The organism is Candidatus Sulfurimonas marisnigri (assembly GCF_015265475.1).
Lineage (GTDB): Bacteria > Campylobacterota > Campylobacteria > Campylobacterales > Sulfurimonadaceae > Sulfurimonas > Sulfurimonas marisnigri.
On sequence record NZ_CP054493.1, the window covers coordinates 1,441,308 to 1,556,650 of the forward strand.

General features: G+C 32.0%; 121 protein-coding genes, 1 tRNA gene and 1 pseudogene (2 of these 123 cut by a window edge). 52 read left to right on the forward strand and 71 right to left on the reverse strand.

The window, feature by feature from the left end; all coding sequences use genetic code 11:
• Both selA and selB read left to right on the forward strand, forming a co-directional pair.
• Nucleotides 1–93 carry the end of an L-seryl-tRNA(Sec) selenium transferase gene (gene selA, locus HUE87_RS07260; RefSeq protein WP_194365538.1) on the forward strand. The gene continues 1,257 nt to the left of window position 1, outside the view, so 93 of the gene's 1,350 nt are visible here — the last part of the coding sequence; its start codon lies beyond the left edge, outside the window; its stop codon occupies nt 91–93.
• Nucleotides 86–1,927 carry a selenocysteine-specific translation elongation factor gene (selB, locus tag HUE87_RS07265; RefSeq protein WP_194365539.1) on the forward strand — a complete coding sequence of 614 codons (1,842 nt, stop codon included), beginning with the start codon at nt 86–88 and terminating at the stop codon, nt 1,925–1,927. The genes selA and selB overlap by 8 nt, the downstream gene beginning before the upstream one ends.
• Nucleotides 1,928–1,982: 55 nt before the next feature.
• Here the strand turns inward: selB and mnmH are convergent, their stop codons facing one another.
• The 4 genes from mnmH to HUE87_RS07285 form a co-directional block, all read right to left on the reverse strand.
• Nucleotides 1,983–3,074, reverse strand: a complete 1,092-nt coding sequence (gene mnmH / locus HUE87_RS07270) for a tRNA 2-selenouridine(34) synthase MnmH (RefSeq protein ID WP_194365540.1) — start codon at nt 3,072–3,074, stop codon at nt 1,983–1,985.
• Complete coding sequence (gene selD, locus HUE87_RS07275; protein WP_268246187.1) at nt 3,074–4,108, reverse strand: selenide, water dikinase SelD; 1,035 nt, start codon at nt 4,106–4,108, stop codon at nt 3,074–3,076. The genes mnmH and selD overlap by 1 nt, the downstream gene beginning before the upstream one ends.
• Before the next feature lie 109 nt (nt 4,109–4,217).
• Nucleotides 4,218–5,009: a magnesium transporter CorA family protein gene (locus HUE87_RS07280; RefSeq protein ID WP_194365542.1), complete on the reverse strand. Its 792-nt coding sequence runs from the start codon at nt 5,007–5,009 to the stop codon at nt 4,218–4,220.
• Between the two features lie 49 nt (nt 5,010–5,058).
• Nucleotides 5,059–6,882: a mechanosensitive ion channel family protein gene (locus HUE87_RS07285; RefSeq protein ID WP_194365543.1), complete on the reverse strand. Its 1,824-nt coding sequence runs from the start codon at nt 6,880–6,882 to the stop codon at nt 5,059–5,061.
• Between the two features lie 218 nt (nt 6,883–7,100).
• On the opposite strand from HUE87_RS07285, the gene HUE87_RS07290 reads away from it, so the two are divergent.
• Nucleotides 7,101–7,175: transfer RNA gene (locus HUE87_RS07290), tRNA-Gln, on the forward strand.
• Between the two features lie 126 nt (nt 7,176–7,301).
• On the opposite strand, the gene HUE87_RS07295 is transcribed toward HUE87_RS07290, so the two are convergent.
• From HUE87_RS07295 to HUE87_RS07330, 8 genes are all read right to left on the reverse strand, one after another.
• Nucleotides 7,302–7,793 (reverse strand): HIT family protein, encoded by a 492-nt coding sequence (locus HUE87_RS07295; RefSeq protein ID WP_194365544.1) that lies wholly within the window; start codon nt 7,791–7,793, stop codon nt 7,302–7,304.
• 125 nt (nt 7,794–7,918) lie between these two features.
• On the reverse strand, nt 7,919–9,202 hold the full coding sequence (locus HUE87_RS07300) for a TRAP transporter large permease (protein ID WP_194365545.1): 1,284 nt from the start codon (nt 9,200–9,202) through the stop codon (nt 7,919–7,921).
• Nucleotides 9,199–9,678 (reverse strand): TRAP transporter small permease subunit, encoded by a 480-nt coding sequence (locus HUE87_RS07305; RefSeq protein ID WP_194365546.1) that lies wholly within the window; start codon nt 9,676–9,678, stop codon nt 9,199–9,201. The genes HUE87_RS07300 and HUE87_RS07305 overlap by 4 nt, the downstream gene beginning before the upstream one ends.
• Before the next feature lie 14 nt (nt 9,679–9,692).
• Nucleotides 9,693–11,138 carry a Mur ligase family protein gene (locus HUE87_RS07310; protein ID WP_194365547.1) on the reverse strand — a complete coding sequence of 482 codons (1,446 nt, stop codon included), beginning with the start codon at nt 11,136–11,138 and terminating at the stop codon, nt 9,693–9,695.
• Nucleotides 11,138–11,875, reverse strand: coding sequence for an EstV family lipase (locus HUE87_RS07315; protein ID WP_194365548.1), 738 nt, complete (start codon nt 11,873–11,875; stop codon nt 11,138–11,140). Before HUE87_RS07315 ends, HUE87_RS07310 begins: the two co-directional genes overlap by 1 nt.
• Nucleotides 11,875–12,912, reverse strand: coding sequence for a D-alanine--D-alanine ligase (locus tag HUE87_RS07320; protein WP_194365549.1), 1,038 nt, complete (start codon nt 12,910–12,912; stop codon nt 11,875–11,877). The genes HUE87_RS07315 and HUE87_RS07320 overlap by 1 nt, the downstream gene beginning before the upstream one ends.
• Before the next feature lie 15 nt (nt 12,913–12,927).
• Nucleotides 12,928–13,494 carry a Holliday junction branch migration protein RuvA gene (ruvA, locus tag HUE87_RS07325; RefSeq protein ID WP_194365550.1) on the reverse strand — a complete coding sequence of 189 codons (567 nt, stop codon included), beginning with the start codon at nt 13,492–13,494 and terminating at the stop codon, nt 12,928–12,930.
• 30 nt (nt 13,495–13,524) lie between these two features.
• Entirely contained in the window at nt 13,525–15,441 is a 1,917-nt protein-coding gene (locus tag HUE87_RS07330; RefSeq protein ID WP_194365551.1) for a flagellar assembly protein A, read from the reverse strand.
• 103 nt (nt 15,442–15,544) lie between these two features.
• On the opposite strand from HUE87_RS07330, the gene murJ reads away from it, so the two are divergent.
• Nucleotides 15,545–16,951 carry a murein biosynthesis integral membrane protein MurJ gene (murJ, locus tag HUE87_RS07335; protein WP_194365552.1) on the forward strand — a complete coding sequence of 469 codons (1,407 nt, stop codon included), beginning with the start codon at nt 15,545–15,547 and terminating at the stop codon, nt 16,949–16,951.
• A gap of 6 nt (nt 16,952–16,957) precedes the next feature.
• On the opposite strand, the gene HUE87_RS07340 is transcribed toward murJ, so the two are convergent.
• Nucleotides 16,958–17,926, reverse strand: coding sequence for an integron integrase (locus HUE87_RS07340; protein ID WP_194365553.1), 969 nt, complete (start codon nt 17,924–17,926; stop codon nt 16,958–16,960).
• A gap of 289 nt (nt 17,927–18,215) precedes the next feature.
• Here HUE87_RS07340 and HUE87_RS07345 point away from each other — a divergent pair, with 289 nt between their 5' ends.
• From HUE87_RS07345 to HUE87_RS07380, 8 genes are all read left to right on the forward strand, one after another.
• Complete coding sequence (locus tag HUE87_RS07345) at nt 18,216–18,554, forward strand: DUF3465 domain-containing protein (RefSeq protein WP_194365554.1); 339 nt, start codon at nt 18,216–18,218, stop codon at nt 18,552–18,554.
• 88 nt (nt 18,555–18,642) lie between these two features.
• Nucleotides 18,643–18,813: a hypothetical protein gene (locus HUE87_RS07350; RefSeq protein ID WP_194365555.1), complete on the forward strand. Its 171-nt coding sequence runs from the start codon at nt 18,643–18,645 to the stop codon at nt 18,811–18,813.
• Nucleotides 18,810–21,968, forward strand: a complete 3,159-nt coding sequence (locus HUE87_RS07355) for a hypothetical protein (RefSeq protein WP_194365556.1) — start codon at nt 18,810–18,812, stop codon at nt 21,966–21,968. Before HUE87_RS07350 ends, HUE87_RS07355 begins: the two co-directional genes overlap by 4 nt.
• A gap of 63 nt (nt 21,969–22,031) precedes the next feature.
• Nucleotides 22,032–22,352, forward strand: a complete 321-nt coding sequence (locus HUE87_RS07360) for a hypothetical protein (protein ID WP_194365557.1) — start codon at nt 22,032–22,034, stop codon at nt 22,350–22,352.
• Between the two features lie 3 nt (nt 22,353–22,355).
• Entirely contained in the window at nt 22,356–22,841 is a 486-nt protein-coding gene (locus tag HUE87_RS07365) for a hypothetical protein (protein ID WP_194365558.1), read from the forward strand.
• A 487-nt stretch (nt 22,842–23,328) separates the two neighbouring features.
• Nucleotides 23,329–24,729: a cysteine--tRNA ligase gene (gene cysS / locus HUE87_RS07370; RefSeq protein ID WP_194365559.1), complete on the forward strand. Its 1,401-nt coding sequence runs from the start codon at nt 23,329–23,331 to the stop codon at nt 24,727–24,729.
• A 28-nt stretch (nt 24,730–24,757) separates the two neighbouring features.
• Nucleotides 24,758–25,243: a ribonuclease HI gene (locus tag HUE87_RS07375; protein WP_229855273.1), complete on the forward strand. Its 486-nt coding sequence runs from the start codon at nt 24,758–24,760 to the stop codon at nt 25,241–25,243.
• Nucleotides 25,244–25,304: 61 nt separating this feature from the next.
• On the forward strand, nt 25,305–25,490 hold the full coding sequence (locus HUE87_RS07380; RefSeq protein WP_194365560.1) for a class I SAM-dependent methyltransferase: 186 nt from the start codon (nt 25,305–25,307) through the stop codon (nt 25,488–25,490).
• A gap of 86 nt (nt 25,491–25,576) precedes the next feature.
• Here the strand turns inward: HUE87_RS07380 and HUE87_RS07385 are convergent, their stop codons facing one another.
• Entirely contained in the window at nt 25,577–25,930 is a 354-nt protein-coding gene (locus HUE87_RS07385; protein ID WP_194365561.1) for a hypothetical protein, read from the reverse strand.
• Between the two features lie 130 nt (nt 25,931–26,060).
• Between HUE87_RS07385 and HUE87_RS07390 the strand changes: the two genes are divergently transcribed.
• Together HUE87_RS07390 and HUE87_RS07395 are read left to right on the forward strand one after the other, a co-directional pair.
• Nucleotides 26,061–26,981 carry a class I SAM-dependent methyltransferase gene (locus tag HUE87_RS07390; protein WP_194365562.1) on the forward strand — a complete coding sequence of 307 codons (921 nt, stop codon included), beginning with the start codon at nt 26,061–26,063 and terminating at the stop codon, nt 26,979–26,981.
• Between the two features lie 55 nt (nt 26,982–27,036).
• Nucleotides 27,037–27,654 carry a cytochrome c3 family protein gene (locus tag HUE87_RS07395; protein ID WP_194365563.1) on the forward strand — a complete coding sequence of 206 codons (618 nt, stop codon included), beginning with the start codon at nt 27,037–27,039 and terminating at the stop codon, nt 27,652–27,654.
• A gap of 89 nt (nt 27,655–27,743) precedes the next feature.
• Here the strand turns inward: HUE87_RS07395 and HUE87_RS07400 are convergent, their stop codons facing one another.
• Nucleotides 27,744–28,475 (reverse strand): cytochrome c3 family protein, encoded by a 732-nt coding sequence (locus HUE87_RS07400; RefSeq protein ID WP_194365564.1) that lies wholly within the window; start codon nt 28,473–28,475, stop codon nt 27,744–27,746.
• A 93-nt stretch (nt 28,476–28,568) separates the two neighbouring features.
• Nucleotides 28,569–29,129, reverse strand: coding sequence for a DJ-1 family glyoxalase III (locus HUE87_RS07405; protein WP_194365565.1), 561 nt, complete (start codon nt 29,127–29,129; stop codon nt 28,569–28,571).
• An 83-nt stretch (nt 29,130–29,212) separates the two neighbouring features.
• Between HUE87_RS07405 and HUE87_RS07410 the strand changes: the two genes are divergently transcribed.
• The 9 genes from HUE87_RS07410 (at nt 29,213) to HUE87_RS07450 (ending at nt 37,296) form a co-directional block, all read left to right on the forward strand.
• The gene (locus HUE87_RS07410; RefSeq protein ID WP_229855081.1) at nt 29,213–30,079 is read left to right on the forward strand and encodes a UbiA prenyltransferase family protein; all 867 of its coding nucleotides are present in this window, start codon (nt 29,213–29,215) and stop codon (nt 30,077–30,079) included.
• Nucleotides 30,076–30,465: a GtrA family protein gene (locus HUE87_RS07415; protein WP_194365566.1), complete on the forward strand. Its 390-nt coding sequence runs from the start codon at nt 30,076–30,078 to the stop codon at nt 30,463–30,465. Before HUE87_RS07410 ends, HUE87_RS07415 begins: the two co-directional genes overlap by 4 nt.
• A 3-nt stretch (nt 30,466–30,468) precedes the next feature.
• Nucleotides 30,469–31,761 carry an FAD-binding oxidoreductase gene (locus tag HUE87_RS07420; RefSeq protein ID WP_229855082.1) on the forward strand — a complete coding sequence of 431 codons (1,293 nt, stop codon included), beginning with the start codon at nt 30,469–30,471 and terminating at the stop codon, nt 31,759–31,761.
• On the forward strand, nt 31,758–32,489 hold the full coding sequence (locus tag HUE87_RS07425) for an SDR family oxidoreductase (RefSeq protein WP_194365567.1): 732 nt from the start codon (nt 31,758–31,760) through the stop codon (nt 32,487–32,489). Before HUE87_RS07420 ends, HUE87_RS07425 begins: the two co-directional genes overlap by 4 nt.
• Nucleotides 32,486–33,976: an ArnT family glycosyltransferase gene (locus HUE87_RS07430; RefSeq protein ID WP_194365568.1), complete on the forward strand. Its 1,491-nt coding sequence runs from the start codon at nt 32,486–32,488 to the stop codon at nt 33,974–33,976. The genes HUE87_RS07425 and HUE87_RS07430 overlap by 4 nt, the downstream gene beginning before the upstream one ends.
• A complete protein-coding gene (locus tag HUE87_RS07435) occupies nt 33,977–34,555 on the forward strand; it encodes an HAD-IB family hydrolase (protein WP_194365569.1) in 579 nt (192 codons plus the stop codon).
• A 96-nt stretch (nt 34,556–34,651) separates the two neighbouring features.
• Nucleotides 34,652–35,710, forward strand: a complete 1,059-nt coding sequence (locus HUE87_RS07440; RefSeq protein ID WP_194365570.1) for a quinone-dependent dihydroorotate dehydrogenase — start codon at nt 34,652–34,654, stop codon at nt 35,708–35,710.
• Nucleotides 35,707–37,005: a M16 family metallopeptidase gene (locus tag HUE87_RS07445; protein WP_229855083.1), complete on the forward strand. Its 1,299-nt coding sequence runs from the start codon at nt 35,707–35,709 to the stop codon at nt 37,003–37,005. The genes HUE87_RS07440 and HUE87_RS07445 overlap by 4 nt, the downstream gene beginning before the upstream one ends.
• Nucleotides 37,006–37,296, forward strand: coding sequence for a J domain-containing protein (locus HUE87_RS07450; RefSeq protein WP_194365571.1), 291 nt, complete (start codon nt 37,006–37,008; stop codon nt 37,294–37,296).
• Nucleotides 37,297–37,501: 205 nt separating this feature from the next.
• On the opposite strand, the gene HUE87_RS12700 is transcribed toward HUE87_RS07450, so the two are convergent.
• On the reverse strand, nt 37,502–37,669 hold the full coding sequence (locus HUE87_RS12700) for a hypothetical protein (protein ID WP_229855084.1): 168 nt from the start codon (nt 37,667–37,669) through the stop codon (nt 37,502–37,504).
• A 47-nt stretch (nt 37,670–37,716) separates the two neighbouring features.
• Between HUE87_RS12700 and HUE87_RS12815 the strand changes: the two genes are divergently transcribed.
• On the forward strand, nt 37,717–37,842 hold the full coding sequence (locus HUE87_RS12815; protein ID WP_268246165.1) for a hypothetical protein: 126 nt from the start codon (nt 37,717–37,719) through the stop codon (nt 37,840–37,842).
• Nucleotides 37,843–37,906: 64 nt separating this feature from the next.
• Here HUE87_RS12815 and HUE87_RS07460 read toward each other — a convergent pair whose 3' ends face one another.
• A complete protein-coding gene (locus HUE87_RS07460; protein ID WP_194365573.1) occupies nt 37,907–38,644 on the reverse strand; it encodes a hypothetical protein in 738 nt (245 codons plus the stop codon).
• Between the two features lie 90 nt (nt 38,645–38,734).
• Here HUE87_RS07460 and dapA point away from each other — a divergent pair, with 90 nt between their 5' ends.
• From dapA to HUE87_RS07480, 4 genes are all read left to right on the forward strand, one after another.
• A complete protein-coding gene (gene dapA / locus HUE87_RS07465) occupies nt 38,735–39,628 on the forward strand; it encodes a 4-hydroxy-tetrahydrodipicolinate synthase (RefSeq protein ID WP_194365574.1) in 894 nt (297 codons plus the stop codon).
• A gap of 1 nt (nt 39,629) precedes the next feature.
• Nucleotides 39,630–40,412, forward strand: coding sequence for an enoyl-ACP reductase (locus tag HUE87_RS07470; RefSeq protein WP_430732972.1), 783 nt, complete (start codon nt 39,630–39,632; stop codon nt 40,410–40,412).
• A gap of 27 nt (nt 40,413–40,439) precedes the next feature.
• The gene (locus HUE87_RS07475; protein ID WP_194365576.1) at nt 40,440–40,874 is read left to right on the forward strand and encodes an ankyrin repeat domain-containing protein; all 435 of its coding nucleotides are present in this window, start codon (nt 40,440–40,442) and stop codon (nt 40,872–40,874) included.
• 175 nt (nt 40,875–41,049) lie between these two features.
• Nucleotides 41,050–41,928: a mercuric transporter MerT family protein gene (locus HUE87_RS07480; protein ID WP_194365577.1), complete on the forward strand. Its 879-nt coding sequence runs from the start codon at nt 41,050–41,052 to the stop codon at nt 41,926–41,928.
• Between the two features lie 19 nt (nt 41,929–41,947).
• Here HUE87_RS07480 and HUE87_RS07485 read toward each other — a convergent pair whose 3' ends face one another.
• Complete coding sequence (locus tag HUE87_RS07485; protein ID WP_194365578.1) at nt 41,948–43,342, reverse strand: class I SAM-dependent methyltransferase; 1,395 nt, start codon at nt 43,340–43,342, stop codon at nt 41,948–41,950.
• 163 nt (nt 43,343–43,505) lie between these two features.
• Between HUE87_RS07485 and HUE87_RS07490 the strand changes: the two genes are divergently transcribed.
• Together HUE87_RS07490 and HUE87_RS07495 are read left to right on the forward strand one after the other, a co-directional pair.
• A complete protein-coding gene (locus HUE87_RS07490; protein WP_194365579.1) occupies nt 43,506–44,927 on the forward strand; it encodes a DUF4116 domain-containing protein in 1,422 nt (473 codons plus the stop codon).
• Nucleotides 44,928–44,940: 13 nt separating this feature from the next.
• Nucleotides 44,941–45,264: an MTH1187 family thiamine-binding protein gene (locus HUE87_RS07495; protein WP_194365580.1), complete on the forward strand. Its 324-nt coding sequence runs from the start codon at nt 44,941–44,943 to the stop codon at nt 45,262–45,264.
• 22 nt (nt 45,265–45,286) lie between these two features.
• Here HUE87_RS07495 and HUE87_RS07500 read toward each other — a convergent pair whose 3' ends face one another.
• The 14 genes from HUE87_RS07500 to HUE87_RS07565 form a co-directional block, all read right to left on the reverse strand.
• Nucleotides 45,287–45,946 (reverse strand): ferritin family protein, encoded by a 660-nt coding sequence (locus HUE87_RS07500; protein ID WP_194365581.1) that lies wholly within the window; start codon nt 45,944–45,946, stop codon nt 45,287–45,289.
• Between the two features lie 59 nt (nt 45,947–46,005).
• Nucleotides 46,006–48,840 carry a ChaN family lipoprotein gene (locus HUE87_RS07505; protein WP_194365582.1) on the reverse strand — a complete coding sequence of 945 codons (2,835 nt, stop codon included), beginning with the start codon at nt 48,838–48,840 and terminating at the stop codon, nt 46,006–46,008.
• A gap of 64 nt (nt 48,841–48,904) precedes the next feature.
• The gene (locus tag HUE87_RS07510; RefSeq protein WP_194365583.1) at nt 48,905–49,603 is read right to left on the reverse strand and encodes a response regulator transcription factor; all 699 of its coding nucleotides are present in this window, start codon (nt 49,601–49,603) and stop codon (nt 48,905–48,907) included.
• Nucleotides 49,593–50,804 (reverse strand): PAS domain-containing sensor histidine kinase, encoded by a 1,212-nt coding sequence (locus tag HUE87_RS07515; RefSeq protein WP_194365584.1) that lies wholly within the window; start codon nt 50,802–50,804, stop codon nt 49,593–49,595. Before HUE87_RS07515 ends, HUE87_RS07510 begins: the two co-directional genes overlap by 11 nt.
• A complete protein-coding gene (locus HUE87_RS07520; RefSeq protein ID WP_194365585.1) occupies nt 50,804–52,756 on the reverse strand; it encodes a putative bifunctional diguanylate cyclase/phosphodiesterase in 1,953 nt (650 codons plus the stop codon). Before HUE87_RS07520 ends, HUE87_RS07515 begins: the two co-directional genes overlap by 1 nt.
• 68 nt (nt 52,757–52,824) lie before the next feature.
• Nucleotides 52,825–55,545 carry a DNA polymerase I gene (gene polA / locus HUE87_RS07525; protein ID WP_194365586.1) on the reverse strand — a complete coding sequence of 907 codons (2,721 nt, stop codon included), beginning with the start codon at nt 55,543–55,545 and terminating at the stop codon, nt 52,825–52,827.
• Nucleotides 55,546–55,555: 10 nt separating this feature from the next.
• On the reverse strand, nt 55,556–56,068 hold the full coding sequence (locus HUE87_RS07530; RefSeq protein ID WP_194365587.1) for a hypothetical protein: 513 nt from the start codon (nt 56,066–56,068) through the stop codon (nt 55,556–55,558).
• Nucleotides 56,065–56,886: an HDOD domain-containing protein gene (locus HUE87_RS07535; RefSeq protein ID WP_194365588.1), complete on the reverse strand. Its 822-nt coding sequence runs from the start codon at nt 56,884–56,886 to the stop codon at nt 56,065–56,067. The genes HUE87_RS07530 and HUE87_RS07535 overlap by 4 nt, the downstream gene beginning before the upstream one ends.
• A 45-nt stretch (nt 56,887–56,931) precedes the next feature.
• A complete protein-coding gene (locus HUE87_RS07540; protein ID WP_194365589.1) occupies nt 56,932–57,645 on the reverse strand; it encodes a sulfite exporter TauE/SafE family protein in 714 nt (237 codons plus the stop codon).
• Between the two features lie 8 nt (nt 57,646–57,653).
• Entirely contained in the window at nt 57,654–58,160 is a 507-nt protein-coding gene (locus tag HUE87_RS07545) for a hypothetical protein (RefSeq protein ID WP_194365590.1), read from the reverse strand.
• 67 nt (nt 58,161–58,227) lie between these two features.
• Nucleotides 58,228–58,701: an HD domain-containing protein gene (locus HUE87_RS07550; RefSeq protein WP_194365591.1), complete on the reverse strand. Its 474-nt coding sequence runs from the start codon at nt 58,699–58,701 to the stop codon at nt 58,228–58,230.
• Nucleotides 58,698–59,525, reverse strand: coding sequence for a tyrosine-type recombinase/integrase (locus tag HUE87_RS07555; protein ID WP_194365592.1), 828 nt, complete (start codon nt 59,523–59,525; stop codon nt 58,698–58,700). Before HUE87_RS07555 ends, HUE87_RS07550 begins: the two co-directional genes overlap by 4 nt.
• 25 nt (nt 59,526–59,550) lie before the next feature.
• On the reverse strand, nt 59,551–60,546 hold the full coding sequence (locus tag HUE87_RS07560) for a hypothetical protein (RefSeq protein WP_194365593.1): 996 nt from the start codon (nt 60,544–60,546) through the stop codon (nt 59,551–59,553).
• Between the two features lie 4 nt (nt 60,547–60,550).
• Entirely contained in the window at nt 60,551–61,138 is a 588-nt protein-coding gene (locus HUE87_RS07565) for a hypothetical protein (protein ID WP_194365594.1), read from the reverse strand.
• A gap of 123 nt (nt 61,139–61,261) precedes the next feature.
• Between HUE87_RS07565 and gatC the strand changes: the two genes are divergently transcribed.
• Genes gatC through HUE87_RS07580 form a run of 3 tightly spaced genes read left to right on the forward strand, consistent with a single transcriptional unit; the run spans nt 61,262 to nt 62,969 of the window.
• A complete protein-coding gene (gatC, locus tag HUE87_RS07570) occupies nt 61,262–61,552 on the forward strand; it encodes an Asp-tRNA(Asn)/Glu-tRNA(Gln) amidotransferase subunit GatC (protein WP_194365595.1) in 291 nt (96 codons plus the stop codon).
• 2 nt (nt 61,553–61,554) lie between these two features.
• On the forward strand, nt 61,555–61,896 hold the full coding sequence (locus HUE87_RS07575; protein WP_194365596.1) for an arsenate reductase family protein: 342 nt from the start codon (nt 61,555–61,557) through the stop codon (nt 61,894–61,896).
• A complete protein-coding gene (locus tag HUE87_RS07580; protein WP_194365597.1) occupies nt 61,893–62,969 on the forward strand; it encodes a type IV pilus twitching motility protein PilT in 1,077 nt (358 codons plus the stop codon). Before HUE87_RS07575 ends, HUE87_RS07580 begins: the two co-directional genes overlap by 4 nt.
• Before the next feature lie 191 nt (nt 62,970–63,160).
• On the opposite strand, the gene HUE87_RS07585 is transcribed toward HUE87_RS07580, so the two are convergent.
• From HUE87_RS07585 to HUE87_RS07630, 10 genes are all read right to left on the reverse strand, one after another.
• Nucleotides 63,161–63,451: a hypothetical protein gene (locus HUE87_RS07585; protein WP_229855085.1), complete on the reverse strand. Its 291-nt coding sequence runs from the start codon at nt 63,449–63,451 to the stop codon at nt 63,161–63,163.
• 489 nt (nt 63,452–63,940) lie between these two features.
• Nucleotides 63,941–64,930 (reverse strand): SAM-dependent methyltransferase, encoded by a 990-nt coding sequence (locus tag HUE87_RS07590; RefSeq protein ID WP_194365598.1) that lies wholly within the window; start codon nt 64,928–64,930, stop codon nt 63,941–63,943.
• Complete coding sequence (locus HUE87_RS07595; RefSeq protein WP_194365599.1) at nt 64,920–66,128, reverse strand: TolC family protein; 1,209 nt, start codon at nt 66,126–66,128, stop codon at nt 64,920–64,922. The genes HUE87_RS07590 and HUE87_RS07595 overlap by 11 nt, the downstream gene beginning before the upstream one ends.
• Nucleotides 66,085–67,266: an acetylornithine/succinylornithine family transaminase gene (locus HUE87_RS07600; RefSeq protein ID WP_194365600.1), complete on the reverse strand. Its 1,182-nt coding sequence runs from the start codon at nt 67,264–67,266 to the stop codon at nt 66,085–66,087. Before HUE87_RS07600 ends, HUE87_RS07595 begins: the two co-directional genes overlap by 44 nt.
• A 114-nt stretch (nt 67,267–67,380) precedes the next feature.
• The gene (locus HUE87_RS07605; RefSeq protein WP_194365601.1) at nt 67,381–68,697 is read right to left on the reverse strand and encodes an MATE family efflux transporter; all 1,317 of its coding nucleotides are present in this window, start codon (nt 68,695–68,697) and stop codon (nt 67,381–67,383) included.
• Nucleotides 68,698–68,731: 34 nt separating this feature from the next.
• Nucleotides 68,732–70,105 (reverse strand): TolC family protein, encoded by a 1,374-nt coding sequence (locus tag HUE87_RS07610; protein WP_194365602.1) that lies wholly within the window; start codon nt 70,103–70,105, stop codon nt 68,732–68,734.
• The gene (locus HUE87_RS07615) at nt 70,105–71,373 is read right to left on the reverse strand and encodes an HlyD family secretion protein (protein WP_194365603.1); all 1,269 of its coding nucleotides are present in this window, start codon (nt 71,371–71,373) and stop codon (nt 70,105–70,107) included. The genes HUE87_RS07610 and HUE87_RS07615 overlap by 1 nt, the downstream gene beginning before the upstream one ends.
• Nucleotides 71,363–72,331 (reverse strand): ATP-binding cassette domain-containing protein, encoded by a 969-nt coding sequence (locus HUE87_RS07620; RefSeq protein WP_194365604.1) that lies wholly within the window; start codon nt 72,329–72,331, stop codon nt 71,363–71,365. Before HUE87_RS07620 ends, HUE87_RS07615 begins: the two co-directional genes overlap by 11 nt.
• Nucleotides 72,332–72,358: 27 nt before the next feature.
• Nucleotides 72,359–74,095 (reverse strand): molybdopterin-dependent oxidoreductase, encoded by a 1,737-nt coding sequence (locus HUE87_RS07625; RefSeq protein WP_194365605.1) that lies wholly within the window; start codon nt 74,093–74,095, stop codon nt 72,359–72,361.
• Nucleotides 74,088–74,885 (reverse strand): biotin/lipoyl attachment domain-containing protein, encoded by a 798-nt coding sequence (locus tag HUE87_RS07630; protein ID WP_194365606.1) that lies wholly within the window; start codon nt 74,883–74,885, stop codon nt 74,088–74,090. The genes HUE87_RS07625 and HUE87_RS07630 overlap by 8 nt, the downstream gene beginning before the upstream one ends.
• A gap of 123 nt (nt 74,886–75,008) precedes the next feature.
• Here HUE87_RS07630 and HUE87_RS07635 point away from each other — a divergent pair, with 123 nt between their 5' ends.
• Nucleotides 75,009–75,965: a chemotaxis protein gene (locus HUE87_RS07635; protein ID WP_194365607.1), complete on the forward strand. Its 957-nt coding sequence runs from the start codon at nt 75,009–75,011 to the stop codon at nt 75,963–75,965.
• 72 nt (nt 75,966–76,037) lie between these two features.
• Here the strand turns inward: HUE87_RS07635 and HUE87_RS07640 are convergent, their stop codons facing one another.
• The 3 genes from HUE87_RS07640 to HUE87_RS07650 are packed head-to-tail and all read right to left on the reverse strand — an operon-like array spanning nt 76,038 to nt 79,409.
• The gene (locus tag HUE87_RS07640) at nt 76,038–77,363 is read right to left on the reverse strand and encodes a sodium ion-translocating decarboxylase subunit beta (protein WP_229855086.1); all 1,326 of its coding nucleotides are present in this window, start codon (nt 77,361–77,363) and stop codon (nt 76,038–76,040) included.
• A 4-nt stretch (nt 77,364–77,367) separates the two neighbouring features.
• A complete protein-coding gene (locus HUE87_RS07645; RefSeq protein ID WP_194365608.1) occupies nt 77,368–79,161 on the reverse strand; it encodes a biotin/lipoyl-containing protein in 1,794 nt (597 codons plus the stop codon).
• A gap of 8 nt (nt 79,162–79,169) precedes the next feature.
• Complete coding sequence (locus HUE87_RS07650) at nt 79,170–79,409, reverse strand: OadG family protein (protein WP_194365609.1); 240 nt, start codon at nt 79,407–79,409, stop codon at nt 79,170–79,172.
• A 146-nt stretch (nt 79,410–79,555) separates the two neighbouring features.
• Here HUE87_RS07650 and HUE87_RS07655 point away from each other — a divergent pair, with 146 nt between their 5' ends.
• From HUE87_RS07655 to HUE87_RS07665, 3 genes are read left to right on the forward strand one after another with little or no spacing between them, the layout of a single operon-like run.
• Complete coding sequence (locus tag HUE87_RS07655; protein ID WP_194365610.1) at nt 79,556–79,846, forward strand: DUF3817 domain-containing protein; 291 nt, start codon at nt 79,556–79,558, stop codon at nt 79,844–79,846.
• A 55-nt stretch (nt 79,847–79,901) separates the two neighbouring features.
• On the forward strand, nt 79,902–80,198 hold the full coding sequence (locus HUE87_RS07660) for a hypothetical protein (protein WP_194365611.1): 297 nt from the start codon (nt 79,902–79,904) through the stop codon (nt 80,196–80,198).
• A 10-nt stretch (nt 80,199–80,208) separates the two neighbouring features.
• Complete coding sequence (locus HUE87_RS07665; protein WP_194365612.1) at nt 80,209–80,373, forward strand: hypothetical protein; 165 nt, start codon at nt 80,209–80,211, stop codon at nt 80,371–80,373.
• A gap of 2 nt (nt 80,374–80,375) precedes the next feature.
• On the opposite strand, the gene HUE87_RS07670 is transcribed toward HUE87_RS07665, so the two are convergent.
• Together HUE87_RS07670 and htpG are read right to left on the reverse strand one after the other, a co-directional pair.
• On the reverse strand, nt 80,376–80,867 hold the full coding sequence (locus HUE87_RS07670) for a hypothetical protein (RefSeq protein ID WP_194365613.1): 492 nt from the start codon (nt 80,865–80,867) through the stop codon (nt 80,376–80,378).
• 112 nt (nt 80,868–80,979) lie between these two features.
• Nucleotides 80,980–82,872, reverse strand: a complete 1,893-nt coding sequence (htpG, locus tag HUE87_RS07675) for a molecular chaperone HtpG (RefSeq protein ID WP_194365614.1) — start codon at nt 82,870–82,872, stop codon at nt 80,980–80,982.
• Nucleotides 82,873–83,034: 162 nt separating this feature from the next.
• Here htpG and HUE87_RS07680 point away from each other — a divergent pair, with 162 nt between their 5' ends.
• Nucleotides 83,035–83,370, forward strand: a complete 336-nt coding sequence (locus HUE87_RS07680) for a hypothetical protein (protein WP_194365615.1) — start codon at nt 83,035–83,037, stop codon at nt 83,368–83,370.
• 191 nt (nt 83,371–83,561) lie between these two features.
• The gene (locus HUE87_RS07685) at nt 83,562–84,335 is read left to right on the forward strand and encodes an NYN domain-containing protein (RefSeq protein WP_194365616.1); all 774 of its coding nucleotides are present in this window, start codon (nt 83,562–83,564) and stop codon (nt 84,333–84,335) included.
• A 41-nt stretch (nt 84,336–84,376) separates the two neighbouring features.
• On the opposite strand, the gene HUE87_RS07690 is transcribed toward HUE87_RS07685, so the two are convergent.
• Nucleotides 84,377–84,673: a hypothetical protein gene (locus tag HUE87_RS07690; protein WP_194365617.1), complete on the reverse strand. Its 297-nt coding sequence runs from the start codon at nt 84,671–84,673 to the stop codon at nt 84,377–84,379.
• Between the two features lie 6 nt (nt 84,674–84,679).
• Entirely contained in the window at nt 84,680–85,141 is a 462-nt protein-coding gene (locus tag HUE87_RS07695) for a DnaJ domain-containing protein (protein WP_194365618.1), read from the reverse strand.
• 185 nt (nt 85,142–85,326) lie between these two features.
• Between HUE87_RS07695 and HUE87_RS07700 the strand changes: the two genes are divergently transcribed.
• The 7 genes from HUE87_RS07700 (at nt 85,327) to HUE87_RS07730 (ending at nt 90,722) form a co-directional block, all read left to right on the forward strand.
• Nucleotides 85,327–85,713, forward strand: coding sequence for a 4Fe-4S dicluster domain-containing protein (locus HUE87_RS07700; protein WP_194365619.1), 387 nt, complete (start codon nt 85,327–85,329; stop codon nt 85,711–85,713).
• A gap of 7 nt (nt 85,714–85,720) precedes the next feature.
• Entirely contained in the window at nt 85,721–86,098 is a 378-nt protein-coding gene (locus tag HUE87_RS07705; RefSeq protein WP_194365620.1) for a 4Fe-4S dicluster domain-containing protein, read from the forward strand.
• A 62-nt stretch (nt 86,099–86,160) separates the two neighbouring features.
• The gene (nifB, locus tag HUE87_RS07710) at nt 86,161–87,588 is read left to right on the forward strand and encodes a nitrogenase cofactor biosynthesis protein NifB (RefSeq protein WP_194365621.1); all 1,428 of its coding nucleotides are present in this window, start codon (nt 86,161–86,163) and stop codon (nt 87,586–87,588) included.
• Between the two features lie 2 nt (nt 87,589–87,590).
• A complete protein-coding gene (nifV, locus tag HUE87_RS07715) occupies nt 87,591–88,697 on the forward strand; it encodes a homocitrate synthase (protein ID WP_194365622.1) in 1,107 nt (368 codons plus the stop codon).
• On the forward strand, nt 88,688–89,500 hold the full coding sequence (locus HUE87_RS07720) for a hypothetical protein (protein ID WP_194365623.1): 813 nt from the start codon (nt 88,688–88,690) through the stop codon (nt 89,498–89,500). Before nifV ends, HUE87_RS07720 begins: the two co-directional genes overlap by 10 nt.
• Complete coding sequence (locus HUE87_RS07725) at nt 89,490–89,720, forward strand: hypothetical protein (RefSeq protein ID WP_194365624.1); 231 nt, start codon at nt 89,490–89,492, stop codon at nt 89,718–89,720. The genes HUE87_RS07720 and HUE87_RS07725 overlap by 11 nt, the downstream gene beginning before the upstream one ends.
• A 9-nt stretch (nt 89,721–89,729) precedes the next feature.
• Nucleotides 89,730–90,722 carry a leucine-rich repeat domain-containing protein gene (locus tag HUE87_RS07730; RefSeq protein ID WP_194365625.1) on the forward strand — a complete coding sequence of 331 codons (993 nt, stop codon included), beginning with the start codon at nt 89,730–89,732 and terminating at the stop codon, nt 90,720–90,722.
• Here the strand turns inward: HUE87_RS07730 and HUE87_RS07735 are convergent.
• The 8 genes from HUE87_RS07735 to HUE87_RS07770 form a co-directional block, all read right to left on the reverse strand.
• Nucleotides 90,719–91,069 carry a hypothetical protein gene (locus tag HUE87_RS07735; RefSeq protein WP_194365626.1) on the reverse strand — a complete coding sequence of 117 codons (351 nt, stop codon included), beginning with the start codon at nt 91,067–91,069 and terminating at the stop codon, nt 90,719–90,721. The two genes, HUE87_RS07730 and HUE87_RS07735, sit on opposite strands and share 4 nt — an antisense overlap.
• A complete protein-coding gene (gene clpX, locus HUE87_RS07740; protein ID WP_194365627.1) occupies nt 91,069–92,280 on the reverse strand; it encodes an ATP-dependent Clp protease ATP-binding subunit ClpX in 1,212 nt (403 codons plus the stop codon). Before clpX ends, HUE87_RS07735 begins: the two co-directional genes overlap by 1 nt.
• A complete protein-coding gene (locus HUE87_RS07745) occupies nt 92,280–93,101 on the reverse strand; it encodes an SIR2 family protein (protein WP_194365628.1) in 822 nt (273 codons plus the stop codon). The genes clpX and HUE87_RS07745 overlap by 1 nt, the downstream gene beginning before the upstream one ends.
• Entirely contained in the window at nt 93,094–93,633 is a 540-nt protein-coding gene (locus HUE87_RS07750; protein WP_194365629.1) for a thioredoxin domain-containing protein, read from the reverse strand. Before HUE87_RS07750 ends, HUE87_RS07745 begins: the two co-directional genes overlap by 8 nt.
• Nucleotides 93,623–95,146, reverse strand: a complete 1,524-nt coding sequence (locus HUE87_RS07755) for a sigma-54-dependent Fis family transcriptional regulator (RefSeq protein ID WP_194365630.1) — start codon at nt 95,144–95,146, stop codon at nt 93,623–93,625. The genes HUE87_RS07750 and HUE87_RS07755 overlap by 11 nt, the downstream gene beginning before the upstream one ends.
• Nucleotides 95,147–95,224: 78 nt before the next feature.
• Entirely contained in the window at nt 95,225–95,434 is a 210-nt protein-coding gene (nifT, locus tag HUE87_RS07760; RefSeq protein ID WP_194365631.1) for a putative nitrogen fixation protein NifT, read from the reverse strand.
• A gap of 15 nt (nt 95,435–95,449) precedes the next feature.
• A complete protein-coding gene (locus HUE87_RS07765; RefSeq protein WP_194365632.1) occupies nt 95,450–97,090 on the reverse strand; it encodes an FAD-dependent oxidoreductase in 1,641 nt (546 codons plus the stop codon).
• A gap of 2 nt (nt 97,091–97,092) precedes the next feature.
• Entirely contained in the window at nt 97,093–98,199 is a 1,107-nt protein-coding gene (locus tag HUE87_RS07770; protein WP_194365633.1) for an aldo/keto reductase, read from the reverse strand.
• A 269-nt stretch (nt 98,200–98,468) separates the two neighbouring features.
• Here HUE87_RS07770 and HUE87_RS07775 point away from each other — a divergent pair, with 269 nt between their 5' ends.
• From HUE87_RS07775 to HUE87_RS07785, 3 genes are all read left to right on the forward strand, one after another.
• Complete coding sequence (locus HUE87_RS07775; protein ID WP_194365634.1) at nt 98,469–98,792, forward strand: hypothetical protein; 324 nt, start codon at nt 98,469–98,471, stop codon at nt 98,790–98,792.
• A 12-nt stretch (nt 98,793–98,804) separates the two neighbouring features.
• Nucleotides 98,805–100,778 (forward strand): DUF2075 domain-containing protein, encoded by a 1,974-nt coding sequence (locus tag HUE87_RS07780; protein ID WP_194365635.1) that lies wholly within the window; start codon nt 98,805–98,807, stop codon nt 100,776–100,778.
• 84 nt (nt 100,779–100,862) lie between these two features.
• Nucleotides 100,863–101,315, forward strand: coding sequence for a GNAT family N-acetyltransferase (locus HUE87_RS07785; RefSeq protein WP_194365636.1), 453 nt, complete (start codon nt 100,863–100,865; stop codon nt 101,313–101,315).
• Nucleotides 101,316–101,363: 48 nt separating this feature from the next.
• Here the strand turns inward: HUE87_RS07785 and nifK are convergent, their stop codons facing one another.
• The 9 genes from nifK to HUE87_RS07830 all read right to left on the reverse strand — a co-directional run bounded on the left by nifK (nt 101,364) and on the right by HUE87_RS07830 (nt 108,093).
• Complete coding sequence (gene nifK / locus HUE87_RS07790) at nt 101,364–102,911, reverse strand: nitrogenase molybdenum-iron protein subunit beta (RefSeq protein ID WP_194365637.1); 1,548 nt, start codon at nt 102,909–102,911, stop codon at nt 101,364–101,366.
• A gap of 1 nt (nt 102,912) precedes the next feature.
• A complete protein-coding gene (gene nifD, locus HUE87_RS07795; RefSeq protein WP_194365638.1) occupies nt 102,913–104,376 on the reverse strand; it encodes a nitrogenase molybdenum-iron protein alpha chain in 1,464 nt (487 codons plus the stop codon).
• A 26-nt stretch (nt 104,377–104,402) separates the two neighbouring features.
• On the reverse strand, nt 104,403–104,756 hold the full coding sequence (locus tag HUE87_RS07800) for a hypothetical protein (RefSeq protein WP_194365639.1): 354 nt from the start codon (nt 104,754–104,756) through the stop codon (nt 104,403–104,405).
• A 46-nt stretch (nt 104,757–104,802) separates the two neighbouring features.
• A complete protein-coding gene (gene nifH / locus HUE87_RS07805) occupies nt 104,803–105,714 on the reverse strand; it encodes a nitrogenase iron protein (RefSeq protein ID WP_194365640.1) in 912 nt (303 codons plus the stop codon).
• Between the two features lie 239 nt (nt 105,715–105,953).
• Nucleotides 105,954–106,283 (reverse strand): nitrogen fixation protein NifQ, encoded by a 330-nt coding sequence (locus tag HUE87_RS07810; protein ID WP_194365641.1) that lies wholly within the window; start codon nt 106,281–106,283, stop codon nt 105,954–105,956.
• Nucleotides 106,280–106,645, reverse strand: a complete 366-nt coding sequence (locus HUE87_RS07815) for a NifB/NifX family molybdenum-iron cluster-binding protein (RefSeq protein WP_229855087.1) — start codon at nt 106,643–106,645, stop codon at nt 106,280–106,282. Before HUE87_RS07815 ends, HUE87_RS07810 begins: the two co-directional genes overlap by 4 nt.
• Nucleotides 106,642–107,379 carry a NifU family protein gene (locus HUE87_RS07820; RefSeq protein WP_194365642.1) on the reverse strand — a complete coding sequence of 246 codons (738 nt, stop codon included), beginning with the start codon at nt 107,377–107,379 and terminating at the stop codon, nt 106,642–106,644. Before HUE87_RS07820 ends, HUE87_RS07815 begins: the two co-directional genes overlap by 4 nt.
• A gap of 13 nt (nt 107,380–107,392) precedes the next feature.
• Entirely contained in the window at nt 107,393–107,695 is a 303-nt protein-coding gene (gene cowN / locus HUE87_RS07825) for a N(2)-fixation sustaining protein CowN (protein WP_194365643.1), read from the reverse strand.
• A 5-nt stretch (nt 107,696–107,700) separates the two neighbouring features.
• Entirely contained in the window at nt 107,701–108,093 is a 393-nt protein-coding gene (locus tag HUE87_RS07830; protein ID WP_194365644.1) for a NifB/NifX family molybdenum-iron cluster-binding protein, read from the reverse strand.
• Between the two features lie 102 nt (nt 108,094–108,195).
• Between HUE87_RS07830 and HUE87_RS07835 the strand changes: the two genes are divergently transcribed.
• On the forward strand, nt 108,196–109,536 hold the full coding sequence (locus HUE87_RS07835; protein ID WP_194365645.1) for a nitrogenase component 1: 1,341 nt from the start codon (nt 108,196–108,198) through the stop codon (nt 109,534–109,536).
• A 116-nt stretch (nt 109,537–109,652) separates the two neighbouring features.
• Here the strand turns inward: HUE87_RS07835 and HUE87_RS07840 are convergent.
• From HUE87_RS07840 to HUE87_RS12705, 4 genes and pseudogenes are all read right to left on the reverse strand, one after another.
• Nucleotides 109,653–109,757 (reverse strand): annotated as a pseudogene (locus HUE87_RS07840) (type II toxin-antitoxin system RelE family toxin); the annotation flags it as partial.
• Between the two features lie 15 nt (nt 109,758–109,772).
• Nucleotides 109,773–110,903 (reverse strand): Fic family protein, encoded by a 1,131-nt coding sequence (locus HUE87_RS07845; RefSeq protein WP_194365646.1) that lies wholly within the window; start codon nt 110,901–110,903, stop codon nt 109,773–109,775.
• Nucleotides 110,904–111,219: 316 nt separating this feature from the next.
• Entirely contained in the window at nt 111,220–113,910 is a 2,691-nt protein-coding gene (locus tag HUE87_RS07850; protein WP_194365647.1) for an ankyrin repeat domain-containing protein, read from the reverse strand.
• Nucleotides 113,911–114,240: 330 nt separating this feature from the next.
• Entirely contained in the window at nt 114,241–114,363 is a 123-nt protein-coding gene (locus tag HUE87_RS12705; protein WP_229855089.1) for a recombinase family protein, read from the reverse strand.
• 119 nt (nt 114,364–114,482) lie between these two features.
• Between HUE87_RS12705 and HUE87_RS07860 the strand changes: the two genes are divergently transcribed.
• Together HUE87_RS07860 and HUE87_RS07865 are read left to right on the forward strand one after the other, a co-directional pair.
• Complete coding sequence (locus tag HUE87_RS07860) at nt 114,483–114,875, forward strand: hypothetical protein (RefSeq protein ID WP_194365648.1); 393 nt, start codon at nt 114,483–114,485, stop codon at nt 114,873–114,875.
• On the forward strand, nt 114,872–115,343 hold the 5' portion of the coding sequence (locus tag HUE87_RS07865) for a nucleotidyl transferase AbiEii/AbiGii toxin family protein (RefSeq protein ID WP_194365649.1). Its footprint extends 227 nt past the window's final position; 472 of the gene's 699 nt are visible here — the first part of the coding sequence; the start codon lies at nt 114,872–114,874; the stop codon falls past the right edge of the window. The genes HUE87_RS07860 and HUE87_RS07865 overlap by 4 nt, the downstream gene beginning before the upstream one ends.

Consider the following 115,343-nt stretch of genomic DNA (forward strand, 5'->3'; position numbering starts at 1 on the left):
GAAGATGACAAATTTTTACTTGATTTTAGAACAATAAACATAGATGAAATACCGCGCATAGAACAAATAGTTAAAGATATAGCTGATGTCTAATTTTATTATAGGTACTTGCGGTCACATTGATCATGGTAAAACTGCTCTAGTCAAAGCACTCAATGGCTTTGAAGGCGACACTACAAAAGAGGAACAACAGCGTGGTATTACAATAGATTTAAGTTTTTCAAATCTAAAAAAAGCACAACAAAACATAGCTATCATAGATGTGCCTGGGCATGAGAAGTTAGTTAAAAATATGATAGCTGGTGCTTTCTCATTTGACTGTGTTATGATAGTTGTAAGTGCTGCTGAGGGTATAAAACCACAAACTGTTGAACATCTGGAGATATTAAATTCTCTTGGCGTTAAAAATGCTGTATTAGTAATCACTAAAAAAGATTTGCTAAATGAGAAAGAGCTTGACATAAATACATCTCTGATTCAGGAATTTATCTCAAAGTATGATTTTGACTTAAAGTTTGTCCATGCTGTTTCTATTTTTGATGACAGCTCAATCGAGATTTTAAAAGAGAAACTTTTTGAGTTGGATGCAGATACAAAGATAGAAGAAAATTTCTTTAGATACTACATAGACAGAGTTTTTAGTGCAAAGGGAGCTGGGACAATTGTAACTGGAACTGTCTTAGGCAAACCTATAAAACTTAATGAAAAAATATTCATTTGCGATTTAAAAAAAGAGATAAAAATTAAAAACATTCAAGTTCATGGTGATAATGCTATTGAAGCAAACATTTCAAATAGAACTGCTATTAATTTAAGCGGCATTGATTCAAAAACTATTAAAAGAGGTTTTCTAATCTCTAAAAAAGGGTATTTAAGAGGCTTTAACACTGTTGATATATCCTTTAAAACTTTAAAAGACAAATATCTTTATCATGATAGACAATATTCAATTTATATAGGTTCACGAAAGATTGATGCAAAAATACTACTTTTTAATTCTGAAGAATCATTAGATAAAGGTTTTGCAACAATAAAAAGCAATGAAGAGATTTTTAGCATCTACAATGAAAAATTAATTATTAGAGATGGAAATTTCACGGTTGCAGGGGGAATTATATTAAACCCTGTTTCTGACCCTATGAAAAAGAGTCAAAAGTTCAAGCTTTTGAGGGCTTTAGAGAAAAAAGAGATTTTTGAGGCTTATGGTATATTAATAAATGCACATAAAAAAGGTCTTGGACTAATCTCATCAGCGCAAAGATTTGCGCTTTCACATATAGAAGCACTTTGCTATGCCAAAAAACTGGAGAACTGTTTCGTTGATGAGAAAGAATTGATTATCTACCCAATATCTACAAAAGAGATTATAAGAGATAATATAAAAAATATATACACTAAAAATAAGTATGCCCTACTCTCAAATACATCTATAAAACTAAGATTAACATGGGCAAGTGAAGGTTTTATTTACCTTGTATTAAATGAGCTTATAGAAGAAGAATTTTTAGTTAAAGACGGGAATTTATTTAAAAGTGCAGATATCACAGAAGATTTTAAAAGTTCTCTTGAGCAAATCGTGTTAAAAAGGTTGGAAGAAGAAGGTACATCTCCGACAGCTCCTTATAATATCTATGATGATTTAGACTTAGATAGAAAAGTAGGAGATGAAATACTAAAGTTATTATGTGTAAAAAAACAGGTAGTAAGACTGCAACATAACCTTTTCATTCACTCTACAAGTTTAAGCAATATTGTCTTGGAGATGAAGAATATAATAAAAGAAGATGGCTATATTGATATATCAAACTTTAAAGAAAAATATCAACTTAGCAGAAAATATCTTGTAACCTATTTAGATTATCTAGATAATTTTTCTCAAATAAAAAAAGTAAACAATAGAAGAGTTTTCTTAAATAAAACACTTTAGAAGTAGGAACATTTTTATTTGCTCCAATCAAAATAGTAATATTTTACACTAATTACTAAAAGAGTGCCAAGTATGCAAGTACCTCTTCACTGGAACCTCTAAACTTCACATTTTCTGAGCGATTTAGTATCTGATAGTCATACATGGGGTCATAGTATTCAACTAAAAGATATTCAACCCACTCTTTATAAGCATCAAGTGCCCCGCTTCTAATCTGTTCATTATATGCATTTTCAAAAATAGTTGTTACATGTATATATCTCTCACCACCAATTCTTCTCTTTATTCTACTCATTGCACTGAGGATATCATCTCTCCACTCTGCTAGTGCATCAATAAATCCTCCATCTTTATACATTTTTTGCGCCTCTGTTACATATTCATTAAATGTAGTGTCTATTCTCTCATTAATTGGCGTCTCGAGAATAACAAGAGCAGCTGTTAAAAGATAGTTTGCCAAGCTCTTTGGCATATATGTACTTCCTATGTTTTTCCCTTCATCCTCAAATACCAGATACTTAAATCCAGTGTCTAGTTTTTTTATAATATCATAGGCTAGATTATTTTCAAAATTAATTTGACTTGGCTGAGGCGTTAGTTTTCTGCCAAATGATGACCCTCTATGATTTGCCAAGCACTCAAGGTCAATGGAATTTTCTATTTTTTTGAGCAGTATAGTTTTTCCAGAGCCGGTACGCCCTCCGAGGACAATTGGATTAAAGTGTTTAGGTGACTCTTCAAGTTGTGTCAATAAGTAGTTTCTAAATGCTTTATAACCACCTTTAAATCGTGTAATATTATATCCTGCTTCATAAATCCATTCTTGAGATATTTTAGAACGCTGCCCCCCTCTAAAGCAATAAAGAATAGCGTTTGGGTTTGCATCTATAAAATCCAACCATGACTTAATTCTAGTCTCTTTTTTTGTCCCTGAAACCAATTCATGACCAAGTTTTATTGCCTTAGTATTTCCCTTTTCTTTGTAGTGAATGCCGACAAGATGTCTCTCTTCATCATTCATAAGTAGAAGGTTTGTAGCATTATTAAATGCACCTTTTTCAAACTCTACTGGAGCACGAACATCAATCAATGGTGTATTGTTTAATACTATTGACTTAAAATCACTACATAGATACATATCTGACATTAAATAACCTCAATCAGGTGTTTACCTTTTTTAGTGGTTTCACCAATAGCTTCAAGCTCAAGACCAGACTTTTTTGTTATTTCTAAGAATCTCTCTTTTAGATTTTTTTTAACTATGACCAGTAGACCTCCGGAGGTTTGAGCATCACACAATATTTCTCGTTGAAGCTGTGTCATCTCGCTTATTTTACTTCCATAACTCATAAAGTTTTTTCTAGATCCGCCAGGTATGCAGCCAAGTTCTCTGTATTTTTCTACATTTGGTAACAATGGAACTTTATCAAACCATATAGTTGCCCCAATTTTGCTCCCTGTACATATTTCACCCAAATGCCCTAGTAGCCCAAAACCTGTGACATCTGTCATTGTAACAACACCCTCAAGAAGTGATAGTTCTGCACCAATTTTGTTGAGTGTAGTCATTGCTTCTATCGCAGGTTCCAAGTGGCCAGGTTCTATTTTCTTTTGCTTTTGTGCAGTCGTTAAAATACCTATGCCCAAAGCTTTTGTAAGAAAAATAAGACAATCTTCCTCCGCAGTTGTGTTGCGCATAAGATTTTTATTTTCTACTATCCCTGTCACAGCAAGTCCAAAAATTGGCTCAGGAGAGTCTATTGAATGACCACCAGCAAGGGGGATACCTGCATCTTCACATACAGAGCGTCCACCATCAATAACTTCTCTGGCTACATTTGCAGAGAGTTTGTCTACAGGCCATCCAAAGATAGATATTGCCATCAGAGGACGTCCACCCATTGCATAAATATCACTCAGTGCATTTGTGGCTGCAATACGACCAAACGTAAAAGCATCATCCACAATTGGCATGAAAAAATCTGTTGTAGAGAGAACTGACGTACCGTTTCCTAGGTCAAATGCTGCTGCATCATCTTTATCCTCATTTCCTACAAGAAGTTGAGGATATTGGATATTTGCTCGTTTACTTTGTAACATCTCATCTAAAAGCATTGGTGAAATCTTACATCCACACCCTGCTCCATGACTATACTCTGTAAGTCTTACTTGTTCCATTATTTGCCTTAATTATATATATTAAAAGTAATACTAAGAACATATTTTTAAATGGATTATACAACTTTAATAGTGAAGGTGCAGTGTAAATATGAAAATTATATTTACACTATTACCTACCTGCTCTGCCTTTGTAAAAATAGAGTACTCCTGATGTAATAGCAAGAAGAGAAAGCATAAGTAAAACGGCACTCAAAGTTCCACCCTTACCATCTGCAAAAGGAAGACCGCTTGTATTCATACCAAAAAAACCAACCAGAAGATTCAGGGGAAGAAATACAGCTGATATAAGAGTAAGTATATAAATCATCTTATTCATCTTTTCATTTATTCGAGCAGTGTAAAAATTATATATATAATCCAATTTTGATAACTGAAGCTCTGCAGAACGCATTGTTCTGTCCATATGCTCATGTAAATCAATATAGCTATTTATAGGAAAGTTTTCATCTTTATTGTTAAATTTAATTACCTCATTCATAGTTAGTGAGGCACGGAGTAAAACCCTCTCTATTCTAAGTATGTCACGCTTAAGGTCGAGCCAATTTTTCATAAAATCATCTGTTATTTTATCCTCATATAAAAGTTCTTCCATATCTACTACTTTATCTTGATAGCCAGTAAAAGATTTTAAAAAATCATCCAATGTTTTGTCTATAATTTTATATGGACCTTCAAATTTATCGCCAATATCTTCAAAAATCTTTTTACCTTTGTTGTATATATAACTTTTATCTTGTGTAGTTATAAACCCTATTGATTTTACTTCCAAATCTTCTTTTATAATTGGAAGTCTAACAATAAGCATATCATAACCATCATTTTCATCAAAAAAAGATGGATGCAATTCGTTTCGTAAATCTTCCAGGTGAAGGGTGTCAATTAATTCTTCTATTTTTTTCATGTCTCTCTCCAAATTTATTTATTTTTTATTTATTTACAAATATAAGATTTTACATATCAGATGGCATATGTTTTACATGTAGGTCTAACTGAGGAAATGGAATCTGTATACCGTGTTTGTTAAGCGTATTGTAGATTAAAATAAGAAAATCTGATTTTAATGAATTTGGACGGAACTTATTATCCCAATCAACCCAAACTAAAAGTTCAAAATCAACACTACTACTATTCATTGCCATCATCCATACTTCAGGCTTTTTGTTCATATCATTTTTAATATACTTTAAAGCACTTTGATCTAGTTCATCCAATATAACTTTTTTAACACTGTCCACATCTGTACCATATGCCACCCCAAAAGGAACATGCACTCTTCGTGAAATATCATCTAAAGTCCAGTTTATAACGTTGTTTTGAATAAATGATGAGTTTGGAATAACTATATCTATATTGTCAAATGTTTTTATAGTAGTGGAGCGTATACGCATATCCGTCACTCTTCCACGCAGTGCATCACTTATCTCAATTGTATCCCCTATGCGAATAGTACGTTCAAACATCAGTATTATTCCAGCAATCAGATTTGAGACAACAGTTTGAAGACCAAAACCGATACCTATTGATAAAGCCCCAGCAATTAAGGAGATAGATGTCATGTCTATACCCAGACTCCCTATCGCAATAATAAACGAAATAGTAATAATCAGATAATATCCTATATTTGAAGCTAACCTTATTGACATTTGACTCATATCTGGCCATTTACGTGAAATACGAGCTATCCATCTTTTATAAAACATCCCTATTAAAAAACCAAAAGTAATAAGCGCAATAGCTTTTATCAGACTTAGTAAACTTATAGGCTGCTCATTAAATACAAATATTGGAGATGTAAAGTAACCTTTTATCTGCGACAACATCTCCCTGCTCTCATAAAGTGTTGAACTAAAAAAAAGTTTTGTAGAACCTAGAACTTCTTTGGCAATCTCTCTAAGTACTTTAAGTTCTTCTATATAAACTGGAAGAAATTCTGTTGAAACCTCTTTTATATTAATTTCAATTCCGTCAATTAACTTAAAAAAAACTTTGCTTTTTTTATTCTTTAGCATGCAAAGAGATTGTTCAATCTGTAACATAATCTTTTTATTTAGCTGTTCTTGGTATTGTGTATCAATAGATTGAATTTTGTTTTTAATACGTTCAATTTTGGCACTGTCCTCAATCAGTGCTTTTTCCAAATCAATTTCTAAAGCAATTTTTTGTAAAGATATTTTTTCAATCTCTTTGTCGGTTAGCTTCATTTTCACATCAATATCTGCATCTAAATCACATTCTAGTAAGGAAAAAGTATTAAAAAGGGTTGATCTTATTTCTTCCACATGAGCATCAAGTAGCTTCAGTTTTACTTCAATATTTTTTTCCTGAAGTTTATAATATGCATATTGCAACTGGTACGAGAGAAGCTTCGGTTTTTCATCTTCAATAATGTTCTCTATTGCTTGTTTTGAATAGATTGATTTTGCATTAACTTCACGGAGCATATTACGGTTTAAATTTTGTTTAACATGCATTGAAGCAACAGCATTGATAGCATAATAATAACTCTTAAAACTTATTGGTTTTTTTGATAAAGGGTTTAAATCGTATAAATCAATTTGAATTTTTTGTGATGATGCACTTCGCACCCTTGATAAATGCAGTTTTTCCTCTCCAGATATCTCTATTGGTTTTAATTTACTCTTTTCATCAGCTTCAATCTGCTTTTGTATCTCTTTATAATATATCTCACTCTCTACGTTTTCATAGAGTTTTGTATCTATTGTTGCAGCACACAAAACATAAATACTAAGCAACATAAATAAAAATAATTTCATTTCTCACCCCTAAATAAATATGAATACTACTATAACATAAAACAAGATAAATAGTTTAATTAAATGTTTCTATCTTAATTAAAAACTGTTTTCACATCTAAATAAGAGATAGGATAATAAATAAGGATACTATTTTATAACTAAAAGACAATAAATTAAGGAAATTATAAGTACTCTCTCTTTATAATTTCACCCGTTATATCATATATAACAAATAATGGGGATTCGCCAAGTGGTAAGGCACTAGCTTTTGGTGCTAGCATTCACAGGTTCGAATCCTGTATCCCCATCCACTCTACCAAATCATATATTAAAAGACATACTATGGCTGAAACAGATGGACTTACACTAGTAATCAGAACTCTTGTATTTGTTGCAGTTGCGGCACTATTTTTCTTCATACTTAAATCTAAAAAAAACTAAATATATTTTGGTAATAATTTTTTAATTCTTCTATATATTTTTTCAAAATCACTTGAATAGACTCTGGTATCTGCTATTGAAGTTATAAAGTTAGTATCACGTGACCATCTAGGAACAAGATGCATATGAATATGTTCAGCAATCCCTGCCCCACCAGCAATACCTAGATTCATACCAATATTTACACCTTGTGCACCATACCCATCTTTTAAAAGTCTAACTCCTTTTTGAGCCAAAGCACTCATATGCAACCACACTTCGCTATCTAACTCTTCAAGTTTATCTGTATGTGCATGTGGGATAATCATAAAATGCCCTGGTGTATACGGATATTTATTCATAACAAGGAAACAGTGTTCATCTCTATATAGTACATGTAGCTCTTCGTCATCTTGTGAGTGTGAACTAATATGACAAAATATACAACCCTCTATTTTTTTATTACTAATATACTCTTCTCGCCAAGGCGCATATAGAATATCTTCCACGTTTAATCCTTTAAAAAATATATTAGATTCCAAATCAAGTTTGGAATGACGATATCTGCCTTGAAATAGGCAAGCTTTAGTGGCCTCAGCGAAGCAAAAGGGACTTTGTTTCTTTTGCGTTAAAATCAAATGAAGGCAAATACTAAATCTGGAAATAGTATAACTAATCCTAACCCCAAAAGTTGTAAAAGTATAAATGGTACTATCCCTTTATATATATCTATTGTTTTAATTGTATCTCCCGCAGCTCCCTTTAAGAAGAATAAAGAGAGTCCAAAAGGAGGTGTTAAAAATGAGGCTTGTAGGTTTAGAGCAATTAAAACTGCAAACCAAATAGGGTCTATACCAAAAGCCTCCATTACTGGAACTAAGATAGGTACAATTATAAAAGAAATTTCTATAAAATCTATAAAGAAGCCGAGTATAAATATACTAATCATTGCAACGGCTATAAAAACCCATACATCACCTATATCTTGGCTAAAAAACTCAAGTATAAGGTCTGAACCTCCAAGTTCATTGAATACAAGAGAAAATGCAGTAGCTCCTATGAGAATCATAAAAATCATACCTGTTAGTTTAACACTCTCTAATGAAGCATACTTTAACATCTCAAAGTTTAATGACCTGTTCAACCCACTAAGCACAAGCGCACCGATAACACCAAATGCTGCCGACTCTGTAGGTGAAGCAACTCCTGCGAATATACTTCCTAAAACAGAGACCATTAAAAGAAGTGGTGGAACGATAGAGACTATAGCCTCTTTGACACTAACACTTTTAATATTTTTAGGTATTGGTGCAATCTCTGGGGAAAAGTAAGAGCGAATTAAAATATAAGATATATATAAACCAACAAGTAGCAGCCCAGGAAGTACGGCTGCTACAAAAAGGTCACCAACACTAACACTCATAACATCACCCAAAATGATTAAGATGATAGATGGCGGTATAATCTGCCCTAGAGTTCCTGAAGCCGCAACAGTTCCAGAAGCCAAACCTTTGTCATAACCTGCTTTTATCATAAGAGGAAGAGCAATTACACTCATCATAACAACAGAAGCTGAGACTATACCAGTTGATGCAGCTAGCATTGCACCAACTAAAACAACACTAACAGCCAATCCTCCCCTTACATCACGAAAAAGAGAGCTCATAGAGACCAAAAGCTTCTCTGCCATTTTAGACTTTTCTAACACTAACCCCATTGTAATAAACATAGGTACTGCCATAAGAGTTGTGTTTGACATAATTCCATATATTCTAAAAGGTAAAACTGAAAAAACATCAAAACCAAGTTCAGGGATAAGAAATGCGAAAGCTATTGCTACAGTTCCAAAAACAAAGGCAACTGGAATTCCAACCATAAGAAGTGCTAAAACCACTACAAACATAAATAGTGCTATCATAATGATTTCCACATGTAGAAGTTAGTTTTTGCATCAACCATAGCTTGAAGAGCCAAAAATATAAATGATAACGGCATAAGTGATTTGACTAAAAAACGGTAATCTAAACCGCCTGGATTTGATGAACACTCATCTTGAATGAAACTTTGGGAAACAAAATCTAGACCGATATAGATAATCAAAATTGAGAAAGGCAAGATAAAAAAGAGTGAAGAGATAGTGTTTATAAGTGCTTTTGTTTTGTCACTAAAAGAGGCGTAAAATATATCTACTCTTACATGTGCATCTTCTCTTAAAGTATAAGCAATACCAAAAAGAATAACGAGATCAAAAAAGTGCCACTCTAGCTCTTGAAGGGCAATGGAGCCTCCTGAAAACAAGTATCTAACAGTTGCATCATAAACAACAAGCAAAACCAGTAAGCCCAAGATAAAAGCTGTTAAATATCCTAAATACTTTATACCTTTATCTATCATCTTACAAAGCCATCTTATATAAAATTTGGTGCATCATTTGCAAAAAGGATTATATCTCCAGCTTTTGTCTGATGGGCTAAAACATCTTGAATTTTGGACTTATCATGTAGCACTGTTTTATTTTTAACTGTTAAATTTTTATCAAATAGCTCTGCATTGAGTGCACCTGTCACAATAACAATATCAAAAACATCATTGATGGCTTCTATTAGTTTAAGATTCAGCTCATTACTACTCTCAACAAGTCCTGGAGTTACTATCACCTTCCTGCCATTATGCAGTGAGCAAAGTCTTATACCCTCAAGCATTCCATCTATGTTACCATTATAGCCATCATCTAAAATTATTTTGCCACCTGCAAGGATCTTTTGAAGTCTATGCTCTACCGGTTTTAGTTTTGAAACAGCTTTTTTTATCTCATCACTGCTCATACCAAATGATTTTGCGATTTTTACTGCAACCGCAATGTTCATAGACTGAAATGAGCCTAGTATGTCTGTATGAAGAGATAAGATTTCACCTTCGCACTCTAAGTCAAAATCAGTTCCCTCTAGAGTGGCTTGCATATTTTTAATCTCATCACCAAAAAAAGTGACTCTATCATGTGGTTCATCAGTAACTGAAGTGTGAATAAAAGCAGTTTCAAGTCTAGGGGATTTCATAATCTCCAATTTAGTTGCAATTATATTTTTAAGAGTTTTGAAGTACTCTATATGTGCCAGTCCAACTTTTCCTACTACAACCGTTTGAGGCTCTAAAAATGTTGTAATATTATATATATCGCCACTCTCTCTTGCTCCAGCTTCACAAACATAAATCTCTGTATCATCGGGCAAAGATTCATTTACATCTTTAATAATCCCGCCAAGTGTATTTACACTTCTTGGAGTTGCATATACTCTGTATTTCCTAGCCAAAATTTCACTAACAAAATTTTTTATGCTTGTTTTTCCGTAACTTCCTGTTATACAAACTATTTTTAAGTTTTTCATACTTTTGAGTTTTTTCTTCGCCTCTTTTTCAAATGCGGCAAAAAGAAACTTCTCTATAATGATACTCCCTACATAAGCAACAGCCAAGGGCATAAATACACCATACGTTTGACATGCAGACTTCAGAGTACAAAGAACATCCTGGAAAAGGACTAATGAGATTATAAGAATTAAAAACCGTTTTACTCTCCATGTCAAAACAAGTTTTTTATCTAAACTTTTATGCCAAACAAACATAGCTGGTAAAACTGCGAATAAAAAGAAAATTATAAAAAACTTTCCTGTTGTATAATAGGCAATAAAGGGTATAAAGAAGTAAATAATATGCCACTGTGGCTTATGATGTTTTAAAATTACACGAGAGAGTTTGTAATCATACCACTGCAGATTTGTAATTAGGTACCATCCTAAAACAGTTACCAAAAGTACATTTGTTACAAAAGCCGATAATATTTCTAAATTTTCCATTATTTATTCCCTAGAGTTTTTAAAAATGTATTTTTTATATGTTCAGAAATATCTTTCGCATGATCCATAAAAAAGAAATGTCCACCTTCGTAGACTACTAGGTGTGAGTCAGGTATAAGTTTATCTATCTTTTGAGCACTGCTTAGCGGTGTGGCTGTATCTTCTTTACCCCAACAAAGAAGTGCTTTACCCCCAAACTTAGAAAACTCATATGAAAAATCTTCATTTACTACATTTTTAAAAGTTTGGTACATTGGCTCACTTAAAGATTTTGCATCATCTGCCACAAATAGATTTCTAAGCTTAGCTAAACCAAATATTTTAAGCACTTTAAACAGAGCAATTTTAGCACTTACTTTAAATGATTTTTTCACATAGATACCGGCACTAGAGAGTAAAACAAGTACTTTTGGCTCAAGCAAGAGTGCAACCTTACCACCAAAAGAGTGTCCTGCAATTATATCTTTAGAAGCATTTAAGTGAATCATTAAAAGTTCAACTACTCTTGCATAATCTTTTGTTCTAAGAGTTAAGTTACATGTAGAATTACCAAAACCAGGTAAATCTATATAAATATGACGAAATCCATCCATATAAGGTGCAAATGAGTTTTTCATTAAACCCTTATTACTGCCCCAACCATGCAAAATTATTAAATCTATTTTTGCTTTAGGGTTTAATATTTCATAACTTACATCCAAAGTATGTTGATTAAACTGGATAGACTTAATAGCCATTATTTACCTTTTGCTTTTGAAATTGAGTGAATGTAGTCGTAATTTACCTTTGCCCTTTTTGTATGTGGCAGAGAGTTTGCTAAAAGCTCAATTGAGACTTTAAAATCTTCAAAAAGATAATTTGCCATAGAACCAGGAATTGGATTTATCTCATTTAAGTAAACTTCACCATCTACAACAAAAAAGTCACATCTAATAAGTGCGCCCTCAAAAAGATTTTTATAAACTTTTACAAAATTTTTCTTTAATTTTGATTCTAACTCATCACTTATATCTGCTTTTAAAGCTCTCTCACTTCTAGAAAAGTCCATATATTTTTTTTCAAAGTCTAAAAACTCCTCTTTATGAGGCTCTTCAACTATAGAAAAATGAATTTCTCCATTTGCCATAAATCCAGCTAGGTTATACTCTTTTACACCTTCTAAGAAAGGCTCAACTATTACACTACTGTCAAATTCAAATGCGCTATCTAAGCCGTAGTCAAGTTCACCCTCTTCTTTTACAATACTTACCCCAATAGAACTTCCAAGGCGGGCGGGCTTTATAATAACAGGATATGGGATTTTAATATTATCGTGTTCTATTGAGCTTAACTCTTCATGTTTTAGACTTTTTATTCCTCTTGCATTACACAACCATTTTGTATATCTTTTATCATACGAAAAGACACTTGCATCTATTCTTGGTCCGATATATTTAATTGCATAAAAATCAAACAGAGCAGCAATTGAACCATCTTCGCCGTCTGCTCCATGAATTAGATTTAAAAATACACCAGTATGCTCTTTAGAACTAAACATACTTTTTTCAGTGAAGCCACCTTTTGAGATAGACAGCTTGTGCATTTTTTTATATTCACCTTTACTAAAAGTGGTTGCTTTCATTTTTGCTAGTTCTATTAAATAAAATGTATGATCTTGATCACAAAAAATAAAACTTAAATCAAATCCAGAAAGTTTCCCCTTAAGTGTTATTGCACTTACTATACTAATTTCATGTTCGAAACTGGCTCCACCGAATAAAATAGTTAATTTCAATATATATTTCCTTAATTAAATTGTTTGAAGAAGCCTTAGAGCCTCTTTTACTAATGAAGCAGTGTCACTTCCGCTACATGTACTTAAAGCTTTAGATACTTTATCTTTTTTAAATCCTAATGACTCCAAAGCTTCACTAGCTTCACTAAAAGCCTTATTTTTTGGCTCATCACTTGATGAAAGCAAATCAACATCAAAGCCATTTAGCTCAACTAAAATACGGCCTGCACTCTTTGGACCTATTCCAGGGACCTTTTGAACTGCCTTTATATCTTTATTATTTATAATAGTTGCAAACGTATTTGCAGAGTAAGTAGAACAGATTGCAATAGCCACCTTTGGACCCACTCCGCTAATTTTAATTAACCTCTCAAAAAGTTTCTTCTCGCTCATATCTAAAAAACCAAACAGCAGTTGAGCATCCTCACGAATTATATGTGATGTAAATAGCTTCACTTTACTGCTGCTTATTGCTGAGAAACTCTGAAGTGATATAAAAACCTCATAAATGACTCCACTAACTTCTATATGTACGAATGTTGGTTCTTTGTACTCAACAGTTCCGTTTAATCCTACTATCATATTATTTCAACTTGCATATAAATTTAATTTTCACTCTATAATTGCCCTTATTTCATACTGTCCATCTGAGTTTTCCACTAAAGCAAACACTTCACTATCAGAGCCCTCTAGTGGGTTAAATCTAAGCTCTATAGGTGGATCAACAAGTTTAAAAACCAACTCATTATGTCCAACCCATCTATCACGGTTTATAATCCTTGCATCAAGAATATTATCCTGAAAAGTTGCAGTTTGTGTTGATAAAAGAGATAATTTACTGTCTTTAACATTTTTCTCTTCTTTTATTGATTCCAAATGTTCTTGCATTTTTTGAAACTGTTTGTATTTATTTATAAATGCTGCCGGCATTTTTATACCATTCTTTTTATAGTGTATTAACTTTTTTTTAACATCATTATACGCAACCGTATTATCCTTAATAAGTTTTTTATATTTATCTACCTCTTTAGTTATATCTCTAATACTTATTTGAAGTTCGGAAATTTCAACCTGATTTTCATTTAGTCCAGATCTCTTTTCTTTTTGCAAAAGAGGATCAATAGTAAAAATATTCTCACTACCTTGAAGTTTACTAATTTCTATAAGTCGCGAAGCTGTAGCTTCTACATGAGAGGTGCAGAGACCTATTTTTATATCTTTAGCCCTGATATCTCCTCCCATAGCCTGTTCTACTTCAATTTCTTTTCCTATTGCTGTCCCATGTTCGAGTCGTGTTATTTTAATTTTATCACCAATAGCCAAACCCTTGTGCACATTTATAGTTAAATCATCTGCTCTTATCTCTGAACTACCGTGCGTTTGCCCTTGCACAGTGGCTCTTCTGGCATGAACTTTAGCATTTGGCCCAACATTACCATTTATATCTATCTCACTAACTTCAACACTCATACCATTTCCAATAGCATCTTTTTGAGCATCATTCTCTTTTACACTCAAAGTAACATCAGAATCCAAGCCAGATGTAATTGAACCAGTTGTTTTAAAATCAATAGACTCTACATCCATCTCTGATTTTATTGTATACACTGTCCCATCTAAGGAGATATATCCATTCTCTTTAGCTATATATTGAATATTATCAGGTTTGTCTACCATTTTTATTGTTTCATCAACAGTAAATGTCGGTTCTTGAGTGATTTCTGGCTCTCTTGGCTCCATAAACTCACCACGGCAATTCCGACCGGCCTTTCCTTTTTTTGCTTTAATATACTCAATTAAAATGTCATCTTTTAGAACACTTTTAATAAAACCTCTGCTAGAGTGATCAACACGGTCGTTCTCTCCAGCTTCTTTCTTATGCTCAAAATGGAGTATTAAATCATCATCTATTGTCTGCATTGGCTCATATGCTTCAGAAATAAGAATATTTTCATTTTTTTCATAATTTAAACTTTCGTCTACTTTTGCCAAAGCAGATATTTTTGATACTACTTCATCAAGCATCTCATCAAAAATATTTATAAGTATTCCGGCACGAACTTTACTTTTATTTATATAGTTTAAAAAATCCTCTTCGAATTCAGGGCTTGAATTAACTTTTGAACCCTCTTTTATACTTAAAAACACTTTACATTTTGTAGCATTTGCACCCACTGCTGCGTGAAAATCTCTAAACATGTCGTTATCGCTATCTTTTGAAAATATCTCTATTTCATACACTTGTTTTATTTGAAATTCAGGATTTAATATTGAAGTAACATCGTCTAATTTATATATTTCATCTTTATAAATCTCTTCCCACTCAACTTCTTCTTTAGCCTGTTCAGCTTTACAAGTTCTTTTATATGTTTGAACTTCCAATATAGTAAAATCTAAACTAGAAGTATTTATATTATTTTTAGTTGCTAACTCAACCAACTCTTTAGCAACATTTTCTGTTCTTATAACTGTTGGACGAATTTTTTTTGATATTGTAGATTCTTCTTTGCTTGATCCAAATAATCCCATATTTTCATTATCCAAAATTAAATTTTTAAAAATTAAACTCTACATTTTAATCAAATATTTGTTAAACTTTCGTAAAAGTTATAATTAATCTCTAAAGAAGCCCATGTTTAAAGCAATTTTCACCAATAGTTTTGGAATATTAATCTCAAGAATTTTAGGATTTTTTAGAGATTTACTTACGGCATCAACTCTTGGTGCAAATGTTTACAGCGATATATTTTTTATAGCCTTTAAACTACCCAATCTTTTTCGACGAATTTTTGCAGAGGGTGCATTTACACAAGTCTTTATTCCAGCCTATGCCCGTTCTAAACACAAGTCTGTTTTCGTAGCAAATATATTTGTAATTTTCTTATCAATTATATTAGTTATTACTCTACTTGTAAATCTTCTTCCAAGTCTTGCAACACAAGCAATAGCCATTGGTTTTGATGATAAAACAGTAGAGATAGCATCTCCGTATGTTGCTATAAATTTTTGGTATCTACCGCTTATATTTTCAGTTACTTTTTTAAGTACTCTGCTTCAATATAAGCACCACTTTGCAACCACGGCTTTCTCTACAGCACTACTTAATATTTCACTCATTTTAGCTCTATATTTTTCACAAGATAAAAGTCAAGCAGAGATAGTTTACTACCTTAGTTTTGGTGTTGTTATTGGCGGAATTTTACAGCTGCTTGTACATATGATTGCAATACAAAGGTTGGGACTTTACAAACTTACATTTGGCGGCTTTAAATATTTAAAAACTAAGTCAATAAAAATCAAAAATGAGACTAGAAAATTTAAAAAACAGTTTTTTCCTGCGATTTGGGGAAATTCAACTCCTCAAGTCAGTGCATTTTTAGATACCTTTTTAGCCTCATTTTTAATGACTGGTTCAATTAGTTATCTCTACTATGCAAACCGCATCTTTCAACTCCCACTAGCTCTCTTTGCTATTGCAACTTCTATAGCTCTTTTTCCAAGAGTTGCTAGATATATTAAAAATAAAGATGAGACCAAAGCTTTAGAGTTTTTGCAAAAAGCTTTTTGGTTTTTAACATTTCTTCTAACCGCCAGTACTATTGGAGGGATTGTACTCTCTCACGAAATAACTTGGCTTCTTTTTGAGAGAGGTTCATTCAGCGCACTGGACACAGCAAGTACTACAACCGTACTTAAGATGTATATGATAGGTCTTGTACCTTATGGTCTTCAAAAACTATTCTTATTATGGTTATACGCAAAACAGCAACAGATGCGTGCTGCTAAAATAGCAACATTCTCCCTTGCTTCATATATACTATTTGCTCTGACACTTATATCTCCAATGGGAGCAAGTGGTTTAGCTCTTGCAGGAACTATTAGCGGGTTTGTAGGTTTTATACTTACTATAAAAGCATTTGGTATAAAAAACTTTTTTGACATACTTCGCAGTAAAAATGCCATCTATCTTGTGGTTGGTTCTGTGATTTTCACTTCATTACTTTTACTTTTTAAAGACTTTATTCAAATCTACATGTAGGAATATTTAAAAATCTAAAGGGCTAATTACCTTAGCTTTATTCATTTCAGAAACTACATGTGTGTATATCATGGTAGTTTCAACACTCTTGTGTCCTAAAAGTTCCTGTATACTTCTTAAGTCTATCCCTGCTTGCAAAAGATGCGTTGCGTAAGAGTGTCTAAATATATGAGAAGTTACTCTTTTATTTATGTTTGCCTTATTTGAAGCTTGTTTTATATTTCTACCTAAGGTAGCAGGATGAATATGATGCCTTCTAATAGTTTCACTTCTTGGATCTTTTGAAAGTTTGTTCATGGGAAATAGAAACTGCCATTTTGTTTCATACTTAGCACTTGGAGCTTTCTTTTCTAAAGCAAATGGCATGTACACACTTCCATATCCATCTGCTAAATCTTTTTTATGTATATCTGTAGCTAGTTCAACTTGCATAATCAGCTTTTGTTTTAATTTATTTGGTAATGGAACAGACCTATCTTTCAGGCTTTTAGAATCCCAAACATAAATTTTATCAAATCCAAAATCTATATCTTTTAGTCTTAAATTTAAAACTTCACTCATTCGTAGACCGCATCCATACATCAAGGAGACTAAAAGGTTATATATGCCATTTATATTTCCAATAACCTTATCAACCTCTTCACGGGTCAAAACTACTGGTATATGTTTTCTCTCTTGTGCTCTTAATGCTTGTATGTTCCACTCACTCATATCTACACCTAATACTTCTTTATATAAAAATAGTAATGCAGAAAAAGCTTGATTTTGAGTTGTAGGCGAAACTTTATTTTTAACTGCTAGACTTGTAAGGTATTGCTCAATCTCAAACTTACCCATCTCTATAGGATGCTTTTTGTTATGAAAAAATATATAACACTTTATCCAATATACATAGGTTCTTTCCGTTGAAATACTGTAATGTTTAAACCTAATTTTGTCACGAACAATATCAAGAAGTTTCTTTTTCAAACTCATTATCAATCCTTTCACTTAAGTAACATTATGTTCTTTTAATGGGTTATTTTCTAAATAACATACAAAATGTTCTGTTATTTGCTTTTAAAGCATTAATAGATCATCTATTGTTTAAGGATTATATGTGTTTTTTATCTTTTAGAGCAACATTATGACAAATTGTCATATTTTTAACTATATTTAATTTATTAACACACATATATAGTGTTAGTTATTTATCTGATTGGATGTTTTTATGATAATATGTTCATTGAATAAATAGTTATATGAAAATAGAATTGGAGTTTAAATGAAAAAATTACTGTTATTACTACTTATTAGTATTGAGATATTTGCTGGCACACAAATGTGTGGTTCAGGAACAGTGATTAGATTACTCAGTGATGATAATAAAGGTAGTCGCCATCAAAGATTTATAATAAAAGAGCCATCTGGAAGAACATTGTTAATTGCACATAATATTGACTTAGCACCAAAAATATATTCACTTCAAAAAGGTGGGCTCATAAAGTTTTGTGGTGAATATGAAAATAATTCAAAAGGTGGTGTTGTACATTGGACACATCATGATCCACAAAAACGTCACACTGCCGGTTGGCTAGAATATAATGGTAAGAAGTACCAGTAACATATAACAAGTACGAGGAGCGCAATAGTTTCCCCTACGGCGAAACTATTGCTCACGACAAACGTTAAACATACAAAGGAGAAGTAAAGTGCCATTATCAGATTTAGGAAGTTGGGCTAGTATAGTTGGATTAATATTTAGTTTTATTGCTGGTTTTGGAATTTGTAAAATTACTACAAAAAATAATAATCAAAAAAATAAATTTTGGTCATTTTTTACATTTGGTGATACAAAGCAAGACAATAACAGTAGCCAATGATTCAAATGTTTAATAGTATAAAAAATCTTATTCAATTTGGCAATAACACTCAAACTAATAATATTTCAATTAATCCAAAAATTGATGTATCAATTAGAAGGATAGAAAAAGATTTTTTTGATGGTAACTTTAAACAAGCAATAGATGATTTAGACTCATTAATTACTGATAATAGCAATGAGTCTTTAAAATCAGTGAAATATCAACTGCTAGTTTTAAAAGCAAGTTATTTAATGCAATTTAGAAAGATTGATGAGTTTAGAGAAGTTATTGAACTCATTGAAACAAAATATAAAGATTTTATTGAAATTAAGTTCAAAGAATTTAAATTAACTTTAATGGCATTTAATAAAAATAAAGAGTTTTTTGAATTTTCAAAACAATTAAGACTCGAAACTCCAAACAGCAAACCGCAAGGACATTTTGATATTGTATTTTATTTGAATAGCGGAGATGTTCCAAGAGCGAAAGAAGTATTTGAGAAAGAGATAATAAATACACAATATCGAGATAAATTATTGTTAATTGGTGGACACATATATTCTAATTTGTATGAATATAATAACAATGACATAAATATTTTTAACAATGCAGATAAATACTACAGAGAAGCATTAGAAACAAAAGAATTGAGTTTTCTTGACAAATTACAAATCAAAGGATTTTATGCCACTTATTTATTAAATAGTAATATACAAAATAAAATACCAAATAGGGAGCTACTGTTTAGTGTTGAAGACTACAAAAAATCTTTAGATATTGTTTTGGAAAATGAAAAATATTTTAATGTTGATTATATGAAAATAGTAATAGAAAATTATATTCATATACTTGTATATCTTGGTTTCAAAGATGAATATAATGAATTTTATAAAAAATATGAAAACTTTTTATCTATAAAACACTATATCCAATATTCTGGTGTTAATGAAGTTGAATATGAACATAATAAAATTCAAGAATATATTTTAAAGAAGCAAGAACTTAATGATTTATTAGTTTATTCTTCTTTGATTTTAAATAGTTCAGATAATAATATTGAAGAAATTACAAAATTTCTTCAAACCAAGACGGAGTATTTATTTAAACATACTTTTATCCCCTATGCTTATGTAAAGGGGCAAATCTTATTACATAATGAAATTGCAACTGATCTCATAAAATATTTAGAAGAGCATAAATACAACGATATAGATACTCTATTAGCTTTTATCGAAACAGCTCACTATACTCATGCTGAAATATCAAATAAAGATATTGATAAGCTTATAGAATTTAGCTTAAATGATAATACTTTTCAAGCTAGAATTTTAGATGTAATAAAATTATTAAAAAAACTTGATAGAAGAAGAGAATATCTAGATTTAGCATTAAATAAACAAGACATATTTAGTAGTATCATTTTTGAAACTTTAAAAATATGTGAAAAAGATGAAAACTTATACTTCAAAGATTTTGAATATTTCATAAGTAATATTCAAAATCAAGATTATTACAGTGCAATAATTGGAAATATTTATTTAAAACATGACAAACCTGATAAAGCATTTAATTATTACTATTTAGAAAGCAAAAAAAATGATAATCAAGAAGCCATGTTTGCTTTATTAAAAGTTATATGGGATCATTTTAATATGTCTCACAAAATCATTGAAAACTCTAAACAAATAGAAATATTTAATTTGCTGATTGCAAAAAGAGAACATTTGAAACTTGAAGATTTAATCTTTTTATTGATGTATGCTATTCATATTTTAAAAGATACAAGGCAAATTTTACCCATACTAAATCAGGAATTATTAAATCTAGATATAAAAAATCTAGATAATTCCATACAGGTAATGCTATCAAATATATTCACACAAACATCATTTGGAGTATTATCTAACTACAATGATATGTTTTTATACGATGCAAATTTGTGCCTAGTACAAGACAGTAAAACATATTTTCAAAATAATTTCACAATTTTAGAAGAAAATAAAAATAATTTTGGACTACATCTAGTTGATGATAATGACTATTTTTTAAAAATACAAGATAATACATGTAAAAAAGAATCACTTTTTCATAGGCTGGTTGGACCTTTTGCCTTTAGATGTGAGAATCCAAATATGATTGAAATGAAACTTGATAAAGATAGTGAAGACCCGTTACATGAACTTTTTGATTTTATGAATCAACGAACTAATTATACAAAAGATTTATTTCAAAGATATAGTGATGAAATACATATTGGTTTATATGCTTTAGCACATGATTATAAAAATTATTTTACTTTAATACCATATATTTTAAATAACAAAACTATAAATCTTAATAGCTTACATATAAATTATTTACCAAAAGAGAGAAAGAAAATATTAACACTATCATCAATTATTTTTTTAAATGAAATAAATCAATTAGAAGTTGTATTAAAAAGAGAAGACATCGTGATACAGCAAACTTTAGTTAATTGGTTAAAGGATTATTCACAAAAAGTTGACTATACAAATATGCCACAAGATTTTACATATTTGGATGAAGAAAGTCATAAATTTATTCCTGTTACTGATGATAGCATTAAACAAGCTGAAACATTTAAAGCTTCAATATTTAAAATAATAAATGCAATTTTAGTATGTGAAATTATTGATGATACTTCTGAAAATTTACCAATCAAAAAAACTTATTCTATGTTAGCACCACATATCGGTGGTCAAGAATACAAAGCTTTAGCATATTGTATTAATCATAATTATCAAATAATATCCGAAAATAATGTTTTTGATATGTTGTTCGATACTATGAAATACAACAAAGTTTTTATTAGTAACTCTATAGCACTATTAGCAGGAACATTAAAACGTGACACCTATAGAGGTCTAATTATTGATTTACATATGAAAAAATATAAATATGTTTTAAATGAAAACTATGTAGATGGATTACTAGATTTTATGAAAAAGCATGATGTTTCAAACTTAATAGATGAAGAAAAAGAACTTATTAAAATAGCAAATAACTATGGATTTTTAGACAAGATAAAACAGTATTATAGAAATAAATTTAAAGTTTTATATCCAAAAACAGTCCCACCAATCAAAACTGATTTTGATAAAAACATAGAAAAGATTTTTAGTTTAATTGAAATTAAGATACAAAATGTCTAACAAAGCCTAGCAGTGAACGCAGTGCGTCACTGAAGTCAAACGTTATACAAAGGAATTAATATAATGAGTTTAGTTTTATTTTTATCAGCATTATTTTTTGGAATGTTAGCAGCTCGTGCGGGAACAGTATTCGCAAGAAGTGGTATTCAACCTACAAATCCATTTGTAGTTATAATAAATTTTGGTTCAATGATTTCAACTTTTGCAATTGTTGTTTTTGGGTTTCTAAATCTTTCATGGTGGATACCAATCGTAGGTTTTATAGGTATTTCATTAATTGCCGGTATATTAATAAATCATTCAACAATGACATTTTTCTATAAAGCCTTGCCTGTAACAGGCTTAATAGCAATCGTGATTAATACATATGCATGGATAGTTTAGTAAATGTATAACAAAATTGACAAATGGGCTGATAGAGTCTATTCTGAAACTGATTTTGGTAGAAGTATTGCTACTTCAGTATCTGGAATAATAGGTTTAGTAATTTATTTAATAATTAACGATTGGGTTATTGCTGCTTTTTCATCAATTATAACTTTTCCAATTGTTAGAATAATTTCTACAAGTCTTAATGAAAAAATCAATTTTTCTTCAATGCAAAAAAAGCATATGAAATCAGTTGAAGATGCTTATCATAGATTAAGTAATGGTGAAAAAGAAGTAATTCAAGCTTTTGTAACTGCTGGTGGAACCTCACTTACTTATTCACATATAAATAGTTTAGGCATATCAGCACCAGCAGTTGAAACTTTAATTCAGAGAGAAATAATATGGAGTTCCATGACAGCTGATGGAATGCGTGAAACTTTTGCTTTAGATACTGAAGTTTTTGATATTGCACAAAAATTAGTTGAGCTAGAAAACTCCTAACAAGCACGAGGAGCGAATAGTTTACCCTGAGGGACAACTATTCGCTCACGACAAACGTTATGTATAAAATAAAACAGGGAAAAATATGAAAAATACATTATTTTTTTTAATATTATTATCAATATCTATAATGTTTTTTGAGTTTTATTTTTATTGTTTAAACTACACCCCTGAGAATGAATCTCCACTTTTACTGTTTAAAGAAAAAAATATTCACCCTAGCTTAATAGTAATTGCTATCTAGTGTGCTATAATAATGCACATATTTTATACACACAAAAGATACAAATGACAGCACTACACAATCCTTATACAAAGCAAAAAGCGACAAATCTCGGTATACATTCCGATTTGCTTACCAAAGAAAAAATAGATAAAAAACTTGAAATCTTAAAATAAAACTTTTATAAAAGTTGCAAAGAATAAGTTGCCAAACATAGTGCTTTAAGAAACAAAATAAGAAGTTTTTAAAAAGGAAAATACCTACATGTATATTTACGATTCAGTTCAAAAAACAAAACGAGAGTTTACTCCGCTAGAGGATGCAAAGGTCTCACTTTATGTTTGTGGACCGACTGTTTACGACGATGCTCACCTAGGACATGCAAAATCTGCTTTGGTTTTTGACCTGTTAACACGTGTGCTGAGTGCCAATGGTTACGATGTGACTTACGCGAGAAATATCACTGATATAGATGACAAGATAATTAAAAAAGCAGCAGAGCAAAACAAAGATATAAAAGAGATTACAGACTTTTATACAGATGCTTTTCATAAAGAGATGGAAGCTATCGGTGTATCACGTCCAACGATTGAACCAAAAGCTACAGAGTCATTAGAGGTTATGATAGAGCTTATACAAAAGCTCATAGAGAAAAACCACGCATACACAACTGCCGAAGGTGATGTTTACTTTGATACTGCTAGTGACAGCGAGTATCTCAAACTCTCTTCAAGAGTTCAAGAAGAAGATGAAAAGCAACAAAGGGTTGAGAGTTCATCTGCCAAAAAAAATCCTGCTGATTTTGCTTTATGGAAAAGCGTAAAAGACAACACTATTACCTTTCCTTCCCCTTTTGGTGCAGGTCGCCCAGGTTGGCACTTGGAGTGTTCAGCTATGATAGAAAAATATCTTGCACGTCCAAACAGTGAGTTTGCCGTAGATATTCACGGTGGAGGGGCTGACCTCCTTTTTCCACATCATGAGAATGAAGCGGCACAAACTAGATGCGGGACTAACCATGCACTTGCAAACTACTGGATGCATAACGGTTTTGTAAATATAGATGGTGAAAAAATGTCTAAGTCTTTGGGAAACAGCTTCTTTTTAAAAGATGCTCTAAAAATTTATGACGGAGAAGTTTTAAGATTTTATCTTTTAAGCACTCACTATAGAAGCAACTTCAACTTTAACACCGAAGATTTAGCATCTTCTAAAAAGAGACTAGATAAGATTTACAGACTTAAAAAACGCCTTTTCGGCTTGGCAGAAAATAGTGATAAGACACCTTTTCAAAATGAACTCTTACATGTACTGAGCGATGATATGAATGTATCGAGTGCCTTGGCTCTTATTGATGAGATGATTTCAAATGCAAACGAGACTTTAGACACTGCCGGTAAACATAAAGAGCTTAAGCGTGAGACAATCTCTAATCTAGCCTACATTGAAACTATTTTAGGCTTTGGTGTTAAAAATCCTTTTGAGTACTTTCAGTTTGGAGTCGATGAAGAGACAAAAGCAAAAATCGATGTGTTGATTGCATCAAGAGATGAGGCTAAAAAAATTAAAGATTTCGCAACTTCCGACAAACTTCGTGATGAGATTTTAGCCTTTGGTGTAACTATAATGGATACACCACAAGGGACTTTTTGGGAAAAGGTGTAACCCCATAAGCACTCATACTAAAAGTAAAATTTTTCTTTTTACAGATGCAAGCGTAAACCCACAAACAAATGTTGGATTTGGGGCATATTTACTTCTGCAAGAGGATGAATTATTATCAGATTTGCATAACAGAGGTGTCAAAACTAAAAAATTTGAAAATACCTCTTCAACTAAACTAGAGCTAGAAACTTTACTCTGGGCACTAAGCGAAATAACTCCGGAGCTTCATGAGATTACAATATATACAGATTGTCAGAATATTATAGGTCTAAAAAATAGACGAGAGCGTTTTGAAAAGAACAACTACATATCAAAGAATAACAAGCAGATAAAAAACCGTGAGCTCTATATTGAGTTTTATAAGTTTACTGATTTATTGAGATGTGAATTTGTTAAAGTAAAAGGGCATAAAAAAAGTAGTGTAAAAAACAGTATAGACAATATCTTTACCCTTGTTGACAAAGCTTCTCGAGTTGCTCTTAGAAATTATTCTAATATAACTGCACATATATAAAACACATATTAGCATTGGATTTAAAAAGGCTTTTTCATGGTCGTGGCGAACTTTATGAGGGTTGGAAGATTTCATATCTACATGTAGACACAAAACTTTGGTTATTCAGCGAAGATATATTAAAGGGAGTCCAAGCGAAGTTGTAGTTGGAGAGCTTCAAGATAATCTACATGTAGTAGAAAACGGGATGAAGCTAAAAAAGAAAAAGACTTTGAGAGTTCTAACAAACTTCGTGATTAGATTTTAGCCTTAGGTGTAAGCATTATGGATACACCAAATGGTACTTTTTGCGAAAAAGTATAATTATATAAAGTAGACTTGCTTTAGTCTACTTTATGCCAAAAAAGCAACATCAGTTACTGATTTGTTTTGCTCCAATAAACCTGCTGAGTATTCTATATTATTTTTTTGAATATCTAAATAGGCACTTGAAAAATTTCTTTTAAAATTTTCAGCACATTGAAGTGTTGCTAGAGATGCTTCCCCACCATTATCACCATATAATATATCATCAACTTGATTCAATATATCTTGAAATGTTATAGGTTTACCAGTGTAAGACTTATATGTACCCATAATATGAGAAATAACTAAATTATCACTCAAACCATTTATAGTTTCCATCAACGCTTTTTTTGTTTGCATTTCAATATTTTCAAATATTGTATATTCAGAGAAGTTTTTCATTTTGTTATCCTTTGTTTAATTTAAGCAATTAATATTCCAACGCAAATTTATCTTAATTATCTTATAAAAAGTTTAACTTGATGTAATATTTGATATTATTTTAAATAAATATATAAGATAGAGAATAATTTTGAATATAAACGATATACAAGCACTTCTGAAAGAAAACTCAAAAGATTTATCAACTGAATTTAAAAGGCTTTTTCATGGTCGTGGCGAACTTTATGAGGGTTGGAAGCACTTAACTGTTGACTCAATAGATGAGATTTTGAGTGTTGCTCTTTACTTTGAAATGGAGCCTGAATTAGAGGCTGAATTGGTTGAGATGTTCAAAGATTTTATATCTACATGTAGACACAAAACTTTGGTTATTCAGCGAAGATACATAAAAGGAAGTCCTAGTGAAGTTGTGGTGGGAGAGCTTCAAGATAATCTACATGTAGTAGAAAACGGGATGAAGATAAAACTAAATCTTCTCTCAAACCAAAACAGCGGATATTTTGCTGATATGAAAAACGGTAGAGAGTTTGTAAGAGTAAATGCAAAAGATAAAAGTGTCTTAAACCTCTTCTCATACACATGTGCTTTTAGTGTTGCGGCAAAACTCGGCGGTGCTAGAAGTGTTTCAAACATTGACATGAGCAAAAGTGCATTAACCACAGGGCGAGAAAATCATCACCTAAATGAGCTAGATACCAAAGGTGTTGCTTTTTTGCCATATAACATCTTAAAATCTTTCTCACGAATCAAGAAAAAAGGTCCTTATGATTTGATTATTATAGACCCGCCAACCTTTCAAAAAGGGAGCTTTGAGGCTACAAAAGATTATGAGAAGATTATCAAAAAACTACCACAGATAGCATCAGACAACTGTACCCTTTTAGCTTGTCTTAACTCCCCTGACTTAGACGAAAATTTTATTATAGAGCTTATAAAAGAGCTTTCTCCATGTTTTAAATTTGTAGAGCGGCTTGAAAATGTAAAAGAGTTTGCAAGTGATAATGAGGATAGGTCTTTAAAAAATTTAGTTTTCATAAGAGAAGTTTTATAAAAAACAAGCTATAGTTTTATAAACAAATAACAACTTAAAATGTTAAGGAATGTTTATGAAAAGTTTTTCTTTACTCTTAATTGCATCAACATCACTTTTATCTTTAATCAGTTATCCTAATTTGCTTTATGCTGACAGTGATGAGATAAAGACTCCCTGGTGCGAACATCCGATAGATACTCATTTTTCAATATATGGTGCTGCATACGATACACTAACTAAAACATTCATTAAAACAGATACTATCTCAAAGTCAACTCCACCAAATAAAGTGTCACTAAAGTGTCTAAGCTGCCACGATGGGGTTAATGCCGCAAGTAGGCCAATCAACTTACCTGGATCAGGTGGGTATTATCCAACAAGTAGCTATACTAAAAACATAAATGATGAAGAAATTGATATAACAGAACTAAATCTAGACAATCTCTCCCAAAACAGAAGTTTAGTTAATGGTCATCCTGTTGCAGTAAAATATATTGAAGGTGTTGCAGTATTAAAAAATATAAATACAAAAATTTACGGCTGGGATAATGCCGACACCATTGAAGACCTTTTAGTAGATGGAACAATCCAGTGTATAAGTTGTCACAATACTCACAAGCAAAACCCAGATAAATACCTTAGACACAAGAACAAAGGCAGTGCACTTTGCCTTAGCTGTCACAATAGATAATGAAGTTTATTGTTTTTAAAGTAATTTATATGAAGTTTTGAAGAAGCTAAAGAAAAGTAGATAATATCTACTTTTCTTTACATGTAGTACTATTTTTTCTTTGGTTTTGCTGTATCTTTAAAATCATCTAAAGGATTAACTGTTGGAGCATAAACCCAATCAGGTTGATTTTGGTAATTTGGCATAATATCATTTTCTTGTAGTTTACCTAAAGGCTTGATATAGCTTTTTGTTGGATTTTGAATAACAACATCATCTCTTAAGAAGAATCCAGAACCCTTTTCTTGATCCATAGCACTAAATATTCTTATATCGCTAAGTTTTTTAATACCAGCAGAATCATAATCTACTTTAGCATCATGACAAACAGCACAAAGCTTTTGAATATTGCCTCCATCAGCATTAGTGTTTACTCTTAAGTACATAAAGTTTTTGTTTGATGGATGTGCTTCATGACAACTGATACAGTCAAGCATTCCATTTTTAAGCAAGTTTTTTGGCACACTTGCGATTTTTGGATTTGGAACCATACCGATAGGGTGAGTAGTATGCATGTGAACTGGTCTAATTCCCGCTCCACCAAATTGAGTTAGCTCATGACAACCTAGACAGTTTTTCGCAGTTAACTTATCAAAACTCTCTCTATTTAGAGGGTTTTTCATTTTTGTATTTTTTACAGCAAATAACTTATCATCTACAGCAAAGTGAGTACTATGACAACCTAAACAAGTTATCCCATCATGTGGACCTGCCGCACTTAACATATTTGGTGCTAAAGCAATTAGTAAACCTAATGCAATACCGCTAATACCTTTTTTCATATAGTTCATCCTTATTATTTAAACTTAATTTTTCTTGTGACGATTTTATCACTTTATTTATTTATATTTTCTTAATCTTACTAATATTTTTTATTATTTACAAAAGTCGGCTAAAAGTCCACTCTTTATCAGAGAATATGTCTTTTCGCCTTTTAACTTTTTAACTATTTCAAGTGCAAAACATATGGCAGTAGCGGGTCCACGAGAAGTAATAACATTTTCACACTCTACAACCATCATTTTATCTCCTAAATATTCACCCTGCTTTATATGATTCTCAAAAGATGGGTAACATGTGTATTTGTCTTTCAATACTCCAGCTTCACTAAGAGCAAAAGGCGCTGCACAAATTGCTCCAATATTTTTACCTTTAGAATCCATCTCTTTTAATATTCTTTGTACATTTTCATCCTCTGCTAGAGCAAAAGTTCCCTCAACTCCACCTGGTAAAACTATCATTTCAAGTTCATCTACAACTACATCATTTATATTTATATCACTTATAATTGAGATGCCATTTGCACCTTTTACTGCATTATCATCATTTAAAGAAGCCACTAATACCTCTATTTCTGCTCGTCTCAAAACATCAATAATACTGACTGCTTCTATCTCTTCAAATCCTCTAGCTAATGGCACCAAAACTTTTATCATAATATCTCCATATATGTTCATTTATACAAATTCTATACTTTTAATGTTATAATCTACTTTAAATTAGTTCAAGGATTTCGTTTTTGAGTGATATATTTACACTATTTAGAGTCCATCAATATATAAAAAATTTATTTATCTTTATGCCTTTACTTTTCTCTTTTTCATATTTAAATGCTGATAATAATTTAAACACTTTTGTGGCATTTATTCTGTTTTCTATACTTGCGAGCAGTATCTACATCTTTAACGACCTTATGGACGTAGAAGAAGACAGGGGTCATCCGATTAAAAAAAATCGTCCTTTGGCATCTGGCAAAGTCTCTGTAAGAACAGGTAAATTACTTATTTTACTATTGTCTATATTTTCACTCACAATATCATTTGTTTTTTATACCCAACTATTCATCGTACTGCTCGTCTATTTTATTCTAAATATTCTCTATTCTATAAAACTAAAACATATTGCAATTTTAGATATATTCATTATCGCAACAGGTTTTGTTTTAAGGCTTTTTGCAGGTTCAGCAGTTACAGGTATTGAGCTCTCTATGTGGATAATAATTATGACATTCCTGCTGGCAATATTTTTAGCCTTGGCAAAAAGAAGAGATGATGTACTTCTCTCACTTCTAGGGCAAGAGACAAGAAAAAACATAGATGGATACAATTTAGAGTTTGTAAACGCTGCAATGGTACTAATGGCAGGAGTTGTCGTAGTTAGTTATATACAGTACACAATATCGCCAGAGGTTATACTAAGACTCGACACAAACTATCTTTATATAACTTCATTTTTTGTAATACTGGGAGTTTTGAGATATATGCAGATAACCTTTGTTGAACAAGATAGCGGAAGTCCAACAAAAGTAGTCATAAGAGATAGATTTTTAAAACTTACAATTATATTTTGGCTACTGAGCTTTATAGGTATTACTAAACTTATATGATTATTATTAGATATGTTCTGTTTGCTCTAGTATCAACCGTAGTGAATATACTGTTTCAGTATTTTAGTTTTATTATCTACGATGGTTTTTTATCACTCTATGTAGCTATGTTTTTTGGTACTTTAGCAGGTCTTATTTTAAAATATATATTGGACAAAAAATACATATTTTTTCATACGCCCAAGAGTAAAAAGGATGATGGTAGAAAATTTCTTTTATACTCTCTTATGGGAGTTTTTACAACCTTTATCTTCTGGGGTTTTGAGATTGGGTTTGACTACATGTATGAAAGCCAAAACGCCAAATATATTGGTGCAGTAATTGGTCTTAGTATAGGGTATGTTGTGAAATATTTTTTAGATAAAAAATTTGTGTTTAAGGGGTAAGTTGTGAGTTTAATAAGTTGGGGAATGTACCCAAAAATCAAAAATCAAAAATTTTCTCTAAGAGACAGAGCATCTCTATCTGAGTACATGTCAAATACAAATGAGTGTATACCATTTGGAAATGGCAGAAGCTATGGCGACAGTGCTATAAATGAACATATAGTTTATGTAAAGCCGTATAACAATTTTTTAAACTTTGATGAAAATACCGGTATTCTTACATGTCAAGCTGGAGTACTTCTTAGTGAAATACTTGACTCTTTCGTCCCTCGTGGCTGGTTTTTAAAAGTAACACCAGGGACTAAACTTATAACAGTTGGCGGAGCTATTGCCAGTGATGTTCACGGAAAAAACCATCATATAGAGGGCTGTTTTAGTGAGTGTGTTGAAGAGTTTAGCATCATGCTTGAAGACGGGACTATCAAAGCGGTAAAAAAAGGTGATGGGCTTTTTCTAGCTACATGTGGCGGTATGGGACTAACTGGTGTAATACTAGAAGCAAAAGTATCTCTAAAAAAAATCAACTCCAAGTTCATAAACCAGACAACCATAAAAACTAAAAATTTAAAAGAGACATTTGAAGCTTTTGAGAACAATAAACAACTTCCTTATTCTGTAGCCTGGATAGACTGCTTAGCTAAAGATGAAAACATTGGTAAATGTCTACTGATGGTTGGAGACTTTGCAGATGATGGCAACTTAGAATATAAAAGCAAAAAGAAGTTAAGCATACCTTTTAACTTCCCATCATTTGCTCTAAATACTCTAAGCGTAAAAGCTTTTAACTGGCTCTACTACGCAAAAGCACCAGATGGAATCTCAAAACAAAAAGTTGATATAGATACATTTTTTTATCCTTTAGATGCTATAGGAAACTGGAATAGAATTTACGGAAAGAATGGTTTTACCCAGTATCAGTTTATCCTGCCAAAAGAGAACAGTTTTGAAGGACTTCAAGAGATTCTTGGCGAGATTTCTGCCTCTGGCAAAGGCTCTTTTTTAGCAGTTTTAAAACTGTATGGAAAAGAGAACAAAAACTACCTCTCTTTCCCAATAGAAGGCTATTCATTGGCACTTGATTTTAAGATTGAAGATGGTCTTTTTGAGTTATTGGACAAACTTGATGAGATTGTAGTTAAGTACAGCGGTAGAATCTACCTGACAAAAGACGTAAGAGTAAGCAAAGAGACTTTTGAACAGGGTTACCCTCAAATAGACAAGTTTAGAGAGTTTAGAAAAGAGAACAATATGGATAGTAAATTCAATTCATTACAATCAAAAAGGGTAGAAATATGAGTTATGTTTTAATAATTGGCGCAAAAAGTGACATTGCAAAAGAGGTTGCTAGGACTTATGCAAAAAATGGCTACAACCTTTACTTAGCAGCAAGAGAGAGCTCTTCACTTGAAGACTTAAAACAAGATATCGAGGTTCGTTCAGGCGTACATGTAGAACTAAAAGAGTTTGACATAACAGCTTATGAAACTCATGAAAACTTCTACTCAGAACTTGGAGAAAAACCTCTTGGAGCTATAGTAGTCTCTGGTTATATGGTTGAACAAAAACTTGCTCAAAAAGATTGGAATGAATCTCTGCAAACTATAAATGTTAATTATACAGGAGCAGTCAGTATTTTAAATATCATCGCTAATGATTTTGAACGTGAACGCAGAGGTTTTATAGTTGGTGTTAGTTCTGTTGCAGGTGACAGAGGTAGAAAAGCCAACTACATTTACGGAAGTTCTAAAGCTGCTTTTACAACTTATTTAGGCGGTTTAAGAAACAGACTTTACGAGAGCGGTGTGAATGTACTTACGGTTAAACCAGGTTTTGTAAACACTAAAATGACTGAGAACCTAGACCTTCCAGAAAAACTAACTGCTGAACCACAAGATGTAGCAAATGATATCTACAATGCTCAGCAAAAAGGTAGAAATGTACTATATACCAAATCTATATGGGTACTTGTAATGCTGATTATTAAACATATTCCAGAGTTCATGTTTAAGAAAATGAGCATATGAGAGAGTACTATAACAAAGAGCTTAAGACCCTCTATGCAATCTTTTTCTTTAAGATTTTAATCCTATCATTTTTGCCACTTACTGGTGATGAAGCATACTTTATCAAATGGGGACAAAACCTAAGCATGGGTTATTATGACCATCCTCCTATGGTTGGCTGGATTATATACCTAATGAGTTTTGTTAATGATAGCTATGTATTTTTTAGACTTTTTGCAGTTGTCACCACCTTTATAGCAGCTTTCGTTATCTATAAAATAGCCCTACTCTATAGAGTTAACAATGCGAAGGCCCTTTTGGTTGCTCTTATCTTTTTGGCATCACCAATAGACTTGCTACTAGCACTAATGACAAACGATATTACCCTGCTCTTTTTCAGCTCACTTGGAACTCTCTTTTTGCTATATTCTTTAGAGAGAAAAGAGTGGTTTAGGTATGCTCTTCTTGCTGGTATATTTTTGGGTTCTTCATTTTTGAGTAAATATTTTGCTGTATTTTTAATGCTCTCTTTACTTGTTTTTTCACTCTACGTGTACAAATCAAAAGCCATTAAAAATGTGTTGGTAGTTACTTTTGTTATTTTGCTATTTATTGCTGAGAATCTGTACTTTAACTACAATAGTTGCTGGAACAATATAATATTTAACTTCTTTGCCAGAACACAAGAGAATAGTTATAATATAGGTACAGTAATTGGCTATTTTGCACTAATTTTGTACGTTCTCTCCCCATGGGGATTATACTTTTTATTTAAAGCAAAATTTGAAAATACAAAACTGTTAAAACTACTAGTTATCATATTAACCCTTGGCTTTTTTGTATTCTTCGTAGTCTCATTAAAAAATGAAATAGGACTACACTGGTTCTTGATTTTTGTACCATATATATTTTTGCTGTTTACTTTTTTAGATGACAAACACCTTAATAAACTATTCAAATATAATGCTGTTTTTACATTTATACATGTAGCAGTATTTACAACTGTTTTACTAATTCCAACTTCAATGCTAGAAAATCATAAAAAATACTCAGATATACTTATGTATACACAGCCTGAAGAGATTTGTATAGAGATTGACAAACTAAGTGATGGGCAAATTTTCACATACAGCTACTCAACTGCATCAGTTCTCTCCTACTCCTGTGAAAAAGATGTTACGGTACTATTTAGCGGATCAAAATATGGACGTTTTGATGATAAACTACTGGATGTAAGAACTTTGTCAAACAAAGATATAACTCTTTTTAAGAAAAAACCAATTGATGAAAATCAGCTAAAACAAGTTTGTAAATCTTACACTATCGAGAAAAAAGAGATTAAAAATGCAAACTTTTATATGGCTACATGCAGAGAGTTTAACTATGAAGAGTACAAGGCAAACTACTTAGATTTTCAAAATGAAAGATTTTATAATATTCCGGATTGGCTCCCTATTGGAGAGTGCTACTTTAAAGATAGATATTTTAAAAATGATGAGAGTATGTAAATGACACTGGCACTATTTGATTTTGACGGAACGCTAACTTCAAAAGACTCACTTGGAGAGTTTTTAAAATATAGTGTATCACGAGAGAAGTACATCATTAACATGCTCAAATTTACACCATACTTTATTCTTTGGCAACTAAAACTTATGAGAAATGACATAGCAAAACAGAAGCTTTTTAAACTGTTTTACGATGAAATAGATGAAGAAGTTTTCAAAGAGCTAGCCACAAAATTCTCACTTAAAAAAATAGATACTATTATTAGAAAAGAGAGACTAGAAATACTTAAAAACCATCAGGCTAATGGAGACAGAGTTGTAATTGTATCAGCTTCAGTCCAGTGCTGGATACAACCTTGGTGCGATAAAAACAACATCGAACTTCTCTCAACACAGCTTGAGTTTAAAAACAAAAAATTCACAGGCAGGTTTTTAACTAAAAACTGCCATGGAATAGAGAAAGAAAACCGTATTAGAGAACTTCTACATGTAGAAGATTATGAGACTGTCTATGCTTATGGTGACAGTTCTGGAGACACGCAGATGCTCGCTCTTGCTGACAAGGCTATTTTGTACTAATATCTTTTAGGTTATCATTAAATATGGAAGCTAATCAAATTCTTAACCTTTTTTTAGTATAATCAATCAACTTAAAAAAGGTAGAGAAAAACTTAAATGATAAACTATCAAAGCATAAAACCTTGGCTATTTAAACTTCAACCTGAGAATGCCCACCACATAGCAGAGACAGTGCTTAGGCTCCCTAATCTTTGCCAAATTCCTTTTAACTCCTTTTTGGAATCACATTTCATTACCAATGATGTTTTGTCTCAAGAACTTTTTGGACGTACTTTTTTAAACCCTGTCGGACTCGGTGCGGGATTTGATAAAAATGCAACTATGATTCGTGGTATGCAGATATTAGGTTTTGGTTTCACAGAAATTGGAACTCTTACTCCAAAGCCGCAAGAGGGAAATCCTAAGCCCAGAATGTGGAGACACATAGAAGAAGAAACTATCCAAAATGCTATGGGTTTCAACAACGAAGGTCTGCTAAAAGCTCAAAAAAGACTAAAAGAGCGTTTTCCTTTTACAACTCCAATAGGTGTTAACATTGGTAAAAATAAACTCACATCTGAGAGCGAAGCTATAAATGACTATACAACTCTTATTAAAGCACTTCATGAGCTAGGAGATTATTTAGTAATCAATATCTCTTCACCCAACACCCCAGGTCTTCGTGACTTGCAAAATGAAGAGTTTATTACAAAACTTTTCTCTGAGGCAAAAGCTATTACAGATAAGCCAATTTTGCTAAAAATTGCACCCGATATGTCAGTTGAAGATGCAGTTGCACTTACAAAAATGGCAGTAGAAAAAGGTGCTGATGGCATAATTGCTACCAACACTACAATCGACTACTCGCTTGTAAAATCTCCTTATGATAAAGGTGGGCTTAGTGGAGCAGTTTTAAAGAAAAAAAGTTTTGAAATATTTGAAGCTATTGCAAAAGAGCTTTATGGAAAAACGGTACTTATCTCCGTCGGTGGGATTGACTCCGCAAAAGAAGCATATAAACGTATAAAAGCCGGAGCTTCTCTTGTTCAAATACTAAGCGGTCTTGTGTTTCACGGTCCGGACATGATAAAAAATATAAACATTGAGCTTACTGAGCTAATAAAAGCTGATGGATATTCTAATATCACTGAAGCAATAGGTGCAGATAGAAAATGAAACTTTTCTTAGCACTCACACTAATTTTAGGAACTATTATGGCATCATCACTACCTAAGTACGAAACGAAAACTCTAAAAAACGGGTTGCAAATTGTTGTTATTCCATTAGAAAATTCAACTAATGTTATAAGCACTGATATCTTCTACAAAGTTGGAAGCAGAAATGAAGTTATGGGTAAGACTGGTATTGCTCATATGCTAGAGCATATGAACTTTAAATCTACAAAAAACCTTCCAGCTGGTCAATTTGACAAAGAGGTAAAAGGTGTAGGTGGTGTAAATAATGCATCAACTAGTTTTGACTACACTCACTACTATATAAAATCAAGTACAGACAATTTAGGCAAATCTTTAGAGCTTTATGCAGAACTAATGCAAAACCTTAACCTAAAAGATAGTGAGTTCCAACCTGAGCGTGATGTTGTAGCAGAAGAGAGACGATGGAGAACAGAGAATTCTCCTCTTGGGTATTTATATTTTGCAATGTTTAATAACGCCTACACTTACCACCCATACCACTGGACACCAATTGGTTTTATGAATGACATACAAACTTGGACGATTAATGATATAAAAGATTTTCATAAAACTTACTACCAACCAAACAATGCAATTTTAATGGTAACTGGTGATGTAGATGCAAAAGAAGTATTCAAACGTGCAAAGAAAGAGTTTGGAGACATCAAGAATAAAGCAAAAATTCCTGAATTCAAATTTGTAGAGCCCGAACAAGACGGTCCAAAAAGAATCACTATACATAGAGACAGCGAAGTGGAGATGTTAGCTATAACTTTTCATATCCCTGACTTTAAAAGTGAAGACCAAGTTACTCTGAGTGTTATTTCAGAGATTCTATTTTCAGGTAAAAGCTCAAGACTATATAAAGAGTTAATAGATAAAAAACGCCTTGTAAACAGTATATATGCCTACAATATGGAAAATATTGATCCAGGTCTTTTTATATTTTTAACATCTTGCAACCCTGGAGTAAAAGCTGAAGATGTAGAAAAAGAGCTTATAGAGCAGATTGAGCTTATTAAAAATGAAAAAGTACAAAAAAAAGAGATAGAGAAAGTTAAAATTAATTCAAAAGCTGATTTTATCTACTCACTTGAAAGTTCAACTTCTGTGGCAAACCTTTTTGGAAGCTACTTAGTTCGTGGAGACTTAACACCACTGCTAACATATGAAGAAAATATAGAAAAAATAACTGTTAAAAATGTTCAAAATATTGCAAAAAAATATTTTAATTTTGACAAATCCACAACACTGATTTTGAAAAAAGGTAAGTAATTGTTCTGTGTAACTTTTTCAGAATTTAATCAAGCCGTAGAAATATTAGGACTTATTGGTGTTGAAACAAAAGATGATATAAAAAAAAGATATTTAAAACTATCTCGTGAATATCATCCAGACATGAATAATGGTTCTACTGAAAAGTTTCAAGAAATAAATGAAGCATATAAGATTTTGAGCAAGTATGTGGATAGTTTTAAATTTAGATTTACAAAAGAAGAATTTGGAAACCAGCACCCTTTTTCTGTAGGTGATACAGAGTGGCTTCACAAACCAAAAAATACTTAACCATACTATTTACTTACCTAACTTAGAAACAATAGCATCTTCAAAATCATAATAAAACTATTTTAGTTATTTAAGGTTATAAATTATATAATACCTTCTAACGATTTGTTAGACGTACTCATGGACTAGGCTGGAATGGGATGCGTCAAATTTAACAGCCCTATTTATAAGGAGTTTATTATGTTTAAGAAACCACTAATACTATCTATATTGGCAGCTGCGCTATGTTTATCTCCAGGCTTCTCTCTGTCTGCTGAAGATCAGCTTCAAACCCGCGATCAACTTCAGACGCGTGATCAAACACAAATGTATGGTAGTCAGTTGATGACCGAGCAAGAGAGAGCTGAAATGCGCAACAAAATGCGTAATGCAAAAAATGCCCAGGAGAGAGAACAGATTCGTAATGAAAACCATGAACGAATGAAAGTTCGGGCAAAGAAACGTGGTGTAACAATTCCAGATGAGCCAGCTTCAATGGGAAATGGAATGGGGCCTGGTAATGGAATGGGACAAGGCGGCGGAATGGGCGGCGGTCGAAACCGCTAATAACCTAAATAATAAAATTATTTAATTTAAGCGAGGCGCACGGAAACTTGTGTGTCCGCGAAATCTAATTTAAAATCTTTCTTTGTAGGACGTATAGATTATTACTCTTGCTACAAGACTCCCTGAACCTCTCTTTTAATTCTATATCATAAGTAATAATATAAATATCTGCATTAACTGCTTTTAAATCTTCAAAATTTTTAAGCAAGATTCCATCTGCTACATTTTTACCATGGTCACACTTTGTAAAATTAAAAGAGTTTAGAGTTTTACCAAAATCGTATAAATCCGCCTCCCACTCAGCCTTAAACAGATACAAAGAGTCTGGATTACATGATATGTATATATTTTTATCTTCTATTTCAAAAGGCTCAACAATATGAGAAAACATAGGGGAAATATTTGAAAAATTTTCTATGTCCCAAAAAAGATAAGCTTTCCTTGTTTTTACAGGAACTTTTTTATTAAAAAGTATCAAGCTATTGGAAATATTTAAATTTACATAAGCATTGTCATTTATAAATTCTATTTGATTTTTAAGTTTTACTGCGGTTTCGGCACTAAATCTTAAAAGGGATGATAGCTCTATAAACATATCAAGTTCTAAAAGTTCGTCAGAGCACCCTCCTCTTTGATAGCTGTTAAAACTCTTTAGTTTATTGGGTGAATACATAGTTTTCAGAGTTATCTCTTCATTAGAAGAAAAAGCACGTACTATTGATACAAAATGCTTATATGCACTTCTTGTTTTAGGAAGTTCAATATTTCCATAAAATTTTTTATTTATAATAATTTTTTTCATATTAATAATTATATCAAATAAGATGTTGAACTTACTGATATTAAATCTATTTCGATATAATTGCACATTAATTTAAGTAAGGCTAAATAGATGAATATCGTAACTGGTTCAACCACTGCACTGATTACTCCATTTAAAAATGGAAAATTAGATGAGCAGGCTTATGCAGACCTGATAAAAAGACAAATAAACAATGGTATAAATGCTGTTTGTCCAGTTGGAACAACTGGTGAAAGTGCAACTTTATCATCTGATGAAGACAGAAGATGTATGGAAATAGCTGTAGAGGTTTGTAAAGGAACTAATACTAAGGTTCTTGCTGGTGCCGGTAGTAACTCAACATCAGAAGCAATACTAGCTGCAAAAAATGCACAAGAGTGTGGTGTTGATGCTATATTTTCAGTAGCTCCATACTATGTAAAACCTTCTCAAGAGGGACTTTACCAACACTATAAAGCAATAGCTGATTCTGTACCTGAGCTTCCTTTTATGCTTTATAATGTCCCAGGTCGTACTGTTGTTGATATATCTGCTGATACCGTTATTAGACTATTTGATGAAGTAACAAATATCTATGGTATCAAAGAGGCTACAGGAAGTTTAGAACGCACAGTAGAACTTCTTTCTCGTCGTCCTGAGCTTAAAGTATTTTCTGGTGATGATGCTATTGATTATCCTATTTTAGCAAATGGTGGAGCTGGAATCACATCTGTTACTTCAAACTTAATGCCTGATTTAAAAAGTGAATTAGTAAAACTTGCACTTGCTGGTGACTTTGCTGGAGCAAAAGCTATAAATGACAAACTATATCCTCTAAATTCAGTTATGTTTTGCGAAGCTAATCCGATGCCGATAAAAGCGGCTATGTATATTGCTGGTCTTATTGAAACTTTAGAATACCGTCTTCCTCTTACAGCTCCAAGCCTAGAAAGTATGAAGAAAATCGAAGAAGTTATGAAAAACTATGAAATCAAAGGACTATAAATTGACCCAAAACAGCATAGAAGGAAAAACACTATTTATAAGTGGTGGAACTCGTGGAATTGGTAAAGCTATAGTTTACGCTTTTGCTTCAAAAGGCTGCAATGTAGCATTTACATATGCTTCAAGTGCAGATACAGCGAACGAAATCATAGCAGATATAGAAACAAACTATAGTGTTAAGTGCAGAGCTTACAAATTAGACATTTTAGAACCTTTAACATATCAAGATGTATATAAACTTTTTGATGAAGATTTTGATAGACTTGACTTCTTTATATCAAATGCAATTATCTCTGGTCGTGCTGTAGTTGGTGGATTTGCTCCATTTATGAGACTTAAACCAAAAGGTTTAACAAATATATATACTGCAACAGTATCTGCATTCGTTGTTGGAGCACAAGAAGCCGCAAAAAGAATGGATAAGATTGGTGGTGGTTCTATTATCTCTATGAGCTCAACTGGTAACCTTGTATACACTCCAAACTATTCAGGTCATGGAACAAATAAGGCAGCTATTGAGACTATGGTTAAATATGCTGCTGCTGAGCTTGGTGAGAAAAATATCCGTGTAAATGCTGTAAGTGGCGGTCCTATTGACACAGATGCATTAAAAGCATTCCCTAACTACGAAGAGGTGAAAGGTGAAGTTGTTAAACGCTCTCCGCTTAGCCGTATGGGTGAAGCTACAGACTTAACTGGAGCATGTCTATTCTTATGCGGTAGTGAATCTTCATGGTTAACTGGTCAGACTATAGTAATTGACGGTGGAACTTCTTTTCAATAAATAGCTAAACTTTAAAAAGGGTTACAAATGCAGAATATCAATACACTATCACAAGATATACAAGACAAAGTAAAAAATTACAATGAAAAATTTGAAGATATTTTTGAGCTACTTGAGAAGGCGGTTTATAAAGATGACTTAGCGCTTTTCAGCGCAATTGTTAATGAGCTCGAAGATATAAACATCCAAAATAAATATGGATGGACACTTCTACATGTAACAATCAGACGTGAAAGAACTGAGATGGTTGAGCTACTTTTGGAAAAGGGAGCAGATATCAACAAAATAGATGGTGTGGGCTGGACTCCATTAATGGAGTCTATTATGGACAATGTTCCATCTATATGCAAACTTCTAGTTGAAAAAGGTGCAGACAAGTCAATTGCCAACGCTAGAGGTGCGACTGCTCCTATGCTTGCTCAAAAATTTGAACGAACTAATATGTATGAGTATTTAACTTAAAATCTCTGAATAATTACTCAACTAGACTCTGGATCAAGTTCAGGGTGACAAAGATGTCACTACTCCAATCAATCTCGACTCACAAAACTATTTAGCAATTTAGACAATTAACTATATTTAAGTGATATCACTGTATCATTCTCTTTAAATGTACATTACAAGACAGGAATACAAAATGGCAGATAAGAAAATAATGGCTACTATAGTGGCAGCAGTGGCAGCATCTCTTTGCTGTATCACACCTGTATTGGCAGTACTGGTAGGATCAAGCAGTTTAGCTTCGTCTTTTTCTTGGATGCAACCATACCATAACTACCTAGTTGGAGTAACTATTTTAGTGTTACTTTATGCCTGGTGGGATAAGCTAAAAACAAAAAAAGATGATATTAATTGTGCTTGTGATGTTGAAAGCAAGATTGGATTTTTCTCTAGTAAGAAGTTTTTAGCAATAGTTACTCTATTTTCAATTATTATGCTTTCATTTCCTCTATGGGGGTATAAATATTTCAACACTGAGGCAGAGTGTAATAGCTGTACAGTTGGGAATGAAGTTAAAAAACCGGTAAATAACTTACCCGTTTTAAAATACATGAGTAATGAAAAAGCAAATCCTACAGCCTGCAACCAACAGGCTTGCACTGGAACTGGTAATAAAGAGCTTGATGCAATGCTTGCTGACGCAAGAACTGAAGTAGAGGAGATGAGTCCTGCTGTTTTAAAGAAAATGCTTGATAACGGAGAGGATGTTACTCTTCTTGATGTTAGAGGCTCATCAAAAAGAACAAAAGCAGAGATATATACAGATGATGAAAGTTATGCAATATCTAGATGTGATTTAGAATTTAAAGTTTTAGGAACTATTGATAACAAAAACACTGTAGTTGTAGTCTACAGCCGTTTAGGAGCTAGAAGCCTATTAGCAGCACAAGCAATGAAACATTTGGGTTATAAGAATGTTTATAATCTAACTGCAGGTGTAAAGGGCTGGGCGAGAGCTGGATATCCTTTTTCTGAGGATGAAAAACCTGTGATTAAATCAGAGGGTGAGATATAAATTACGGTAGATAAAGCTACTAAATAGATTTAGTAGCTTTGATAATAAAACAGCTATATGATTGATAGCTATTAGTTGGTGTCAAATGCTGCATCTCAATACTCTCTATAAGCTCTAATCCATCTATCAGCTCTTCTTTCATCTTTTGAGCATCATACTGGATAATATCCAGTCCACAACATTGTTTAGGTCCATCAATTGCAAAAGTATTTATAATTGCTATTCCTCCAGACTTTAATGCCTGATACATACTCTTAAAATAGTTTTTTCTATCATTAGAATCTAATAAAAAATGAAAAACAGCTCTATCATGCCAAAGAGAAAAACTGTTTGTTGCTTCAAACTGTGTTACATCACAACATATATATCTAACAGCTGAGCCCAACTCTCCAAGTCTCTCTTTTACAACATCCAAAGAAGATTCAGCAATATCAAGAAGGGTAATATTTTTATAACCCTTCTCAATAAGTTTATCAACCAATAAAGAAGCTCCGCAGCCTACATCTATAATTGCATCATAATGTGAAATACCATACTTATGTATAAGCTCTAAAGAGAACTCAGGCGAGTTTTCGTGCCACAAAACCTGAGTATAATCTTTTTCAATAAAAACATCATTCCAATGCTTTTGTCTACTCTGCTTTAATATATTTTTTACAGCCCTAAAAGTAGCTCCTCTTGTAGTCTCTGATGTAGTGTAATCAGTCAAACCTGTGCACTCAATATCTGTAAAGCCAGCTTTATACATAATATCTATAAGCTTCTCTTGTTTTAACGTTCCAGCTACACAATTTGCCCAAGAATTCTCTTCTTCACTACTTGCACAGCAACTCTCTTCTTTTGCTACTTCTACTGAACAACATGTAGATAATTCATCATTTTTTGATATATCAATAATGTCTGCAAAAAATAGTTTTCCATCTGGTTTTAATATACGAAATATCTCAGCAAACACACTCTCTTTACAGCTTGTTAAATTAATTGCACCGTTAGAAATCACTACATCAACACTCTCATCTTCTAGTGGTATATTCTCAAAACTACTCTCTATAGCATCTACATGTAAGAAGCCTGACATATTGGCATGTTCTTTTGCTTTTTTAACCATCTTTGGTGTTATATCAACGCCAATAGCTCGTCCATCTTTTCCTACAAGTAATCCGCTAATAAGTAGATCAACACCAGCACCGCAGCCTAAGTCAACAACAACATCTCCGCTATTTATTTCTGCATTTAAAAATGGATTTCCAACAGCTGCACAATATTTCCATATATCTTTAGGCAAAACTTCAAACCACTCATCCCTATATCTTTGAGCTTTAGCATTACTAAGCCCTTTTTCCCATCCGAAATCTTTTGATGGATTGTCTGCAAGATCTGAGTATAGTTCAATAATTGAGTCCAGGTTTGCCATAATATTCCTTTGTTTTTATACGTAAAATAATATCATAATTTAGTCTATTTAGTAATTTAGACAATTAACTAGTTTTCAATAGATATATAGTAATTAAATAAAGAAAAGTGTATTTATTTTGATTATACAAAAAATTTGTATATAATTAATTAAAGGCATAAAAATGAAAATCATTATTATAATTGAATTACTTATTGTATTTATTATTGGAAACTATATCACTGGCTGTGCATCTACCCCTACTACTATTAGTAGCAGCAGTAAAAACAATCTAAACCTTGCTTCATTGCAAAGCCAAATAACAGCCGTCAATAAATACCCAGCATGTATTGAAAGCATAGACAACCCTTGTACTGAAGTTCAACTAATCGCTGTAAAACAAAATAGTGAACTTATTAAGTACATTATTAACCCAGCGAAAGAGGTTCAATTAATTGCAATGAAAGAGGACCCTTCCACGATAATGTACATCAAAAGTCCGGATAAAGAGGTTCAGCTAATTGCAATAAAACACAACACTGACTATATTAGATACATACAAAACCCTGATAAAGAGATACAACTTATATCTGTAAATAAAGACCCTTCAGTAATTATATACATCAATAATCCTGATAAAGAAGTCCAGCTTACTGCTATTAAACAAAATTTCGACCTCATTAAGTATATTAAAAACCCAGACAAAGAAGTTCAACTTGTTGCAATAAAGCAAAATCCTGAGCTAATTGAGTATATAAAGAACCCAGACAAAGAAATTCAACTTATTGCTGTCAAACATAACGTAAACCTTATTAAAGACATTCAAAATCAACATAGAACAGTTCAGCTTATTGCAATAAATGAAAATCCTGAGCTTATTGAGTATATAAAGAACCCAGACAAAGAAATTCAACTTATTGCCATTAAGAAAAATCCTAGTCTTGTTAAATATATTAAAAATAAAGATAAAGAGGTTCAGATTTATGCAATTAGGCACAATGCAAATCTAATTGAATACATAGAAAATCCAGATAAAGAAGTCCAACTTACTGCAATTAAACAAAACCCAGAACTTATTAAATATATAAAATATCCAGATAAAGAAGTTCAACTTATTGCTGTTAAGCACAGACCTGAACTTATTGAGTATATAGAAAATCCATATAAAGAAGTTCAATTTATTGCTGTTAAAGAAGATTCAGGACTAATTACATATATAAATAATCCAGATACTGAAGTTCAACTATTAGTTTATAAAAAAATCTATTCTAGAAATAAACCAAAAAATTATTTAATCTCAGATAAAAGTATAAAGATTCAAATTACTGACTCAAATCTAAATATAAGTAATAAAACAACTAAGTCAATAAAAATCATCTCTATAATAGAGCATTATGGAGATGAGGAATATCCTCTTAGTTCGTTATTTATTTATCCAAATAAAGACAAAAGTATTTATCTTCCATTTAGAAGATCTTTTATAATTAATTCATTAGAGCAAAAATTCAAATATGGATTTTCAATTGAGTATGTAATTGATAATTCTAATAAAGTTTTTAGTATAAATGGGGTAAAAGCTTATGAAGCAATAGAGTTTATTAAATAAGAAAGGTTATTACATGAGTGTATTATTAGAGTTTAGCATGTTCCCAACATCGAGTAATTGCAGAGATGGAGATTCGGTTTCAGCACAGGTCAGCAAGATAGTAGATGTTATAGACAAATCTGGAGTTGCATATCAACTTACCCCAATGGGGACAGTGATTGAGACAGATACAATGAAAGAAGCATTAGCTATTATAGAGCTTGCTTATGAGCAAATCAATGGGTGTGACAGAGTCTATTCATCTCTGAAATTCGATATTAGAAAGAACACGAAGAACAGGCTTAAGACAAAGATTGCTTCGGTTGAAAAAGTTTTAAATAGAAAAGTAAACCATTAGTGGTTTACTTCAAAACCTACTGTTACTTTTTAGAATTTAATCTTGATTGATACTCCTGCGGATGATCACAAACAGGACAGTTTTTTAACGCTTTTTTACCATAATGGACATGTCCACAAACTTCACAGATCCAAGCTTCTTCTTTATCTTCACTAATAAATTCAGCATCTATTTCAAGTCTCTGCAAAAGCATTTTAAACATATTCTCATGTTCAACTTCAATCTTACCTATTCCAGAAAATAGTTTAGCAGCTTCACTGAATCCCTCTTCTTTTGCTATTTTGGCAAAATCAGGATACATTTTTAAGTTTTCATAAGATTCACCATCAATTGCGGATTGAAGATTATCTTTTGTATTTCCAAAACTATTATCACTACTATTAGTCATTCTATTGTTTAGTGCAAGTTCCATCTTCGCATGATGTTTTTCATTATTAGCTGCTCTTTGAAAGTGCTCTGCTATATCTCTATAACCCTCTTTTTGTGCTACCTTAGCAAAATATTCATATTTGTTTCTAGCTTGTGATTCACCGGCAAAAGCTTTCATTAAATTTACAGAAGTTAAGCTTTGAGTAACCATCTCCATAGCTTGTCCACAACAATGCAACTCACCTCCACCCACATTTTGTAACTCTACCACATTTCCACATTTATTACATCTGTACGACTCATTCTTTCTCACAACAACTCCTTTAAATATTATTAAACATATTATATTATACTAAAACTAAAACAACCACTCTAATTAGAAAACTCAATTGTTACATTAATCTCTTTTGAATCCCTTAGAAGTAGAATATCTCCACTTCCTTTTAAAAATGCAAGTTCTCTTTGAAGATCAAACTTATCTTTAAGTAAAACACCATTAAAAGAGATGATTGTATCCCCTGCTTTTATATCAGCTTTAGCGGCAAAAGAGTTTTCAACAATCTTAATTACATTTAATGTTTCATTTGACTCAAGATATACGCCGAGTTTTTTTGCTTTTTGTGTACCAACAGGTGATGCTGAGAGTATATAATCAGCAATTCCAGGCTCATGGCTTCTCATATTTAGAGTAATTGCATAATCTACAATACCTCGTCGCTTCATCCTACTTGGAATACCATATCCATACATAACATGACCATTTCCAGCTAAGACAGCCATATTATAATCTTTGTTTTTTTTCATATATTTAACAATATTCATAGCCATTGACTCATCCCATAGAAGTTGTGCATGATAAAATTCCTCAAAACTTTTAAAATTTTGGGATTGATGCATAGAGTATATTGATTTTAACTGTTGCTTGTATTTCTCATTGGAAAAATCTATTGAAGTAGGCACTTCAGAACGCTGCTCATCACTTAGTGCATCCAACCCCTCACTTACTACTATTTTTGTTATAGCCCTGTCTATATTAAGTGCAATAATTGGTATATGCTTATCTTTAGCAAAAAGCACAATTGGTCTATACAGCTCATAGTCATATTTCCATCTCTTAAAGTACTCGGTCTTTTTAAGCATCTCTTTTTCACTTATTGTTCCTGCAATAAATGCATCTAGAAATTTTTGAAATGGTTTTTGAAACATTTCCATGCCGATAGAGAGTTTTGGATTGTTTTTATACATAGCCTTAATTATCTTTAGTTGATTGAGATGACTTGAGAATTCAGTATGCATTTCCCCTATAAACACAACCTTTTTATCAACTATATCTTTAAAAGTATCGCCAAGCTTTTGTTTATTTGGTTTTTGTGCAAATGAGCCGCTATTAATTGTGTATATGATTCCATTTAATGATTCCTTAGTCGTTTTTTCAACAATTACTCCACCTTTAATAACTACTGTTGAGTATTTTCCTAGATGTTTCAGTTTATATAAAAAAGTATTAGAAATTTGCTCTACATCAAACACTGCGATAACATTTGAAGTGTTTAAAGGATTTTTAAACACTTCAATTTTCCCTTCACCTTCCATTTTAAAATTAATAGCAAACTTCTCTAGGAGTGAGTTTTTAGCACCAAATATTAAAATATTATTGTTTTTTATCTCTTCAAATGTTATTTCATCAGCATACTTAAAACTTTTATAGGCAAATATGATTTTAGAGAATTTTTTCTCATCATCTTTATCAATCACAACAAGAGTATTATCCTGAATAATTTTTGAAATAACAGGAGGAACTTCTCTTTCATCCAACTTTCTAAAAACTTCATAAGTCTCATCAATAACAATCTTTGTAGGCTCAATATCTAATTCTAAACGTTGTCTTTTTTTAGTAATATCTATTGTCGTATATAAGCACTCTTCATTTGAACAGACTGATATTGGCACAGAAGTAAGCTGCATGTTAGCCACTGTATCAAATTCAAGAATATATTTATCTTTTAAAAATATCAAATTAATATTATCAATTTTAATATCCAATGCCCCTTTGTTATAAACCCAAGTTATAAAAAAATCCAAAAGTTTTAAACCTGAAACCTCTTCAAATATTTCTCTAAGGTTCTTGTATGATGCTGTCTTATAAGGGTACATTTGAAATAGTTTTTTAACCCCTCTGTTAAATGCATCTTCACCTATTTTTTTCTCCAACATGTAAAAAAAGAAAGTAGCTTTTCCATATCCAATAGCATTGTTACTCTCTTTATTTTTATGAGTAAACTCAATAAGTGCGGTTTCATTGTTTTGATTTACGAATGAGTTATACTTCATTAATATATCTTTTCTATAGTCAGACGCTTTTGATTTTTGTTTTGCATAAAGGTAATCAGAGTAAAAAGTAGTTATCCCCTCTACCCAGTTTCCCTGATCTGGTGAATATACATAGCCACCAAACCATTGATGTGCTATCTCATGTCCTAACGAACTATCTAAAACAAAATCTTTACTAATAATTTGTTTTCCTATAAGAGTATATGTTGGCATAGAATACCCTGCAGGAAAAGGTGTTTCTACTACTGAGAAATTTTTAAAAGGTAGAAAACCAAATATATTATTATAAAGATTAAAATATTTTTCACTTCTTTGAAGATATATATTTGATAAATGTACGTCATAAGGATAAAGGGATGTAGAAAGAGTCAGTCCATCTTTAGTTGTTTTAGAGCTAACTACATAATTTTTTGATGCAATTAAATGAAGAGATTCCAGTGGATTTTCAAATATATAGTGTTTTGAAGTGCCATCATGAGTTACTTTAGTTGCTTCTATAACAGTTGTGATTTCAGAATTAGAAACTATGGTTTCATATTTACACATAATATCAATTTTAGGATACCAAGACTCAAGAAGTATTGCATCTGAACTGATTGGTTGAAAATTATGCGTAAACGTCATCTCTAAAGCTCTATTAACATCTTCTTTTATAAGGTAAGGGACATTTTCATTTACAGTTAGTTTTGCATTTTTAACACTCATAATATTTGCTTTTGTATCGAGCAACTTCATAGATGGGTGGTCACTTTCTATAATAGCATGACCTTTAAGTAACCCTTTCTCAATATCTAAATCAATCTCAAGCGTATATTTACATTCATGTGCGTAAATAGTAGATAACATAATTGTTGTAAGTAATAGCAATTTTTTCATTGTGTTTTCCTTTACATGTAAGAGTTGCTATTGTAGCAATAATAAGAATACAGAAGAGTATATATTAAAAATTATATATTGAATTTACATTTGTAAAATAAATTTGATATCCTATTCCTTTTACATTATTTATCAACTTTTTTGAAGTTTTTGCCCTGACTCTTCTTATGAATGTTCTAAGTCTTTCATCGCTTACATCTTCTCTCGGCCAAAGAGAAATTTTTATGTTTTCATCATTTATAACGCTATTCTTATTTTCGAGTAAAAGTGCAAAAAAAGCACTCTCTTTTTTTGATAATGAGACAAATCTATCATTTTTATAAAGACTATTAGTACCTTTATTAAAGACAAACCCTTCACTTAATGTCACCATTTTCGAGGCTATACTTTCAGATATGCTATCTATATAATCTAACAACTCTTCAGGGTCAAAGGGTTTTAAAAAATACTTTGTTACGCCAATATCTATGGCACTAAATAGCTTCTCTTTTTCACTAAATGCACTTAATATGATTATAGGGATAGTAGGGTTAATATCTTTTAGTTTTTTTGACATATCAAGACCATTAAGACTAGGCATATTAATATCTGTTATGACAATATCTGGAGAGTATTTTATAAACATATCTAAGCCATCTTCACCATCTTTCGCAATAATAAAACTTAAAAAATTATCTCCAATAGCATCTTTTAAAAGTCTTGCAATATTTTCTTCATCTTCAACAAGTAGAACTTTTATCTGTTTTAATACTCTATTTTTCATTTTTATCCAATGGTATTTTTATAATAAAATTTGTTATACCTTTTTTGCTACTCACATCCATAAAACCGTTTAATCCCTGTTCGCAAATCATTCTTGACATAAAAAGTCCCAGTCCAGTACCTTGACTTTTATGCTTAGTTGTAAAGTATGGCTCAAAAATTTTCTCTAAATTCTCTTTAGATATACCACCAGCATTATCTTTAACTTCTATTACCGCAAAACCATCATCTTTTTTAGTGCTAATGCTTATCTCTCTTATTAATATAGCATTATTTATAAAAGCATCTTTGGCATTGTTTATTAAGTTTATTATTACCTGTGTAAGTTCATTTTCTACTCCAAGAACTTTTATGTCAGTAAAGTCAGTTTTTACGCTTATCAAATCATCCTTAATAGAGTTCTCTAAAAGAGCTATAGATTCTCTTATGCTGTCGCTGATATTAAAATAGTGTTTCTCTTTTTTTGGTTTAAAAAAATTAGTAAAGTCATCTATAGTTTCTGACATATTTTTTATTATTTTTTTACTCTCTTTATAAAATTTTGTCAGATCATCGCTATTCTCATTTATTGCGGCTTTTTTTATGCTAAATATAGCTAAATTCAATTCAGTAAGTGGCTGTCTCCACTGATGAGCGATATTTGCCAACATCTGACCAAGACTTGCATGTCTAGACTGCCAAAACATTACACGCTGTTTCTCTTCATTTTTAGCTATCTCTTCTTTCACTATCAGTTCCAATGTTTTATTTAACTCTTGAAGCTCTTTTGTTTGCTCTTGTACTCTTTTTTCAAGAGTTTTATTTAACTCTTCATACTCTATCTCTTTTTTTAAAAGTTCATCTTTTAAAATAACCTCTCTGGTTACATCATATCTAATAGCAATAAATTCATCTATATTCCCATTCTCTTCGAGTATTGGAACTATCGTTGTATTTACATAAAATATGGAGCCATCTTTTGCTAAATTTTTAACAGTATCTTTATATATACCCTTAGCTTTTATCGTCTCCCATAAAATTTTAAACTTTGAAGCGTCAGCATCAGGATGCCTGATAATATTATGATTTTTTCCAATAAGTTCATCTTTTGAATAGCCACTAATTTTACAAAATTCCTCATTTACAAAAGTAATAATCCCATCAATATCAGTTTTTGAAATTATATTGCTTTTTTCTATTGCTTCTTTATATTGCTTTATCATTATCTCATTTTGTCTTTCATGTACTCTTGTATATTAACAAAAGATATAGGTTTAGAGTAGTAATAACCCTGAATATTATTACAACCATTCTCAAGTAAGAAATCTTTTTGAGACTCTTCTTCTACTCCCTCTGCAATTAATTCAAGGTTTAAACTATGTGTTAATGCTATAACCGCTCTAACAATAGCTTTACCATCTTCATCATCTGGAATATCATCAACAAATGACTTATCAATCTTTAGTTTATTAATAGGAAGTTTTTTAAGGTAAGAGAGAGATGAATAGCCTGTACCAAAATCATCAATTGCTATTCTTACACCTAAGTCACTTATCTCCTTTAATTTAACTATCGCCTCTTCTGGTCTCTTCATAATATCACTCTCTGTAAGTTCTAACTCTAACTCTTGTGCGTCAATAGAATACATCTGCATGCTGGCTTTTAAATGTTTAATATAATTTTGTTGTTCTAAGTGTTTCATTGATAAATTAAGAGAGAGTAGCCCTGGATTATAGCCTTCATCTTTCCAAATACGAAACTGTTTCATAGCAATATTCATAACTATATTATCAATTTCAACAATCATACCTGTCTCTTCTGCTAATGGTATAAATTTAAAAGGTGAAACTAGACCATTAATCGGGTGATTCCATCTAACCAAAGCTTCCATACCAGTAAGTTTATCATTAGTTGCATCTATTTGAGGCTGATAATAAACTACAAACTCCTCATTGTTAATTGCTGATCTTAAACTGGACTCCATAACAACTCTCTCCAACGCTAACTTAGTCATATCATCTGAATAAAACTGAATATTATTTTTTCCCTCATTTTTAGCTTTATACATTGCACTATCTGCATACTTAATAAGGTCCTCAGAATTTTTACCATCTTGAGGATATAAGCTTATACCGATACTGCATGTGACATAAAGTGTATGTCCACTTATTACCAATGGTTCTGTTAAAACTTTAATGATTTTTTGAGCTAGAGTAGATGCCGCAGCAGAATTCTTTAAATCTTCTAAAATGACAGTGAATTCATCTCCGCCCCAACGGGCGAGTGTGTCATTTATACGCATAATACTTTTTAGTTTTAAGGTTACTTCTTTTAAGACTTTATCTCCCATCTCGTGACCTAGAGAATCATTAACAATTTTAAAATTATCTAAATCTATAAAATATAGAGCTAAAATAGTTCCATTTCTTTTTGCTTTTTGAATTCCCAATTTAAGTCTGTCGTTGAACAGAGCTCTATTTGGCAGATCAGTCAGTGAATCATGTTTGGCTTGATAATCGAGAATGCATTTTTGCTCAATTATCTCCTCTTGAGCTTTTTCTTGCTCACAAATATGCTCTTTTGCTCTATTTTTTTCTAACACTATTTCTCTAAAGTTATCGGCATAACGACGAGAAGTTGATACTAAATAAAAGAAAACTCCAAAAATCAACAAGGCACCCATGTTATAAATATGCTCAGCATGCAATAACATCCAAATAAATGTTACAACAAGCATTCCTGCAAGGTATGAGATATAAATAGTGAATACTTCACCAATTGTAAGAATAGCTCCTGCAGCCAACGCAACAAGCATAGATAAAATAAAAAAATGATACTCAACTTCCAAGTTTTCTAAAAAAAATAGCGTTAGTCCAAATGCCGCACCGCTAAAAAACATACATCTAGTATATATAAACATCCATTTTTTAATATCTATATAGCTAAAAGGCTCATCTTTTATTTTATTAAATTTAAATGTTAACATAATTCGTCTAGTTAAAATTATCATATGAACTGCTACTCCAAAAAAGATAACAGACTGCGGTATTTTGTTCATAAATATCAAAGCCATCAATATTACGACTGCAAAGTGACCAAATATACCAATTTGAGAGTTAAGATATACTCGCTTCACAGCTTCTACGGTGACTATTTGATATTTATTTAAACTCATACAAACTCTTTATAATATTTTTTAATATAATAGTACAACTACTATAAAAATTTTATTAACAATAAAACTTATTTTAATTCACTCCAGTTGTTTCCAATGTTTATACTGGCTTTTAGAGGTATATGTAGCTCTTTAATATTCTCCATTATCTCTTTGAATCTATAACCTAAGATCTCTGCTTCATCTTCATATACTTCAAATATAAGTTCATCGTGAATTTGAAGAAGCATCTTTGCATTTAATCTTTCATCTTCTATCACTTTATGTATTTTATTCATAGATAACTTTATTAGGTCAGATGCACTCCCCTGAAATAGGCTATTTACAGACTCTCTCTCGTATGCCGCTCTAAACATAGGTGTAGCATTTTCATAATCAAAATATCTACGGCGTTTTAGTAAAGTTTCCACATACCCAAACTCCTTAGAGTTGTCTACAATAGAGCGAAAATATTTTCTAACTGTTGGGAATGAATCAAAATACTTCTCTATAATTTCTTTAGCCTCTTTAGTTGTAATACCTAAAGTCTCTGAGAGTTTTTTCTGTCCCATCCCATAAAGAAGGCCAAAATTTACTGTTTTTGCAACATTTCTTTTAGAAGCTGCTTCATCCTCACCAAAAAGTGCAATAGCAGTCTGCATATGAATATCTTTATCTTGAGTAAAAGCATCAACCAATACTCTATCTTGAGAGAAGTGTGCAAGAAGTCTAAGCTCGATTTGTGAATAATCTATACCTATAAGTTTTTTGCCGTTACCAGCTACAAAAGCTTCTCTAATTTTGCTACCGAGTCTTGTTCTAGTAGGGATATTTTGTAGATTGGGATTTTTAGAGCTAAGTCGTCCTGTTGCAGTTCCTGTTTGAACAAAAGAGGTATGAATACGGCTATCTTTATCTTCCCTACTTAACTTCAAAAGAGGTTCAATATATGTTGAATAAAGCTTATAAACTTCTCTATACTCTAATAATTTAGGGATAATCTCATGTTTGTCTTCTAGTGAGCTTAAAACTTGTTCGTTTGTTGAGTAGCCAGTCTTTGTTTTCTTGCCAACAGGAAGTCCTAGATGTTCAAAAAGTATAACTCCTAACTGTTGAGTAGAGTTAATATTAAACTCACTGCCGGCTAATGCATATATACTTTTTGTCAATTCACCCAAAGTCTCTTTTACATCAACCAAAAACTTCTCTAAAAATGCACTATTTACCTCTATCCCCTCTTTTTCCATCTTCAAAAGAGTTTTAATAAAAGGCACTTCTACATGTAGAGACTCCTCTATTAAATAATCTGCCCCTTGAAGCTCTAGCTTTTCTAAAAAAAGATTATAAAGTTTTAAAGTTATAAAGGCATCTTCAGCAGCATATTTACAAGCATCTTCAACTTCAACACCAGCAAAAGTCTCCCCTTTTTTCACTGTATCTTTAAAAGCCACCATGGTGTGGTTTAAAAGTTTATCTGCTAATTTATCAAGAGACAGAGCACTCTCTGGATTAATAAGCCATGCTAGTATCATAGAATCGGCATAGATATCTAAACTATCATCTCCTAAAAATCTAGTGACAAAATGCAAATCAAACTTGACATTGTGCCCAACTACTTTAGAGTTAAATATTTTTTTAATTGCTACCTTAGCATCGTCTAAACTGATTTGTTCTGGTACACCTAGATAAAAGTGAGCAAAGGGAACATAATAGGCTTCTGTATCATTAAAACTAAAACTAAAGCCAACTAGATTGTCTTTTTCATAATCAAGACCTGTGGTTTCTGTGTCAAAAGCTACTATTGTATCTCTATCCAAGGTGCTTAATACTCTATCTAACTCTTTCTCGTCAGTTATCAAAGTGGCTTTAAAGTTCAATTTTCTAGTCTCTTGTATCTCAACTTCTACTTTTTTAACAGCCTCTTGATGTGTAAGGTTGCTAACCATATTTTTAGCATGAAGAATTCTTAAAATAGCATTTTGCTCATACTTTACAAGCTCATCATAAATATTTAAAAATGGGTGTTCAATATCCATTTTGTACTCTTCAAAATCAAACTCGTCAAGCACATCATCTCTTAGTGTTACAAGCTCTTTTGACATGTAAGCACCCTCTTTTGACTCTATAAGCTTATTTTTAACACCTGGCGGCTTTATTTCATCAATATTTGCATATATATTATCTAAAGTTCCGTACTCAACTAAAAGTTTCTCAGCCCCTACTTTACCTATCCCTTTAACACCAGGTACATTATCGGCCGAATCACCTAATATAGACTGGTAATCTATAAACTGTTTTGGTGTTACACCGTATTTATCAAAACAGGCATCTTCATCCATGCTCTTTCTCTTAATAGCATCTACTACTACAACCTTCCCATCATCTATAAGTTGGTAAAGATCTTTATCATGTGATACGACTCTAACATCATAGTTCTTCTCTCTTGCAAAATGCGTAACAGTAGCTATGATATCATCAGCTTCAAACCCAACTTTACCAAGAGTTTTGTACCCCATTTTGTCTATCCACTCTATTGCAATTGGGAGTTGCATTGTAAGTTCTTCAGGTGGTGCTTTACGATTTGCTTTGTAGTTTGGGTCAATCTCATTTCTAAAAGTATTTCCCTTTGTATCAATTGCAAATATTATATAGTCACTGTCGTGCTGTTTTTGAAGCGTTGATATAAAGTTTGTAAAACCTGTTAAAAGTCCTGTAGGGAAGCCGTCTTTGTTTTTAAGGTGGGAGGGGAGTGCATAAAAACTACGAAAGAAAAATCCAAATGTGTCTATTACTGTAACTGTTTTGCTCATATATGTCCTATTACTCTTGTGTTTCTTTAACTTTTATCTCAATTCCTAAATCGATAAACTTTATTATCAAGTCATCATTAAAAATAATAGTTCTTTTTTTTACTTTTTTTATTAAATCAGGATACTTATGCTTTATGTATCCAACACAGCCACCATTGGCATAACTGGAAATTAAAATATTCACTACCGGCTTTTTAGCAAATGGTGTAAAATTTTTAAAATTATTCTTATCAAACTCATAAACATCAACAATATCTAAAACAAATGCTGTTAAAGAATTTTGAATGCTTCCAAAACAAGAGACAAAACCAGATATCTCTCTTGATACTAAAACAACATCTGCTAAAAGTAACATGTATCCATCAAATTTGATTTTTTCAAGAGTAGATATCTCTTTTTTAATTACTTTTTCATACTCTGCATAATTTTCATCCGAAGGGTCTATTTTTTCTCTTAAGCCCTGAATTGCCATTCTTTGAAGCAATCCTTCTTTGTACGCTTTATAATGATATTTATTACTCATGTAACTGGTTCTAAAGTGTCAATAATATCATCTACTGAATCTTCTAATAGCTCATGGTTATAACCTGCATCAAGTGCTTTTTTAAGTCCAAAGTTTATCCCCATCTCACTTAAAGGTTTGTTGACAGGTATGATTGTTTTTACTATATTTAAAGCTGTTGAGTACTCTCTAATTTTTTCAGGAGCAGCTGATGGGTTATCTGAATATCTAATCATCTCTACAAATTCTTTATCAAATCCCCAATGCTCAAACACTAATGCTGTAACTTCACCACATGTAACATCTGAGTAAGATTTTTCAACCATTGCTAAATTATTTGATGTCTCCACTTCACTTGCAAAACTAATTGCTTCATCACTTTGAATTACATCACTTGCTATTAAAATCTTCCCAGTCTCTTGTAAAAATGCTGCCAAATATAGTGTTTCAGCCTTCTTTTTGTCTACTTTTTTATACCAATTGAGTATTAAAGTAGCTTGAAGCAATGAAATATCTGCAAATTTTTCTGATGTAATCCCATATGGCTTCATATCAACATTCAGAAGCTTTCTGATTGAGTTTCCTATAGCTATAGAGCGAGTCATTCCCATACCAAAAAGGCTTACAGCCTGAGAAGCACTTTTTATCTGTCGTGCGAACCCATACAGCGGGGAGTTTGCAGCTTTAAGAAGATTCGCAATTATCATAGGGTCGTGTTCTATCACCTTTGACAGATCATTTATAGTAGAGTTTTCATCAGCATGTATTCTATTGATTTCCACTATTGTTGTTGAGAGCGGAGGGAGTGCTTTAATGCTATCAATAATTGAGCTTTTCAAAACAAGAACCTTTTTTAGGGATATTATATCATGTAAATATAAATTTTATTTAGTATGGCACTCTGTTAGTGTTTTATCAGCTCTATTAATATAATCATATCCGTTGTAGAGAGTATGAATACCATAAAGAATCACAGCAAACGAGGAGAGACTCATCATCATATTTCTAAAGCTTGTTGAATTAGACAAAGATGTTAAAAAGCCAAGAGAGAACATTGCAGGTATTGTACTTAATCCAAATATAGCCATGACAAAAGCACCATATAAAGGGCTAGCAGTACTTGCAGCAGTAATTGCAAAAAAGTAAACAAACCCGCATGGTAAAAGACCGTTGAGCATTCCCAAAATAAAAAAACTAATATTTGATTTTGAGTTTAGCACTTGCTTAAACGCATTTTTATAAAAAGGTGAGGATGAGATAGAGTGTTCAATAAGAGTTAAAAATTTTATCTTTCCCATAAGTGAAAGTCCAGCTAAAACCATTGCAATTCCGGCTACTATAAGAAGTGTTCCATTTGCTGTATTGTTAAAGGTAACAACACCTCCAAGCCCTCCAAATATAGCACCGAGAATAGAGTATGTAAAGACTCTCCCAAATGAGTAAAGAAGATGCGCTTTAGTTTTAGAAACTTTTGAGCTTTGCGGTTGTATTTTTATTGTTGAATAAGCCAATACAATACCGCCACACATCCCAATGCAGTGACCAAAAGAGCCTAAAAAAGCAATACTGATAATAGATATAATATTTACTGTTTCCATATAAGTAGTTAGTTCCCTAAAAGATGTTTTTTTATACGCGGATTTTTAAGAGTCTCCCCTCTTAGCATTCTTAAACGCATTGTAGCAAAATCTACATGTAAATCTTTTTTAAACTCATAAGCACCAAATCCGTAACCCATAGGTGTATCATCTGTAAGTGAATAAAAAGCACTTCTTGCATCTATCCACTCTTTAGTATCTCTACTCATAACCCAAATCTTTGCATCAGATTTAAACTCTTTATCTTCTATCCATTTTATCATGCCGCCGTGGTCATGAAAAAACCAACTCTTTGCACTTTTTGATACCACTTGCGATGCATCTCTTAAATCATTGATTACCATTCCACAGTCACTATCTTGAAAGACACCTACTTTCATCTCAATTGGTGCTTGATTTGTATTTCCTTCTTTTATAACTATCATCTTATTTGTTGAAGCAAGAGATAAAAACAGTGTAACTATCATTAAAACTAAAACTACTATTACCAAAAATGGCATCATATTTTTTATCATCTGAATAAACTCCTAATTATTTGGAAAATCAAACATAATAATAGTAAAATTTGATAAACTAAATATTTTATCTTCTTTTCTTGCCTTTACCCAAGTCATCATAAATCATAAACCTCTCTAAATCTGCTTTTATATCCTCATCAAGCGCTTCCCATATTTCTTTTTTTTCATAAAACCTGGACAAGTCCTCTTTTTCACTTTTTTGAATATCACGTATCAGGTAGTGATACCTTACTATTTCTTTTGTATACTTATTTATAAAAGGCCAGTTCTTAATTATTTGGTAACTTCTCTCTTCATGGTCTGTAAAACTGTACTCATTATAATCAATGTCCTCTTTGTCTTTTTTATACGCAGTAGATGGCTTGCCAATATCATGTAATATTGCTGCTGCAAAAAACTTCCACTCTCCAGCTTTTAACGTATAATATGTCACTCGAAGTGTGTGAACTAATACTCCATGTTGATGCCAATTATTTTGAGTAAAAAAAAGAGATTTTAAAAATGGTACTGACAAAACGTTATTATTAACTTTGTTCATATATTTTCCTTTGCCATCGGGTGACAAACATCGACTGTTTCTTTTAAATTTTGTTTTTGAATATGTGTATAAATCTGCGTAGTTAAAAGTGAAGAGTGGCCTAAAAGCTCTTGCACTACTCTTAAATCAGCACCGCCAGTTATAAGTGCTGTAGCATAAGAGTGGCGAAGTACATGTGGAGATACTCCTAAATACTTTTGAGTAATTTTATATGCAGAGATTCTACTTAAATTCTCACCCCTATAATTACACCAAATAAACTCATTTTCATATTTAAACTCATTCAAGTAGCTTTTAACAGCCTCAACTGCTACTTTTGCGATAGGAACTATTCTCTCTTTTTCACCCTTAGCATGTCGAATACGAAGCCACTCACCATCTATATCATCTGATTTTAGAGACAAACACTCACTTATCCTTGCCCCAGTTGCATATAAATAGATTATAAGAGCATAATCTCGAAGACCTATCCATGAACTTCTATCTATTAAATCTAATGAGCTTTGTATCTCTTTGTATGAAATAAATTTTGGAAGTAGTTTTGGAATTTTTGAGAGCTTAAGTTTTGTTTTTTCATCTTTAAACTGACTCTTGTAACAGAAGTCAAAAAAAGCGTTTACAGAAGATAGTTTTCTATTTAGTGTTCTCTTGTTTTTATATATACTTAATGCAGAAAAAAGAGTTTTAGAATCTATACTTATCAAAGGTTTACCAAGAGTGTCTTCAAGAGTGTTTAAATCACCTCTGTAAGCTTCTACACTTCTTTTACTAAGGGCTCTTGTAACACTTATGTACTCTACAAATGCCTCTAACTCGTTTGACATTGCAGATAGCAGCATAAGGCTATAACTACTCTACAGAAATATACTCATCAACAATATAAAATATCTTATCATTAATAAATATATATCCGTCATCTACATCTACATCATAGACTTTATATTCCAATAAATCTTTACTCATCTCAATAATATACCCAGCTTTTTCTAATACATATAACTTTTCAGAGGTAGTAATCATCCCAAGAAAATGGGCAAAAGGAAATTTAACCTTTGCATTTTCTTTAAGATCAGGCGTTAAAGCAACCACTTCACCCTGCTTTGTATTTAAAAAAATAGTTTCACCATCATCTACAACACTTCTGATATCATATTTTGATCTAATCTCTTTATTTGAAAAAGAGAGTATTTTATGTCCGGTAGCAGCTATAATTTTGTTTTCAACTAAGTTAAAATAGATAATATTATTAAAATAATTTTCACTACTTACAATTATAGTTCTTAGTTTCTTTTTGAGTTTTGAATTTATAATTACAACTTTTCCATCAAGAGTTGAAAATAGAATTAAATCATCTTGAAAATATGGTTTAACAATTTTAGAGTTTACAACTACAGCAGAGTCACCTTGTTCTTTTAAAAGTATAGATTTTTTAGATATAGAGTAAAGAGCAATCTCATTATCTATAAATAAAACTGCCAATATATCATCTTTAATACTTGCAGTAGCAATAGTTTTTTTAAGATCAAAGTTTTCAATTGTAGCACTGTTTTCAATTGACTGCAGTGTTAAATTTCCATCAATATTTGAACTTATAACCCAACCATCACTGTATCCAAGTAATTTATAATTTTCAGAAATTGTTATATTTAATACTTTGCCATCAACTAATACTTTTCTATCTTGAACAAGCGCAGCATCGGGCGCAATATTTTCTATCGTTACGTCACTACTCCCAGCCTTGGCCCAGCTATCTACAACAATTTCAGGTTCATATACTTCTTTAGAGCTGCATGCACTAAAGAAAATAGCTACTGATGATATTAAAAAGAATAATAAAAGTTTCAAAATATTACTTTACCCCGTAGTGTAGAAGGGCTTTTGCCAAATTACTCAATGAAGACTCTTGTGATATTTTCAAGAGTTTATTATGAGCTTCTTCTATTTTATTTGTATTTAGAAGGATAACAGCACTTTGAAGAAGTGCTAAATCTCTAAAAATTGCATCTTGTTTTGAAGCATATTCATTTAATGAGTCAGCATCATTAGCTAATTCATACTTCACTAAATCACTTATTATTAAAGCTTTTGAATTTTTAAGTTTTTTAATTGCTTCTAAATCTTTATCTACTACTGCTTTTGAAAATATCCAAACATCATACAAGTTAGGGCTTAAAGACTTTAATTCATTAAGAGCGTCCGAGTTACCAGCATCTTCTTGAAGCTTAATTAGCGCAACATTCGCAGCTGTTATTTTACTCTGCTCATTTGCATTATAAGCTATATTTGCGCCAACAACTGCAATAACAGCAACTACTGTTGTTATCATAAGGTTTTTATATTTTTTAACAAATCTTTCAGTTATAACAGCTTTTTCAAAAAACTTCTCTTCTGAATTTAGCTCCTCTTTTACCATATTAATATTCTCTTTTAAGCTCAAAAATGTTCCTTTATTTCATATAATTTTAAAAAGTTCAAAATAATATCGCATAGTTTGTTAAAGTTTCATCAAATAGATAGATTTTTTTTGTTACAATCATGTAAATTAATATATAGGATTTACATGCAAGTAGATGACGCACTATTAACAAAATTGGAAAAACTGTCTTTTTTAAAAGTTTCAGACGATAAAAGAGATGAGATTATAAGTCAACTATCTGAAATCGTAAGTTTTGTTGACAACCTAAGTGAATTAAATACTGATGGTGTTGATTCTAAATTTGCCATGAATGACGAAGCAACAATGCTTAGAGAAGATTCTCCATATTGTAACAACAAGATAAATGATGATATACTTAAAAACGCACCTTTAAGTGGGGATCATTTTTTTATTGTTCCTAAAATAATAGAGTAGTTATGATAAAAATTTATGGGATTAAAAACTGTGATAGTGTAAAAAAAGCACTCTCATTTTTTAAAAAACATAATTTAAAATATGAACTGCAAGATTTTAAAACAGACAAGGTTGGATATGAAAAGATATCTGATTGGCTCTTACATGTAGAAATGAAAACACTGTTTAATTCAAGAAGTACAACGTATAGAACACTTAATTTAAAAGAATTAGATCCAGATGATAACGCAAAAACAGAGTTACTCTGCAAAGAAAACCTTCTAATAAAACGACCTGTTATAGAGTTTAATAACAAAGTTCTAGTTGGATATAATGAAACTGAATATATAAAGGAATTGTTATGAGTGAAGAAAAAACTATAGACATAAAGAAACTACTAAAAAGTGTTTTACACTTTAATTCTTCAGATTTACACCTCGTTCCAGGAAGTGAGCCTCAAATTAGAATAGACAAGGCATTAAAACCGCTGAATCTTCCAATTTTAACTGCAAAACAAGTGGAAGAGATGGCATACTCTCTTATTGAAGATAAGCAAAAGAAAGAGTTCGAAGAAAATAATGAACTTGACTTCTCTTTTGAGCTTGATGAGATTGGTCGTTTTCGTGTAAATTATTACCGTACTATTGAAGGTATTGCCTGTGCCTTTCGTATGATTCCAATAGAAATACCACCACTTGAAAAGTTTAATAATAACCCAATATTTAAAGAGTTGATAAAAAAAGAAAAAGGCCTTATTTTAGTAACAGGGCCAACAGGTAGCGGTAAATCAACTACATTAGCTTCAATGTTGCATGAGATAAATATAACATCAAACAAGCACATTATAACCATAGAAGACCCAGTTGAGTTTGTTCATAAAAACATAAAATCACTATTTTCTCAAAGAGAGGTTGGTGAAAACACAAAATCATTTGCAACTGCTCTGAAATATGCACTAAGACAAGATCCGGATGTAATATTAATCGGAGAGATGAGAGATAAAGAGACTATTGGAGCTGCACTAACAGCAGCTGAAACGGGTCACATAGTATTTGGGACGCTTCATACAAACTCTGCACCAGCAACAGTTAACCGTATTATTGATGTATTTGATGCAGCGGAGCAGGCACAGATAAGAGCACAGCTATCATCTTCACTAATTGCTGTAGTTTCTCAGTCTCTTATGCCGAGAACTGGCGGAGGCGTAATAGCTACACAGGAAGTTCTTATAACGAATCCAGCTATTCAAAATTTAATACGAGAAGACAAAGTTCACCAACTATACTCTCAAATGCAACTAAATCAGAATGAGACCAAAATGACTACTCAGTCTGATCAACTTGTGGATTATTTGCAAAAACGACTTATATCAAAAGAGACTGCTATGGCAAGTTCTAACAGACCTGAAGAGCTTAGTAAAATAATAGAAAATTTATAAATTATATAACATGTAGAGTTTAATTTTTTCTAAGCCTTACCGCTAGACAATATCATTTTGATACGACAACAGAATATACTTTTCAAGATACTCTCTGTTATATTCCAACTCCTAAGTGCTATATTGCTATTATTATTAGAAACTAATAACAATAGCTTATTCGTTTATATAAAAAATTGCTTAAGACTGACTCAAGCTCCGCCACCTGTATCAGCGTCAAGGTCAAGGTAATGTTTATCATTACGAGGTATTGTTTCACTCATATTACGTGCCTCCTGAAGGGCCTTAATGACTTCATCAAGTTTATCGTAAGGTAAATGAACCTTCCAGTCGACATCCTCATCCCCTTCCCTTGAGATTCCTAAACTTACTACCGGACTGCTAAACTCACCGTATGGCTTTTCAATATGCGCGACACTTATCTCTCCACTTTTCGTATTCGGTAATCTTATTGTAGCTACTGCCAATATCTTTTTAGACATATTTTCTCCTGAATATATATTTCACTCAAACGGTAATCAATAAATGAATTCCTCCGAATGGCTTATCATAATATTTTACCATATAAGGCTGAAATTATTTTCATAATTTATATATAATTTCTGGGTAACAGCAAAATAAAGTAGAAATCATTAGATTTTATATATTAGATTTAATAATATTATAATCTACTCAATTATACTTGGAAATATAATGAAGGAAATGGGCACCAAAAACTATTTATAGAATACGTAATAATGGGAATAAACCTATGGAATGATTCTGATTATTTATTCAATTAACATCTACTTATTTGAAGCTCTAACATTACATCTTTTTTTTAATATTACGGTACTTAGAAGATAAACGAAGGTTATGATGGCCTGAATTAAGACATATTTTAACAAGATTTATAATTTATGTAGCATTGTTAAGATTATAAAATGCCTTTAAGCCATTAAACAAGAAGTAGTAAGGCATTTTAAGAAGTTTTAGTTTTTTCTAAACCTTACCATTTTAAAACGCTCGCCTAAAAAGTTTGGTAATATAAGCATTTTTGCTTTTTCCAACTCTTGTCTGTATATTTTTTCTTCCACGTTTGCCTCTAACATCTCTAGAAGCTCTAAAATACCCATATCTACTAGTGCTACCATTTGAGCTTTTATTTCTACAAATTCTACACCAGCATCTTCGTAAGCATCTTTAACATGTGCGAATGTAACATCATAAGTTATATCTGACTTTGCAAATAGTTCATCTCTTTTTATATTTTCATTAAAAAATGGAATAACTTCATGTTTAGCGTAAACTCTAAGTGAAAAATCTGGTCGTGCGGACATCTCTCCATAGTCAAATGTCATAAATTCAAATTTGTTACATGTAGAAGCCATCTCTTTAGCGAACTCCTCATAACCAACTGCTATTTCACCTCTGTCTTTATGATATTTTTCAGCCTTAGACTTTACCCACTCATTACCTTCATCAAACTCTATATTATGTCCATCTACTCTAGCAGTTTTGCCTTTATAGTAAAGCTCACAAGGGAAAGCATCAAATATCTCATTTGCAATAAAAAAAGCATTTTCACACTCTAATTCACTTAAAGATTTATAGTGAGTAAGTGAAACAACATCTCCGAATGACTCTTCAAAGTAACTCTTTTGAAACTCCTGCAGGTCATCAAAACGCTCGATAATAACAAATTTCAATGTAGATAATAGTTTTGGTCTGAGAGTATAAATAAACTCTATTACATCAGCTAAAAAGTAGCCATGATGAGCCCCTATCTCACAAACTGTGCCATTCTCAGATAAGAAGCCCTCATCAACCAATGAAATGATGTGTTTAGCTATGGTTCCACCAAAAAATTTACTTGTACTTACTGCCGTATAAAAATCACCACTTTTGCCTATATTTTTATAAGTTGTGTAATAACCATATTCTCCATAAAGCCACTCGGCCATATACTCACTAAATTTCATTTTTATACATCTCATAAAGTGTTAAAAGCTCAAGCTGTTTATCTAGTTCAAATATTTTAATGTCAGTTTCTTGAATATTTACAGAGTTTTGTAAAAGTTCTACATCATACAATGTCTTATATCCTGCTACATGTAGCTCATTAGTTTGTGAGAGCAATCTAATGTAAATATCTTTATTCTCTAAACTAAGTTGTTTTTTCTTCTCAAAATTTTCTATGTTTTGCATAACTTGTTCAAAAATCGCTTTCAATTCTCTTCTTCTATCTTCAATAACAACTTTAGACTTTAAGTAATCAACTCTTGCGGCTTCTATATCTTTAAAAGTGTTAATATCCAATGGCATATACGCTTTAACTCCATAGTTATAATAGTCTGTTGCAGGAGTTGTAGTATTTGTCCCAAAGACTGAACTTGATTGCCAAGTATAGCCTGCTGTCAAACTAACTTTAGGAAGATATTTTGCTACTGTTACATTTTTAGAATATCTATTTTTTTCTATCTCACTATTGGACATATTTAAAATTATGTTGTACTCTAAAAACTGCTCTAAACTTAAAAGTTTTAAGTCTGGAATATATGCATCCAAATAGTTCATATCACTAATAGCATTAAATTTTGAAATAATTCTCTCTTTGTTGGTTTGTATATCATAAAGTGACTGTATAGCAATATTTCTCTCAATAATAGCATTATCTAAAAATCCAGAATCAAGTTGTCCATTTAGATAGTCCTCTTTTTTTTGTGCAAGATTTATTTCAGAATTTTTTATTACAATATTTTGCTTACTCTCTTTTAAATCAATCTGCTGAATCTGCATTAAAAGTGATACTGCATCTTTGGCTAATTTTCTTTTTGCAACATCAATAGAGTAATTTGAATATATTCTAGATGCCTCTGCAAACTTAATTCCATAGTAAATTCCACCACTTTGAAAAATTGCCTGATCCATCGAAAGTCCAGCTTTTTCTTGTGTTTGCTCGTTATCATAAGGATTACTTTTAGAATAGCTATAGTTTAGATTTAAAGGAGCTATCCAAGAGTCACGAAGTTTAGAGCTTTGTACCTCATTTTTCTTATAATCATAATCAAACTGCACTTTTTTATTATCAGATATATACTCTTCTAGCTTCTTCTCGTCCGCTAAAAGAGAACTGTTACATAGAACTGATAGCGCGATTAAGAGATTTAAAACCTTCATCAATTTCCTCTTTTGTAATTGTTAGCGGTGGTAAAAATCTTAAAGTATTTTTTCCGGCTTTTAAAACCATAACACCATTTTCTTTTGCACTTTGTATTATCTTACCTAATGTATCAGCATCTTTTACCCGAAGACCACACATCATCCCTATTCCGACTTTTGAAGTAAACAAATTTTTATTTTCGGAGTAAAATTTTTCAAGTGCTTGATTAAAGAATATAGAAGTAATCTCTAAATCCCCGCTTTTTTTATACTCACTTAAGATATCAATAACTTCGCATGCAGCAGTTGCGCTTAAAAAGTTTCCACCAAAAGTAGAGCCATGGTCTCCATATGTAAAAACTTCTTTTAAACCTGTCATGACAACACCTATTGGAACTCCACCGCCAACACCTTTTGCTAAAGTCACAATGTCTGGTGTGATTTCATAAACATTTGAAGCTAAGAACTCACCAGTTCTATATGCCCCCGTCTGTACTTCATCAACGATAAGTAAAATATTTTTAGACTTCAGAAGTTTTTCCAAGGACTGAACTTCCTCTTTATTTTGTGGTTGAACTCCACCCTCGCCTTGAACAAGTTCTATCATTACAGCACATGTATGGTCATCAAGTAAACTCTCAACCTGAGCTATATTGTCAGCATAAACAAAACCATCAGGAAATGGCCCAAAATAGTTGTGCATTGACTCTTGACCTGTTGCTTTTACTGTTGTAATAGTTCGACCGTGAAATGAGTGTTGAAGAGTAATTATTTTATATCTTTTTATCTCCCCGTCTCTCTCACCAAACTTTCTAGCTATTTTAATAGCACCCTCGTTTGCCTCAGCACCACTATTTCCAAAAAAACACATCATATCGTAGCCACTTGCTTCAACTATCTTTTGTGCTGCAAGAGCTTGAGGTGCTGTATAATATAGATTTGACATGTGTGTAATATTTGAAAGTTGCTTACATATAGCACTGTTAACTCTCTCGTTCGCATGCCCAACACTCACAACTCCAATGCCTGAAGTAAAATCAATATATTTTTTGCCGTTAGAGTCAACTAATCTTGCATTTTTTCCACTTACAAACTCTACATCAGCCCTTGCATATGTAGGTAAAACATATTTTTTATCTAACTCAACTGTATCCATCTTCTCACCTCTATATTCTTAAATATACACATATTTTTATTATTTAATTTATAACAATATAATAGCACAATTATATAAACTTCTGCCAGTTTAAATAAGAAGAAAAGCACAATGTCAAGTAAGTAAATTCTTCAATTTTTTTTCTCCATACCACCATAAAAATAGTGCTGATGAGAAAATAATTATATCTAGTCCTACCCACATGGCAAATATACCAAGTCCTAAAGATGATAAAATTGTAAATACAATTATAGGTGCAATAACCTGTCTAAAGACGCTAACAGGAAAAATAGCATATGGTTTTGATATCCCTTGAAGCATTGCTATATAAATAAATATAACTACAAAGCCATAAGAAGCAAGTCCAGAAATACGTAGATATAGTGCTGTCTGTTTTATAACTTCATAATCTGATGTAAGAAGTGAAGCAAAATACTCTGCAAAAAGTAAAAAAGAGACAACACCTACTGTACTCATAACCCATCCATAGCTTACAGCTATCTTTACAGTTGGAGATATTCGTTCATAAGTTCTAGCACCGTTGTTTTGAGAGATAATTGCAAGTGTGGCAATATTGAGTCCTATTACTGGCATAAGAAAAATTTGCTCTATTCTCATTCCAATACCAAATGCGGCAACTGCTTCCTTGCCAAATGGCGCTACAAAATAAGTGATAACATACATGCCAAATGCCATCATAAACATGTTCACACTTGGTGGAAAACCCTGCTTAATAAGCTCAATCATTATTATTTTATCATATCTAAAAGCTTTAAATCCACACCATAGAGTAGTTTTTCTTACCATATAAAACAGATAAAACATAGTAATTGCTTCAGAAATGACTGTTGCTAATGCTATGCCAGCAACTCCCATATTAAAGTGTTTTATGAATATATAGTTTAATAATATATTTAAAAAAGCGGTTACAATTAGTATATTTCTAAATGACTTTGTATCACCGGTAGCATTTAGAATCGAATTAAAAAAGAAAGCTCCTATAAAAAAAAGAGCTCCATACAAAATAAGATTTATATACTCAATTGTTTCTACATAATATGATGGGTCACTCAAAGCCTCAACAAAATACGGAACACTGAGTACACCCAATAAACTCAAAAGTATAGATAGCAACAGCGCAAAAGCTATAGAGTTAAGCGCAATATTTTGTGCTTTAGGCATATCTTTCTCTCCTAAAGCATTTCCAACCAATGAAGTAACCGCTTCACTCATGCCGATAGCTATTGCTAACACCATGAAGAATACAGAAGCCGATAAAGAGAGTGCTGCAAGAGCTTGTGTGGAAATTATTCCAGCAAAAAATGTATCTGTAACATTAAATATTGTGTGGAAAAGATATCCTACAACAGCCGGTAGTGCAAGTTTCAAAATATGTTGTTTAATAACACCTTGAGATAGGTCTATATGCATTTTAACTTCTTTTTTATAATTAATTATTTTGTATTTAACTACCTATAGGATATAAGTTAACCTCTTTTGTATATTGTTGATGAAGCAGTAAATAATCAAGTTTATATTTTAATAGTTTATTTTGTGTCTCAATTGTCTGTATCTCTCTTTGATTGAGTATAAATAGAGTGCTCGAACCTAACTCATATTTTCTTCTCTCTAAATTTTCAAGTTTCTTTATAAGCTCTACCTCGTTGATAGAGTTTAATATATTTTTTTCCAAAGCATACAAAGAGGTAATAATATTTTTTAAATTAGTACTTAAAACAAGCAATAGCTTATTTTTGTTAGCATACAAAAGAGCAGCATTATGCTTATTTTTCAGTTTATTTGCACTGTACTTTCTCTGTTCAATTGGGAAAGTCATGTTAACGCTCACTTTATAACCCATTTGATCATAAGAATCTGAATCATTTTTAAGGTCATAAACACCGTATAAACCTACATTTAAATCTGGATATTTTAAAAGCTCTATATATTTTTTACTTAAAACAAGTTTCTTAATTTCATTGTTAAACATCTTAAAATCATATCTATTTTCCATAGCTATCTTCATAGCTTCTGTAAAATTAATGTTAGTTGTTTCTAATATTGGCAAATCAGGCAACATATATTTTTCATCAAAATCTTCTTTTGATATATTTAAAAATTTTAAAAAATTCAAAAACTGATTATCATATTTTACACATGCCGACAGTACTATCTGTTCTCTGTTTATTACCTGTTGCTTTACTTCAATCAATTGCATTTCAGAGAGAAGACCTTTTTTAACCCTTTGCTCTAAAAAAGTATATCTTTTTTCCACTTTTAAAAGCAGCTCTTTTGATACATCAAGCAAACTCTTTGTATAGAGGAGTCTATAGTAATTTGTCATAATTTCATAATAAAGATTTCTCATACTCTCTTTGTATTGAAAATCTGTTTTTGACACATCAATAGATGCTAGTCCAACATCTAATCTACGTTTATCTATCTGATTTAAAACACTTATAACAGGAACTTTTACACCTAAAAGAACTTCTCCATCCTCGGATGTTTTTATATTGTTATACTCCTGCGTTCCTTCAGCATACCTATATGAAACACTCATGTCAACCCCATTTTCCAATGGTTTTTCTAAGCCAAGAGTGTAGTATTTACCATAAGTTACAGGATACTCTTTCTCCTCATATTTTGCAACAGCCTTAGTATCATAATCTCCTAAAGCATAGTTTAATTTTTCTTCATATACATACTTTTTTCCCAAAGAAACATATACGTACGGGTTATCCTTTGTCAAATATTGCCCAATTGAATCTACCTCAAATAACTCTTGTGAAAAAACAGATTTAAATCCAATACATGTAAATATGAAAATTATACGAAACATTACTTATAATTCTCGCCATTATTAATCATAATTGGAGGTTGTGCATTATGCATTCTCCACATCTCATAACCTATAGAAACAGTAGACAATCTTACCCATCCGGTTGCCTCTGTTCCTATTTTTAATACTTCAGAACTTGGCCATGGCTCTAATGGATCTTCTACAATATAAGCATAAAAAACACCTTTTTCATGTGCAATATAATCGATTTTATCTACAACTCCACCAAAAGTACCAAACTTAATTTTTGGCCAACCAGAGACCTGCAGAGATGGCCAACCGTGAAACTGCACTCTTACCTGTAAACCTTTCTTGATTAATGGCATGTCAAGCAGTCTTACTTTAAGAAGCAGAGCTCTTTTATTAGCTTGAGGTGCAAAATGAACAACAGGCTCCCCTTTTTTCACATAAAGATTAGTATCATTTTTCAATATTCTCAAAGGGTAGCCATCTTTCGATGCGACTACCTTAGAGGTATTGTTTCGTGAAAGGTCAATTGATATTTTTTTAATCTCTTGCTCAAAATATTTTAATTTATTTTCAGAAGAAATTATACTGTTTTCTAAAAGCTTGATATCATTCTCTTGCTCTTTAATAAAACGCTCTTTCTTTTTTTTTCTAATCTCAAGACTTTTAGTTTTTATTTCTATATCTATTGTAATATTATCAAATATAACACCCTCTTTTATATACTCATTTTTTACAACTTCGTAAGTTCTTTTAGATTCAATACCTTCTAAATGCAAAAGCTTCACTCTCTCATAATTTGAAGTTGCAATTTCAAAATTATTTTTTTGTGAAATTTTTTTGCCATTTAAGCTTTTTAATAACTCTTCAATTTGCATAATTTCTTTATTATATATTTCCAAACTAGTCTTTAAATTTGAAAAGAGATTTTGTTTACGCCCGTGAGAAATTTCCAGACTGCTTTGAACATTTTTATGCTGAACTTTAATATCATCAATAATAGATTTTACTTTTTCTAAATATTGTGCATCTAAATCTATCATATCAAAAAGAGAATCTCCTTTTATTACAAACTTGTTCTCTTCTATATAATATTTTTTTATAAATCCAGATATCGGAGCCAAAACATTATATTCTCGTTGTGATGGCTCGTATGCAATAAGAGTACCTGTTCCTTTTGTAGTTTGTTGCCATGGAAGAAAAAGAAAAGCTATTAAGATTATAATAATGCCTGTTGTAGTTATTCTAGCTTGTCTAACAAAAGGGGACAGTTCTGTCTGTTTAAATGCTTTAAACTTCACTATTTTTCTCCTCTATGTCCAAAGAAGCAGATAATTTACCTATTTTATAATACCCTTCAATACCATCATATATATAGTCCAGCTGTTTTATGAATCCATTCAAAGCATAAATCAAAGATACAATAAGAATCTCTGCTGCAATAAATTCTCCAACTGGCAACTCTCCATTAATCACCAAATAACCTCCGAAAATGAAAAAGCTACTTATGATTACACCCTGAACAATGTAACTTAGTGCCAATTGCTTGAACACAACTTTAAAGTGATTTTTTCTAGCATTTACATAACCACCCATAATCTCATCAACTTTTTCTAATGTTTTTTCTTTTGAATCTGTTGTAGTAGGTATTTTTTGCAAAAAATAGATGGCATTATGCTTCATATCTGAACGTTTTATAGCGTAATCAATCCCGTTATTTCCTAGAAGAATAAGCATTGTAAAGTAAATAACTAAAATCGCGAGTGCGCCATAAAACAAAAAGGCACTAAAGATAAAAAGTAGTATTAAACTTACTAAAATTTGCATAATCAACCCTGCTCCGTTAAGGATAAAAACAGGAAATATTTTTTGAATTGTTGTTATATCAAAAAAATAGTTCATCAGTTTGTCTATAGGATATTTTGTACTAATATTTTTCTCTTTTAAAGCATACGCTTTTTGAGCGACCTCAAAGCCTTTATCAACAAATACCCTTTGCTCAAACTTTTCTATTATATATTCTTGCATAAGTTTCAAGAAAGTTATAGACATGAAAATAAATAAAATAATCGAACCTAAAACAACTACAGATATTGAGGCATGTGCTATAAGACTGTTAATTATAAATGACGATGTCAATGGAAGGGAGAGTGCTAATATACTCTCCAATAAACTATAATAAAGTATATAATACATACTTCTTTTATCAGACTTTATCGTATTTAAAAAACCTTCTAAAACAGCACTCTTAATTCCCATATACTTTTTTCCATTATTAAATTAATTCTAATATCCACCCAATTCTACCATGTTTTCTTGATAAATTGCACACTTGCCATCAAAGGAGTGTTGTGAACTTGTAAGATTATTAACCCCTTTAGTTCCACTATAAATAAGCACACAATCGGTACGAAGGTCGTTATTATATTTAACTTTTAGTTTAAGACTTCCACATGTAGAAGTTACTGAAATTATTTCATCTTCATAAAAGCCTAATGAGCTGTGGATGTAGATACTCTTTTCACGCTTAAACTGAGAGTTAAGACTTGTTGTGCTTTTTGGAGTAATAAGATAGAATTTATTATCATCTGCTGTTTTAGCTTCATACTCTTCTAAAAATGCAAACTCACTATCATCAGTGTTAAAACCATCTTTATATGGAATTTCTTCTCTATTTTCTACATGTAAAGAGCCATCTAAGTTCTTAGTAGCAAAACTTTTAAAATGTTTGATATAAAACTCTTCTGCTTGTATCTCTATGTCAAACTCTTCACAAAGATAGGCACTCAAATCATATTCACTTATTCCGATTTCACTATCTATAACCTTAGGCATTAGACTCATTACATTGTGCGAGTATGATGTTCTAATATCACTCTTATGTAAAAAACTCTTAGCAGGTATAACTAAGTCTGCAACTTCGCTTGTCTCATTTTCATAAAGCCCAAAATAAACAATATTTTCCACTTTTCCGATAGACTCTTTTACTCTCAGTGAGTCAGGCATTTGAGATAGAGGATTTGCTCCTTGGATAAAAACAGTTTTAAAATTGCTAAACTCAGTATTTACTTTTGAGACCTTTTTACTTTTAGAGTTAAATGGTGAAGTTATGCACTCTTTTGAATTACCTAGGTAAGAAACACCGCATCCATCTTTGCCAAATAGTCCAAGCATAACTGCAAATGCGTCTATAGCCCTCATAATATCTGCACCATCACTATACTTTTGAACACCTACTCCACAAACTATAGCAACTTTTTTTTTCCTTACAAGCTCTAAAATCTTGCCTATTTGTCCAAGAGTTACATCAATTTTATCTAATGTAGCTTTTATTCTTATAGTTTGTGTCAACTCATAGTAATCTTCATATTCACTTGCAAATTCTTCTAAAAACTCAGTATCACAACCACCTTCAATATGTAAAAAACGGCTAAGGAGAATTGCTAAGTATAAATCACTATGTGGCTTTATCTGTACATGTAAGTCAGCAACTTTTGCTATTTTAGTTTTTATAGGGTCAATAACAATAATAGTTTTATCTTTTATAAGTGGCAAGAGATGAGAAGAGGTTACATGTGGATTTCTACCCCAAAAAATAACTACATCTGACTTAGCTATCTCTGAGAGTGGCATATTCTTATTACTTCCACGACCCTCAATTATACCAGCTTCGCCAGCTCCATCACAGAGACTGCCATCTGTTAAGATAGCCCCAAAAGAGGCGAAAAAGTGGTCTGTAACCTCTTGCATCAAAGCAAAACTTCCACTACCCCGATAGTGCAAAATTTCATCTTTTTGATAAGCACCTATTATCTCTTTTAATTTAGATAGTGCCTCATTAATAGTTATCTCTTTGCCTTTATATCTAGGCGTTACAATAGTTTCATATTTACCATAGTGGTTTAGATGTGAGCATAAAAAACCATGTGTATGCCTATCTTTAAGTCCACTCAACTTTTCATTTTTATACTCAACTTCACACGCATCATAGCAGTCTAGTGGACATGCTGTAATATTACTCACTTTTTAGTTCAACCTTAACAAGCTTAGAGAATAGTTCTGGAGGTTTAATTACAATTTGAGCCATATATTTTGATATATTTTTACTGTCTGCAATATTTAAAAGTCTCGATATTTTGTATGAAGTTTTTTCACCATCCATATAAAGTATTTTTTCTTTTGCATTTAAAATATCTGGCTCATCAAGATATATAGTAAGTATTGCCTTTGAAGTATCTGCTACTTTTGCAAGAGGAGTTGAAATGCCTACAACCTGACCAGGTTTAACAAGCATCTCATAAAGAATAAAACCATCAGCACCTAAATTTTTATCTTTTATGCTTCTTTCAAGCTGAGCCTTTCTTAGTTTAATATCTGTTATTTGAACTTTTAGATTGTTTATCTCTTTTTGAGTATTTAAATTAAGATTCTCACTTGCTGTTAAGTCATAAAATTCTCTGTCTTTATCAACTGATGATTTAAATTTTAAAGATATAACTTTGTTATAATTTTCTCTTTTTTTATCTGAAATTTTAATAAGATTATTTAATATACTTTCATTAACTTTTATAATCTCTCTCAAAGACCATAGTTTATCTTCAAGATAATTCAACTCTTTAACATTTAGTTCATCATCTATAACTATATATGGCTTTGATGACAATTTAGAGCCTACAAGAGCTTCATTAGCATACAAGACAAGCCCAGATACATTAGATGATATATTTCTTATCTCAAATGGTTCAACCTTTGCATAATAAACTTTAGCAAACAAAATATCAAACACTAGAAACATAATTATTAAAATTTTCACTTATATTGCCTTTAACTAACTTATCTAATTTATTACTATCATTCTACCATTTCATTATTAACATTCAAGCATATTTCATTTAATTTAGGGTACTATTTACGTACTATAATTAAAAGGGTGTTTATGTCTGTATTGGATAAAGTTGATGCGGTTACGAATTTAGCAAAAAACAATGAGGTTCAGCTTTTAGTATTTAGAGTGAGTGGTAGTATAGACTCAGCGTTTTATGCAATTAATGTTTTTAAAACACGTGAAGTAGTAGAATCAAAAAATCATTTTATGACTCAAATTCCATCTGCACATCATTTATTAGAGGGAACAATTGTTCTTCGCGGACTTCAAATACCTATATTAAATCTTCCTTTATGGCTCAATATAAATCTCACAAAAGAAGAAATACAAAAATCAAATATTCTTATTTGTGACTTTAATGGGATAGTAATTGGACTTAGAATAATGTCTGCATTTAGAGTTATTAAGAAAAACTGGAATGAAATGCATGCACCAGACAGCTATAGAGTTGGTGAAGACAATGTAGTTATTAATGATACCAGACTAGAAGACGGTAGTCTATGTCTTGTATTAGACTATGAAAAACTATTAGCTGATGTTGTGCCACAAGCCATGGTTAATGTTTTAGAGTCACCTACTAATCTTCAAGATTTAGATATACCTGCTAAACTTCTAAATGGAACTGTATTAATTGCTGAAGACTCTAAAACTGCACAAAAACATCTATCTCAAATATTTAATAATGCAAATATAGATATAAAATTATTTAATAATGGAAAACTGCTTATAGACTATATAGACTCGCTCGAAGAAGAAGATGTTTCAAAAATTCCAGCAATAATAACAGATATAGAGATGCCTGAAATGTCTGGATTTACAGTTGTTAAGCTTTTAAAAAGTAATAAACTGACAAAAAATATTACTGTAATAGTAAATAGCTCTATGACTGGACAAAATAATAAAAGAGAAGCAGAAGTACTAGGTGCTGATGGCTTTATTGACAAAACAAAGAGTCATAATGTTATACCAATAATAATAGAATCTATGATTGCAAGTGGAAATATATAGATATAATTTCTTTACATGTAGATAATTTTCTACATGTAAAAGTATATGAAAGTAAGACTTTCAGTAAATAACTTACTGAAAGAGTGAGATAAGAACACCAGCTGCAACAGCTGAACCGATAACACCTGCAACATTTGGACCCATTGCATGCATTAACAACATGTTTGAGCGGTCATACTCCATACCAACTTTATTTGATACACGAGCAGCCATAGGAACAGCAGATACCCCAGCTGAACCAATAAGAGGGTTAATCTTATGTCCAGGGAAAAGGTTCATAATTTTAGCCATAATTACACCAGAAGCAGTACCTACAGAGAATGCAATAATACCAAGAGCCATAATAAACATAGTATCTGGAACTAAGAACTGGTCAGCTGCTAGTTTAGAACCAACACCAAGACCTAAGAAAATAGTTACAGTATTTATAAGTGAGTTTTGAAGAGTATCGTTAAGACGCTCAACAACACCTGATTCTTTTAAGAAGTTACCAAACATAAATGCACCAATAAGTGGTGTTGATTCTGGAAGAACTAAGATTGCTAAAACTAGCACCATTACTGGAAAAACCAATTTTTCTAAGCGTGATACATGACGAAGTGTAGTCATCTTGATTCTTCTTTCAGCATCATTTGTTAAGGCTTTCATAATTGGAGGCTGAATAATTGGTACCATTGCCATATATGAATATGATGCAACTGCAATAGCTCCAAGAAGCTCTGGTGCAAGTTTTGTTGCAATAAAGATTGATGTTGGACCATCTGCCCCACCAATAATAGATATTGCAGAAGCTTGCTGAAGTGTAAAGTCAACGAAACCGGCTTGAGACAGTGCAACTGCTCCAACCAGTGTTCCAAAAATACCAAATTGTGCAGCTCCACCTAAAAGTGCTGTTTTAGGGTTTGATAACAATGGACCAAAGTCTGTCATTGCTCCAACACCCATAAATATAAGTATTGGGAACATCTCATTGGCTAATCCCATATTATAGATAACGCCCAAGAAACCGTGAGCACCTGCTATATTTGCAACAGGTATATTGGCTAGCAGTCCACCAAATGCAATTGGAAGTAGTAAAAGAGGTTCAAAACCTTTTTTAATTGCCAAATAAAAGAGTAAAAATGTTACAAAAATCATTATAACACGACCCCATGACTTATGAAAATCACTCATTTTTTCACCATTTGAGTTTAATTCATTAGGATCAGGATTAACAAGTGCAACAATACCTGTTGACATTAAAAAACCTCCAACCATCTCTGAAAAAGGCTTTGATTCATAATTCTCATCTTTATGCATTGAAGATGCTCCATCAGATGGAGCTTGAGAACTAGCATAAGCATTACTAAAGCCCAAAAGCATTAATAGTGTAAGTAGTTTTAACACAAAAAACTTCATATTACTATCCTACTACCGCTAATAGTTGACCTTCAACTACTTTGTCATTTGTATTAACATTAATAGTTTTTACAACTCCATCACAAGGAGCAATTACATCTATTTCCATTTTCATAGACTCTAGTATCATAATAACACTGTCTTTAGTTACAGTATCGCCCGGATTAGAAACAATTTTCCAAACGTTACCTGGAAGAAGTGCTTTTACATCTTCTCCATCACCTAAGCTTACTGGTACTGATTTTGCTTGAGCAGAACTTTCGCCATTTACTGCTGTTACTTGAATATCTGCATCACCCTCTGCAACTTGAACACTAAACTTTTGACCATCAACTACTACTGTATAATTACCGTTACCCATATCTGTACTTCCTTTTTCTTTTTTCATATTTGATACTTTACGAACATTAAGTTCACCTTCGCCTTTTAAGAATGCGATACCTTTCTCTTGACAAGCTGCTGCGATAAATATATTCTCTTCAGTTATCTCAAGGTTTTCTTCTTTTAACTTGTTTATCCAGTTAGCTAATGATTTAGTTTCATCAGCATTTGCCAAATCTAAAGCTTTCTCTGTTGTTGGCTCAAGACCTAATTTTTCTGAAGCAATTCTTACAATTTCTGGATCTGGAGCAACTGGAGTTTTACCAAAATATCCAAGAACCATTCTCCCATAACCTGGAGCTATTGCATTCCATGGACCTTGCATTACATTGTTTAGTGCTTGTTGAAAGTAAAACTGAGAAACTGGTGTTACGGATGTTCCATAGCCTCCCTTTTCTACAACTTCTGTCATTGCAGCGATAACTTCAGGGAATTTATCCAAAATGCCATTATCACGCATCATTTGAGTATTTGCAGTAAGTGCACCACCCGGCATTGGAGAAAATGGTATCATCGGAGAAACCATTGTAGCTTCAGGTGGCATAAAATAATCTGATAAACAGTGCTGAAGCTCTTTTTCATAAGTAAGAATTTTATCAATCTCTAAGCCACCAAGATCATAGTCCATACCTTTAGTAGCATGAAGCATAGTTAATATATCAGGTTGACTTGTTCCGCCACTTACAGGTGCTGCGGCCATATCAATACCATCTACTCCAGCTTCTAAAGCAGCCATATAAGCGGAAACAGAAACACCAGCAGTCTCATGTGTATGAAGACGAAGATGAGTACCTTCAGGAACTAAACCTCTAGCCATTTTAATCGTGTCAAAAACTTTTTGTGGATTAGAAGTTCCAGATGCATCTTTAAAACATATACTACTATATGGAATACCACTGTCTAGTATTTCACGAAGAGTTTTTTCATAAAATTCAGTAGTATGTGCTCCATGACATCCTGGAGGTAAGTCCATCATAGTAACTACTATTTCATGCTTTAATCCATGATGAGTAATTCTTTCACCTGAGTATTTAAGGTTTTCAACATCATTAAGTGCATCAAAGTTGCGGATTGTTGTTGTTCCATGTTTTTTAAACAGCTTTGCGTGTAAATCAATAAGTTCTTTAGAGCCAGTATCAAGCATAACTGTATTTACACCACGAGCAAGCGTCTGAAGATTTGCATCAGGACCAACTATTTCACGAAATTTGTCCATCATTTCAAACGCATCTTCTCTTAAGTAAAAATATAGAGATTGAAATCTAGCACCACCACCAAATTCAAAGTGGTTTATTCCAGCTGTTTTTGCCGCTGCTACTGCTGGAAAAAAATCTTCCATAAGTACACGACCGCCAAAAACTGATTGGAATCCATCTCTAAAGGTTGTATCCATTACATCTATAAATTTTTTAGCCATATTAATCCTTAACCTCTATGATGTTTAATCGCTGCTGTTATCGCTGCAGCAATTTTTTTAGTTTTATTTTGAGCATTTACTGCAGTCGCTGCTGCTACTTTATCACTTACTTGAATTTCAGGGAAAAATCTTGTTACAATTTTAGCCATTAAATTCATCGCAAATATCATAATAATCAGAAACGAAAAGACAGTTCCCATTCCAAGTCCCATAAATTTAAAGCCTTCTATTACGAGGTTGGTCTCCATAAATACACCTTTATATTAATAATTTGTGCGTATTATATTATAAATATGTTTACAAAACCTTTGTGCCCATTTGATATATCTTCACGAATGGCCAAATTGTTACTTTTAGGTTATATAATTCGTAAAATTAATAAGGTTAAACAATCATGATAAAAGAAAATGTTAAAAGATTTGGATTAATTAATATCATAGAGGGCTACTCATATATTATCTTAGTTTTCATTGCAATGCCTATGAAATATCTACTTGGGCTTCCTGTGGCCGTGAAAGTAGCTGGAATGACTCACGGAATTCTATTTATAATATTTTGTATATTTCTTTTAAAAGCAGCAAAAGAAGCACAATGGCCTTTTATGAACAGTGTTATATTCTTTATAGCTTCACTCATACCATTTGGAACATTTTTAACAAAGAGTAAAATTAAAACTTATGAATAAAGAAGTTTAATTTGGATAAAATTGTTTTTCTATTAACTACAAGGATTTTATTTTTATGATAGCTGGAATGTATGAACAAGATTTTATAGCATATATAATTTTTGGACTCACTTTGAACTTTGCCTTTTCAATATTTTTTGGTATCTACCTTAGCAAAAACATAGGTATGCAGGAGATGATACAATCAAAGGGGGATAAAGAACAATCACTTTTAGTAAGTTTCAGTCTTTTTATACCATTTGCCAAGATGATTATCACTCTTTATAGAGTTACAATTTTGCAACTATACTTTTTAAATAAAGGCTATTCGCACAAAGAATTTTGGGTCTATATGACAACAAAGAATGCTTAAGTAGTTTAAAATGAATAACTTTAAATTAAAACTCATACTTACAATACTAAGTAGTATAATATTTTCATTTATTTTTATACTACTAGCTCTTGTTCTTCCAACGACTAGTGAAAAAACATTTAATACTAAACCAAAAGGTCTCCTGCAAGCCGTTTCACAATCAATTAAAGAGTAGATTTATAAAGTGTTCTTAACTTCGATTAGTTTTAGAGCCTCATAGGCACATAACGGGTTTAATTTTACTGCAGTAATTTCTAAGGCTTTAACACATGTTCTCAAATAATCCAAATCATCTTTAACCATTAGATCTTCTAATATTTTTGCAGAATCTTTTATACGAAGATTTCTGGCTACACCAAAATTTTTATGAGCTAAGTTTCTAAGGTTTGTATAGTCTAAAGTTTTATTCTCAAAACCATCTTTTTTAAGTTCTTGTATATATTTATAAAATGTTATTTTTGATTTTAATATTTGTAATATGTAGTCTTCTATCAGAATATCAACTGTCTCTTCGTCTAAACCCAATTCAATAACTGCTTCATTTACTGAATAATTATAATTTGATATATCAAATTCTTTAAAGTATTTTTCTAAAAACAGACTGCCATCTGAAATAAGCTTTTGTATTGAACGACGAAGCTCTATATTTTGATTTAGTCTTTTTTCCATAACTGCTTTCTTCATTAGAATAAAATATCATAACTAAATAATATTTAGCATTAAAAATGATTATCAAACAATATTGTGTAAATGAGTGCTACAAATGCACTCATTTAAATTTCTATATTGCTTTGGCGATAATTCTATTTAGTCTTGAGATAAAATCAGCTGTATCAGACAGCTCTTGACCATCAAAAAGTTTTGCTTGATCTAGTAGTACATGAGCAGCATCATTAATTAAGTTTTGATCTGCAGAATCTTTTAATTTTATTAAAAGCTCATGCTTGGGATTTATAAGTAAAATAGGAGCAGGAGCTGGTACATCACCGCCTTGACCCATCTGTTTCATCATTTGAGCCATCATATAAGATGGGTCTTCTTTATCTATTTTTATTGCAACAGGTGAGTCAGTCAAATCAGAAGTAGTCTCAACTGATTTTACCATATCGCCTAGTGCATCTTTAAACTCTTTAGCTAAACCTTCATAAGTTTTTGCTACTTCTTCTTCTTCTTTTTTCTCCTCTTCACTCTCTTCAAATTTTGCATCTGAAACAGGAACAAGTTTATACTCTTTATAATCAGTTACCATTGGGAAAATAATAGTATCAACCTCTTCATTTAACACTAGAACATCAATATTACGAGACTTAAATCTCTCTAAAGCTGGAGAATTTTTCAACATAGACAAAGAAGTTTTACCAGTAATATAGTAAATCTCTTTTTTTGTTTCATCTACGTTTTTAATGAAATCCTCTATCATCACAGTTTCTTCAGAATTTATAGTGTTAAACTTCATAAGCTCTAGAATCTTCTCTCGGTTACCCATATCACTGTAAAGACCCTCTTTTAAAACATTACCAAACTCAGCATAGAATGCTTCATACTTCTGTGCATCTTTTTTAGACATTTTAGCAAGTTCTGAAAGTACTTTTTTAACAGATGAATTTTTAATTTTTGCCATCACAGCATTTGATTGTAAAATCTCTCGAGATACATTAAGTGGTAAATCCTTAGAGTCAATTACACCACGTAAGAATCTTAAATAAGTTGGCATTAACTCTTTTTCATCATCTGTAATAAATACACGGTTAATATAGAGTTTTATCCCTGTTTGATAATCAACTCTATACATATCCATTGGTGCTTTAGAAGGGATATAAAAAAGTGTCGTGTACTCTATAGCACCTTCAGCTTTGTTGTGCATCCATGTAAGTGGCTCTTCTGATGAATGAGCAATTGAGCTATAAAAATCTTTATATTCATCATCTTTAATCTCAGATTTAGAGATAGTCCAAAGTGCATTAGCACGGTTGATTTGAACATTTTCAATATCTGTTCTTGAAGGTTCAATCTCTTTATCATCATCATCTTTAACTGCAGGTATAAATTTCTCTTTGTCCATAAAAATTGCAAATGGAATGTGATTAGAATATTTTTTGATAATTGTTTCAATTCTATGTGACTCTAAAAACTCATCCTCATCATCCTTAAGGTGCATTACTATTGTAGTACCATGACCATCCATAGTTGTATTTTCTATATCAAATTCACCATCTCCTGCACTTCTCCATAAAAATGCTTGTGTCTCACCAGCTTTTTTTGTTGTAACTTCTACTTTATCAGCAACCATAAAACAAGCGTAAAAACCAACACCAAACTGACCAATAAGGTTAGAGTCCGCTTTTTGATCACCTGTAAGATTTTCTAAAAATGCTTTAGTACCAGACTTTGCAATAGTTCCAAGATGACTCATTAAGTCCTCTTCGTTCATACCAATACCAGAATCTTTAATAGTTAAAGTTTTAGCTTCTTTATTTGCAACTATATCAATACGAGGTGAAAAAGTAACTTCCTTATATTTTTCATCTGTTAAAACTAACATATTTAATTTGTCAAGTGCATCCGAAGCATTTGAAACAAGCTCACGTATAAAAATTTCTTTATTTGAATAGAGTGAGTGAATCATTAAGTTTAATATTTGATTTGCTTCTGTTTGAAATTGATGTTTTGCCATTTTTAAATTTCCTTGAAATAATTTTTGAAATTATATCTAAAAAAGGTTAATGACTCAATATGCTATCAACTAAGCTTAGCTATAATGACTAAAGTTTATTTAGTCAAAAATTGTTTAAGTTATGTTTTGATATAATTTTTACCATAAATAAGGATAATAAATATGTCTAACAATTTTATAGAGATGATAGAGCCTACCCCAAAAATAAACTCTAAGAAGTGCAAAGTAGTCTCATTTTTACTTTGGATATTTTTGCAATTCTCCACATATATCACAACTTTAACTGCTTGGTATATATATGATTATTTTATAGCTTTTTTTGTACTAATTCTTAGTTATATAGTCATAGGAATTATTAGAGCTAAACTCAGAAACAGCGTTATACCACTTAAGCAAAGAGAGTATCAATATAACGATAAAGGCATAGCTGACTGGTACACTGCAAGAGAGCTCTGCATAGAAGTCAAAGATGATTGTGATGTCATCACCTTGCAGTAGAGTATATTTAGCCCATAGGGTAAATTATCCATTTTTTTTATTTGTTAAAATTTATTCTATACTCAGGTAATTAACAATAATTTAATTAAGTAATATTTTGTGTACAATAGCGCCTAAACATAATAATTTAAAAGAAGATGTTCTATTATCTGAGTAGTAATATCTAAAAATTAGTTAAACTAGGAATTAAGATGAAAAAACAGCACAACCACAACATCGCAATGTTTATAGATTGTGATAATGTGAGTTCAAAGTATATAGAAAGTATATTTGAAGATTTATCACAGTACGGAACCGTAAATATTAGAAGAGCCTACGGAGACTGGAAAGACAAAAAACTTTTTGGGTGGGAAAATGTTTTACAAGATTACAATATTAAACCTATTCAGCAATTTGCTTACACAAAAGGGAAGAACGCAACAGATATAGCTATGATAATTGATATTATGGATATCTTATACTCTAAAGACCTCGAAGCTATCGTTTTAATAACAAGTGACAGTGATTTTACTCCTATTGTTACAAGAATATTATCTGATGGATTAACAGTTTATGGATATGGAGAGTCAAAAACTCCAATGCCTTTTGTAAATGCATGTTCTCAATTCATTTATGTAGAAAAATTAAGTGGTTTACAGAATGATAAAACAGTATATGATAGTGCTAAAAATCACAATGATAACAATATTACTAACTATGTTGGAAGCAACTATGATATACGAAAAGACTATAAGCTCATTAATTTAATTAAACAAGGTGTTGAAATAACAGCAGATGAACAGGGGTGGGCAGATGTTAAAGACATCTCTATGTATATAAGAAAAAACTCTTCTTTCTCACAAATTAACTATGGGTTTAAAAAGATGGGCGACCTTATCAAGGCGTTGGACTTGTTTGATATGGAATACTTTGGAGAAAGAAAAACTCAACTTATGATAAGAATAAGAGACAAGTGGAATAAATAATTTGTACGGTGTGGAAATCTTGAAGTTTTAATGATTGCAAATTATCTTGCCAATTCTAAAATAATATCCCTGATTTCATTTTTATCAAAAAAGATATTTCTTGATAATTCATCACTGAACTTTTTAAGTAGAGAAGTCTTTTTAGCTATTTTTGCATCTTTGTTGCTGCTAAGAGGATCAAGAGATTCTTGAAGTTCTAATTTATACGCAGCCACTATCTCAGCTCTTTTTTGTTCTTTCGTTTTTGGTTCTTGACTGCTTTTACCACGGAGTGCTCCCATAATTACAAATATTAACGTTATGATGCCAACAATAGAGTAGATTATTTCATCATCCATAACAGCTTACCCTCTAGCATCTTTTATAGCAGCATATGCTTCATTGATACTTTGTGTTTTTTCTTCTGCAAACTTTAGCATATCTTTTGAAAGATCTTTGCTTACGAGAGAATCATAATGATATTCTTTCATTAATCTTCTATAGTTTGCTTTTATTACATCGAAACTATCTGTTTTTTGAGATTCTAAAATTTTATAATATTTATCTAGATTGCTTTGTGGCTGAGTATAGTTTGTTTGGCCTTGAGAATATCTCTGATACTGAAACTTAGAAGAGCGACTATACTTATTTGGATTTATTATTGAAAGACCAAGTATAAGAAAAAATGTGAATGGGAAAAAAAGTATTCTTGGTGCAAATATAAGTAATAGTATACCTATTATAATACTTCCAAAACAAAACCCCAACCACAAAAATTCAAGAAAAACACCTAAAGCAATTATTGCGAGACCTAAGATCATTTTCATATTATTATAAAACCTTTTTATTTCTATAAACGGATTATACAATGTTATTGTAATTACACAACCGTAATAGACACTTATTAATTAAATAAAAATCTAATTTTATGAAGCTTATATATCAATATCTACTAAATCAAAAGGAACACTATATGTATATCAAACTTTTAAGTTAATTAAAGGAGTTTGATATGGCAGTTAAAATCACAGATGAATGTATATCTTGCGAAGCTTGTACGCCAGAGTGTCCAGTTTCAGCAATTTTAGATGAGGGTAATGAAAAAAATCCACAAGATGGTTTTTTTTATGTTAAACCTGAGAGTTGTGTAGAGTGTGTCGGTCATGCTGATGAGCCTAGATGTGTTGAAGCTTGTCCAACAGAAGGTGCAATTGTATGGGATATGCCATACACAGTAGAATTCAATGATTACTTCAATAGTGGACATGATGCTGGAGAATACAACATTCGTGTTCACAAGAAAAAAGGCTTAATGCTACCAGATCAAAAAGAGCAGCCCTTTATTTCAGAGATATCTATGGGTGAGCGTGAATCTAAAGCAAATATTGCTCGTTGGTAATAACAACATGTCAGTAATCATTACAGACTCATGTATAAATTGTGACGCTTGTGTAGATGAGTGTCCAGCTACTGCTATTGTTAGTGTGGATGATGCTCCAGTAGATACTGAGTACACTTACGTTAAACCTGAAAAGTGCATAGAGTGTGTTGATTGTACTGTTCCCAAGTGTGCTTATGTATGCCCTAGTGAGGGCGCAATAATTTGGGATATGCCATACATAGAAGAATTTAACGATTATTTTATGTATGGTGATGCTGATGGAAAATACAAAATTCGTGTACACAAGAAAAATGGTGTTTTCTCTCCATTAAATCAACCCCGCCCTTTTAGAGAAACTATCTCAATAGAACAAAGACAAAACAAAATGGTTGTAGAAATATAATCCTCCAAGGAACACTTTATGAATAACTATCTATAAGAAATATAGAAGTTAAGGATAAACAAATGAGCTGTTCCTCATCACATGATTCAACTAATCTAAGTAAAGAAATTATAGATAAAATAAATGCACACCCTTGCTATAGTGAAGGTGCTCATCAACACTACGCCAGAATTCATCTAGCAGTTGCTCCAGCGTGTAATATTCAATGTAACTATTGTAATAGAAAATATGATTGTTCAAATGAATCACGCCCTGGTGTTACAAGTGCTAAACTATCTGTTGAGGATGCAGTAAAAAAAGTTCTTTATGTTGGATCTGATATCTCGCAACTCTCAGTTGTTGGTATTGCCGGTCCAGGTGATGCACTTGCAAATCCTAAAAAAACTTTTGAAACATTTAGACTATTACAAGAAAAAACACCTGACTTGAAACTTTGTCTCTCAACAAACGGTTTAAGAATCGCTGATTATATAGATGAAATAGTTAAATACAATATAGACCACGTAACTGTAACTATAAATACTATTGATGAGAGTGGTGAAATTGGTAGTAAAATCTATCCTTGGGTTCATTACAATCATAAAAAAGTTTGGGGCAAAGAGGGAGCAAGACTTCTTTTACAAAAGCAACTAGAAGGCATTAAAATGCTTACAGACAGAGGTATTTTAGTAAAAGCGAACTCTGTATTGATTCAAGACATAAATGGCAAGGATCTTCCAAATGTTGCTAAAAAGTTAAAAGAGTTAAATGTGTTTATTCATAATATTATGCCTTTACTATCAAGTCCAGAATTTGGAACTAAATTTGGTCTTGATGGTGTACCAACAACAACTGATCAAGAGGTTATGGAAGCACAAAAAGCATGTGGAGTTGATATGAAACTTATGAGCCATTGTCGCCAGTGTCGTGCTGATGCAGTTGGGCTTATCGGAGAAGATAGAGGAGATGAGTTTTTAAAAGACAGTTTCATAGATATGAGTTTTGAAGAGCTAGAGGTAAGCTATGACTTGGAGGGAAGGAAACAAAAACATAAAACTATTGAAAACTGGAGAAAGCATTTAGAACTAGCTAACAATAGGATAAAACTTGAGAAGGCCAGTAAAAAAGAACTGAGTTCAAATGGAAAAACCAAACTTGTAGCTGTAACAACTGCTGGAGAAGGCATGATAAACATGCACTTTGGTTCAGCACAAGAATTTTTAATCTACGAAGCTGGAAATAAAGCTATCAAATTTGTAATGCATAGAAAAATTGAGAGTTCATACTCAGGTGCTGATTATGGTGTAGACTATGACCCTATTGAAGAGATAAAAAACTCTCTAAAAGATTGTGATATTCTTCTTACTGAAAAAATTGGTGAATGCCCTATGAGTGACTTAAATGAGATAGGGCTTATATGTGATGAAAATTATGCAAATGAGCCAATAGAAAAATCAGTCTTTGACTCCGTACAAAAGCATTTTTACCAAAAGACAAAAGAGATTGGTTAAAAATGTCTATCATAAATGACACCACTCTAAGAGATGGTGAACAAGCTCCTTTTGTAGCATTCAATACACAAGAAAAGCTAAAAATTGCCCAGCTTCTTTATGAATCTGGAGCAGATGAACTTGAAGTTGGTATACCTGCAATGGGTAAAAAAGAGCAAAATGACATTAAAGAGATACTTGCTCTTAACCTTCCAATACCGATTATGACTTGGAACCGTGCTACTATGAGTGACTTGGAAAGTTCTTTAGAGTGTGGAGCTAAAGCTGTTGATTTATCAATACCTGTTTCACAAACACTAATAGATGTTAAGTTCAATGGTAATAAAGATAAGCTTTTTAAAAACCTAGAAGATGTCATAAAACTAGCGAAAGATGAGGGTCTTTTTGTTTGTATCGGAGGGGAAGATTCTAGTCGCGCTGATAGTGAGTTTTTAAAAGAGGTTTTAAGCATTGGCAAATCTTTAGGGGCTGATAGATTTAGGTACTGTGATACAATTGGCATACTAACTCCTATGAAAACTTATGAAAATATTTCATATTTATCATCGTTGAATCTAATAGATATAGAGATGCATACTCATAATGACTTTGGTATGGCTACTGCAAACTCTATAGCTGGTATAGAAGCCGGAGCAGTTAGTGCAAACACAACTGTCATTGGACTTGGTGAGAGAGCTGGAAATGCTTCGTTTGAGCAAGTATTGATGAGTTTAAAACATCAATTTAATGAAGATAGAAACATAAATGCTTCCAAACTTCAAGAGTTGGTTCAATGTGTCTCTGTTGCTGCAAATAAACCAATTGGTAGTTCTCGTCCCATTGTTGGAGAAAATATATTTTCTCATGAATCTGGCATACATGTAAATGGTATGTTGAAAAACAAAAGTGCTTACGAAGCATTTCAACCAGAGCTTGTTGGCCTTCATAGATTCTTTCCAATTGGTAAACACTCTGGGACATCAACCCTGCTCTACCATCTAAAACAAAGTGGCATAAAACCAATAACTGCTAAAGTTCAAAATATGCTTCCCTTAGTAAGAGAGATGGTTACAAATAGAAAAAAAGTTTTAAATCCCCAAGAACTTAAAGAGTTATACCTATGTTCATAGGTTGGATTAGAAAAAATAGTTTTTCTATAGACTTAGAGGAGTTTAGCTCACATGTATTTATAGATAAGACATTAGTTACAAAAACGTTTGAACAAAACAACTCTTTATGTTTTGGAGCGTATGAGCAAAACAAGTTAGTTGCTTTTATATCCGCTACTGAACTTGAGCAAACTATACTAATCAACAATTTTTACTACACAAATGAAATAGATGATGATATAAAAAAGAGAATAATTAAACTACTTCTAAACAATCTTGATACAGCAATAAAACCTATTCTTGTTATGTCAACAAAAGATGAAAAAGAGATACTAATAGAGTTTGACTTTAATGAATATGCAAAATTTAAAAAAGCAATGTATACCGGTGGAGCTGTATTTAACTTCTCAAATGCTACTGCAAAAAGCATCAGTAACGAAAACTTTATACCAATTTTGACTTCTATTGATCATAAAGCATTTAATGAAAACAGAGTTGAATATATAAAAAATAATCTACTAAAACAATCTTCACTTATTTTGTCAACAGAATTTGGATATCAACATTCATATGCAATAAATAAGTCTTACATAAAAATTTCACCATGGGTTATGCAAAGTGGCGCATTTAGCGATGCTGAAAAAATATTAAGAGGCATTATCTACCATAGAGGACTTAAAAAGATTTTTGCTTTTATTCCAAGCGATGTAGAGGAGATAACAAATTTGTATGAGTCTTACAAATTTGACTTGAGCAATGAATATTCACTAATGTATTTAAATTCAAAACCATCAATAGATTTGGATATGGTTTATGCCTTTTGAAGAAAAAATTATTTGTGATTGCGGTTTAAAAACAATCTCGCAAGCAGTTGAAATTTTCAAAGAGACGACTCTTCCATATAAAAAGGCTAAAAAACTTGTTACAGAGTGCAATAAAACTTGCTGCAGAAGGCCATTGATGGTTCTTTACAACATGGTTCAATTTGGCGAGATTGACTATGAAGAGATAGATTTCTTGATTGATCAAAGAAACGATAGGTAAAGGTAGATAATGAACACTAAACTAAAAGATTTTTCAAGATGGATGAATAGCAAAGGACTTGGTTCAAAAATACCTTCTGATATAGAAAAACTAGAGAGTTTATCTGTTTTAGATTTAACAAAATGTAAACTAATAGAACTTCCTGAGAGCATCAGCAATCTTGAAAACTTAACAGTATTAAAACTCTCTGGAAATAGATTAACTCAACTTCCTAAAGAGATTGGTAAACTTAAAAAACTTAGAAATCTGCAGTGTGAAAATAATCTTTTAGAAGAACTTCCTAAAAGTATAGGTGAACTTGAATCACTTGTTATTTTAAATCTTAATGGAAATAGACTTACATGTATTGTAGATGAGCTGTTTAATCTAACAAAATTGACAAGACTAACAATCGCAGCAAATTCTCTACATGTTGTTTCGCCAAAATTGAAAAATCTGAAAAATTTACTATATTTTTCACTTGATACAAACAGCTTAAAAGAGTTGCCAGATGCCTTTAAATCTATGTCCTCGCTATACTATTTAGACCTTTCTTACAATCACTTTACTAAACTTCCAGAGTCCATAGGAAGCATTAAAGAATTGGAGACACTTTTACTTGAGGGAAACAACATTAGTGACTTACCATCTCTTGAGTCTCACGATATGCTGATTAAACTAAATCTAAATGACAACAACCTAAGCAAAATAGATTTTGACATAAGTAAACTAGAAGATTTGCAACTGCTAAGTCTTGATAACAACAATCTAGAATATCTGCCAGATTCTATATGTAAACTGAAAAAACTAAACTACTTAAGTGTAAGTGCGAACAAACTCAAAGAGTTACCATCTTGCATAGGAGAGTTAAAAAACTTACTTGAACTTGATATTGATGAAAATGAGATAAAAGAGTTTCCAGAATCTTTTTATGAACTAACTAAACTAAAAAATCTTTATATTGACGACAACCAAGATTTAGAGAAACCAGATTTGCTAAGTTTGGAGTTTTGTGATGTTTAAGAAGAAACACTCCAGACTAAGTTTTTAAACGCTTTCATTATAGGCTTTTGCATATCTTTCATCATTGTTATTCTTAGTTCACCTATCATATCTTTGTATACAGGACTCGCTTTTATGGGGTCGTCTGCTCTTGCTAGGTTTATAATGCTATGAACACTAAGGTTAAACGGTGAAGGAACTTGATCATTTATGCCATCATATACAGACATAAAAAGGTTGTAGTTATCGTAATCCATCTTGCATTCATCATCTAAAATTTTAAGTGCTAAAATAGTAGCGTATTGAATCTGCTCGTCACTAAACTTATTTGTTTTTGCCCACTCATATACTGTAGCTTGATCATCCATTAGTTTTTCTCCTTAGGTAGATAAATTAACTCTACTTCTGAGTTTCCATCTATATAATCTTTAGTTATTTTACACCCTTGGACATTCTCTTTAGCGGGTAGTTCATACTGAAGTGGCAACATGATTTTTTCTATGATTCCTCTAAGTCCGCGTGCTCCAACACCTTTTTCATCTGCCATCTCAGCAATCTTTTGTAGTGCATCATCACTAAACTCTAAATCAACTCCATCTAGTTCAAATAATGCTTGATACTGTTTTATAATTGCATTTTTAGGTTCTGTTAGTACCTTAACCAAATCATCTATTGTCAATGGATTAAGAGTAGTTATTACAGGTATTCTTCCTATAAACTCAGGTATAAGGCCAAAGTTTATTAAATCTTTTGACTCTATTTCTTTAGAACTTGCAACTACTTCTTTGCTTGTTAAAAAACCCATCTCTTTAGTTTTATTTTTCTTTTTAGTATCTTCATCATCAACCAGTCCAACAAAGGCACCACCACAAATAAATAGTACATGCGTAGTGTCAAAAAGAACTGTTTCTGCAGATGAACTTTTTCTGCTGCCTTTGAGAGGAACATAAACATCTCCACCCTCTAAGATTTTAAGAAGACCCTGTTGCACACCCTCACCGCTTACATCCCTGCCACTTGTAGCACTCTCACTTTTATTTGCGATTTTATCTATCTCATCTATGTAGATTATACCTTTTTGAGCTTTTTCAAGGTCAAAATCAGCTGATGCCAAAAGACGGGACAAGATTGACTCAACATCTTCGCCAACATACCCTGCCTCGGTGAGTGCTGTTGCATCTGCAACTGCGAAAGGAACATCCATAATCTTCGCTAAGCTTTTTGCGAGAAGTGTTTTTCCACTACCTGTTGGGCCCACTAGTAAAATATTGCTTTTTTCAATTTCTATATTGTTATGTACAGGTTTATCTATTCTTTTATAGTGTGAATATAAAGCAACACTAAGAACTTTTTTTGCCTCATTTTGACCTATGACATAGTTATCAAGATGCTCTTTGAGTTTTGTTGGTATAGAGAGTCCTTTTTGAAACTCACTTTTAGCTTTTTGTAGTTGTGACTTATGTAAAACCAACGAGCATGTCTCTACACACTCGTTACATATATGAGATTTTTCAGCACTAAATATCTTCTCTACCTCATCAGAGTTTTTGCCACAAAAATCACATGTAAATTTTTCCATTATAAAGCCTTTAAAAACTCATCTGTACTATTTTGTATGAGTTGTAAATTGTGTGCAGATATAAAATTTTTCTCTTTTTTTGAGTACTCTTCTTTGTTTGATACTACATAACCATCTTTTAAATTTAGAGTAAGTTCATTTGCAACCATTCTGTAAGTATCACGAGAGAAATCAACACCTAAAAATAGATAGCTTTTATCTTTTTTATACTCTTTTAAAAATGTCGGCATTGCAAACCCACCCATAGCTTCTGTAAGCCAGTCAACAAAGTCTGCATCGCTTATGATGAAATTCCTATCCGGGAGCATACAGCCCATAGGTTTAAAAAGAATTGGTAAAGAATCATTTAAATCTTCTTTATCAATCTCACTATATTTTTTGCTATCTAAGTCATACTTATAGACTACAAATCTATCATTTGCTGCCATTATTCTCGATATACCTGTAATCATAAAATGCTCTACATCATCATAGACTTTGCATCCACTATCATCAAGATTTAAATCAATCATATACTTCGGTTGAATACTCTTAAAATAGTTATATGTAAATGGCAACTCATACTCTTTTGAAGCATATATATGATTTGTCATTTGCACAATAAAGTCACGACCTCTTCTATGTTCTAAACTCATAGCAGCTCTTGAGTACTCATACATAAGTCTTGAACTCATTGCACGACCACTGTTTAGTGAAAGAATCATACTATCACTATCATACGGGAGCGTGCTTCCATCTGTTGCTTTTGTATTTTCAAACACTCTCATACCAACAAATGGTACTAAACTTCCATCTTTAAGGCTTTGTACTAAATTATCCATGACATCCAACTCCTGTATAACTAAGATAAGCTTTATTTAACTCAACTCTCAAACGTTCTAAATCCAACTCTTTACTTAAATCATTTGGCATATCAATGTAAAAAACTGAACCGTCTTTACCAATGAGAAATAAAGACTTGGTAAGCTTGTCTTTTAAGCTACCACTTACTAGTTTTGTACCGTACATATCTCCAAATTCATCTTCACTATCTAAAACTACCTCAAATTTTTTGAGTCTATTTTTTAAAATATTTTGTGATTCATACTCTTTATCAAAAATCATATAACACTTTATGGGAACTTGTATATCACTTATAAACTCATCTATCTTGATTATCTCATCAATAGAGCTATCATCTACATGTGTAAACGAGACCAATAGTGTCATAGATTTGTCCGGATGGCTTCTTTTTATCTCTACTCTTTTGCCATTTATATCTTGAACTTCTATATTCTCAGCCATATAACCAACATCTATAAAATCTTCACATAACTCTATAAGCTCATCATTGTATATTATTTTAGATTCCATACTTTTTCACCTTATAGCCTATTTGCCTTTGTGTAATACCAAGAACTTTTGCAGCTTCAGCTTGATTGTATTCAGTCTTTTTTAAAGCACTTATCAAAGCCTCTTCTTCTACCTCATCAAGAGTCTTATTATCTAAGGAAAATGAATCACTAGAAGTAACCACTCTATCATTGCCAAGTGCTGGTAAAAGTAAGCTCATCTCTGAAGCTGTAATTCCATCTTCGCTTCCCATAAGTACGATTCTCTCTATTGTATTTTCTAGTTCCCTAACATTTCCTGGCCAAGGGTAAGCCATAAGGTTTGCCATTGCTTCATCAGTTATTACAACATTTTTTTTATGATTTTGCATTGAACGCTGTAAAAAGAAATTAACTAAAAGCTTTATGTCATTACCTCTTTTTCTAAGGGGTGGAAGGTCTATTGGTATAACATTTAGTCTGTAGTATAAGTCTTCTCTAAACTCTCCGTCTTTTACCATCTGCTCCAAATCTCTGTTGGTCGCAGCCACTAATCTTACATTTACATGTATAGTCTTAGACCCACCAACTCTCTCAAACTCTCTCTCTTGAAGTACACGTAAAAGTTTTACCTGCGCTGATGCACTAATATCTCCAATCTCATCTAAAAAGAGTGTACCGCCGTCTGCTAACTCAAACCTACCTTTTCTTGTCTCTTTAGCATCAGTAAATGCACCCTTTTCATGTCCGAATAGTTCACTCTCTAGAAGACTATCTGTAATAGCCGCACAATTTAGTTTTATAAATGGTTCTTCTTCTCTTTTACTTCTTTTATGTATAGCTGAGGCTACCAACTCTTTACCGGTTCCTGTTTCGCCTCGCACTAAAATAGTTACATCACTTCCGGCAATTCGGTCTATAACTTTATACATATTTTGCATCTCTTTTGAGTCGCCAATAATGTCACCAAAATTATGTACCTTAGAGTCCCACTCCATTTTATAATATTGTTTTAAATCTTTGAGTCTCTCTTTTTCTAACTCAACAGCCATATTTGAGCTAATATATTGAGCAAATAACGAACTTACAATAGATAAAGCTCTTACCGTTGCATCAAAATCAATCCGTGTGTTTTTTGTTAAGTTAGCGCCTATAACACCAACAATATTGTTTTCTGCTATTAAGGGTACTGCTATATACGAAATTGTCTCACTGTTTTTATTTCCTGACTTATTTAAAAAAATAATATCATTATGAATATTCTCTATTACAACAGGTTCCATACTTTTTGCTGCAAGACCTGTAGCACCTTCACCTAGTTTATACTCAGATATAGCTTTTTGATGTTTGTTAAAACCTATGGATGCGAAAATATGAAGCATCTCGTCCTCAAGTTTATATATTACACAGTTACCTAGGTCCAAAGAGTTCTTAAGTGCCATTAGAGATTTCTCTAATGATTTTTGTATATCTCTTGAATCTGAAATCAAAGATGCGATATCATATATTACTAATAGTTCTTTATGTGTTAAGCATGTCTCACAACTTTTTTTCATATCTCTCTTCTTTATTTAATATGCTATATTATATATTTAAGTGTAAATTAAATATACAATATGGTGTTCATATATTAATCAGTCTGCGATTTTTTTACAAACGGTCTCTTGTGGTAGATTTTTAGGCTCTGGTTTTATCCACCAAGTTTCACCATTACTAAGTTCAACCTCACCACCCCATTTCTCATCACTATCAAACTCTATGCTTTCTATAGTCTCTTCCATATCTTTCTTAGCTATGTAGAAATATATAGCATCTCCACTCTCTCTTAACATTACTTTTGCCATTTTTATATCCTTTTATTAATTTGTAAATATTTTCTGTAGTATTAACATAAACTTATTATCTTCATACCAGACTTTAAAATATCCCTTTTTTGGCTCATTGATTAAAATTGATTTTCTTAATTTCAAATTCTCATCAGCAAAATCATCACGATTATGAGCTCCTCTACTCTCTTGCCTTTTGAGCGCACTTAAAACCACAGTTTCTGAAACTTCGAGTGCATTTTTTAACTCTAAAATAGAGCTAAGTTCAACATTGTTTTGCCTGCTTTTGTCTATGCAGTGCAAGGTTGCAGTTTCTCGCCGTAAATATTTTAAATAGTCAAATGCCTTTGTTAAGCTCTCTTCGCTTCTATGAATCCCAGCCAAATCAAACATTGTTTTGCCCATGCTAATTCGCATAGAGTTAAAGTTTTTTGAGCTCTCTTTATCAAATATCCAGTCAACCATTTTTTGATCTTTTGCAACAATATTGTAATCAATAGGCAGATACTCTTTACTTTTAGAAAATTTCAAGGCATTTATACCAGCCAGCTCTCCAAACACTGCACCATCAAGTAAAGAATTACCGCCGAGTCTGTTTGCTCCGTGAACTCCGCTTACTGCACACTCTCCGCAGACAAAAAGACCTTTTAACTTTGCTTTAGTCATATCAGACTCTATACCGCCCATACTGTAGTGTGCGACTGGCTTAACGGGCAACAACTCTTTTGATATATCTATGCCTGCTTGCATAAAAGCTGTTTTATATAGAGATGGCAGCTTTGCCTCTATGTGCTCAAGAGTAAGATGCCTTAAGTCTACAAAAACTTTTCTGCCTGATTCTATCTGTTTTGATATAGCTAAACTAACTACACTTCTAGTATCTAACTCATCTACAAATCTCTCATTTTCATTATTGACAAGATAGCCACATTCGCCACGCGCAGCCTCACTTACTAGATAATTTGTTTTTATCATTCCAGTTGGATGAAACTGTACAAACTCCATATCTTTTAGATTTAATCCTGCACGAAGAGCTATAGCCTGCATGTCACCAGAGTAATCCTGTGCATTAGTACTAAAACCTCTGTATAATCCAGCATATCCGCCACCAGCTAAGATAACTGACTTTGAAGGATAGACCATAACAGATGAATCAAACTTTCTTAAAACTACTACTCCACTTACTCTGTTGTTTAAGGTAGTAAGGTTCATAACAAAATTGTTGACTAAAAATGTAACACCAAGTGTTTTTGCTTTTTTTATAAGCACTTGCATTATCGCAGAACCAGTTTTGTCACCTACGTAACAAGTTCTTTTTGAACTACCACCTCCAAAACTTCTTTGAGCTATAGAGCCATCTTCGTTTTTGTCAAACTCCACACCATACTCAACTAGCTTTTCTATGATATTTGGAGCTTTATTGCACATGTATGAAATTGCGTTTTTATTTTCTAATCCAAAACATGCTTTTATAGTGTCTTTTATATGACTTTGTATCTCTTCTTCGTTACTTGAATCTAGGACAGCATTTATGCCACCGCTTGCTAAAGAACTGTTTGACTTAAACAGGTTTCCTTTTGTAATAACTGCTACTTTATTGTTAGATTTTTTTGCCTCAATTGCTGCCATTAGTCCAGCTATACCGCCGCCAACAACTATGATGTCATATATCAAAACTACAACCTGTAAAGTAAGTCATATCTTTTTCTATCTACTGACTTTACTTTTGATATCGAACAATTTTCTTTTACATGTACCGGCACTTTTGAGGCAAATAAGCTACTTATAATCCCAGGAGTAGAACGCACAAACTGGAGTGCGAGTTGTATATCGCTAGTTAGCGTCATAGTGTCATCTAGAACAGCACCTGTTTCTGCCGAGAATGATTTTTTAAATAGCTTCATTTGAAGCAAAGATGATGAGCTAATAACCCCAATATTTAATCTGTGTGCGGCTTGAATGATTGTACACTCTTCCTTATTCACCACTTGTGTTGGAGTTGTATAGGCATTTGTCTTTGCCATATTAAAGGGCAGTTGAATATATTTGAATCGATGGTTTTCTCCACCAACTTTAACAGCAATCTTTAAAAGCTTTTCTAAACTTATTAGCTCTTGATTCTCAGCCGTAAATCCATTCCAGACGCATACACCATAAGAGTTAAACAAACCCTCATCTGCAAGCTTTTCAAACCTTGCAAACACTTTCTCAACCATCTTGTAAAACTCTTTTTCACCAAGTTTTAGCAGTTGCATCTCTGGATTATGTAGATAATATATGTCTAATGCATCAACACCTAAGTTTTCTATACTTCTCCTGCATGAATACTCTAAAAAATCAGGTGTCATACAATGTTGATCTAACTCTATGTCTTCTGATTTTGCTAAATTTTTATCTATTATATTTTCTTCTATCCAAGTGTAAGGATTTTCAGGAAATGGATAATCAAGCTGTATAAAGCCACCTTTTGAACAGATTATCAACTCTTCTCTTTTGCTAATACCCTCTTCAAAAAGCTCTTTTAATGCTTCACCTATCTCTTTTTCACTCTGCCCATATCTATAATTACTTGCTGTATCTACTAAGTTTATACCATTTTTTACAGCTTCTTTAACACCCTCAATATAGTGAAAAACATAGTTTTCCTCTTTATAAGGCTCTGCATTAAAAGTTCCAAGACCTAATTTTGAAAATATTAAATCATTGTGCTTTATATAAAAATCTTTATAGTTTGAAAACTTCTTAGCAAAGTTATTTGTGTCTTTTAGTGTAGCAAACCCCATTATGCACTCTTTTTAGATATTTTTTTTGCGTATAGAATTATTGAAATAATATAAATTAAAATTGACGCTGGTAGTATAAAATTTTCCATAGATAATCTTTCATGTAATATAACTTTATACATTCAAGAAGTGTTCCGTTAGCTACATGTAGAAAATGCCGGTTACCGATGTCTGTTTTTATTTAGTAATATCTATGTGAATTAAGTCTTAGCTCACTATAATGGGTATTAATAAATTGTAACATCATTCTTCAGACTTAAAGGAAAAAAATGCAAATATTAGTTCTTAAAGCAAATAGTGGTCATCCACTTAATAAAAATACAATTATGAATGGAATGAAAGGAGTTGTTGCAGGTTATAAAGCTTATGGAAAAGTACATTTAAATGATAAAATAAGAATTTTAACTGACAATAATCGAGTTATACATGCAGTTGTTAATAAAGTAGAAAAGATGTTAATTAACGATGATAAAGTTGCAATATTCTACACTCAAGAAAATCAAAAAGTTTGGGATCAAGGTTGGCAAGCCTATGTCAATAAAAAAATAATGACAGGTATGATACTAATTAATGAAAATGATCTTCCAGCATGAAAGGTAATTAAATTGCAAAGATCTTACTACTCAAATAGTCTTAATAAATTTATTCAAGATGATACAAACAAAATACTTGGAGAACTTGCAAGACATCATACTCATGCTTTAGAAGATCTACAAAAAAATGCTTGGATAAAACAAATTGATATATTAAAACAAGCATTTTGCAACTATGAACATGGCCATATCTTTTTTGAATTTGCAATTCCAAGAATGGGAAAACGTGTAGACAATATCATTATTATTAATGATTCAATATTCATTATTGAGTTTAAAGTTGGATCAATCACATATGATAATAGCGCAATTGAGCAAGTTATTGATTACTCACAAGATTTAAAAAATTTTCATGAAGGTAGTCATACTCAAAAGTTGTTTCCTATACTAATTTCAACAGAAGCAAATAGTTTTAAAAATACCATCGAGTGCCTACATGAAAATTTATACAAGCCTCTTTTTGCAAATAAAAATTCTTTTCTAAATGTAATAGAAGAATGCTTAAGTATAGGGAAAGAACATGTTATATGTCCTTTATCGTGGCAAAGCTCCATATATAAGCCAACTCCAACAATTATTGAAGCAGCCCAAGCATTGTATAAGGGGCATAATGTTCAAGAAATTTCCAGGTCAGATTCTGGAGCTATAAATTTATCTATCACAACAGATAAAGTCAACAAAATAATTAATAGTTCAAAATCAACAAATAAAAAATCAATTTGTTTTATTACGGGTGTTCCGGGAGCAGGAAAAACACTTGCTGGCTTAAATATTGCAAATGAAAGAATGAATATTGATGAAGGCGAACACGCAGTTTTTTTATCAGGAAATGGTCCATTAGTTGATGTTTTAAGAGAAGCATTAACACGAGATGAAGTTAACAACGCAAAAGAATTAGGAAATAAACTTACAAAAAAAGAAGCTGCAATTAAGACACATGCCTTTATTCAAAATATTCATCATTTTCGAGATGATTCATTAGTGACAGATAAAGCACCAATTGAAAAAGTTGTTGTATTTGATGAAGCACAAAGAGCATGGAATCAAGAGCAAACTAGCTCCTTTATGAAGAGAAAAAAAGGACAGGATGATTTTGAATCATCAGAGCCAAGATTCTTAATTGATGTAATGAATCGCCATGAAGGATGGTGTACAGTTATTTGTTTAATTGGTGGTGGACAAGAGATAAATACTGGTGAAGCTGGATTAGAAGAATGGATTAACTCACTAAAAAACCACTTTCCTAATTGGAATATTTATTTTTCTAATTCAATAGTTGAAGATAAAAACTACTTAAGAGACTATTCTTTAAAAGAGTGGCTACGAATCAATGCTAATATTGATGAAAACTTACACTTATCTGTTTCAGTTAGGTCCTATAGATCTGAAAAACTGTCAGACTTTATTCAATCAGTTTTAGATGTTGATACTTCAATGGCTAAAAACTTATATAAAAACTTTTTAAAAGATGTTTACCCTATATTCGTTACAAGAGATTTTGAGAAAGCAAAAGAGTGGTTAAAATCAAAATCAATTGGAAGTGAAAGAACTGGTGTAGTTGCTTCGTCAGGAGCATATCGCTTAAGACCATTTGGAATAAATGTAAAAAATCAGATTGATGCTCCCGTTTGGTTTTTAAACAATAAAGATGACATTAGATCTTCATATTTTAATGAAGAAGTTGCTACTGAGTTTGATATTCAAGGACTAGAACTTGATTGGACATGTGTGTGTTGGGATGGAGATTTTTATTTCAATAATAACACATGGATGTTTAGAAAATTCAAGGGCACAAAATGGCAAAATATTAATAAGGACATTATAAAAAATTATTTATTAAATGCTTATAGAGTATTACTTACAAGAGCTAGACAGGGTATGATCTTATTTATACCTTATGGAGCAAAAGATGATAAAACGAGATTGCCAGAGTTTTATGATAAAACTTTTGAATACATGAAAGAAATTGGCATACAAGAGGTTTAATAAAGCCTAGTGCTGAGCGATGTCGCGTAACTGAAGTAAACATTAGTTCAATTAAAATATATCCTGAAAAACACAAGGTTAAAAATGGAAATCATAAAAGCAACATTAGAAGATATTCCTCAGTTATGTCAATTGTTAAATTCTCTTTTTCAACAAGAAACAGAATTTTTACCAGATGAGAATGCACAAATAAGAGGACTTACAACTATACTTTGCAAATCAGAGGTTGGTCATATAATAGTTGCTAAAGAATCAAACAAGATTATCGCTATGGTGAACATCTTATATACTGTCTCAACAGCACTTGGAGAGAGAGTTGGTATATTAGAAGATATGGTTGTTTCTCAAGATTATCGTAACCAAGGAGTTGGTTCAAAACTTATAAAATTTGCAATAAAATTTGCTAAGGGAAGTGGCTGTAAAAGGTTAACATTATTAACTGATGAAGATAACAATATTGCTCATAAATTTTATATTAAAGAAGGGTTCAGTCGTTCAACGATGGTGCCATTTCGTATTATGCTAAATGACGATTAAAAAAACAACTCATTCCACCTAGCAAAGGTGGAATAAGAAAGGAAAAAACTATCTTACAGAATCAAAGAAATAATCAGTTTTTCCAGTATCTTTAGTCTCTTCATCAAGATGATCAAGAATAGAGTTTGTAATCCAAGTTAATAGATTTAACGCACCCTTATAACCGCTAATAGAATATCTATGTAGGTGATGTCTATCAAAGATAGGGAAACCAATACGGATTAGTGGTGTATTTGTATCTCTATAAAGCTCTTTACCATAAACATTACCAATCATAAAGTCAACCGGCTCAGTAAACAGTAGACTTCTTAAGTGCCATAAATCTTTACCTGGCCAAATTTGACATTCATTAGCCCAGTCAGACTTGTCAACGATTGCTTGCATATCTGCTTCCCAACCCTTTTTAGGAGCGTTGTTACAAAGAATATGAGTTGGAATACCACCCATTTCTACTATAAATGAAACAAGACCTAGTAAAAAGTCAGGGTCACCATAGATTGCAAACTTTTTACCATGCATGTACGGGTAAGAATCTTGCATTGCATCAACAAGTTGAGCACGTTGAAGCTTTAACTCATCACTAACTTCTTTACCAGTTAACTCTGCTAATTTCACTACAAAAGCATCAGTTCCAGATAAACCGATTGGATTACAAGTTTCATATCCTTGCTTCCATTTGTTTTTAATAGTCTTAGAAGTTTGTATAGTTGAATACTTCTGTAAAGATATAGTTGAACTAGCATTGATAGCTGTTCTTGCTTCTTCTAAAGTTGTACCACCAGCATACAGTTCATACTCACCAGCACCAGTATTCCACTGATCTTCATGGTCACCAATCATAACGATTTTATCGCTAAATGATGCAGCTATCTCTTTTACTTCTTTTAATGAACCAAGGTATGGTTCAAATCCAGGGATAATATTAATTCTCTCTTCATCAAGTACTTTTTCAGATTTTGGAGGATTTAACTGCTCTAAAATCGCTTTAATCATGTTGTCATAACCAGTAATATGGCTACCAACAAAAGATGGAGTATGTGCATAAGTTACAGCAGTATTATCTAGCTCACCCTCAGCATCATCAATTGCACCTTGAACAAAAGCATTCAAGTCATCACCAATAACTTCTGCCATACATGTAGTACTAACAGCAATCATTTCAGGTTTATACATAGCGTTACAATTTCGTAAGCCATCTTTCATATTTGCAAGTCCACCAAAAACAGCTGATGATTCACTCATACTATCTGATACACATGGAGTTGGCTCTTTAAAGTGTCTTGTAAAATATGTTCTAAAGTAAGAGACACAACCGTGAGATCCATGAACATAAGGCATAGTGTTCTCAAAACCTAGAGCAGCCATTACAGCACCTAGAGGTTGACAAGCTTTAGCAGGGTTAACAGTAATTGCTTCTCTACTTAAGTTCTTTTCTCTATAGTCCCAAGACTTTGTCCACTCAGCGATTTCTTCTACTTTAGCAGGGTTCACTGAACCCATGTTACTTTCAAACTCTTGTTTATTTTTAAAAACTTCTTGATACTCTTCTTTTAAAAATAGTTTCTGTCCGTTTACAATATTTTCTACGTCTTGCATATTAAGCTCCTACTTCTTGTTTGTCCCATGGTGCTTTAGTATGAGACCAAACTGGTGAATTCATAGCTAAATCCATGTCTTTAGCAAAAATTGCGAATGCATCATAACCATGGTATGGTCCTGAATAATCCCAAGAGTGCATCTGTCTAAATGGTAATCCCATTTTTTGGAATACATACTTTTCTTTAACACCAGCAGCAACTAAATCTGGTCTTAATTTTTTAACAAATTGCTCTAACTCATACTCATTTGCATCATCATAAATAAGTGTACTTCTGCTTAAGTCTTCTTTTGTTCTTTTGTAATCATCACCATGACCAAACTCATAACCAGTACCAATAATCTCCATACCTAAGTCTTCATAAGCGCCAATAACGTGACGAGGTCTTAACCCACCAATATAAAGCATTACTTTTTTGCCTTCAAGTTTTGACTTATATTTAGCAATAACTTCATCTGTCATTTTTGTATACTTAGCGATTACAGCTTCAGTATTTGCTACAATCTCACCACCAAAAAACTCAGCAATTTTTCTTAAACTTGCAGTCGTATTACTTGGACCAAAAAAGTTGTATTCCATCCAAGGAATCTCAAACTCTTGTTCCATGTGACGAGAGATATAGTTCATAGAACGGTAACAATGAAGTAAGTTTAGTTTTGACTTTGGAGCGATTGCCATCTCTTTATAAGTAGCATCACCAGTCCACTGAGCGATAACTCTTAGACCCATCTCTTCAAGTAAGATTCTTGTTGCCCAAGCATCTCCACCAATATTATAATCACCAATGATAGCAACATCATATGGAGTTGATTGAAAATCTGATCTTGCACTTGTATCAGTCATAACTTCATCACGTATAGCGTCATTTGCAAGGTGATGACCAAGAGACTGAGAAACCCCACGGAAACCTTCACATGAAACAGCGATAGTTGGTTTTGAACTCTCAGATTTATGCTTTTTAGCAACTGCTTGGATATCATCTCCAATTAGACCAATTGGACACTCTGACTGAATAGATATACCGTTATTTAGTGGAAATAATTCATCAATCTCACTAAGAGCTTTTTTAAGTCTTGTATCTCCACCAAATACAATATCTTTTTCACTAAAATCAGTTGAAAAGTTCATTGTTCCAAATGTATCTATACCTGTAGTACCTGTATAGTAATTTCTTCTACCGCCACGAGAATATTGACCACAGCCAATAGGTCCATGAGAGATATGAATCATATCTTTAATCGGTCCCCAAACAACACCTTTAGAACCAGCATAAGCACAACCACGTTGACTCATTACACCTGGTACGGTTTGTTTATTACTTCTTGTAGTGTCACAAGCACCCTTAACACCTTCTGGTGAATCAACACCTAAATGTTTTGCTCTACTTTTTGCAGCTTTCGCAGGATAAACTTCTAGTACTTCTTTTATCGCTTCAAGCTGTAGTTCTTCTAACATTTCACTCATAATTTCTCCTTTGAGGGTCAAGTAGCTTACGCTACTTTAACTCTATATAGATTCATATCATCTAGTTTTTTACATAACTCTTTAGTAACTTCACCATCTACTGATTTAGAGATTTCACTAATTTGATATTTATTAGTGTAATAAATCATCTTAAATTCACCCTCAGCTTCAGTATTTGTAAAGTAATCAACAAATGCAGTATGAGCAAAAGTTCCCGCTGGAACTGTTAGCTCTTCTAACTTAGCACCTTCTCTAGTCTCACTTGTCAATGTAACAGTTTTACCTGATGCATCAATACCTTCATTTACTTTTTCTATTACCTTGTCAAAAGACACATCGTTTCCTTCACTTGCTGGAAAATGATAACCACATATAAACATAATAATTCCTTTTTAATTTTCTTATTTTTATTTTTTATAAAGAAACTTAGTGAGCTTCTTTTTGTCCCACTACTGCATCATCAGCATCTTCTTCTAAACCAAACTCCATAAGAAGTGCTTCAAGATCATCCATTTCTAGAGGATTTGGAATAACTTTAAAATCATTAGCAATAATTTTTCTAGCTAACTCTTTATACTCTAATGCTTGATCAGATTTTGGTGAAAACTCAACAACTGTCATACGACGTAGCTCAGCACGCTGAACGTGATTTGAACGAGGAACAAAGTGAATCATTTGAGTACCAATTTGCATTGCTAAGTGTTTAGCTAAATCATACTCACGGTCAGTCATACGTGCATTACAAATAAGACCTGCAAGACGAACACCACCTGTATTAGCATATTTTAAAATACCTTTAGAGATATTGTTAGCAGCGTACATAGCCATCATCTCACCAGACATAACGATGTAAATCTCTTGTGCTTTACCTTCACGAATCGGCATAGCAAATCCACCACAAACAACATCACCAAGAACATCGTAAGAAACGAAATCTAGCTCATCATCATAAGCACCCTCTTCTTCAAGAAAGTTAATAGCTGTAATAACACCACGACCAGCACAACCAACTCCTGGCTCAGGACCACCAGACTCTGTACACATAATGTAACCCTCAGTTATATCTGTATTATCTTCATTAAATTCACCTGCACCTGATTTACAAACATCTTCTAATTCTAAATCTTCAACCGAACCAGCATCAGCAGCAAGTTGCATAATTGTATTTTGAGCTTTTTCATGTAAAATAAGTCTTGTAGAATCCGCTTTTGGATCACAACCAACGATTAGTATCTTTTGACCATAATAGCTACACATTGCTGCCAATGTGTTTTGAGATGTAGTAGATTTACCAATCCCACCTTTTCCGTAAAATGCGATTTGTCTTAGTTCAGCCATATCGTTTCCTTTTTGTCTATTAATTTTGTTTCGCTAATAACATTACATATAGTGTTCCTTAGACAAAAATATTCGTTTATAAATTTGTAAATTTCGCACAAAACCCTATTTAAAGGGCTTTAAAGATATTTTAGTAAGAAATTTGTGTATTTTTAGAAAGTGAATTTGGGAAAAAGAAGTTTACATTTTTGAATAATTGCTATAACAAAAATGTTTTTTATATTGGTATTACTCTTATTTTACACTCTACATGTAAAACAGTTCACCTGATCTTTACATGTAGCACAAGCTGGAGCTACTTCGTCTATACTGTCATATATAAACTTCTTCCAAAGCTTATCTTGAGGTTTTATCTCTGAAAGTGATGGAAAGTGTTTTTTCATAAAAACTCCCATCTCAAATCTGTTTTTAAAACCCAAGTCTTGATAGAGATGGTTCATCATAAGTGATACTCTTGAGAGATATGGAGCAACCTCATTTTTACTATGTTCATCAATTGCATAAGACTGCAAAAACTGCGTTACTTTCTCTTCTAGTATTTTGTTGTTAGTTTTAAATGCCGTAGTCATTTTAAAAGTATCCTCTTCAACCACAAAGGAGGATTGTCTTTCATTAGTTTTTGTATTGATTGCAAAACTTCTTCTATTTTCTCATCTTCTTTTGATGACTTCATAGGAAAAGAGCCTGAGAGTTTCACCATGCTTGCTGCTTTTGGGCCTATTTTAGTTACATAGACTATATCACTACCATCAACACACATGATTTTATACTCTAGCTTATCAGCTTCTTGCTCATACTTTAGTGATGAGTCAACTTCATTTATAAGTTCATAGTTCTCTTCATTAACACCATATATATAAAATTTTTCACACCAGCCAAAGTGCTCATTTACATGTAAGCCATCTTTTGAGGCAAAAGCTATCTTAATCATATTACATATACCAAAATATTTTCATCTATAACTTTTGATAAAGTATCATAAATTAAACCATAAGTACTAGTTGAGGCCATTGAACAACCGGCACAATTACCTTGGTAAGCAAGTCTAATCTCAATATCTGGTTTATTTACATAATCTAGAATCATAATATTTCCACCGTCTTTTACAAGTATGGGTCTAATATATCTCTCAATTGCATCGTTTAAAATTTCAAGCTGTTTTTCATCAGTGCTAGTTCTATATGTTATATTTAACTTAGCCCAGAGATTTGGCTTAGTGTCTAAACCACCTACCATTGATATAGCCATTGGATGGTTAGATTTTGCAGCACTTAAGATACACTCAAAACCCTCTTTTACAGACTCTTCATTTGTTCTATCTTTTAAAAGAAGGTAACCAAGTCTAAAGTTAGCATTTTGATGGTTTTTTGCTACTGCTTTTCTAAAGTAAGCTATACTTTTTTCCATATCTTCTTCAACGCCGAGTTTTGTCTGATAGATTAATGCTAGATTATAGTTTGCAGAGTCATTGTCATATTCACTTGCTTTTAAAAACCACTCTCTAGCTCTTGTGAAGTCTTTATCAACACCATCACCTTTTAGGTACATCAAACCAATATTTGTCATCGCTTGGTCGTTTTTTTTACTAGATTCTTCTTCCCAAATAGTGTAGGCTTTATCAAAATCTTTTTCTCTATATGCTTGTAATGCTTCTTTGTGACTCATAATTAATCCTTTTTTAGCAACACTCGAACTCAACCTGTTCAAGTACTTCTATACCTGCTTCGAAATCGTACTCTTCAAAAAGATCAGATATGTAAAATACATTTGCGCAGACTAGGTAGAGAGTGTCTTTATTACCATCTTTTTCAAAAACTTCTCTATAGTTTTGTGGTATTTTATTCATAAAGTTATTCCAAAGTCTGTTTTTTGACTCTGGTTTTAACTTAAATAGTTCAATCATAGCGTCTATGACTAGTGCTGAATTTTCATAACAATCAATATTGTCAAAAGTTATATACCTATCCTTTTCTGAACTCATGCCCATTATGCATTCTCACAACCACATCTACATGTACTACCATCACCACCCGGATCAAGTTTGTCTTTATAGTTGCTTTTATTAACTATCTGAAGTTTTTTGTTTAAAAAACCTTTTAATATTTCATCAATAGACATCTTTGTATGTTCTACGCTGTAAACACTCATCTCATTTTTTGCAAATGATTTGTAAACTCCTTCACCCATATGGTAAAAGATTGTTGATGTAGCACCATTTTCTTTTAAAAATCCCGCACTCTTTGGACCTTCACCTTCTGCTTCATTTTTTATAACTACCAAGTCACCACACGTAGTGTCTAGTATCCCAAAAAATGGGGCTTTTCCATAAAGTTCTGATATTGTCGATGACTCTTGCTTATCTAAAGGTATAGCTAACATATTCTCTCCTTAATTAATACTATTAACCTTTACTATACAAGTTATGTTCCCTTGAGACTCCAAAGGAATAATTTATGTATAAATAACAATAAGGATAATATTATGGTAAATAAAAAATTAATTCGTGAACTGTTAAATGAGTCTGCATGTTCACATAATGATAAAAAAAAGAGTAGTTGTGATAAACCAAAACCAGGTGCGACAACTGGTGGATGTGCTTTTGAAGGTGCTCAAATTGCCCTATTTCCATACGCTGATGCGGTTCATCTTGTTCATGGACCTTCTACATGTCAAGGAGCTTCTTGGGAGACAAGAGAGACTCCAACAAGCTATGAAGGTGAAAACAACACTCTAACGGGTTACTATACAGATGTAACAACCAATGACATTATCTTTGGAAGTGATAAAAAACTTATAACATCCATTGAGTATCTTATAGAGCATAAAAAACCAAAGGCGATTTTTGTTTATGAAACTTGTGTAACTGCTATGATTGGTGATGATATAGACACTACATGTAAGAATTTAGAGAACAAACACAATATTAAAATAGTTGTCGTTCATGCTCCAGGGTTTGTCGGAAGTAAAAACTTAGGCTCTCGTCTTGGCGGAGAAGCTGTTTTAAATCAACTTATTGGAACACGTGAGCCTGAGGAGATTCACCCCTTTGGAATTAACCTCATTGGTGAGTACAACGTGACAGGCGACATGTGGCAATACACTCCTATACTTGAGAAGATTGGTATCAAAATAGTCTCAACTCTAGCCGGCGATGGAAGAGTTGAGAAAATCCAAACTGCTCACAGGGCAAAACTAAATGTGATTGTATGTGCAAAATCTTTAGTAACACTCACTAGAAAAATGCAAGAGAGATATGGCATACCTTACATCTCTGTATCGTTTTACGGAAAAAGAGACACATCAAACGCAATTATGTCAATCGTAAATGCTTTTGGCGATGAAGAGTTAACAAGAAAAGCAAAAATCATTATTGAAGAAGAAGAAGCTGCTTTGGAAGAACGTCTGATTCCATATAGAAAAATCCTAAATGGTAAAAAAGCCATACTCAACACTGGCGGAAACAAGTCATGGTCAATAGCTTCAGCGCTTCAAGATATAGGGATAGAAGTTGTTGCAACAAGTGTTAGAAAATCGACACTTGAAGATATCGAAATAGCAAAGCAATATGTAAAAATACTTATGAAAGTTCCAGCCAACGAACAGGCAAAACTAATAGATGAGCATAATGTAGATATTTTACTAGCGGGTGGAAGAAGTCTATACACTGCCATAAAGAAAAAAGTAGCCTTTGTAGATGTTAACCAAGAGAAAAAACTAAGTTACGGAGCGTATGGTGGACTTGAAAACTTGGCAAAAGATGTTTGTGCAGCTGTAAACAACCCAGTTTTTAAAATAGTTGGAGAAGCTGCTCCTTGGGAGTAGACATTTGTACATGTAGATATTAAGCTCGAACCTTCCATATAAAAAAATCATAAGTTGTAAAAAAGCTAAGTTACGGAGAGTAAGGTGTACTACGATTTATTATAAACTTAATATACTTATTTTCTGTGAGCTATCCTAATTACGGATATAACTAAAAGGTTGTTTTCTTTTAAATAGATAATGCGATAATTACCAGCTCGTTTTCTAAATTTACCTTTGTGTGGAATGTCCCCTATTTAATAGACAATATCATATCTGATATTTCTTCCTTGAGTACCTTCAATCTGATGTAAACAACCCAATTTCACAAGCTCTTGTATATCTCTTTTTGCTGTTGCCAAAGATGTTTTGGTCATTGCAACATATTTTTTTGTAGTAAGCCCGCCTTGAAATTCTCCTTCGTTATACTCTAATAACTTGCTCAGCACTTTTAATTGGCGCTGATTTAAAGTAATTTGACGCACCTTATCCCAAAACTTTGTTTTTTGTATAACTCTGTTGATCGCATCAAGTGTCTCTTGAAGTGAGTCGTTAAATCTATCTAAATACCATAATACCCAAGCTGTACAATCTAAATCTGGATTGTCTATCAAGTTTTGAGACATCTCTAGTTTGTCATAATAATTTTTACGATCTTTTGCTATTGCACTAGAGATAGAAAAATATTTATATTCTATCCCAAAATCTTTTGAGATTATGTAATCACTTATGATTCTTGCCATTCTGCCATTGCCGTCATCATAAGGGTGAGTAGTTACAAACCATAAATGTGCTATCGCGCTTTTAATATAGATATCGTCATCGCTTGTATTAATATACTTCAACAAAGCATCCACATCATTATCTATTCTCTTAGCAGGCACTCCTACGAAATGTACTTTTTCTTTGCCAATTACGCCTGAGACAATTTGCATGTCATCATAATCACGAAACACTCCCAGTTTGATTTTAGTAAAACGGCTTGGAGTCTGGGAAAGAAGTGAAATATGCCATTTATGTAAACGCTCTAATTCTAGTGGCGTTGTGTTGAGTATGGTATCCATTAAAATATCCGCGAGAGAGTCAGTGTGATGGGTAGACTTGTCATATACTTTGTCAAATGTTGCATCTAGTTTTTTTCTTATTGAAGATCTTACACTCTCTCTTTGAAGATGTTCCCCCTCTATTGCAGAAGTGGAAACAATCTCGCTTGTAAAAAGATCTATCTTAATGTTGGTTTGAGTATCTTTATCAAGAAGCGTGATTAATGCTTTTACTTGACCTATACTCTGAGATATTTGTGTGATTTTAGGAAGAAGCTCACGAAGGTTATAATTAAATTTTGGATAATTGGGATGTTGCCAAATCCATAGTTGTTTCTTTTTCATTTTTACCTCATGAGCTGATTAGTTTTCTAATCGTATCATTATATGAGCTACTTGTCAATTATAAATAGCTCATATTTTAGATAGTTCCAAATGTTACTGGTTGTGGAACTTTCTAGACCGTAAAATAAATTGTGTAAACCCACTTCTTATCCATTAAGCAATTGGTATTTTAGGATATATATGGCAGTTTCCAGTATCCGAAGCCATTACATTTAATTCATAAAACTGTTTATTTATAACTCACATTGCTTTATGTAAAGTGATGAAATCTATTACTTTCAGAGTAAGAATCTAGTGATATGAAAGTACAACTTAGTTATTTACTCTTATCTTCTAGACTTTGCACATGTTCTCTTAATAATACTAAAAGTTCTTGTTTTGCTTTTAGATGACACTCTTTCTCAGTTATTTCTATAGCATCCAAACCTTTCTTATCACGAATATTGATATCTGCATTATGCTCAAGTAAATATTTAGCAACTTGAATTGATTCGGGATGAGAACATCTTGCAACGGTATGCATTAGTGGTGTTCTTTCTGTTAATGTATCTTGAATATTAACATATGCACCATCTTTTATAAATAACATAAGCTCTTTATCTAGATTCCATTTAGCAGCAATATTTGTGGGTGTCATTCCTTTATAAATTGGAGTTTTAAAATTTGCACCTTTTTCAACTAGGAGTTTTGTAACATCAAAATAACGATATGCCAAAGCATGTATTAAGGGTGTCCTTTCACTATTGTTTTTTGCTTCAATATCCGCACCATTATCAAGAAGAAGATTAATGGCTTCTATATTGTTTTTACTAACAGCAGTAAATAACAACCTGTTTTTTTCTATAAGTGAGACTTCTTTATTTGTTCCAATTTTTAATAAGATTTTTAATTTTTCTATATCACTATGTACTATGGCGTGTTTTAGTGGAGATGGCTTTGATGAATTTTTATTATTATTATTATTATTATTATACTTTATTACAAAGCTCACTGGAGCCTTTTCTTCAAGATGTTTTTTAAGGTAAGCCATTTGCATAATTTTTACGATTTTCTCTGCTGTACGATAATTAATATAGTCGTATACATATTTTTTTTCATTATTTTGTATACTAATATCTGCCCCTAGTTTTAGAAAAAACTGAACATCTTTAAAAGAGCCATTTTTAAATGCTTCAAAAAGAATGGTTTCACCATTTGAATTACGTTCATTAATATCTGAACCATTTTTTATTAAATAATTAATCATAGATGCTTTCTTCTGATGGTAAGCGTATAACAATGGAGTTTCTTTAAAATTATTTTTTGTATGAATATTCGCTCCATATTGTAAAAGTAATTTTAGAGCTTTTTTGTTCTCATAACTTACAGCAAAAAATAACGGCGTTGCACCATACCTATTTTTTGCCTCTACATTTGCACCTTTATCAAGTAACTTTTTCATAATATTGAGATTATCTAAAGATATTGACATATGTAAAGCTGTTGTACGATTGTTATTGTAGTCATTAACATTTATATTATTTTGCAATAGTAAATCGACTTTGTTTTCATCATTTTTATAAACTGCATGCATCAACTCTGTCCAACTATCTTTATCAGTATATGATTTCTCTGTATAAACAATTTTCTTTCCATATTGCGTAAGAACTTTTTCTACTTTAAAATTTGGATTCTTAAGTTTTTTTCTCTCCATCCAAAGAGCATTTCTAATTCTATAGGGTACATCATTATCAAAGTAATCAAAAATAGTTTTGCCATACTTGTCTTTATGCATAATATCTGCACCAGCTTTTATAAAAAGGTTTAGATAATACAAATTATTTAATTTGATGGCATAAAAAAGTGGTGTTTTTCCTTCGGAGTCAATAGTATTAATATCTGCTAGATGATTAATTCCCTTAAATGGTTCTAGCTTTTTAGCCATTCTAAACAGACGTTTTTCAGCTTCTTTCTTTTTACTTACCATACGTTCTTTATGAGTCTGATAAGGTTTACACTCATTACATGATTCAGTAACTTGCTTCAACCACTCTTCACGTTTAATATAATGTTTTTTCAGTTCTTTCATTGGACGTTGTCTTGAAGACGTCAAGTCTTCAGTGTATTTTTTAACATATTTAGGCAGAAAATTTGTATAAAGCTCTGAACTTGACTGTTTTTTTAAACATGGATTAGTATGTAAACCACCCCATAGGTCTGTGATATCATCTTGAATATTATTTACCATATTAAGATCATATAAATAAAATTTACGCCCCATATGATCTTCATTTTTACGTACAGATTTTCGTAATGTGGCAGTTGGAGTAAGTTCATATCGAATTGCTTTGCGAATTTGGCTACCTTCTTCAATCCACTTATCATTACCGTTAAGTTTTATACTACGACGCATACAATCCATACTCATATCTTTTTCTACATCAAAACGAAATATATCAATCATACTTTTAGCATTAATGAAACTTTCATAAGATTTCTTATACTCATTAAGATAAAAATTTATGATTGGATCATCGTACTTCTTCAAGATAGGTGCTTTTGGCTTTCTTACATTACTAATATCATTGGGTATAGAAATATTTGTTGTGCTGTTACATAAAAAAAAGTCTTTAAGTTCATTAGTATTGTTTCCATCAACTTTCATTTTCATAGCTATTGTTGTTAGCCACCATTCCATTGAATTTTTTATGCCATGTTTGTAATCTTCCTCATTACCTGATGATTTGATCTCATCAAATATAAATTCATATAGTTTTCTAAAATGCTTCCCTGTAATGTGTTTTTCCAAACAATCAGATAGTCTTATCGTTATCAGACCCTCCATAAGATTTTGTCCATCTGCATTAAATGTTACCTTTTTTGTTGCTGATAAAAGTTGCTGCATCTCATATTTAACAGAATTGTTGTAATCAAGGGAATTTATGTAATCATTTGTTTTAGTGAATGTGAACTCGTTAACAGCTAAGAGACTAGTGTAAAATAGTATTAATATTGTGTAAAGTTTCATTATAAACCTTTTTAATTATAAACAACAATATACCATAATATTTTGTCAATTTTAAATATCTGTATTATTATTAAAAATGAATACATATGTGCCCAAGAATGACTAACTATAAAGAAGTTGAAAATTTTTTATAGAGTTACAAAGTCCTTGTTTACAGTCTTTTGTAGTTTTTATTATGTTGTTTTATAATTTCCAGTATCCGGAGCCACACTAAACTTAAACCTCATAACCTCTTATATTTGGAACAATTTTTAGTAACGGGAAGATTGCTCCAAAGTAAGTTGAATTTTGGAACATTATGAAGTAGTCAATTTGACTACTTCTTTTTAGCTACATCTTTAATAGCTCTATAAATCTTCCAAATTGAACGCCTTTTTTCTTTGCAGCTTCAATCCCTTCCTTAACACGCTCACTAATGAGATCTCGTTCAGCTAGAAGTTGAAACTCTTGCATAACCTACATTCATAGTTGACTCCTTTATTATGAATAGATTAACTATAACATTTTGTAAATTAGTACTTATTTGCTATTTTAATCCGAATATCGTATAATTATAAAAAAGGAGGGTACTTATGAAAACTAAAGATATATTTGATGTATTTGGTATTGCTCCATCTACATTATCTGACTGGAGTAAAGAAGATAACAAAAAGTATACCCTTGCTCAGCTGCTTAAAAATATGAGCATGGATGATGTTAAAGATATCTTATCAAAGGAACAAAACTCTCAATCAAAGCCAGTGATGCTTTTATCAACGGTGAATTGTTCTATAGGAAATAAAAAAAAGCATTTTACACTTACTGGTTTAAAAAATCTGTTTTATAAAAAAGAGCCTTTAGATGTGTATGATAAATATGCACTTAAAACTATAAAGAATGAAGCATTAGAAGAAGAGATAGTTGATTTTAGAAACTACTATAGAATATCTCCTAAGAGAGTTGAAACAGTATTGGCTTCATTATGAAAAATATTGAATTTATAAAAGAACATTACAGTGAACAGATACACGCTTTAAACAGTTTTATTGAAGATGCTTACAGTTCCTTACCAAATAAAGACTACTCTACAATCAGGTTTGGTGGTGGAACTGCATTAGCTATATACTATTTTCAACACAGACTTAGTTTTGATATTGACTTATTTGTGACTGATGTACAAATATTAAACTACCTTAGCCCAAAGCACTGGATAGATGAAACAAATAAATTTAATACTAGCAAGTACATTGATCTATCAAACCACATAAGAGTATTGGAGAAGAAGAATAATATAAAAATCGACGTATTGGTCTCCCAAAATGCTTCATCTGACTATTTACTTGACAATTCAAAAGTCATTTTTACCAGTGATGTATATGTTGAGAGCATAGAAGATATTATTGCTAAGAAAATAGTTTATAGACGAAATGATAATCTTACAAGAGACATTATAG

Bases quoted from the DNA above. Each gene is read 5' to 3' on its own strand.
- HUE87_RS07600 (WP_194365600.1), bottom strand. From the start codon at position 67,266: ATGGATACAGTTGAGTTAGATAAAAAATATGTTTTACCTACATATGCA.
- HUE87_RS07595 (WP_194365599.1), bottom strand. From the start codon at position 66,128: ATGAAGGTTTTAAATCTCTTAATCGCGCTATCAGTTCTATGTAACAGT.
- HUE87_RS07530 (WP_194365587.1), bottom strand. From the start codon at position 56,068: ATGAGTAATAAATATCATTATAAAGCGTACAAAGAAGGATTGCTTCAA.
- nifH (WP_194365640.1), bottom strand. From the start codon at position 105,714: ATGGCTGAACTAAGACAAATCGCATTTTACGGAAAAGGTGGGATTGGT.
- HUE87_RS07695 (WP_194365618.1), bottom strand. From the start codon at position 85,141: ATGAAAATGATCTTAGGTCTCGCAATAATTGCTTTAGGTGTTTTTCTT.
- HUE87_RS07775 (WP_194365634.1), top strand. From the start codon at position 98,469: ATGCAAATATTAGTTCTTAAAGCAAATAGTGGTCATCCACTTAATAAA.
- HUE87_RS07580 (WP_194365597.1), top strand. From the start codon at position 61,893: ATGAGTGAAGAAAAAACTATAGACATAAAGAAACTACTAAAAAGTGTT.
- HUE87_RS07330 (WP_194365551.1), bottom strand. From the start codon at position 15,441: ATGGGATTATTTGGATCAAGCAAAGAAGAATCTACAATATCAAAAAAA.
- HUE87_RS07440 (WP_194365570.1), top strand. From the start codon at position 34,652: ATGATAAACTATCAAAGCATAAAACCTTGGCTATTTAAACTTCAACCT.
- HUE87_RS07555 (WP_194365592.1), bottom strand. From the start codon at position 59,525: ATGTCAAACGAGTTAGAGGCATTTGTAGAGTACATAAGTGTTACAAGA.
- HUE87_RS07280 (WP_194365542.1), bottom strand. From the start codon at position 5,009: ATGAAAAAAATAGAAGAATTAATTGACACCCTTCACCTGGAAGATTTA.
- HUE87_RS07770 (WP_194365633.1), bottom strand. From the start codon at position 98,199: ATGGGGTTTGCTACACTAAAAGACACAAATAACTTTGCTAAGAAGTTT.
- HUE87_RS07785 (WP_194365636.1), top strand. From the start codon at position 100,863: ATGGAAATCATAAAAGCAACATTAGAAGATATTCCTCAGTTATGTCAA.
- htpG (WP_194365614.1), bottom strand. From the start codon at position 82,872: ATGGCAAAACATCAATTTCAAACAGAAGCAAATCAAATATTAAACTTA.
- HUE87_RS07480 (WP_194365577.1), top strand. From the start codon at position 41,050: ATGGCAGATAAGAAAATAATGGCTACTATAGTGGCAGCAGTGGCAGCA.
- HUE87_RS07575 (WP_194365596.1), top strand. From the start codon at position 61,555: ATGATAAAAATTTATGGGATTAAAAACTGTGATAGTGTAAAAAAAGCA.
- HUE87_RS07490 (WP_194365579.1), top strand. From the start codon at position 43,506: ATGAAAATCATTATTATAATTGAATTACTTATTGTATTTATTATTGGA.
- HUE87_RS07340 (WP_194365553.1), bottom strand. From the start codon at position 17,926: ATGAGTTTGAAAAAGAAACTTCTTGATATTGTTCGTGACAAAATTAGG.
- HUE87_RS07445 (WP_229855083.1), top strand. From the start codon at position 35,707: ATGAAACTTTTCTTAGCACTCACACTAATTTTAGGAACTATTATGGCA.
- HUE87_RS07800 (WP_194365639.1), bottom strand. From the start codon at position 104,756: ATGTTTATATGTGGTTATCATTTTCCAGCAAGTGAAGGAAACGATGTG.
- HUE87_RS07285 (WP_194365543.1), bottom strand. From the start codon at position 6,882: ATGAAATTATTTTTATTTATGTTGCTTAGTATTTATGTTTTGTGTGCT.
- HUE87_RS07540 (WP_194365589.1), bottom strand. From the start codon at position 57,645: ATGGAAACAGTAAATATTATATCTATTATCAGTATTGCTTTTTTAGGC.
- HUE87_RS07550 (WP_194365591.1), bottom strand. From the start codon at position 58,701: ATGAACAAAGTTAATAATAACGTTTTGTCAGTACCATTTTTAAAATCT.
- HUE87_RS07605 (WP_194365601.1), bottom strand. From the start codon at position 68,697: ATGCATATAGACCTATCTCAAGGTGTTATTAAACAACATATTTTGAAA.
- HUE87_RS12705 (WP_229855089.1), bottom strand. From the start codon at position 114,363: ATGCAAGAGTTTCAACTTCTAGCTGAACGAGATCTCATTAGTGAGCGT.
- HUE87_RS07300 (WP_194365545.1), bottom strand. From the start codon at position 9,202: ATGATAGCACTATTTATGTTTGTAGTGGTTTTAGCACTTCTTATGGTT.
- HUE87_RS07720 (WP_194365623.1), top strand. From the start codon at position 88,688: ATGTTCATAGGTTGGATTAGAAAAAATAGTTTTTCTATAGACTTAGAG.
- HUE87_RS07355 (WP_194365556.1), top strand. From the start codon at position 18,810: ATGATTCAAATGTTTAATAGTATAAAAAATCTTATTCAATTTGGCAAT.
- HUE87_RS07690 (WP_194365617.1), bottom strand. From the start codon at position 84,673: ATGGATGATGAAATAATCTACTCTATTGTTGGCATCATAACGTTAATA.
- HUE87_RS07415 (WP_194365566.1), top strand. From the start codon at position 30,076: ATGATTATTATTAGATATGTTCTGTTTGCTCTAGTATCAACCGTAGTG.
- ruvA (WP_194365550.1), bottom strand. From the start codon at position 13,494: ATGATAGTAGGATTAAACGGAACTGTTGAGTACAAAGAACCAACATTC.
- HUE87_RS07620 (WP_194365604.1), bottom strand. From the start codon at position 72,331: ATGGGAATTAAGAGTGCTGTTTTAGAAGGTTTTTTAAATACGATAAAG.
- clpX (WP_194365627.1), bottom strand. From the start codon at position 92,280: ATGGAAAAATTTACATGTGATTTTTGTGGCAAAAACTCTGATGAGGTA.
- HUE87_RS07495 (WP_194365580.1), top strand. From the start codon at position 44,941: ATGAGTGTATTATTAGAGTTTAGCATGTTCCCAACATCGAGTAATTGC.
- HUE87_RS07405 (WP_194365565.1), bottom strand. From the start codon at position 29,129: ATGATAAAAGTTTTGGTGCCATTAGCTAGAGGATTTGAAGAGATAGAA.
- nifB (WP_194365621.1), top strand. From the start codon at position 86,161: ATGAGCTGTTCCTCATCACATGATTCAACTAATCTAAGTAAAGAAATT.
- HUE87_RS07305 (WP_194365546.1), bottom strand. From the start codon at position 9,678: ATGATAGATAAAGGTATAAAGTATTTAGGATATTTAACAGCTTTTATC.
- HUE87_RS07585 (WP_229855085.1), bottom strand. From the start codon at position 63,451: ATGTCTAAAAAGATATTGGCAGTAGCTACAATAAGATTACCGAATACG.
- HUE87_RS07670 (WP_194365613.1), bottom strand. From the start codon at position 80,867: ATGGAAAAAAGACTAAATCAAAATATAGAGCTTCGTCGTTCAATACAA.
- HUE87_RS07660 (WP_194365611.1), top strand. From the start codon at position 79,902: ATGATAGCTGGAATGTATGAACAAGATTTTATAGCATATATAATTTTT.
- HUE87_RS07680 (WP_194365615.1), top strand. From the start codon at position 83,035: ATGTCTAACAATTTTATAGAGATGATAGAGCCTACCCCAAAAATAAAC.
- HUE87_RS07400 (WP_194365564.1), bottom strand. From the start codon at position 28,475: ATGAAAAAAGGTATTAGCGGTATTGCATTAGGTTTACTAATTGCTTTA.
- HUE87_RS07635 (WP_194365607.1), top strand. From the start codon at position 75,009: ATGTCTGTATTGGATAAAGTTGATGCGGTTACGAATTTAGCAAAAAAC.
- HUE87_RS07485 (WP_194365578.1), bottom strand. From the start codon at position 43,342: ATGGCAAACCTGGACTCAATTATTGAACTATACTCAGATCTTGCAGAC.
- HUE87_RS07310 (WP_194365547.1), bottom strand. From the start codon at position 11,138: ATGGAAAATTTAGAAATATTATCGGCTTTTGTAACAAATGTACTTTTG.
- HUE87_RS07735 (WP_194365626.1), bottom strand. From the start codon at position 91,069: ATGGATGATCAAGCTACAGTATATGAGTGGGCAAAAACAAATAAGTTT.
- HUE87_RS07590 (WP_194365598.1), bottom strand. From the start codon at position 64,930: ATGAAATTTAGTGAGTATATGGCCGAGTGGCTTTATGGAGAATATGGT.
- HUE87_RS07845 (WP_194365646.1), bottom strand. From the start codon at position 110,903: ATGAAAAAGAAACAACTATGGATTTGGCAACATCCCAATTATCCAAAA.
- HUE87_RS07425 (WP_194365567.1), top strand. From the start codon at position 31,758: ATGAGTTATGTTTTAATAATTGGCGCAAAAAGTGACATTGCAAAAGAG.
- HUE87_RS07655 (WP_194365610.1), top strand. From the start codon at position 79,556: ATGATAAAAGAAAATGTTAAAAGATTTGGATTAATTAATATCATAGAG.
- HUE87_RS07345 (WP_194365554.1), top strand. From the start codon at position 18,216: ATGAAAAAATTACTGTTATTACTACTTATTAGTATTGAGATATTTGCT.
- HUE87_RS07365 (WP_194365558.1), top strand. From the start codon at position 22,356: ATGTATAACAAAATTGACAAATGGGCTGATAGAGTCTATTCTGAAACT.
- HUE87_RS07505 (WP_194365582.1), bottom strand. From the start codon at position 48,840: ATGAAAAAATTGCTATTACTTACAACAATTATGTTATCTACTATTTAC.
- HUE87_RS12815 (WP_268246165.1), top strand. From the start codon at position 37,717: ATGAAAGTTCGGGCAAAGAAACGTGGTGTAACAATTCCAGATGAGCCA.
- gatC (WP_194365595.1), top strand. From the start codon at position 61,262: ATGCAAGTAGATGACGCACTATTAACAAAATTGGAAAAACTGTCTTTT.
- HUE87_RS07520 (WP_194365585.1), bottom strand. From the start codon at position 52,756: ATGAGTTTAAATAAATATCAAATAGTCACCGTAGAAGCTGTGAAGCGA.
- HUE87_RS07700 (WP_194365619.1), top strand. From the start codon at position 85,327: ATGGCAGTTAAAATCACAGATGAATGTATATCTTGCGAAGCTTGTACG.
- HUE87_RS07515 (WP_194365584.1), bottom strand. From the start codon at position 50,804: ATGATAAAGCAATATAAAGAAGCAATAGAAAAAAGCAATATAATTTCA.
- HUE87_RS07745 (WP_194365628.1), bottom strand. From the start codon at position 93,101: ATGGATAATTTAGTACAAAGCCTTAAAGATGGAAGTTTAGTACCATTT.
- HUE87_RS07705 (WP_194365620.1), top strand. From the start codon at position 85,721: ATGTCAGTAATCATTACAGACTCATGTATAAATTGTGACGCTTGTGTA.
- HUE87_RS07460 (WP_194365573.1), bottom strand. From the start codon at position 38,644: ATGAAAAAAATTATTATAAATAAAAAATTTTATGGAAATATTGAACTT.
- selB (WP_194365539.1), top strand. From the start codon at position 86: ATGTCTAATTTTATTATAGGTACTTGCGGTCACATTGATCATGGTAAA.
- HUE87_RS07755 (WP_194365630.1), bottom strand. From the start codon at position 95,146: ATGAAAAAAAGTTGTGAGACATGCTTAACACATAAAGAACTATTAGTA.
- HUE87_RS07430 (WP_194365568.1), top strand. From the start codon at position 32,486: ATGAGAGAGTACTATAACAAAGAGCTTAAGACCCTCTATGCAATCTTT.
- murJ (WP_194365552.1), top strand. From the start codon at position 15,545: ATGTTTAAAGCAATTTTCACCAATAGTTTTGGAATATTAATCTCAAGA.
- cysS (WP_194365559.1), top strand. From the start codon at position 23,329: ATGTATATTTACGATTCAGTTCAAAAAACAAAACGAGAGTTTACTCCG.
- HUE87_RS07815 (WP_229855087.1), bottom strand. From the start codon at position 106,645: ATGATTAAGATAGCTTTTGCCTCAAAAGATGGCTTACATGTAAATGAG.
- HUE87_RS07730 (WP_194365625.1), top strand. From the start codon at position 89,730: ATGAACACTAAACTAAAAGATTTTTCAAGATGGATGAATAGCAAAGGA.
- HUE87_RS07820 (WP_194365642.1), bottom strand. From the start codon at position 107,379: ATGAGTCACAAAGAAGCATTACAAGCATATAGAGAAAAAGATTTTGAT.
- HUE87_RS07610 (WP_194365602.1), bottom strand. From the start codon at position 70,105: ATGTTTCGTATAATTTTCATATTTACATGTATTGGATTTAAATCTGTT.
- HUE87_RS07830 (WP_194365644.1), bottom strand. From the start codon at position 108,093: ATGTTAGCTATACCTTTAGATAAGCAAGAGTCATCGACAATATCAGAA.
- dapA (WP_194365574.1), top strand. From the start codon at position 38,735: ATGAATATCGTAACTGGTTCAACCACTGCACTGATTACTCCATTTAAA.
- HUE87_RS07665 (WP_194365612.1), top strand. From the start codon at position 80,209: ATGAATAACTTTAAATTAAAACTCATACTTACAATACTAAGTAGTATA.
- HUE87_RS07685 (WP_194365616.1), top strand. From the start codon at position 83,562: ATGAAAAAACAGCACAACCACAACATCGCAATGTTTATAGATTGTGAT.
- HUE87_RS07510 (WP_194365583.1), bottom strand. From the start codon at position 49,603: ATGAAAAATAGAGTATTAAAACAGATAAAAGTTCTACTTGTTGAAGAT.
- HUE87_RS07725 (WP_194365624.1), top strand. From the start codon at position 89,490: ATGCCTTTTGAAGAAAAAATTATTTGTGATTGCGGTTTAAAAACAATC.
- nifK (WP_194365637.1), bottom strand. From the start codon at position 102,911: ATGCAAGACGTAGAAAATATTGTAAACGGACAGAAACTATTTTTAAAA.
- nifD (WP_194365638.1), bottom strand. From the start codon at position 104,376: ATGAGTGAAATGTTAGAAGAACTACAGCTTGAAGCGATAAAAGAAGTA.
- HUE87_RS07850 (WP_194365647.1), bottom strand. From the start codon at position 113,910: ATGAAACTTTACACAATATTAATACTATTTTACACTAGTCTCTTAGCT.
- HUE87_RS07360 (WP_194365557.1), top strand. From the start codon at position 22,032: ATGAGTTTAGTTTTATTTTTATCAGCATTATTTTTTGGAATGTTAGCA.
- polA (WP_194365586.1), bottom strand. From the start codon at position 55,545: ATGAGCAAAACAGTTACAGTAATAGACACATTTGGATTTTTCTTTCGT.
- nifT (WP_194365631.1), bottom strand. From the start codon at position 95,434: ATGGCAAAAGTAATGTTAAGAGAGAGTGGAGATGCTATATATTTCTAC.
- HUE87_RS07835 (WP_194365645.1), top strand. From the start codon at position 108,196: ATGGTAAATAAAAAATTAATTCGTGAACTGTTAAATGAGTCTGCATGT.
- HUE87_RS07750 (WP_194365629.1), bottom strand. From the start codon at position 93,633: ATGGAATCTAAAATAATATACAATGATGAGCTTATAGAGTTATGTGAA.
- HUE87_RS07645 (WP_194365608.1), bottom strand. From the start codon at position 79,161: ATGGCTAAAAAATTTATAGATGTAATGGATACAACCTTTAGAGATGGA.
- HUE87_RS07810 (WP_194365641.1), bottom strand. From the start codon at position 106,283: ATGACTACGGCATTTAAAACTAACAACAAAATACTAGAAGAGAAAGTA.
- HUE87_RS07385 (WP_194365561.1), bottom strand. From the start codon at position 25,930: ATGAAAAACTTCTCTGAATATACAATATTTGAAAATATTGAAATGCAA.
- HUE87_RS07860 (WP_194365648.1), top strand. From the start codon at position 114,483: ATGAAAACTAAAGATATATTTGATGTATTTGGTATTGCTCCATCTACA.
- HUE87_RS07475 (WP_194365576.1), top strand. From the start codon at position 40,440: ATGCAGAATATCAATACACTATCACAAGATATACAAGACAAAGTAAAA.
- HUE87_RS07315 (WP_194365548.1), bottom strand. From the start codon at position 11,875: ATGGCTATTAAGTCTATCCAGTTTAATCAACATACTTTGGATGTAAGT.
- cowN (WP_194365643.1), bottom strand. From the start codon at position 107,695: ATGAGTTCAGAAAAGGATAGGTATATAACTTTTGACAATATTGATTGT.
- HUE87_RS07395 (WP_194365563.1), top strand. From the start codon at position 27,037: ATGAAAAGTTTTTCTTTACTCTTAATTGCATCAACATCACTTTTATCT.
- HUE87_RS07435 (WP_194365569.1), top strand. From the start codon at position 33,977: ATGACACTGGCACTATTTGATTTTGACGGAACGCTAACTTCAAAAGAC.
- nifV (WP_194365622.1), top strand. From the start codon at position 87,591: ATGTCTATCATAAATGACACCACTCTAAGAGATGGTGAACAAGCTCCT.
- mnmH (WP_194365540.1), bottom strand. From the start codon at position 3,074: ATGTCAGATATGTATCTATGTAGTGATTTTAAGTCAATAGTATTAAAC.
- HUE87_RS07545 (WP_194365590.1), bottom strand. From the start codon at position 58,160: ATGATAAAAAATATGATGCCATTTTTGGTAATAGTAGTTTTAGTTTTA.
- HUE87_RS07650 (WP_194365609.1), bottom strand. From the start codon at position 79,409: ATGGAGACCAACCTCGTAATAGAAGGCTTTAAATTTATGGGACTTGGA.
- HUE87_RS07640 (WP_229855086.1), bottom strand. From the start codon at position 77,363: ATGAAGTTTTTTGTGTTAAAACTACTTACACTATTAATGCTTTTGGGC.